The following is a 94,981-nucleotide window of genomic DNA, read 5'->3' as shown; positions in this document are numbered from 1 at the left end:
AAGAGCAGGAAGTAGAAGCCACCGAGAGCGGCCCCGCCGAGGAGGCCGGACACCCAGTTCCCGGCGTGCGCCGGAAGCAGCGTGGCGACGCCGAGCAGCGCGGTGACCGCTCCGGCGGCGGGCAGGGTCAGCTGGTCGGGGAGCCGGTGGACCCGGCGGTCGATGGCCGCGAGGAGCACGCCGACGGGGGCCAGCAGCAGCCACACGGCGAGCTCGGGGCGGGGGCCGACGGCCGCCGCGAGGACGGCGCAGGCGAGGGCGGTGACCACGGGCACGAGCACACCGGGCGCGTAACGGGCCCCGGGCAGCGCGGCGTCCGCGTCACCCGGCGCGTCGCCCGGGTCCGGGGCCGAGTCCGGATCCGCGTCCTTCGGCCCGGCGGCCGTGTCCTCCGCAGCACCGACCGGCTCGCCCGTACCGCCGCCCCCGGCTCCGGACCCGGCGGCCGTGGCGGTCGTCACCGGCACCGCCTCCGCGCAGGCGGCACACCGCGCGGAGCCGAGCCAGCCGCCGAGGGCCCCGGTCAGGGCGTGGCCCTCGGGGCAGGTGTCGCGCCAGGTCTCCTCCGGTTCGACGGAGAACCGGTAGGCGGCGCGCGGGACCAGCAGCCCCGACGCCGCTCCCCAGAGTGCGGCGAGCGCTGTCAGCATGGCGTACACGTTGCCGACCCTAGGCGGGCGCCGGACACGGGTCATGGGTCCTGGGGCCCACCTCGTACCGTTCCGGACCCAGCGGCCGTCACCGGACGCTACCGTCGTGGCCATGGCTCAATGGCGCAATGGCAACGGCATGTTGACGGTCAGCGACGCACGTGAGGGGCAGGGGCCAAGAGCACCGGAGACACCGGAGGCACCGGCGATACCGCTGCGGATCGCGGCCACGTACCGGACCAGGAGCCGGGGGCTGCTCGGACAGGACGGGATCGACGGCGCCCTGCTGATCACCCCGTGCGGGAGCGTGCACACCTTCGGGATGCGGTTCACCATCGACGTGGCGTACGTGGACCGGAAGTTCAACGTGATCGCCGTCCGCACGATGAAGCCGGGCCGGCTCGGGCTGCCCCGGCTGCGGGCCCGGCACGTGATCGAGTCGGAGGCGGGGGCGATGGAGTCGTGGGGGCTGCGGCCGGGGACGCGGGTGAGCATCGTCCAGGAGGAGACGGACCGGGTGCGCTAGTGCCGTGACCTCGAAGTGCCGTCGACGTCTTCGAGGTGCCGTCGATGTCTTCGAGGTGCCGTCGGCGCCGCACGGCGGGCGGCGGTTCGAAGACGGTGCCCGGCCGCGCGCGGAGGGTGATGGGCACGTGCCGGACGAAAAGCGACGGGCACGCTCCGGGGCGCGGCAGCCGAGCACGGAAGGGGCGGGTACCCGCCCGGCCGCCCTATGACCGGAGCTTGGTACGGGAGCGCGGCAGCGCCGGGGCGATCGACCACAGGACCTCGGCCTCGTCCCCGCCCGGGTTGTCCCAGGCGTGGGCGGCACGCGCCGAGAACGTCGTCGAGTCCCCCGCCTCCAGGAACCTGGGCTCGCCGTCCACGGTCAGCCGCAGCGTGCCCCGTACCAGATAGGCGAAGACCGTCTCGGCCTCCAGGCTGTACGCGCCGCCCGAGCCGCCGCCGGGGCTCAGGATCGTCCGCATGACCTGGACGTGCCGTTCCTCGGCAGGGGTGAGGAGGAACTCCTCGATGCCGTGCCCACCCATCTCCAGCCTGGCGCCCCGGCCGCTCTTGACGACGTCCTGGTCCGGATAGTCGAAGAGCGCGGCGATGCCCGTGCCCAGCGCCTCGCAGATGCGGATCAGGGTGGGCACGGAGACCGAGGTCTTGCCGCGCTCGGCGAGGCTGACGAAGCCCTTGGTGACGCCCGCCGCCTCGGCGATCTGAGCGAGCGTCAGCCCCTGCGCCAGGCGGAGCTCGCGCAGCCGCGGACCGATCGTGGACATGTGGCTGTCAGGGGCTGCGGACATGGCGGACACGCTACCTGGCGGTGGGGTCACGGGGAGTGGCCGGGGACGAACACATATCGGAGCACATGTCGGAAGGGTCTTTACCCGTCGAGTTTAGTGCTGTAAAACTCTGACGAAAGTTTAATGGCGCTAAACAAGGCGCCCCGGTGGCCGTCCCGTCCCCGTGACGCCCGCCCTCCCCCTCCCCCCTTGCTCGCCCCGCACCACCCGAGGAGTAGCCCATGAGCTCCCCGTCCTCCCAGAAGAGCACCGCACGCACCGTGCGCGGCGCCGTCTTCCGCTCACCCGGGCAGGAAGTGACCGTCACCGATGTCACCCTGGCCCCGCCCGGCCCCGGAGAGGTCGAGGTCGCCGTCGCCGCGGCCGGCGTCTGCCACTCCGATCTGCACGTCATCCGCGGCGAGTGGGACCACCCCGTCCCCGTCGTGCTGGGGCACGAGGGCTCGGGCGTGGTCACCTCGGTCGGCGAGGGCGTCACCGGCCTCGAACCGGGCGACCACGTCGTGCTCTCCTGGGTCCCGTCCTGCGGCACCTGCCGATTCTGCGTCTCCGGACGCCCGGCCGCGTGCAGCCTGGTCGCCGAGGTCGTCGCGCCCGGCGGGGTGCTGTACGACGGCACCAGCCGGCTCTCGATCGACGGCGAGCCGGCCCACCACTACCTCGGCGTCTCCTCGTTCGCCGAGCGGGTCGTCGTCCCCGCCTCCGGTGCGATCAAGGTGCGCGAGGACGCGCCGCTCGACGTGATCGCGCTGGTCGGCTGCGCCATCGCCACCGGGGTCGGCGCGGTGCGCAACACCGCGGGCGTCGAGCCGGGGGCCACGGTCGCCGTCATCGGGTGCGGCGGTGTCGGGCTGTCCTGCGTGCAGGGCGCCCGGCTGGCGAAGGCCGGCCGGATCGTCGCCGTCGACGTCGTACCGGAGAAGCTGGAGCTGGCACGTAGGCTCGGTGCGACGGACGCGGTCGACGCGCGGGACGGCGATGTCGTCGAGGCGCTGCGGGCCCTGGTCCCGGAGGGCCTGGACTACGTGTTCGACGCCATCGGCAAGATCGAGACCACCGAGCAGTCCATCGCGGCTCTCGGGCAGGGCGGCGCCGCCGTGATCGTCGGCCTGCCGCCGGCCGGCCACACCGCGCGCTTCGACCCGCTCGCGCTCGCCGAGGCCGACCAGCGCATCCTCGGTTCCAACTACGGCTCGGTCGACGCCGCCCGCGACATCCCGGCCCTGGTGGACCTCGTGGTGTCCGGCGACCTCGACGTGGAGTCGATGATCTCGGCCCGCCGTCCGCTGGACGAGGCGGGCGACGCCCTGGCCGACCTCGCCTCGGGCCACGCCCTGCGCCAGCTGCTGATGATGGAGACGGAGAAGGAGGAGAACCGCAGATGAGCACCGCCGAACAGCAGACCGGGCAGCAGCCCGGTCCCCGGACCGGATCGCAGGCCGCGCACCAGCAGGCCGACGGGCTGGCCCACCGCTCCGTCTCCACGTTCGAGGTCGGCGCGCAGAGCGTCGCGAACGTCGCACCCAGCGCCGTCATCGCGTTCGCGCCCGCCAGCATGGCGGCGTCCGCGGGCAACGGCGCCTGGTTCTCGTTCTTCCTGGCCATGGCCGCCGTCCTGGCCATCGCGTACTGCATCTGCGTCTTCGCCCGCAGGCGCGCCGGGGTGGGTTCGCTGTACGCGTTCTCCCGGCTCTCGCTCGGGGCCCCCGGATCCTTCGTGACCGGATGGGCGCTGCTCATCGGGGCGGTGTGCATCGGCTCGGGCTCCCTCGCGGGCGCCGGATACTACACGGCGCGCGCCCTCGACCAGATCGGCATCGGCCTGTTCACCGGGGTCACCGGGGTCACCGGCCAGATCCTGCTCGACGTGCTGCTGGCCGCCGTCGCCGTGCGGCTGACGATCGCCAGCGTGCGGACGGCGGCGCGGGTCGCCTCCGTGCTGGAGGTCGTGTCGATCGTCCTCATCGTCGTCGTCCTGCTCCCCGCCTTCTTCAAGAGCGGGAACGTCATCGACACCGACCAGCTGAGCCTGAGCGGCTCCACCCTCGACGGGATCGTCTTCGCCGTGGTGCTGGGCGTGCTCGGCTTCGTCGGCTTCGAGGGCGCCGCCTCGCTCGGCGCCGAGGCCACCGACCCGTACAAGGCGATTCCCCGCTCCGTGATGGGCAGCGCGGTGCTGGCCGGTGTGCTCTACATGTTCGCGACGTACGCGCAGGTCGCCGGGTTCGGCGGCGCGGACGCGCTGGGGAAGAGCTCCGACCCGATGGACGAGCTGGCGGAGATGTCCGGTCTCGGCTTCCTGAAGTTCTTCCTGCACGCGGGCTTCGCCGCGTCGTTCGTGGCCGTGGTCATGGCCTGTGTCACCGTCGCCGCCCGGCTGCTGTTCGGCATGGCGAACGAGGGCGTGATGCCGGCCCGGCTCGGTGTCGCCCACCCGCGCCACCGGACCCCGTCCGCGGCGATCTGGGCCGTCACCCCGTTCATCGCCCTCCCGGCGGTGCTCGTGGTCGGCGCCGGGACCGCGCCACTGGACGCGACGACGTACATCGACACCATCGGCGTCTTCGGCTACATGCTGAGCTACACCCTGGTGTGTCTGGCCGCGCCCCTGTTCGTGCGCCGGATCGGGGCCCGTGGTCTGCTTCTCACCTGGGGCCTGGGGCTGATCGGCGCCGCCGCGATGATCTACGTCTTCTACCGCAACCTGTGGCCCGTGCCCCAGTGGCCGCTGAACGTGCTGCCGTACGTGTTCGTCGGCGCGCTGGTCCTCGGAGTCGTCGGCTTCGCGGTGCTGCGGGTGCGGAAGCCGGAAGTGGCGGAGCGGGCGGGAACGTTCGCGGACGACCTGGACTGACCTCCGCCACCCGTCCCGTACCTGCCGCCTCCGGCCCTCGCCGCGTCGCTGCCCCGTTCTCCCGCGCGTCCCTCGCGGGCGGTGCGGGGCATCGGCCGTTGGGCCCGACTTTGGGGCCAAGGGCCCAGGTCACCCGGCTCGTACGTCCGTACGCTCACGTCCACACCCGCATGCACAACGGCGGGTACGGGCAGGGCACGTGGGCGTCGGAGAGGAAGAACCGTGACGGGTGGCGGGGGCTGGGGAAGCGGAAACGCGGGCCACATACCACCGGGGGGCGGAGGTGGTGCCTCCGGTGCGGGCAGCGGCGTCTTCTTCGCCCTGACCCGCAGTTGGGCCGCGGGCGCCCTCGTCTACATCGCCGCCGGATACCTGGTGTCGCGCGGGCTCGTCGAGCTGCTCGCCACCGAGGAGCGGCTCGCCTCGTTCGGCTGGCGCCTCGGCCTGCTGCACGTACCGAACGTCATCACCACGGTGCTCACGGTCCTCGCCGCGATCCGTGTGCTCCCGTACGAGCGGCGCGAGTCCCGGGTGCTGACGCTGCTCGCCGCGCTGGGTGTCCCGGTGGCCGCGGTCGTCTACGGACTCGCCGTCTCCTGGCATCTCGTGGGCTTCGAGGGCACGTTGATGCCGGTCGTCACACTGGCGACCGGCTCCGCCGCGGGACTGGCCGTGCACCGGCTGCTGGAGGACCGCGAGGACCAGGAGTCGCCCACGTCCTACCCGTACTCCTGGCGGGACAGCGGGGCCACCGCGATGGAGTACCTCGGGGTGATCGTCCTCGTCGTCACGATGATCGGCGCGATGGCCGTGGCGGGCATCGGCGGGCAGATCGGCGAGCGCATCCTCTGCGTGATCAGCTCGATGGGCGGCGGCGGTGGCAGCTGCTCCTCGGGCGGCGGCGGCGACACCACCGCGAAGCCGAAGACGGACGCCGACTACGAGCCCAGGATGTGCCAGGTCTCCAGCATCTCCGACACCGTCGGCGGCAAGGTCAAGATCGGCTGGTTCGAGTGGGGCAACGAGTACGGCTTCCAGCAGAAGGTCAGCCAGGCCAACACGGACGTGAACGGCGACGGCAAGGTCGACGACAACGACAAGCTGGTCTACATGACGTTCACGGACGCCGCGTCCGCCGGAGCCACCGCCAGCACCCCTGGCGTCAAGCTCGGCAAGCTCGGCAAGGCGGACGTGGACGTCGGCGGCGGCGTCAAGATCACCAACGGTGACACCTGGGTCTTCAAGAGCGAGGAAGAGGCCCAGAAGATGCGCGACGACATCGAAGAGATGAAGATGTGGGAGACCTCCACCAAGTACAGCGGTGGCTACGGCGGTGGCTGGTACTCCGGCATGAAGTGGGCCGACAAGAAGAAGGACGTCGAGAAGAAGATCGGCGACAAGAAGATCTCGTACTCGACGATCGGTCTCAACGCGTACGCCGACGGCGGTCTCTCCATCAGCTCGGGCGACGAGTCCAGGCTGGGCGCCAAGCTCGGCGGCAAGGCCAAGTTCTCCCCCGAGGTGACCATCACCAAGGACGACGTCAACGGCAACGAGTCGTACACGTACACCGCCAAGCTCGAACTGGAGGGCAAGGTCAGCGGCACGGCCGGCCCGTACGGCGGCGCCGCCTCCGCGAAGGACAACCGGACCGGGGCGGTCACCGTCACCCGCGACCAGAAGACCGGCAAGATCGTCCGCATCGACATGACCCAGACCCATGAGGGCGGTTCGACCGCCAACAAGGGCGACATCAGCGGCGACAACGGCAAGAAGGACGGCGACAAGCGCGGCGGCAAGATCAGCGGCGGCGACTCCTCCGGCGACACCGGCATCGAGGTGACGACGAACTCGATCATCTTCGGCAAGGACACCGACCAGGCCACCGAGGACAGGCGGGCCGTCGCGGAGCAGTGGCTGAACGGCTCCGGCAACAACACCGCCCCGTTCGAGTACATGTTCGGCGACCACTCCATGCAGCAGAAGCCGACCGGAACCGACCCGTTCGAGCAGCTGATGTTCCAGGACGGCCTGTCGAGCACCATGAAGTACCACGGTCAGACGGACGCCCAGGAGTTCGGCTTCGAGGTCTCGCTCGGCATGAGCCTCGGGTTCTCGATCTCGGACGAGCACAAGAAGGAGACCCTGACGGACGCGGAGTTCCTCGGGGCCCCGAACGGCGACAAGCGCTCCTACCTCCCGTACAGCTACTGCGCGAAGTAGCGCGGAGTCGCTGGACGAGGGAGCACGACCGTGCCGGCGCGGGTCGCCGGGACGGGTAGCCAAAGGGGCGGCCGTACCTGTAGCTGTAGTGCCGGGAAGGGCGCGGGTGCCATAAAAGGCACCGGCACCGGAAAGGGCACCGGCCACGGGTACGGCCGCCCGTTCGACGGACTGCGCACGGAAATCACGCACGACGAAGAGGCGATGGACGATGACGACGACGATGAAGATGTCCCGGGCAATCGGCGCGATCACCGCCGCCGCCATCGGTCTCACCCTGCTCACGGGCTGCGGCGACGAGGCCGCTTCCGTCCCGGAGGGCTGGGGCACGCTCGACACGAAGAGCCTGTCCGTCGGCTACCCCGAGAAGAAGGGGTACAAGGAGCAGCCCGCCGCCGAACGCGCGAAGGCGAACGCCGCCGTGGCGCTCAAGGAGGAGGGCGGGCTGCGCACCGGCATGGTCTCCGTGCAGCTCGACTTCGCCACGGGCGTGGACGACGCCGCTGAGGCCGCGGCCGCCGCGGGTGCGGGCATCGGCCTCGGGACGACCCGCAAGGAGACCTCGGACGTGCGGCTCACGGGGCCGGAGAGCGCCCGGGACGCCCGAAGGATCGACTACGAGTTCACGTCGAGCGGCAAGGACCGAACCCCGGCGCAGGGCACGCCGATGACGGGCGTCGTGGTCGCGGGCGTCGATTCGAAGCACGTGCCGTTCGCCGTGCGGATCAACGCGGTCAAGGGCTCGCTGAGCCGGCAGGACCTCGACGCGTTCGTCGAGTCGATCACGGTCAAGTAGCGTCGGGCGGACACGCGGCGGCGCGTCCGTGGAGCAGTCCGGCCGCGTATCGGCGCACTCGGCAGCAGCGCACTCACGGAGTCGAGTCGACGGATCAGGAGCACCCCGGTCGAGTCGACGGACAGGGGCACTCGTTCATGCAGATCCTGCCCGGGGGCACGGCCACCTTCCTGCTTCTGTTCGGCCTGCTCCTCGGCGCGTTCGCCGTCCGGTCCGCGCTGCGGCTGCGCCGGGTGCTGCGGCTGATCCGGCACGGTGAGCACGTCGAGGGGCGGTGCGCGGACCGCCGTACGGTCGACCGGGGCCCGGGCTCGGGCCGCGGCTACGCCGTCGAGTACGTCTTCGCGTTCCGGACCCGCGACGGCCGCGAGATCGAATTCGCCGACCACGCCCCGGGACCGTTCGGCTTCGAGGTCGGGGCGCCCGTCCGGGTCAGCTACGACCCGGCCGACCCGGCGAAGCACGCCACGGTGGCCGGGCCGGGGGCATGGGGCCCGGTGGTGATGCCCGCGCTGTTCGCGCTCATGCTGGGTGCGTTCGCGGTGGGGCTGCTGGCGGGCTTCGCGGCTGTGCGGGGCTGGCTCTGAGGACGTAACGGTCTGCGGGGACGCGGGGCGGTGGCGGTCCGCGGTCGCGGATTCGACGGGCCCCTCTACGGCCACGGGTTCATCGTCATGCGCGGACGACGAACCGGCGACCGACGGTCAGACGGCAGGCGGCAGGCGGCAGGCGGCAGGCGGCAGGCGGCAGGCGGCAGGCGGCAGGCGAGTCGACCAGGCCGGCGTCCGCCGGACACCCTTCGACCGCGTGGACCGCCCCGCCACCTATCGGCTGGGGACCTCGCTCCCGAACAGCATCCACGGCGACTGGTCGAAAGACGCCACCCCGGACAACTGCGGCTGCATCGCGGCGATCTCGTGCCGCACGGCGAGCGTGTCGGGCCAACTGTCGAAGAACGTCGTCCCGTTGACGACGACCCCGTTCCAGTCGGTCGCGGCGGAGGCGCCCTCCCGGTCGACGACGAACCCGATGCAGAGCACCGATGCCCGCCCTATCGCCTCCCGGATGGCCCGCGCGGCGAGTTCCTGCTCGTCCCGCGTCAGCTGTCCGAGGCCGAATTCGAGCGCGACGACGCCGTTGCCCGTCTTCCTGACCCGTGCCGGAACGTCGGTCCCGCCGTCCGTCCAGAGCAGGAAGTCGACGCTGTCGATCCGTTGCAGACCGGCCAGCAGCACGAGTTGTTCCCGCGTCACCCACGACAGGGTGCCCCACGGGTCGGGCCCCGGCCCGATCAGCGTGACCCGCCTGGTGACGGGGTGGTTGAGCCGGAGTCCCGCCGCGTCGAGGTCACCGAGAAGCGACTCGGCGTCGGGGCGGCTCCAGCCGAGGTGGTACGAGTAGAAGAAACCATCACTCATCGACACATCACCCCATGAAACGGAATCAGGTGGAGCGTGCAGATCAAGGTGCGCGTGGACACGCCGGACGGGCGCTCGTGGCGGCGCCGTCCAGAGGCTCACGGTTGGTCGGTACGAGCGTAATGAGCCACGCCCGCCCGGGCGTGGGCCCACGGGCCCAGCCACGGGCCCCATTGGGACAATGCGGTGGACAGGGGTTCCCGGATGCCAGATCGTGTACGCCGATGACACGCACCGATTCGCCTCCCGCTTGGGACGAGCGCACCCAGCTGGCCACCTTCCTCGACTACGCACGCGACACGGCACGCGCCAAATGCGAGGGGATCTCGCCGGAGGACGCCCGCCGGGCCCCGCTCCCCGGCTCTCCCCTGATGACCATCGCCGGGCTGATCAACCACCTCAGCTGGGTCGAGTACTACTGGTTCGAGGTGGCGTTCCTCGGCGGTGAGGACGAGGGGCCCTGGACCGAGGAGGACCCCGACCGCGAGATGCGCATCGCGGTGGAGATGCCGCTCGCGGACGTGCTGTCGGCGTACGAGGCACGGACCGCCCGCTACCGCGAACTGGTCGCGTCCCACGACCTGGACACGCCCGCCAAGCGTCCGCGCGCGGACGGCAGACATCCCGACCTGCGCTGGATCGTTCTGCATCTGATCGAGGAGACCGCCCGGCACAACGGCCATCTCGACCTGATCCGGGAGATCGTCGACGGCACCACCGGGGTCTGAGCAACGGGCCGGGGCCCTGCTTGGGACGCATGGACCCGGCCCTGGACACATGGGCCCCGGTCCGGATCGCCCCTGTCAGATCAGCGCCGCCCGGGGCGCGATGTGCTCGGCGATCTGGTGGGTGAAGCTGACCGGATGGCGGTCCGGGAGGACCTGGATCTCCCCGACCCCCAGACGCGCGTACGCCTCCGCGTCGGCGAGGAATCTGTCCGGCCTCTCCAGTACCGGCCCGTTGTACATCACGGTCTTCTCGACCGCGTCGTAGTCACGGCCCTCGGCCGCGCAATGCGCGCGCAGCACCCCGAGCTTGTGGGCGACCTCCTCCGGGCCGGTGGCGAACAGGTTGCAGGCGTCCGCGTACCGGGCGACCAGACGCAGCGTCTTCCGCTCGCCTCCGCCGCCGATCATGATCGGCGGGCGTTCGCCGATCGGTTCGGGCACGCACAGGGTCTCGGCGAGCTGGTAGTGACGGCCCCGGAACGGGCCGTTGTCGTCGCTCCACATCTGCAGGCAGATGAGGATCGTCTCCTCCAGCCGTTCGAACCGTTCGGCGACCGGGACGACCGGCACGCCGAGCCCGTACTGCTCCCGCTCGTACCAGGAGGCCCCGATGCCGAGCCTGGCCCGACCGCCGGACAGCACGTCGAGCGTGGTGACGATCTTCGCCAGCAGGCCGGGGTGCCGGTACATCACGCCCGTGACCATCAGGCCGAGCGTCATCCGTTCGCTCAGCGCCGCCGCGTAGCCGAGGGTGGTGTACCCCTCCAGCATCGGATCGTCGGCGACGGTCTGCCCGGTCTCCATCTGGAAGTAGTGGTCCATCACGGTGAACGAGGCGATGTCCGCCTGTTCGGCGACGCGTACGGACTCCGCGAGGGTCGGCGCGATGAGGGCGGGGTCGGCCGGGGTCGAGTAGTTCCAGTAGTGCAAGCCGAGCTTCATGTGCGGCCTCCGCGGGTCGGGGAGGGCGGCCGGGGACGGAGGCCGGCCCGCAGGCCACCCGCACGTCGGCCGACTGCTCCGGGTGCCCGATGGTTCACGCTATGCGAGGCCGCGCGCCCACCGCCGCCCGGCCGAAGCAAACGGGTCAGGGGCGGTGGCCGGGGAGGCAGGCGCCTGCCCGGCCGGAGAACCCGTGCCCGAAGAACCCGTGCACGGAGAGCCCGTGCACGGAGAGCTCGTGCCCACGGCGCGTACGGGTCAGTCCCCGGCCCGGTGCCACGGCCGGTCGGGCCGGGTGGGGCGGGCGTCCGCGGACAGCCGCAAGGCGTACACCGGCTGCTCGCCGGGAACGGGGCCGAGGTAATCGTGACCGGTCATGTGGCACCAGGCGGGCAGGTCGAGCGGGGCGGCCGGGTCGGTAGCGATCACATGCACGACGGTGCCCGCCTCCGCGCCGTCGATCACCTTCCTCAGGCGGAGCAGGAGCGTGACGCAGAGCAGGCCGGTGCCGTCGACGGTGAGGCCCGCGGGCGGGGTGGGAGTGGTGGTCATCCGGGCCTCACGGGCCAGGGACTGAGTGACGCGCCACAGGCGACGCGGGAGCTCGCCCTCTTCGAAGGCGTGGACCTCGTTCAGGGTCCAGCCCTCGGCGAGGGCGTCGACCAGGCCCCGGGAGAAGAAGTGCACCGCGAAACCGTCGTGCTCGTAGATGTCGTCGCCGAGGGCCTCGCCGGAGGCGTAGTGGGCGTCACCGGTGTGCCTCACCGTGTAGACGAAGACGCCCCCAGGCCTCAGCACGCGCCGGACCTCCCCGGCCACGGCGTGGATCTCCTCGGTGGACAGGGCCATGCACAGCAGCATGTGCGCGAACACGGCGTCCACCGACGCGTCCGCCAGCGGCAGGGGATCGCGCACGTCGTGCACCGCGGTGGTCACCCGCCCGCCCACTCCCTGGTGGTCGGCGTCGGCACGCAGTTGCTCCAGCCCGATGGCCGAGAAGTCCAGGGCCCGTACGGTGAAGCCCTCCCGCGCGAAGTACAACGCGTCGCGGCCGTGTCCCGCGCCCAGCTCCAGCACGTCCACGGCCCCCGCCTCCCGGAAGACCCCGGCGGCGTGCCGCGCGGGCAGCGAGGGCTCCTGCCCGTACATGCCCGGGTGCGAGCCGTAGGTCCGCTGCCAGTGCTCGCGCTGGGCCTCGCCCAGCTCCCGCCCGTCGCCGCTCACGCTCCGCGCCCTCCTCCCGCTCCCCGGCCGGTGCCGTGGCTTCACCGACCACCCTAAAGCGCCCCTATCCATGCCGTACCGGCCCCCACCGGCCCTCGCCCCGGCCCGCTCCGCCGACCCGGCAACTCGCCCGCGGCGAACCGAACCGCGCCGGAGGCGGCCCGGGACGGCCGGCCCGGCCTCCTGGCACGACACGACATGACACGGCAGGGCCCGGCCCCATGGGGTGCGTCCCCACGAGACCGGGCCCTGCCGTCGGCGCGGATGTCTCAGGAAGAGCCGCCGCGCGGGAAGGAGACCTCCACGCGACGGTTCTTCTTGCGGCCTTCCTCCGTGCTGTTGCTCGCGACCGGATACTGCTCGCCGTACCCCCGGATGTCGAAGGCGACGGTCGAGCCCAGATCCTTGACCAGCACCGACTGCACCGCGTTGGCGCGCTGCTTGGACAGCACGTCACCGTGGGCCGCCGAACCGAGGTTGTCGGTGAAGCCGAACACCCGCACCTTCGTGGCGTTCTGCTTCTTGATCTCGGCCGCGATGGCCGCGATGCGGGAGTGCGCCGCGGGGCTCAGCTTCGCGCTGTCCTTGCCGAAGAGGACCTCGGCCTGGAGCGCGAACTTGACGTTCGCGTTGCTGTCCTCGCGACGCTCCTCACCGCCCTCGTCCTCGATCACCTGGACGATGTCGAGGACCTTCGCGGGTGCGAGCGTGCCGCCCTCGGGCATCTTCAGGTCGGGATCGTTGGGGTCGATGTGGACGGGAGGCACGGAATTGGCCTCCATGCCGGGCGGCACGCTCGGGTCGTCGGCGACCGCGTTCGACGCCCCCAGGACCATGGAACTCGCCGCGAGCAGAGCGACCGCGACGACATGGCCCGCGAGCCGCGTCGGCCTGCGGCGGGTCGAGGTGTGGGTCATGTCGGCCATCACCCAGAGATCTTCAGCGAGGTGGTGGCGAAGGTCGGCAGCATGAAGTCGACCTCGGTGGTGGTGGCAGGGGGTGCCGGGAACTGCATGAACACCGAGGCCGACTTGCCGGCTTGGAGCGGCACGAGGTTCGTCGTGCACAAGCAGCGGTTCTCGGTGTCGCGAAGAACGTAGTAGCGCTTCTTCCCGACCTTGTCGATCAGCGCGGCGCCTGCGACGGAGTTCGGATTCTTCTGCACGATCAGACTCTCGGAACCGGCCCACCCCGCTACGGGCCGGGCTTCGCCGCTCTCGTTCTTGATCTCGCCCTGCACCGTGACGAAGCCGCCGGAGTCGCGCTTGACCTGATGAACGATGAGCGTGACCCCGTTCTGCCCCCTGACCTCAGCGAGCTTCACATTCGGGTCCACGTTCTCCCCGGCAGCGGTGTCCTCCTGCTTGGCACCCTTCTCCTCGTCGGAGGAGTCGGAGGACGTGGACGGCACGGCGGAGGACGGTGAACCGTTGCTCTCCGACTTTCCGCCGTCATCTGTACCGCAACCGGCCACTGCGAGAGCCAGGGCCGCCGTCAGCGAGACGGCCGCCACGACTCTTCGGGATCTGGTGGAGCACCGAATGCTCATGGATTCTGATTCCTTTACTCGTCGTTCGCTGTCAGTCGTCGACCAGACGCACGTCAAAGAGGATCTTGCTCACCCGGTCCCACGGGGGCGGACTGCTCGGCCGGATCTCCAGGAAGTCCCCTCCCTTGCAGGAGAAGAAATAGATGTCCTGGACGCCGTCGTCGTTGAAGTCCACGGACTCCCAATCGGGGCAGCGCCACTCGATCACGGCCGTTGCCGTACGCTCCGCCCGATTCTTCTCGGAACCGGGAAGCACTGGCGAGTCGACCGAACCTCGGCCTGTGACCTCGACCTCGATCCGATCTCGATAGCCGCCAGGCATCGCCTGACATCTGTCAAGTTTCGCATCGTTCTCAGATGCGAACCCACTCGCGGCAGGACAGCCGAGTACCGGGTGACCCTGGAGAAACGCGTCCAGCATCTTTCCGGGAAGCGAAGCAAGAAAAGGGCCCTCAAACTGCTTACGGGACTCGGATGCGGCGGCCAGCGCTGCTGAGTCCGCCGCGCCCTGAGCCCCGTTGCGCAATGCCGCAGCCTTACCGACAGCGAAGAACGCAAACGCGAGCAAGAGCAGGAATGCCACCATCATCATGTAGATGGGGAAAACCTGCCCTGCATCGCGGCCTTGGCGACCAATCATCAGCTGGCGGTGATGGAATCCACCAGGCCCTTGATGCGCTCCGAGATCGCGCTGCCGATGCCCGTGGCGACGATCGCACCGATGATCGCCACGACCACCAGGATGATGCCCAGGTACTCGAACGCCGTCTGGCCGCGGTCCTTGGCCTCGTAGCGCTTCTGGATGGCGCTGACCGCCGTGTTGGCCCAACCGTTGACGCGAACGGCGGTCTTCAGGGTGATGTTCGACATGGGGTTCCCCTCCGGGTTCGGCCGACCGGTGGCCGGCCGACTCGCACGTTTCGTGGGCGTCGCCCGCGGATCCGGCTTCCTCCTGGCCGGAGCCGCCGGCGACGTGAGAAACATACGGCGAAGCACCTTGTCCGCCGGAGGGTCCCAGGGCCCATTCCCGGGCCCAAAGCGTCAGTTGGGTCTCGGCCGGCGCGTGCTGGGCCCCACGCCCCGCACGTACAGCGGCGATCCGGTTACCGTTCACGCTCGCACGATCAGCCACGGCGACCACCGGACCCACGCGCCCCGGGCACCGTCGCGGGAGCCGTGCCGAGCCAGCGGGCGATGGCCTCGCTGCGGCTTGCACTGTGCAACTTCGTGAAGATCCGGTTGATGTGGTTCTTGACCGTCTTCTCGCTGATGAAGCAGGTGGCGGCGATCTGCTGATTGCTCATGCCGGACGCGATCAGCTCCATGACCTCCACCTCCCGTGAACTCAGCCCGTACTGCTGTCTGTTGAGGGGTGTGCCCACTCCCCCGGCCATGGAAGACTGTGCCACAACCGGTTGCAGATGCGAAAGACCCTGCGGCGGTCGAGCTTGTCGCGTCGCAGGTGGGGCGGCTTCGGGCTCGGGGGTGTATGCAGGCGCATCGTGGTGCTTGGCGAGGCCCGGACCGTGGCCGTCGGCGCCCGTGCCCTGGTACGGAACGGCCGTGGTCAGGGCCGTGCCGAGCCCCTCCGGAAGGGGTCGCCCCCGCGGGACCGGGCCCTGACGCATGTGGGCGAGGAGGGCGTTGGCTGCGGTGGCGGTGAAATGGGCGCGACCGTTCTTCGTGTCGCGTACCGCCTGTACCAGTTGGTCGGCCGTGAATTCGCCGTGGACCAGATAGCCGCTCGCGCCCAGGCGCAGCGCCTCGTGGACTATCTCGTTCTCGCGGCTGTAGGTCAGCATCATGACCGGTGCCACCTGCACGAGGTGCGGCAGCGCGGATATGCCGTCGACGCCGGGCATCCGGACGTCGAGCAGGACGACGTCCGGTCGGTGCCGGACGGCCATGTCGTAGGCCTGCCGTCCGTCCACGGCCTCGGCGACGACGTCGATGTCGTCCCGGCCGGACAGCAGGACACCCAGGCCGGCCCGGACCACGGGGTTGTCGTCCGCGACGACGACCCGCAGGGCTCCGACGGCCGGTGGGGCCGGCGGCGCGGGGAAGGGGGGCAGGGACTCGGATGCCGCGGACTGCTGGGTGACGGGTACGGGGACCGGGAACGCTTGGGCACCGGTCTTTGAGGTGAGCGGGGTGACGTGCGAGGACATGTGCTGGGAGGCGTTGTTCCGCGCCGCCCAGTTCTGGTCCGACGCGCGGGAGACGTCGTCCGGCATCTGCGACCTCCTCTCAGGGTTCTATGGGGGGTGAGGGTGGATTTCGATCGGTTGGGTCCGGCCGCTGTTCGGCTTCGGTGGCCTGTCGATGGCCGGTCATCCGGGTTGCTTCGTTTCTGCCGTGGTGCTGAGAGCGGCGACCGGAAGTTCCAGGCGGACCTCGGTGCCCTTGGCCGCCTGACCCTTTCCGATGCGTATGCGGGCACCGATGGTCGCGGCCCGTTCGACCATGCCGACGAGGCCGAAGTGTCCGGCGTGCCGCAGGTCGTCGAGGGTGACGCCTGCGGGCAGACCGCAGCCGTCGTCGTACACGCTGACGCGCAGGACGTCGCCCTTCACGCCTGCGAGCACGATGAGGTAGGTGGGGCAGGCGTGGCGGTGGGCGTTCTCCATCGCCTCGGAGGCGATGGTGAGCAGCTGGCGCGCGACCGCCTGGGGGACCTTCGGCACGGGGATGTCGTCGTACAGGCGGAAGGTGGCCGTGAGGTCGTGACGGCGACCGAAGTCCTCGGTCCGGGCCTGGAGTTCGCGTACGACGTCCACCCCTCCGTCGAGTCCGGACTCGCGGCGCAGGTCGGAGAGGAGCTCCCGGGATTCGGCGGCGGCGCGCCGGGCGGCGCGGGCGACCAGTTCGGCCTGGTGCTTGATGGTGGACGGGTCCATGCGGTCGGCCGATCCGGCCAGACCGTCGGCGGCCAGAGCCAGGCCGTGCAGGGTCTTGGCGACCGAGTCGTGCATCTCGCGGGCGAGGCGGGTGCGTTCGCTCTCGACGGCCTCGCTGACCGCAAGGCGGGCGCGGGTCTCGGTCAGGGCCTGGCTGGCCGTTCCGAAACGGAGGAGCAGATTGCGCAGGGCGACACCGAGAGCCCCCGCGATGACGCAGAAGCCTGGCAGGAGGACCGCCGTGGCGTCGGCCGAGTACAGCTTCGAGCCGGTGGCGTACACGCCCAGAACGATGACGGCCTGGAGAACGGCGAAGACCGCCGCACCCCGCCAGCCGGAGACGAGACCGGCCAGCAGCGGGGTGCACACGGTGACGTAGGCGAGTGTGGATTCGGGCGTGGCCGTGACCAGCAACAAGGCCCCGAAGAAGGCGTCGATGCCGAGCAGCCAGGGGTGGCGCAGCAGCACGGGGCCGAAGCGCTCCCAGTCGCGGAACAGGACGTAGCTGCCCATGAACGTGACGAGGATGGCCGAGCCGATCAGCCACATGGGCGCGCCCTGGGCGGTATGGGCGATCGCGAACGGCGTGGCCATGGCGATCATCGCGAGCCGGAAGCCGAAGACCTGCCGGCACATCGCCTGGAGCGCGTTGAGCTGGATCGCGAACGCCGGGCGCGAGCCGGGGTCGGCTATCGCCCGGCGCACCTCGGCGTCCAGTCCGGTCTGGGTTCCCCCGAGTGGAAAAGACATGAGCCTGTCACCTCCCCTGTCCCGCCCTGCCCGCCGGACCCGCCGGCCTCGCCGTCCACGTCATCCGCCCGTGAGGAAGCCGAAGTCGACGTTGGCCCCGTAGACGAAGCCCACCGTCAGCAGCACCAGCGTTCCGGGGAGCAGGAAGGTCGTGACCGCGAAGGTCGCTTTGGGGACGGCCCTGGCGGCCTTGCGGCGCGCGTTCTGGGCGTCGGTGCGCCGCATGTCGTTGGCGATCTGGATCAACGTCTCGACGATCGGGGCACCGAGCTCCTCGCCCTGCTGGAGCGTGGTCACGAACATGGCGACCTGCTCCGAGTCGTTGCGCTTGCGGAGCTGGTCGAATGCCTCGCGGCGGCTGACGCCCATGTCCATCTGACGCAGGGTGATGCTGAGCTCGTCGGCCCAGGGGCCCTCGTACTTCTCGGCGACGCGGGCCAGGGCCTGGCGGAAGCCGAGACCGGCCGACACGACGACGGCCAGCACGTCGAGGAAGTCGGGGAGGGTGCGGTCGATGTGGTCACGGCGTACGCGCACCGCGGACCAGATGCCGACCTCGACCCAGAACATGCCGAATGCGATCAGCACCAGGGCCAGGAAGAGCTGACCGCGCATGAGCATCGTGAGGGCGCCGAACGCGCCGAGGCCGCCGTAGACGGCGCGGCGGGCGGCGTAGCGGTCGATGGTCAGACCGCCCGGATTGCCCGCGAGGTCGATCTGGCGGCGCTTCTTGTTGACGGCCTTGGGGCCCATCATGCGCAGCACCGCGGGCGCCCAGCGCATGCCGAGCCGGTCGATGCCGGAGCCGACGGCGCTGGTACGGGTGGCGCCGACCTCCAGGGCGATCGCGAGGTCGCCCGGGAGCTTCGCATCGCGCCGGTACATACGGATGCCGGCGGTGATTCCGTACACCGCGAGGCCCATCAGGCCGGCGAGCAGCAGGTCCATGTTTCCCCCGCCCATCAGACGTCGATCCGGGACATACGGCGGATCACGATGAATCCGATCGTGTAGAGGGCGATGGAGATGACCACCGCGACCTGGCCGATGAAGGCGCCGGTCATGCGGTCGAGCGCGCCGGGCATCACCGCGTTCATCAGGAGCATGGCGCCGAGGCCGAATATCGGGACGGCGTAGGCGGTGACGGTCACCTGCGACAGCTGGGTCTTGACCTCGCGCCGGGTCTCCTTGCGCTCCTCCAGCGTCTCCGTGAGGTTGCGCAGGGAGCTGACGACCGTACCGCCGGCCCGGTTGGACAGGACGAGGGTGGTGACGAGGACGACGAGTTCGCGGGAGGGCAGCCGGTCGGTCATCTCGCTGAGCGCGTCCTCGAGGGGTTCGCCGACGGCGAGACGGCGGGCGACCCTGGCCAGTTCCTCGCCCGCCGGGTTCTCCATCTCGTCGGCGGCCATGCCGATGGACGTGCGCAGGGCGAGGCCGGCCTGGGTGGCGTTGGCCAGGATGCGGGCGAGTTCGGGCAGTTGGTTGATGAAGCGTTCGGTGCGCTTGGTCCGCTGCCAGTTCAGGAAGGCATTGGTGCCCCAGAGGCCGATGAGGGCGGCGACCGGGCCGAAGAAGCTGGCGAGCATGGACGAGGCGATCATCCACAGCGCGGCCATGGCGAGGATCGCGTAGACGAAGAACTCGCCGGGGGTGATCTCCAGGCCGGTGGTGGCCAGCTTCAGTTCGAGCTTCTCGCCGAGGGCGGTCTTGCGCAGCCTCCTGTCGATGGCCCGGAAGCGGCGGTGGCGCCCGCCCTCCGTGACCGAGCCGGTGCGCGAGAGCCGGTCCACCAGGGCGTCGCTGTCGGCCTTGCCGCCGGAGTAGGCGTGCAGACCGGCGACGCCCGTGACACCGGCCAGCAGGGTGACGCCGATCGTGAGAAGAGGGAGATTGGTCATGGCTCGGTACCTAGTTGGCCTCTCGGGTGGCGAGCTGTTCGGCGGAATCGGCGACCCCGAAGGCCTGCGGGATGGGCTGGCTGGCCATGTAGAGGCGCTGGGCGATCCTGCGCGGGATCGGGAGGTACTGGAACTCGCCGTTGATCCGCCCCTCGGAGTCCATCGGCCGGGCGTTGAAGCGGACCACGGAGACGATGCGGTACGGGTCGCGGCCGTGCGAGTCCAGGACGGCGATCTCGGTGATCTTTCGGGAACCGTCGGCGTGCCGGGTGAGCTGGACGATGACGTCGACGGCGCTGTTGATCTGGTCGTGCAGCGCCTCGAACGGGACGTCGATCTCGGACATCGACGCCAGGGTCTGCAGACGCATCAGCGCGTCCTCGGCGTTGTTGGCGTGGACGGTGGCGAGCGAACCGTCGTGACCGGTGGACATGGCCTGGAGCATGTCGAGCGACTCGCCGCCTCGGACCTCACCGACGACGATGCGGTCGGGGCGCATACGCAGGGAGTTGCGGACCAGGTCGCGGATGGTGATCTGGCCCTTGCCCTCGACGTTGGCCGGGCGGGACTCCAGTCGGATCACATGGCTCTGCTGGAGCTGGAGTTCGGCGGAGTCCTCGATGGTGACGATGCGCTCGCTGTTCGGGATGAGTCCGGAGAGCGCGTTGAGCAGGGTCGTCTTGCCGGTACCGGTGGCGCCGGAGACGATGACGTTGAGCTTGGCCTGGACGAAGCCGGACAGCAGGATCAGCATCTGCTCGTCGAGCGAGCCGATGCTGATCATCTCCTGGAGCGTGAAGGCCCTGGGGAACCGTCGGATGGTGAGCGTCGCGCCGGTCAGCGACAGCGGCGGGATGATCACGTTGACACGCTCGCCACTGGGTAGACGCGCGTCAACCATCGGATTCGACTCGTCGACACGGCGGTTGACGGTCGACACGATGCGCTCGATGGTCTGCATCAGCTGCTCGTGCGAGCTGAAGCGCATCGGGAGCTGTTCGACCCTGCCGCTGCGTTCGACGAAGATCTGGTCCGGCCCGTTCACCATGATCTCGGTGATGGACGCGTCCTCCAGGAGCGGTTCCAGGATGCCGAGGCCGAGTGCCTCGTCGACGACCCGGCGGATCAGCTGGGTGCGCTCGACGGTCGAGAGGACCGGACCTTCGCGGCTGATGATGTGGCTGAGGACGCGCTCCAGCCTCGCCCGCCGGTCTGCGGCGGCGAGCGAGGACATCTCGGCCAGGTCGATCTCTTCGAGCAGCTTGGCACGGTAGGCCGCCACCATGTGGCTGTCCTCCCGCCCCCCGCCGTTCTTCTCGGGGGCGTTCATGCGTGCCCGCAGACTCATTGCTCACTCCTCGTTCCGACTTGCTTGTTGAACCGCCTACGGGACGGCCGTGCCGTACGGCCCGGGGTCAGGTGCGGGGCATCGTGGAGCTGCGTTCGGCCGTGCCCCAGATGTTGACGCCGGGGATGATGTCGGGCACTTCGACCCTGACCGTGCAGGTGACCTCGTCGAAGGAGGAGCCGCCTGGGCGGAATTTGGCCCGCTTGGCGGTCCAGCCGCTCATCGCGTCCCTGGCCGCTCCCTTGTCGCAACCGCCCATGGACATGCTGGCCGCGCGGGCCCCCGCACGGGCCCCGGTGCCCGCCTGGTTGGCGGCGTACGCGGCGATGCCGGTCTGGATCGCGAGGAGGCCGACCAGGAGCAGCAGGGGCAGGAAGCCCAGGTACTCGATGGCGACCTGTCCGCGGTCGCGACGGGTGGCCTCAGTGGTGTCCGGGGCCGTGCCGCCGGATGTGCGCACGCTCATCGCTCAGCCCTCCATCGGGTACGCGCCGTGGCCTGTGACGGTGAACGGCCAGTTGAGCACTCCCGGCGCCAGCACCGGCACCTTGAGCCTGACCTGGGCCGTGTACATGCCCGACGAGGTCCGCCTGCACGTCGTCCTCATCGTCTCCTCCCAGGCGTCCGGGAGGTCCTTCCTGGCCGCCTCCTGGCATTCCAGCGTCCGGGTCCCCTCCGTGATGGCACCCTGGTGCGCCGCCTGGTCGGCGGCGTTGCCCGCGAGGGAGAAGGTGTAGCCGATCAGGGCGCACTGCCAGAGCGCGATGCCGAGCAGGATGATCAGCGGGGTCATGCCCAGGCCCTCGATCGCGGTCTGGCCCCGGTCGCGCTCGCGCCCGGACATCCGCTCACGCAGCAGCGACCGCCCGTGCGCCCGCTCGCGTCCGTTCAGCCCGTCACGCGACCGGCCGCGCACCCGGGAGACCCCGTGGGCGCCCGGCCGGGAAGGATCGGCGCGATGCCTTCCCGGTATCCCCGTGTCTGTCGTCTCGGTGAGTGCCATTGGTCAACTTGCCCCCTTGGTCGTCGCCCGGTTCCGGGAGTCGCCGTCGCGTCGGCCACCGCGTGGGCGGCCGATCGAGCCCCGGTCGTTCTTGAACTTCGCGCCGCTCCTCGCGCCGTTCTTCTCCGGCTTCTCAGGAACCTTGACGATGCCGAGCTCGCCCGCAAGGGCCCAGAGGGCCTGTTTGACCGTGCTCTTGGAGTCGAGCTCGTGGAGTCGGCCGGCGTCGACGACGGCCTGGAGTTCCTTGAAGTTGGCGGGAACGGCCGTCTCGGCCATCCGCGTTCCGGTGATCTTCTCGACGAGGGGTGGCTGGATCTCGGTGTTGCGGGTGAAGCGGTTGACGAGGGTGACCGTCTCCTCCGCCTTGCGGATCTGGAGCCGGTCCCACATCCGTACGAGACGCTTGGCACCGCGCACCGCGATGACGTCCGGGGTGGTGACCAGCAGGGCGGTGTCGGCCATCTCGATGGCCGCCGCGTTCGCGCCCTGCAGCTGGCTGCCGCAGTCGATCACCACGACCTCGTAGCGTGTGCGCAGCGCGCTCACGATCTGCCGGGCCGAGCGGTCGCTGACCTCCTCGGCGCTCTCGCCCTCGCCCGGTGCCAGGAGCAGGGACAGTCCGGTGCCGTGGGTGAAGACGACGTCGGACAGGACGCGCGGCGTGATGTCGTTGATCGTGGAGAGGTCGACGACGGACCGCCGGAACTGCACGTCGAGGTACGAGCCGACGTCGCCCGCCTGGAGGTCCATGTCGACCAGGGCGACATTGCGCCCGGACGCCTGGGCCGCCAGGGCGAGTTGTACGGCGGTGACGGTGGTCCCGACGCCGCCCTTGGCGCCGCTGACCGTGACGACGGCGCCGCCGGGGCCGGTGAAGACCTCGGCGCCGGTGCTCAGATGACGCCGCACGCCCGCGGACCACTGGGCCGCGGACTGGACGCGGTTGACGAGTTCCTCGTAGCTCAGGGGCAGGGTGACGACGCCTCGCGCACCCGATTCCATCGCGGACGAGAACAGGCCGGGGGTGACGTCGGCGGTGATCAGCACGACCCCGATCGCGGGGAAGCGCAGCGAGACCTCCCGGATCAGTTCCAGTGCCGGCACCGGACCGATCCGCTCGTGGACCAGCACGACCTCGGGCAGCTCGTCGAGCGACTCGCCGGCCAGCCGGGCGAGGGTGTCGATGAGCTGCGTCGAGTCGCCGACCGGAGCGGCCGGTTCGGCGTCGGGGAGCTGGCTGAGCAGGGTGGTGACGGATCTGGCCGCGTCGACGTCACCGACGGCCGGGAGGATCCTCGTGGTCATCCGATCCTCACTTGTCCTTGTCGAGCGTGTAGGTGCGGTCGCCCGGACGGATGGTGCTGTCGCTTCCGGAGGCCAGGAGCGCGAGGCGTACGTGCTGCGCGAAGGACTCGGCGTAGGCGATGCGCTGGGTGTCGAGCGTGTTCAGGGCGAAGGTGATTGGGACGGCCTCGGTGCCCATGTTGGACTTGCCGTCGCGGCTCGGCTCCAGGGCCGTCAGCTTGCCGACGTCCAGCACCTTGGCGTTGGAGACGATGACCTTCGACTGGGAGGGATCCCCGTCGCGTTCACCGGCGAACGTGGCGTAGATGTTGACGGTGGCACCGGGCGTGATCTTGCCGGCGACGCCGGTCGCGGCGTCGATCATGATGGCGATCTCCTGCTCCCCGGGCTGGAGTTCGGGGCGCTTCTGCATCATGTCGGACTGGAGCAGGGAGCCCTTGCGCAGCTGGGTGACGGCGATCTTGCCGTTCACCTCGGAGAGGTCGGTCACGGCATTCGTGGAGAGCCAGCGCTTGGGCATCGAGATCTTCTCGAACTGCCCGGACGACAGGGCGGTGTAGGGGGCGACGTCGGACTTGAGCTGGTAGGCCGAAACCTCGGGGCCCACCTTGGAGTTGACGTCGCTGATCACCGAGAGCACGCCGGCGAAGGCGCCGAAGGCGCACAGAACCGACAGGAGCAGGAGTATCACGCCGCGGCGCTGGCGGGAGTTCATGGGCCGGACAACCTCGTTCGATTCGGATGCGTGGGGCAGCGGACAGGAGGGCGTCCACGGAGGAAAGCGGAAGCGCTAGGACCGTGGTGGTGCGGGCGCTCCGTGGCTGAGGACACCGGCATGTGGCATTCGGTTCTCCGCCGCGGGCAGCGGCGAGGAGCAGAACCCGCAGAGGTCACCTATGAGTTCCATTCCGCACCAGCGGCAGATGTCCCGACGCACGGAGCACACCAGTTGGTACAGGACGGAGATGTCTGACAGATAGGCGGCGAATTCCACCAGCTTTCCGGTTCCCCACCAGCCGGGGGAGCCGGAGGGAAGTGCGGCCTCGTGAACGGTCTGGACCTTCCACGCGGGCGCGAGGGTCTGTTTGACCCACTCGGACTGCGACTGCCCCTTGGCGGTCATCAGTTCGGTGGGGAATTCCGGGCCGGTCGGCGGTTCCGCCTTCGGGCCGATCGTGACGAGCTGTGGCTCCGGACTCGCGACCACCGCGAACTGGGAGCCGGGCACCCAGGACTTGGCATGGGTGCGGAGGTCGACCGGAACCCTGTCGAACTTGGTGACGGAGTGCAGCAGCGCGCCCGCATGGATGTAGTGGGACAGCAGCCGGGCGGCGGAGGCGACCACTCCCGGGCTGAAGTCGCAGATGGACAACTGGCGCAGTTGCCGCACGAGCACGGCGACGCCCAGTGGAGGAAGGTCCACCTTGAGCAGAGCGATGCGATCGCTCTCCAGAACGGAACGCACGGAGTATAGCCGACGTTCATGGACGGGAGCGATGCTACTCGGGTAGACAACGACGACGTAGCCGTGCTGCTCCAGCAGCACGTGCATGTCCCCGATGGCCATCTCCAGCGGCTGGGCATCCGGAGCCTGCAGCAGCGCGGCGGTCGGCGTCTGCTGGTCGGTCGGAGGCAGTACCAGATCAGCACTTGTCACTGCTATTGCGGTCGGCACACCGTTCCCCGTTTCAACTCCGGCCAAACATCGGTCATGACGCCGGCCGCAATTACTTCTGATCCGCGCTCTGCCTCAGCACTTTATCCACGTCTTACCTGGCAGAGAACACTTTCCGGAGGCCAGTACGACAACGTGAGGAAGACCTCGGGTCAACGCCCGCGCGTCAAATCGGATCAAATCGAAAATCGTTAACTTCTGTACCACTGCGGAGAGTTACGGATCGGCCTTCCGGCGGCCCGCGAGCCCGAATTCGTCTCCGCATGTCAGGCCGGATGCGGAACCGGCGCACCCGACGACCCGGCGGCGGGCGGGCGGTCACTGTCCGAGCACCCGGACCACGTCACCCGCACGGGGCAGGGCAGGGTCAACAAAACGTCAATTCATGGAGGCGCGGCGGTGATCGTGAAGGGTTCGCGGGGTGTTCACGGGACGTTCGCGAACGAACGGCGGGGCGACTGGGAATCCGGCCCGGCGGGCGGGCGCCCGACTGCGGTCGCTGCCAGAGGTCTTGACAACTCGATTGGTCTGGACCAGCTTTAGCGGCCAGCGGCGACCGCCGCCGTCCGGATCCCCGCCCCTCCATCCCCCCGTCACTCCCCGGACAGCAGCGGTACCGCCGGCCGACACGGCCGAACACGCCCCCGTTTCCCCCTACTTCCCCGCCAGTCGTCCCCCATCCCCGGCCTCGTCCCCGAGCCTCACCCCATTTCCGTGCTCCGGGGACACACCGCCGCAGCACCGACCGCCCGTCAACCCGCCCCGCCCGCCCTCCGGTCCACCCCCGGACAGCGGCCCGTGTGCCGCGTCCGCCTTCCCCACCCGTCGGCCCCCACCCGTCGGCCCTCACCGTCCGATTCCCCCCGACTCCCCCACGGAGGCAGCACAGTGGAACTCTCCCCCGCCCACGGGCCCAGAGCCCGGATGCGCCACACCCGGCCGCTGCTCGGCACCGCGATGGCCGTCCTCGCGGCCGGCGCGCTCACCGCCACCGCCCTCGTCGGCAGCGCCCAGGCCGCCGACGTCAATGTCGCCAAGAACCCGGGCTTCGAGGCGGGGCTGGCCGACTGGACGTGTTCCGGCGGCACCGGCGAGGTGGTCTCCTCCCCCGTGCACGGCGGCACCGGCGCCCTCAAGGCCACCCCGGCCGGAGCGGACAACGCGCGCTGCTCCCAGACCGTCAAGGTGAAGCCGGACTCGACCTACACGCTCAGCTCCTGGGTGCAGGGCGGATACGCGTACCTCGGCGCCGACGGCACCGGGACCACCGACGTCTCCACCTGGTCGCCCGGCTCCACCGGCTGGACCCGGCTGACGACCACGTTCAAGACCGGCCCGAGCACCACCTCGGTCACGGTGTACACGCACGGCTGGTACGGGCAGGCCCCCTACCTGGTCGACGACGTCTCGGTCAGCGGCCCCGACGGCGGCGACGGTGGCGGCGAGACGCCGCAGGTGCCCGGCGCGCCCGCCGGTCTCGCGGTCGGCACGGCCACGACCTCCTCCGTGTCGCTCTCCTGGAACGCGGTGTCCGGCGCGACCGGCTACACGGTCTACAAGGACGGCGCCAAGGCCACCACGGCCACCGGGACCTCCGCCACCATCACGGGCCTGGCCGCCGACACGGCGTACCAGTTCGCCGTGACCGCCACCAACGCGGCCGGCGAGTCCGTCAAGTCCGCTTCCGTCAGCGCCCGTACGGCCAAGGACGGCGGCGGCACCCCCAACCCGAACCCCTCCGTGCCCAAGCACGCGGTGACCGGCTACTGGCAGAACTTCAACAACGGCGCGACCGTGCAGAAGCTCAGCGACGTGCCCGCGAACTACGACATCATCGCGGTCTCCTTCGCCGACGCCACGACCACGCCGGGCGCCGTCACCTTCAACCTGGACACGGCCGGGCTGAACGGTTACACCGTCGACCAGTTCAAGGCCGACATCAAGGCCAAGCAGGCCGCCGGGAAGAACGTCATCATCTCGGTCGGCGGCGAGAAGGGGACCGTCTCGGTCAACAACGACGCCTCCGCCACCAACTTCGCGAACTCGATCCACACCCTCATCCAGGAGTACGGCTTCACCGGCGTCGACATCGACCTGGAGAACGGCCTCAACTCCACGTACATGACGAAGGCGCTGCGCCTGCTGTCGCAGAAGGTGGGCTCCGGCCTCGTCATCACGATGGCGCCGCAGACGATCGACATGCAGTCGACCTCGGGCGAGTACTTCAAGACGGCGCTCAACGTCAAGGACATCCTGACCGTCGTCAACACGCAGTACTACAACAGCGGTTCCATGCTCGGCTGCGACGGCAAGGTGTACTCGCAGGGCTCGGTGGACTTCCTGACCGCGCTCGCCTGCATCCAGCTGGAGGGCGGCCTCGACCCGTCGCAGGTCGGCCTCGGCCTCCCCGCCTCCACCAGCGGCGCGGGCGGCGGCTACGTCTCCCCGTCGGTCGTGAACGCGGCCCTGGACTGCCTGGCCTCGGGCACCGACTGCGGCAACTTCAAGCCCTCGAAGAAGTACCCGGGCATCCGCGGCGCGATGACCTGGTCGACCAACTGGGACGCCAAGTCGGGCAACGCCTGGTCGAACGCGGTGGCCCCGCACGTCCACGGACTGCCGTAACCCCGCCACGGCGTCGACCGCCGTGCAGCATCCCTGACCAGCAGCGCCGCCGCTCCCCCGGCGGCGCTGCTGCGTGTGTCAGAGGGTTTCCGCCGTGCAGTGCCGCGCGGCTTCAGAACCCGCGCCCTATGTCGCGAAGGGGTACTACGGGATGCAGAGCGGTCCCATGTACTGGAGGGGGGACGACTGAGCGAGCGGTCCGGCGGCGCGCGACGTGCGGTGCGCGGAGGGGAGCCGGGCTCGTGCCCGGCGCGCGCTTCCACACCCCCCGGCCCGAACGAGCCCGTCATGGATGTCGCGCCGTCGCGGCACGGGACGGCCGCGGGGTTCCCGTGGGACCCTGTTCGGCACACCATGCGGCGACGGGGGGAGCGACATGGCGGGGCCACGGCTGGAGGCACTGGGCGAGAGAGATCCGGCGACGCTCGGCGCGTACCGGCTGCTCGGGCGGCTGGCCTCCGGCGGGATGGGGCGGATCTACCTCGCGCAGGCAGCGGACGGACAACTCGTAGCGGTCAAGACGCTGTTGGCGGAAGGGGAGGCCGGCCCCGTCGACCGGCGCAGGTTCGCCCGCGAGGTGAAGGTGGCGCAGCGGATCGACAGCGCGTTCACGGCGCGCGTGCGGGAGGCCGATCCGGACGCCGGAATCCCCTGGATGGCCATCGACTACATACCCGCCCCCTCCCTGTCCGAACTGGTGCGCTCCGCAGGGGTGTTACCCGCATCGGCGGTACGGTGGCTGGCGGCCGGGACGGCCGAGGCGCTCGTCGTGCTGCATCGCGGGAACATCGTCCACCGGGACGTGAAACCGCAGAACATCCTGCTGCCGTTGACCGGCCCCCGCCTGATCGATTTCGGCATCTCGCACGCCAACGATCTCACCCTGACCGGCCTCACCCTCGGCACCATCGCCTTCACCTCGCCCGAGCAGGCCCGTGGCGAGGGCTCGACGGCGGCGTCCGACGTGTACTCACTGGGCGCCACCCTCTTCCATCTGGCCACGGGACGGCCCCCGTACCGGGCCGACGGCGACACGCTCGCGCTGCTCGGGCGGGTGCAGCGCGGTGAACTGCACCTCGACGGGCTGCCGAAGGACCTCGTCCCGCTGATCCGTCCCTGTCTGGCGGTGCGGTCGGCGGACCGTCCCGCACCGGCGGACGTGCTGCGCGAGTTCCGACGGTCGATGGCCGGGTTGCCGTTCTCGCAGAGCGGGAGTCGCTGGCTGCCGCCGCGCTGGACGGCACTGATCGAGGAGTACGAGCGACGAGGCCACGAACTGCGCCGCTCCGCGACGGCCGGCGCCGACGAACCGACTGTGGACCAGCGCACGTCGGCGGTGCCGCCTCCGCCCCGGACCCGTGTGTACACCGGGGACGTCGCGGTGGAGGAGAGGGCACGTGCGGAACGGGAGAGGGCCAGGCAGCGCGAACGGGAACAGGAGCGTGAACGGGCCCGGGAACGGGAGCAGGAGCAGGCGCGGGAACGGGAGAAGGCCCAGGAACGGGAGCGCGAGCGGGAGCGGCAGCGGGAGGAGGAACGGAAGCGGGCGCGGGAACGGGAGCGGGCGGCCCGTGAGCACGAGCGCGCGGAACGGGAACGGGCCGAGAAGCGGGCCGCGCGCGAACGTGCCGCCCGGCTCGACGCCGAACGGGCCGAGAAGCGACGGGGCGAGGAACGGCTCCGTCAGGAACGGGCCCGCACCAGGGCCTCGTCGTCCTCGCGCCCGTCGGCCTCCCCCGGCGCGGGCTCCGGCTCGGCCGCCGGCTCCGGCTCGCGTGCCGCCGCCCCGGCGACGGGGAACGGCTCCTCCGGCGGCTGGTGGCTCCTGCCGGTGATCCTCGTCGTGCTGCTGGTCTGGCAGCCGTGGAAACCGGACTCCGACGGCGGCACCAGCACGTCCACCAGTTCGTCCGGCGGCGGGTACACCTCGTCCTCCGGTGGCGGCAGCGGAACCGGAAGCGGCGCCCGTTCGTCCTCCTCCACCGTCGACGACCCCGCCCCCACGCCCGACGCCACCGACACCGCCTTCCGCAACGTTTCGACCGGGGACTGCCTCACCGCGTACGACGACGGCTACGAGGACTGGTCCACGTCCGTGCCGCGCACGGTGTCCTGCGGGGCCGCCGACGCCTACACGCGGGTGACGTCCGCGCGGAAGGGGATCCGCTTCGGCGACTGCCCGGTGGGCAACGGCCGTACGTACTGGTACCACTCGGGCTCGGTGCCGGACTTCGGCGTGTCGTTGTGCGTGGAGCGCCAGTTCCGCACGGGCCAGTGCTTCGTGGCCAGGATCAGCGGCACGAAGGTCACCAAGTCGCGCCTCATGAACGTCTGGAGCTGCGACGCGGAGAAGGTTCCCGCAGGCTTCAACGCGACCCTGCGGATCACCGGGTACCACCGGGCGCAGAAGACCTATCCGCAGGGCTATTGCTCCCGGAGCCGGGACGACCGGAACTACTACTGGATCTACGACGTGGACGGCGGCAAGAACGTCCTGTGCACGACGTACAGCCGCTGAGGCCCGAGCGGTACGGCCGCCGGGGCCCGACGGGCGGTTTCCCGGGGGCCGGGGTCGGTCGGCCGGGGCCGCAGGAGCACGGCGCGGTGCTCCCGCGGCCCTGCGGTCCCGCACGGGGGTCGGATCAGCCGAGGACCGCGAGCGCGTCGATCTCGATGAGCAGGCCCTTGGGCAGCCCGACGTAGACCGTGGTGCGGGCGGCGGGCGGGGCCTTCAGGTCCTGCTCGGCGAAGTAGGCGTTGTAGATCTCGTTCATCTCGGCGAAGTGGTCCACGTCCGTGAGGTAGACGCGCATCATCATCACGTCGTCCCAGGTCGCGCCGCCCTCCTCCAGGATCGCCTCGACGTTGGCGAAGGTCTGGAGCGTCTGCTCCCGCAGCGTCGGACCGGCCGGGGTCGGTGCCTGGCCCTCGACGGCGGGGAGGAAACCGACCTGGCCGGCGACCTGGAGGATGTTCCCCTTCTTCACCCCGTGCGAGAACTTCGCCGGCGGCGTGGTGTGGGTGCTCGGGGTGAGGGCGGTCTTCTCGGTCATGGCTGTTCAGGCTCTCCTGGGTTGGTTGGTGCCGGAGTAGTCCCGGCTGATGGCGTCGGCGGTGCGGCGCACCAGCGGGAGCAGGGTGAGGAGTTCCTCGGCCGTGACGACGACGTTGGGCGCGGAGACCGACATCGCGGCGACCACGCGTCCGTCCGCGCCCCGGACGGGGGCGGCGACACAGTTGATGGACTCCTCGTGGCCGCCGAGGTCGGTGGCCCAGCCCTGTTCGCGGACGACGGCGAGTTCCTTGAGGAAGGCACCGGCGTTCGGGGTCGAACGGGGCGTGTACATGGGGTAGTCGAGCCTCTCGGCGACGGCGCGCCGCTCGGGTTCGGGAAGGTCGGCGAGGAGCAGCTTCGCCACGGCGGCGACGGTGATCGCGACGGGCTTGCCGATCCGGGAGTACATGCGGACCGGGTAGCGGCTCTCGACCTTGTCGATGTAGAGGACCTCGTTCTCCTCGTACACCGCGAGGTGCACGGTGTGGCCGCAGCTCTCGTTGAGTTCGACGAGGTGGGGGTGGGCGATCTCGCGTACGTCGAGGTTCTCCACGGCTTCCTGCGCGAGGGCGAAGAGGCGGGCACCGAGGCGGTAGCGCTGGTCCTGCTGGCGGTAGACGAGGCCGTGTTCGTGGAGCGTACGGAGCAGGCGCAGCGCGGTGGACTTGTGGACGCCGAGCCGCTCGGCCACCTGTCCGAGGTCGGCGGGCCCCTGGGCGAGCAGCGGCAGGATGCTCAGCGCGCGGTCGACGGTCTGGCTCATGCGCGCACCTCGCTGTCCCCGCGGCCCTCGCTGTCCCTGCGGCCCTCGCCACCCGTGGCCGGATGCCCGGACGGGTGCTCGGTCGAAGGCCCGGAGGGGCGCTCGGCCGGGTGCTCGCTCGGGGCGCCCGGCCGGCCCGTCCCGCCCGTTCGCTGGTCGCGGTCGCTCACGTCGTACGTACCTCCTGCTCCTCCCCCGTCCACCCGGGGCCGAGACGAAGTCTCCCCCAGGCCTCGTCGTCCAGCGCGGCGAGGGCGTCGGCGCGGGCGCGGGACGGCGGGGTCGTGAGGTCCCCGGGGACGGTGAGCACGGCGGCGGCCATGAGGTGGCCGTGCCGGACCCGGTCGCGTACGCCCAGGCCCCGCAGGGTCGCGGAGAGGAACCCAGCGGCGAAGGCGTCACCGGCGCCGACGGGTGCGACCACGTCGACGCGGAGGGCGGGGACGCTGGTGACGGTGTCGGTCCGCCCGGTACCGGCCCGTCCGGTACCGGTCCGCCCGGTACCGGTCCGTCCGGTGTCGGCCCGTCCGGAGTCCGCTGCTCCGGCATCCGCTGCTCCGTCGCCCGCCTCTCCGGCGACCGCGCCTCCCGTACGCGAGAAGACCGTGGCCCCCTCGGCACCGCGCTTCACGACCAGGACCGCCGGCCCGGGGAGCGCCGCGCGGATCGCCTCGGCCCCGTTCAGCCCCCACGCCTCCTCCGCCTCGTCCTCGCCGACGAAGACCAGGTCGCAGCCGCGCGCCAGGTCCAACAGCACTCCGGGGCCCGCGGCGGCGTCGCGCCACAGGCCGGGCCGGTGGTTGACGTCGAAGGAGACCAGCGGGCGTCCGGGACGGGGCGGGGTCAGGTCGCGGAGCAGGGCCAGGCAGTCTGCGGAGAGCGCTGCCGTGATGCCGGACAGGTGCAGCACGCGGGCCGCGAACAGCGCCTCGTACGGGACGTTGTCCGGGGACATCGCGGAGGCGGCGGAACCGGCCCGGTAGTAGGCGACCTCGTGCACGTCGGTGCCCCGGTCCGTCGCCGTACGGAAGTAGATGCCGGTGGGCCGCGTCGGATCGCGCCGCACCGCGGAGGTGTCGACCCCGTACCCCGCGACGGCCTCGACGAGGTGGTCCCCGAACCCGTCCGCGCCGACCCTGCTGACCCAGGCCGCCCGGTGGCCGGCCGCGGCGAGCGCGCAGGCGACGTTGGACTCGGCGCCGCCGATGCCGCGGCTGAAGGAGGGCACGTCGGCGAGACGGCCGGGCCGCGACGGCAGGAAGGTCACCATGGACTCGCCGAGGCACACGACGTCGACGGGCGGGACGGAGCCGGTGTCGGCGGTCCTGGCCGGGGTTCCGGGCACTCGGGGCTCCTCGCGTGATCGGTGGTGCGGTCGTTCGGGGCGGCCGACATGGCGGTGGGCGGCCGGTGAGCGGTCCGTACGGTGGTCGGGGCGGCGGTGCGACGGCCAGGACGGTGCGGCGGATCCCGGAGAGTGGCGCCCGGTCTCGCCGATGCCCCGGCGCCGTGCTGCCATTGACCCGGTGTCGGCTCGGATGTTAGACAGCGACAAGCGATATACGCAATGGACGTTGCATATGATGCAACCGCGGCTTCCGCCGTGACGACGCTTCGATCGAGGAGGCACCCTTGGCCGCCGACCGCCCCGTGGCCGGACTCGCCGACGAGCTGATCGACCACCGCTTCAAGGCGCTCCCGCCCGACGCGGAGGGCCTGACCGTCGGCGCCCTCGCCGCCGAACGGCGCGATCTCTTCACGGGCGGCTTCACCACCCCGGTGCTCGCCCTGTCCGCCGAGTCGGTCGCACACAACCTCGCGCTGCTGGAGTCGTACGCGGAGCGCCACGGGCTGGCCTTCGCCCCGCACGGCAAGACGTCCATGTCCCCGCAGCTCTTCGCCCGCCAGCTGGAGCACGGCGCCTGGGGCATCACGGCCGCCGTGCCGCACCAGGCGCGGGTCTACCGGGCGTACGGGATCCGGCGGATCTTCCTCGCCAACGAACTCGTCGACGCCGCGGCCCTGCGCTGGCTCGCCGGTGAGCTGGACCGCGACCCGGAGTTCCGCTTCGTCTGCTACGTCGACTCGGTGCGCGGCGTGGAGCTGATGGACGAGGCGTTGCGGGCGGCGGGCGCGTCCCGCCCCGTGGACGTCGTCGTGGAGCTGGGTGCGGGCGAGGGCGCACGCACCGGCGTACGCACCGAGGCGGAGTGCGCGGCGGTCGCCGACGCGGTGGCCGCGACCGGGACCCTGCGGTTGGTGGGCGTGGCCGGGTACGAGGGCGAGGTGCCGGACGCGTCGGACGAGCGGGTCCGCGAGTGGCTGCGGCGGCTCGTCGCGCTGGCCGTCGCCTTCGACCGGGAAGGCAGGTTCGGCCGGAAGGACCGGGGAGGCCGGCTCGCGGCATCAAAAACGGCACCGGAAGAAGCCGGAGCGGCCGGGGAAGCAGCCGAACCGGCCGCGGCAGAGGCCGGAGCGGCCACGCGACGCGCGGCGGACGCCATCGACGACGGCATCGTGATCAGTGCGGGCGGCAGTGCGTGGTTCGACGCGGTGGCGGACGTGTTCGCACAGATCCCCGAACTCTCCCGCCCCGTACTGAAGCTGCTGCGCTCGGGGGCGTACGTCTCGCACGACGACGGCCACTACCGCCACCTCACCCCGTTCAACCGCGTCCCCGAGGAGGGGGCTCTGCGGCCCGCCTTCCGGCTCTGGGCCCAGGTCGTCTCCCGTCCCTCCCCCGGGCAGGCGTTCCTCAACGCGGGCAAGCGGGACGCGGCGTACGACCTCGATCTGCCGCAGGCCCGGGTCGTACGCTCCGGGCGCGACGGCACGGTCCGGCCCGCGACGGGCATCACGGTCGGCGGGCTCTCCGACCAGCACACCTGGCTGAGCACCGAGCCCGGCGCCGAGCTGGAGGTCGGCGACTGGGTCGGCATGGGTCTGTCGCATCCGTGCACCAGCTTCGACAAGTGGCAGCTGATCCCGCTGGTCGAGGCGGACGGCACCGTCACCGACTACATCCGCACCTTCTTCTGATCCCCGATCGCTCCCGATCCCCCATCGGCCCCGATCCCCGATCAGTCGCTCGATCCACAGACAGGCGATCCCATGGACCTGGTCATCCGCGACGCGTACGTCATCGACGGCACCGGCTCTCCCGCCCGGCGCGCCGACGTGGCGGTCGACGGCGGCCGGATCGCCGCGATCCACCCCGAGGACGCGCCCGGCCCCCGCCCCTCGGGCCGCCGCGTGCTCGACGCCGACGGGCTCGCGCTCTCCCCCGGCTTCATCGACATGCACGCGCACAGCGACCTGGCCCTGCTGCGCGACCCCGACCACAGCGCCAAGGCCGCACAGGGCGTCACGCTCGAAGTCCTCGGCCAGGACGGCCTGTCGTACGCCCCGGCCGACGACCGGACGCTCGCCGAGGTGCGCCGCGCCATCGCCGGCTGGAACGGGGGCGGGCCCGAGGACTCCGGTGTCGACTTCGACTGGCGCACGGTCGGCGAGTACCTGGACCGTCTGGACCACGGATTCGACGGCCGGGGCATCGCGGTCAACGCCGCCTATCTCGTCCCGCAGGGCACGGTCAGGATGCACGTGATGGGCTGGGTGGACCGCCCGCCCACCGAAGCCGAGCTGAACCGCATGAGGGAACTCGTCGCCCAGGGCATGGCGGAGGGCGCGGTCGGCATGTCCTCCGGCCTCACCTACACGCCCGGCATGTACGCGGACGACGCCGAACTCACCGAACTGTGCAGGGTGGTGGCCCGGTACGGCGGCTACTACTGCCCCCACCACCGCTCGTACGGGGCGGGCGCGCCGGCGGCGTACGAGGAAATGGTGCGGCTGACCCGGAACGCGGGCTGCGCGCTCCATCTCGCCCACGCCACCATGAACTTCGGGGTGAACGAGGGACGGGCCCCGGAGCTGCTGGCCCTGCTCGACGCGGCGCTGGACGCGGGCGCCGACATCTCCCTCGACAGCTACCCGTACACCCCCGGCAGCACCACCCTCGTCGCGATGCTGCCGAGCTGGGCGGGCGAGGGCGGCCCCGACGCGGTGCTGGCCCGCCTCGCCGACGGCGTCACCGCGGAACGGATACGGCACGACATGGAGGTGGTGGGCTCGGACGGCTGCCACGGCGTGCCGATCGAGTGGGACACGATCGAGATCTCGGGAGTCACCGCGCCGGGCCTCGCCGAGTACGTCGGCCGTACGGTGGCCGAGTCGGCCCGGCTGCGCGGCGAGGCCCCCTGGGCGACCGCCCGCCGGCTGCTCGTCGAGGACCGGCTCGGCTCCACGATCCTCCAGCACGTGGGCCACGAGGAGAACGTCCGGCGGATCATGCGGCACCGGGTGCACACCGGCGGTAGCGACGGCATCCTCCAGGGTGACAAGCCGCACCCCCGCGCCTATGGCACCTTCCCGAGGTATCTCGGCCGGTACGTACGGGAGTTGGGCATCCTGTCGCTGGAGGAGTGCGTCGCCCACCTCACCTCCCGCCCCGCACGCCGGCTGCGCCTGGCCGACCGCGGGTACGTCCGCGAGGGCCACCGCGCCGATCTGGTCCTGTTCGATCCGGCGACGGTGGCGGCGGGTTCGACGTTCGAGAAGCCGCGCACGCTTCCGACCGGCATCCCGCACGTGCTGATCGACGGTCGCTTCGTCATCGAGGACGGCCGCCGGACCCAGGTACTGGCGGGCCGCGCCGTACGCGGCGAGGGCCGGACCGTCCAGGGGTGAGGGGCGGACAGTACGGGGTGAGGGACGGGGCGAGGACCGGAAGCCCTCGCATAAGGACCACAGCGCCCCCGGGCCCCGGCGGAGCCCATGAGGTCCATGAGCCCCATGAGGGCCATGCGGGCTACGAGGCCTCCGTCACCTCCTCCGCCGCCTTCGTCGCCTCTGCCACCTCCGCCGCCCGTTCCCTGGCCCAGGCCAGGTCCTCCTCGGTCGGCGCGTCGTCCTGGGTCAGGTTCGCCCGCCAGTAGCCGCTGAACTCCACGGCGTTCCGGGGCAGTCCGCGTTCCCCGACCAGGTGACGGCGCAGCGCCCGTACCGCCCCGGCCTCACCGGCCAGCCAGGCGGCCCCCGGCCCGGGGGGCAGTTCGGCCGCCCGTACCGCGTCCACCAATGCCCCGCCCCGGTCCCGGTCCACCCAGTGGACGGACACCTCGCCCGGCGAGTGCAGCATCCGGTGCTCCGCCGCGTCGGCGACCTCGGCGTACACGACCGCGCGCGACCCGGCCGGCAGGGACTCCAGGAGCGTCCCGATCGCCGGGAGCGCCGTCTCGTCACCGGCCAGCAGCAACCAGTCGGCCGCGGGCAGCGGCCGGGCGTACGCCGCCGACGGGCCGACCATGCCGAGCACCTCCCCCGGGCGCGCGCCCCGGCCCCAGCGGGCGGCGGGGCCGTCGTCACCGTGCAGCACGAAGTCGACCGTCATCACACCGCTCGCGCGGTCGTACCCGCGCACGGTGAAGCTTCGCATGAGCGGACGTTCGGGCTCGGGGATCGCGAGGTACGCCTCGTACCACCGCATGCCGTGCGCGTCGTCGGCGTCGGGCACCGGGAGCCGGGGCACGTCCTGCCCCTCCCGGGGGAAGCACAGTTTCATCTGCTGATCGGGACGGTCCTCCAGGATCTCCGCGAGACTCCGCACGTCCGCGCCCTCGCCCACGTCCGCGGCGAAGGAGACACGCGCGACCCGCGGAGTGATCCGCTCCACGCCCACGACCCGCACGTACGACACAGGCAACGCGTTACCCATCCCGACACCGACCTCTCCTGATACTTTACGCCATAAGGAATTGAAATCGCCTCGGCGAAATTACTTTATGGCGTAAGGAGTTGCAAGTGGTGGTCTATGCCGGACAGGGCGACGCCCGGCGTTCGATGTCCCTGCTGTGGCGCGCGGAGCGGCCGGAGCAGCCGCGTCGCACCCCCGGTCCGGGCCCCCGGCCGGGACTGAGCGTGGACGCGATCGTGACCGCCGCGATTTCCGTCGCCGACGAGGAGGGCATGGCCGCGCTCTCGATGCGCGCGGTGGGCGAGCGGCTGGACCGCACGGCGATGGCGCTGTACACGTACGTCCCCAGCAAGGGCGAGCTGCTGGACCTCATGTACGACGCGGTCCACGCCGAACTGCCCCGCGACTACGCGGCCTTCACCGAGGCTCACGCACCGGAGGGCGGCAGGCACCCGGGCGCCGAAGGGGAGCGGCCGGGCGGCGACGACTGGCGGGCCGGGCTGACCGCATGGGCGCGGGACACGCTCGAATTCCTTCTGCGCCACCCCTGGGTGCTCCAGGTCTCCCAGGCCCGTCCAGTCCTCGGCCCGCACGAGTACGCCGCACTGGACACCCTCGTACGCCTGCTGACCCGAACCGGGCTCGAAGCGCGGCTGGTGCGACGACTGGTGGGCACGCTGACCCACTTCGTGCGGGGCTGCGCCGGAACGGTCGCCGAGGCGCGGGAGGCGGCGGTGGCGACGGGCGAGCCGGACGAGGAGTGGTGGTTCGCCCGCTCGGCGCTGCTGGGCGAGGTGGCTCCGGACTTCGCGGACCGCTATCCGAGCCTGAGCGCGATGGAACGCGCCGGCGCGCCGCGACCGCCGTCCGTCACGGACAGGGGCGAGGACGAGGGCGACGGCGGAGGCGGGCACAGCGAGGAGGCGGGCGACGGCTCGGCCGAGGGCGACGAGGAGACGATGCCGTTCCTGGAACGCGAGGCACGGAAGACGTTCACTGTCGGCCTCGACGTACTGCTCGACGGGATCGAGGCGGCGATCAGGCGCACGGGCAGGCCCTGAGCCCGCAGGCCCCGAGCCCGCGAGCCCCGGACCCCGACGCACGGCGTCGCCGTGGCCGCCCGGTCGGCACGGGCGGCCACGGCGACGGAGGGCTCAGCGGCTCACGGCTTGGGCAGGGCGCATCCCGCCCGGTTGAGGTCGAACTTGTTGCCCGGGCCGATGCACGGCACGAGGCCGTAGGTCTGCTGGGCGTAGTTGATTCCCTTGCGCACCGTCACATTGCCGCTCTCGTCCACCTCGCACGGGTTGTTGTCCGTGCAGCTCTGGCCGTTCTCGTTGCCGGTGTTGTTGACCGCGACGACCTTGCCGGTGGCGTTGTCGATCACCGGGGAGCCGGACGTGCCGCCGATGGTCTGGCAGGCGGAGGTGTAGCGGACCGAGTCCTTCCAGGTCCACTGGCCTTCCTTGAGCCGGTAGACGAATCCGTCCACGTTGCAGGAGTACGTGCGCTTCCAGTAGCCGGAGACCACCGTGATCGCGGTGCCCTGGACGGGGTGCGCGGTGTTGAGCTCCAGCGCCTTGATGCCGTAGTTGCTCTCGATCTGCGCGTAGGTGCTGGTGAGTTGGTACACCGAGATGTCGGTGTCCGTCATCGTCCCGTACGCGATCTTGCTGGCCCGCAGCGTGGCGACGCCGCTGCCGGAGGCGTTCAGCAGGGTGAAGCTACGGCTGGACGACCGGTTGAACACCACCTGACCGGGGCCCGGGAAGCCCGTCTCCATGCAGTGCCCGTTGGAGAGCACCAGCGCGGGGTCGGAGGGCTGGGAGTCGGGCGTACGGACGACGGAGCCGGAACAGTTGCTGAGCGCCACGGTCCCGGCGAAGTTGACCGCCCGGGGCGTGACCTTCGCCTTGACCGTGTCGGCCGCGGCCGTGCCGACCGCCGCCTTGCCGGCCGTCGCCGCTTCCTGGCCGGTGGCCGCGACGGCGGGTGCGGTTCCCGCCCCGAGAAGCAGAACGGCGAAGAGCGCACCGACGAGAGGCTTTTTCATGTGGGGGGTCCCCTCCAGCGACATGCGCGGGGCCTCGACGACCCCGGCTACCGAAGTTCCTTCGATTTGACATGCGCATGCTTGCGTACGGAGGGGATCCCCAACAAGGGGCGATTTCCGGCCAATGCTCGGGCCCGGTCCACGACGGGCCGACCCGGAGCCGCCATGTGCCCCGACCGGACCCGGCGCCGACCGCCTCAGAGCCTGTCGGGTGACCTTCGGCCGGAAAGCGGACGCGACGTGGTGCGTGCGATTCCAAGGCGCCGGGATGTCCCGGGATGTCCTGGTAGCGGCGCTACCGGGACATCCCGGCAACGCCGGAAGCGTGCGTGCCAGGGCGTGGCCGCCCGGCCAGAGGTCACCCGACAGGCTCTCAGCCGGTCACGTGCTCCACCGGGATCCAGAGCTCGGCGTCGGCCCGGCCGCCGTCCTCCGACAGCCGGGTGCTCAGGATCTCGGGCCCCGGCCGGCTCCGGTACGAATGGGACGGGAACCACTGGGTGAAGACGTCCCGCCACAGGTACTGGAGCGCCTGCGGGAAGGGTCCCGAACTCCCGAAGACGGCCCAGGTGCCCGCCGGGACCTCCAGCGCGTCCAGGTCCCCGGGCACGGCCGAGCCCGTCACCACGCCGTGGTAGTAGTCGAGTTCGGTCCCCTCCGCCCTGCTCGCCGCGAGATCGTCGCTCACCCCGACGATTCCGCGCGGCTCCTGATCGGACAGTTCGCCGATGCGTCGTACGGTGTCCTCGCCGATGCCCCGGACGAAAGCGACGATGGCCGGATTCGCCCCCTCGTGCACCAGCGGAACCCGCACCTTCCTGCCGACCACGCGCCCGGTGCCGGCCCAGACTCCGGTCCCGGCCCCGAGGGCGCCCGCCCCCTGCCCGGACCGGAGCTCTCGGGAACGCGCCGCCCACGCGAGCGTCCGGGACACGCACGTGTCCCATCTCACCCGTCCGTGTGCGTCACGTCCCCGTTCCGGCCCATTCCAAGCCCCGCCCCGTCCCCGACCGGCGATCCCACGGTCCGGGGACGGGGGACGCATGGCTATGGAAGACACGGTGACGGCGACCCGATGCGCCGGGCGGGGCAACCGGCGACGAAAGCCCGGCGCCCCCGGAGGCCCGGCCGTAAGCTCCGGGACATGCAGGTCATCCAGTCCACGAAGCTCGCCAACGTCTGTTACGAAATCCGGGGCCCCGTGCTGGAGGAGGCGATGCGGCTGGAGGCGGCCGGTCATCGCATCCTCAAGCTCAACACCGGCAACCCTGCCGCGTTCGGGTTCGAGTGCCCGCCCGAGATCCTCGAGGACATACTGCGCAACCTCTCCGGGGCGCACGGCTACGGCGACGCGAAAGGGCTGCTGTCCGCGCGGCGGGCGGTGGTGCAGCACTACCAGACCAAGGGCATCGAGCTCGATGTCGAGGACGTCTATCTGGGCAACGGCGTCTCCGAGCTGATCCAGATGTCGATGCAGGCGCTGCTCGACGACGGCGACGAGGTGCTGGTACCCGCTCCGGACTACCCGCTGTGGACGGCGTCGGTCTCGCTGGCGGGCGGCACGGCGGTGCACTACCGCTGCGACGAGCAGTCCGACTGGATGCCGGACCTCGCCGACATCGAGCGGAGGATCACCGACCGCACCAAGGCGCTCGTGATCATCAACCCGAACAATCCGACGGGCGCGGTCTACGACGACGCGATGCTGCGCGGGCTCACGGAGATCGCCCGGCGGCACAACCTGGTCGTCTGCTCGGACGAGATCTACGACCGGATCCTGTACGACGGCGCCACCCACACCCCCACCGCGACGATCGCCCCCGACCTGCTGGTGCTCACCTTCAACGGGCTCTCCAAGAACTACCGGGTGGCCGGATACCGGTCGGGCTGGCTGGCGGTCTGCGGCCCGAAGGCGCACGCCGCCTCGTACATCGAGGGTCTGACGATCCTCGCCAACATGCGGCTCTGCGCCAACATGCCGTCCCAGCACGCCGTGGCCACCGCCCTCGGCGGACGGCAGTCGATCGACGAGCTGGTGCTGCCGGGCGGTCGGATGCGGGAGCAGCGGGACGTCGCGTACGACCTGCTGACCCGGATCCCGGGCGTGACGTGTGTGAAGCCGAAGGGGGCGCTGTATCTCTTCCCGCGCCTCGATCCCAAGGTCTACAAGATCAAGGACGACCGGCAGATGGTGCTCGACCTGCTGCGGGCCGAGAAGATCATGGTCGTGCACGGCACCGGGTTCAACTGGCCGGAGCCCGACCACTTCCGCGTCGTGACCCTGCCCTCGGCCGAGGACCTGACGGACGCGGTGACCAGGATCGCGCACTTCCTGGACGGATACGGCCAGCCTTGACAGGTCGATGCCCGCCCCGCCGAACGGACCCGGCCGCGACGTCCGGCCCCGCCGCGGCCGGACACCACCCGCACCTCGACCGCAGACAACTTTAGACTAAATCTAATGTAGGATGGCCCTACTGCGACACCAGGAGGCCATCCATGTACGAGCCGATCCGCACCAAATCGGTCCACACACCGGCCGACCACGTCGGCGACTTCCCGCACCGCTCCCGCGAGGAGGAGCTGGACATCCAGCTCGCCGGACACCTGGCCGCGCTGCTCGCGGTCACCGACGAACTGGGGCTGGACGCGGCGGGCGACCGTATCGCCGAGCAGGTCGCCCGGCTGCGCGGTACGCCGCCGGCCCGGCACGTCGGCCGGAGCGAAGCACCCGCGCCCACCCTCCACCGCCGCGCACACGCCCTCGCGGGCCGGGCGCTGGTGGTGGCCGCGTCCCGCGCCGACACCGTCGTCGCGATCCTCGCGGCCGAGCGCATGGACGCCCACACGGCGGCGACAGCCCCGCCCACCGCGTCCGGCACCCCGTCACGACTGGTCGGCGCCCTCTGACGGCCCCGGTCCACGGGCCGCCGAGGCGCGTGGACCGGGCGCCATTCAACTATCGGAGAAATACCCCTTTCGCCGCCTTTTTCGAACGCCCCGGTGAACGGCCGCGGACGGACGGATGTCGCGCGCGCCATCGTTGGGATCCGCTGTCCGCAGCAGGCAACCCTCCCCGCACAACGACGGTCTGGACGGTGTCACGCCCGTCCGGAGCGTGAGAGCAACTGCGGAGAGGTCGACATGAGTGACGTAACGGTCACCGTGATCATCCCGGTCTACAACGCCGCCGATTTCCTGGACGAATGCCTGGAGTCGATCGCGCGGCAGAGCCTGGGGTTCGAGCGCGTCGAGGTCGTTGCCGTGAACGACGGTTCCACCGACGCCGGCGGTGCGGTACTGGACGGGTGGGCCGAGCGGCACCCCAACGTCAGAGTCGTGCACCAGAGCAATTCCGGGGCCCCCGGCGGTCCTCGCAACCGGGGTATGGACATGGCGAGGGGCGAGTTCCTGTTCTTCGCCGACCCGGACGATTACCTGGGCCCGGACGCGCTGCGGCGGATGGTGGAGATCGCCGAGCGCAACGACTCGGACGTGGTGCTGGGCCGGATCCGGGGCGTGGGCCGGGGCGCCCCGACCGAGCCCTTCGCCGCGACCGTCGACCGGGGCGACGTGTGGTCGACCAGGGCGATGTTCAGCCTGACCCCGCAGAAACTCTTCAGGCGCTCGCTCGTGGTGGAACACGGTCTGCGCTTCGCCGAAGGGGTGCGGCTGGCGGAGGAACAGCCGTTCATCGTCCCCGCCTATCTGCGGGCGCGGGCGATCTCGGTGGTCGCCGACTACGACTGCTACTACCTCGTCGATCGCGAGGGGTTCGCCCATCTGACGAAGCAGCAGCCACCGGCCGAGTCGTTCTACTCGGCGGTGCGCGCGGCCCTGGGCTCGATCGTGGAACTGACCGAGCCCGGCGAGCGGCGCAACGAGCTGCTCGTGCGGTTCGCCAAGGTGGAGCTGATGGCGAAGTTCGGTCCGAACTACCATCGTTGGCCCTCCGCCGAGCACCAGGAGTCGTACGCCCGCATCGCGGGCGAGGTGCTGCGCGAGTTCATTCCGCAGGAGGTCATGACCGGATTCTCACCGCTCGTCCAGCTGCGCGCCCGGCTGCTGCGCGAGGGCGGGCGGATCGATGAACTGCTCTCCCTGTCCCGCCACGACAGCCTCGCCTGGGCCGAACTCGAACCCGGCCCCGACGCCCTGGAGTGGCTCGACGGCGGACGGCGGGCGGCCCTGCTGGTGCGCAGCTCGCACTATCGCGGCACCGGTTCGCGTCGGGTCCGGCACAGCGTCGCGCTGCGCCACGCCGACGGCTACGAGGTGCTGATTCCCGTGGGGAGGGCCACGCCCACCGACGACCCGCTGACCGCCCGTGTCGTCCTGGACCCGCTCGGCCTCCACCGGTACGCCCACCGCCCCGGCCGGTGGGACATCCTGCTTCGCGTGACGGCGGACGACGGCCGGGGCAGCCACGACGTGCCGGTGCTGCTCCCGGCACCCGACGGGGGCGGGAAGCGGCACCCCCTCCCGGACCGGGCACGCGCCAAGCGGCTGTACGCGCACGGGGTCCGGCCGATGGCGGCGCGGCTGGCACAGCGGCCGGACGGGCGTGTGGTGCTGGTCGCCGTGGACTGGCGCGCGGTCGCGCGGAAGGTCCGCAAGCGGCTGCGTCGCCGCTGATCCGTGTGCGGGCCACGTCCCTCCGCCTCCCGCGCACGGCACCCGATCACAGCGGACCCTGTGCACGGCGGACCCGGTGCACGGCGGACCCGGCCGGGCCATGGGCGAATCACTGCCCGACCCCAACTCCACTGCCACCAGGGCCAGTTGCACACCCGCACCGTCACCGAAGCCGTCGAGGCGGTGTGCAGGTCGTCACCCACGTAGCCGATCTCGTACGTCACCTGCCCGGCGGCCCGGGGCAGGTCGTCGACCTCGAGGCGTCGGGCGCGACGGGGGCGGACGTGAGCCTGCCGGCGCCCTTCTTGTCGGTGCGCTGGACGGTGACGGCGACACCGGTGGGGAGCAAGCATGCGGCGCTGCCCGGACGTTCTGCGCGAAAAAGGGCGCCCGAAGCCCGGACCGCACACCTGCGTACGCGCGCCACCCGCACTGCTCCGCCCTGGGCTCGGGACCGTACACCCGTCACCCCCGTACGCCGTTGTACGAGGGTGACGGGCGGGCCTCGGGGCGGCCCCCGGAACCGTGAGGGGGTTCCGGGGGCCGGACCGCGGCGGGCCGTCGACCCCACAGGTCAGGGCGGATGTCCAATGGCCCGGCCACGGGGCGTGCGGGGGCGCGCCCGCGCACGGGGCGCGCCCCGTGGGGTCAGCCCAGGCGCTGGACCAGGGCGCGGTACTCGTCCCACAGCTCCTTGGGAGCGTGGTCGCCGAAGGTGTTGAGGTGCTCGGGGACCAGGCCCGCCTCCTCGCGCCAGACGTCCTTGTCGACCGTGAGCAGGAAGTCCAGGTCGGCGTCGGAGAGGTCCAGGCCCTCGGTGTCCAGGGCGCCCTTGGTGGGCAGGATGCCGATCGGCGTCTCGACGCCCTCGGCCTTGCCCTCCAGGCGCTCGACGATCCACTTCAGGACGCGGCTGTTCTCGCCGAAGCCGGGCCACACGAACTTGCCCGCGTCGTTCTTGCGGAACCAGTTCACGTAGTAGATCCTCGGGAGCTTCGACTGGTCCGGCTTGTCCGCGCCGACCTTCAGCCAGTGGGCCATGTAGTCGCCCATGTTGTAGCCGCAGAACGGCAGCATGGCGAACGGGTCGCGGCGCAGCTCGCCGACCTTGCCCTCGGCGGCGGCGGTCTTCTCGGAGGCCACGTTGGCGCCGAGGAAGACGCCGTGCTGCCAGGTGAAGGACTCGGTGACCAGCGGGACGGCCGAGGCGCGGCGGCCGCCGAAGAGGATCGCGGAGATCGGCACGCCCTTGGGGTCCTCCCACTCGGGCGCGATGATCGGGCACTGACCGGCCGGGACGGTGAAGCGGGCGTTGGGGTGGGCGGCCGGGGTGTCGGACGCGGGCGTCCAGTCGTTGCCACGCCAGTCGGTGAGGTGGGCCGGAGCGGTCTCCGTCATGCCCTCCCACCAGACGTCGCCGTCGTCGGTGAGCGCGACGTTGGTGAAGACGGAGTTGCCCCACATGGTCTTCATGGCGTTGGCGTTGGTGTGCTCGCCGGTGCCGGGCGCGACGCCGAAGAAGCCGGCCTCGGGGTTGATGGCGTAGAGGCGGCCGTCCTCGCCGAAGCGCATCCAGGCGATGTCGTCGCCGATGGTCTCGACGGTCCAGCCGGGGACGGTCGGCTCCAGCATGGCGAGGTTGGTCTTGCCGCAGGCGGACGGGAACGCCGCGGCGATGTACTTCGCCTCGCCCTGCGGCGGGGTGAGCTTGAGGATCAGCATGTGCTCGGCGAGCCAGCCCTCGTCACGCGCCATGACCGAGGCGATGCGCAGCGCGTAGCACTTCTTGCCGAGCAGGGCGTTGCCGCCGTAGCCGGAGCCGTACGACCAGATCTCGCGGTCCTCGGGGAAGTGCGAGATGTACTTGGTGGTGCTGCACGGCCAGGGGACGTCCTCCTGGCCCTCCTCCAGGGGCGCGCCCACGCTGTGGACGGCCTTGACGAAGAAGCCGTCGGTGCCCAGCTCGTCGAGGACGGCCTGGCCCATGCGCGTCATGGTGCGCATGGAGACGGCGACGTACGCGGAGTCGGTGATCTCGACACCGATCGCGGAGAGCGGTGACCCGACGGGGCCCATGCAGAAGGGCACGACGTACATCGTGCGCCCGCGCATGGAGCCGTGGAAGATCCCCTTCTCACCGGTGAAGACGGCCCGCATCTCGGCGGGGTCCTTCCAGTGGTTCGTCGGACCGGCGTCCTCCTCCTTCTCGGAGCAGATGAACGTACGGTCCTCGACTCGGGCGACGTCGCTGGGGTCGGAGGCTGCGTAGTACGAGTTCGGACGCTTGGTCTCGTCCAGTTTCTTGAACGTCCCCTTGGCCACGAGCTCCCCGCACAGGCGCTCGTACTCGGCCTCGGAACCGTCGCACCAGACCACCCGGTCCGGCTCGGTGAGGGCAGCGATCTCGTTCACCCAGGAGACGAGGGCCTGATGGTTGGTGGGGGCAGTGAGGGGAGCCGCGATGTCGCGCGCCACGATCGCTCCTTGTCGAGGGTATTTGCTGTTCGGCCCCGTGGGGGCTGCGACCCGGACGCTTCGTCCCCTTCGAATTCGTTGGCGCTCATCCGGTGCCGACCGCACTCATTTGATCATCCGACCCTTGCGCCCATATGTCCAGAGGGCCGCACACGTGAGCATGGCCACTTCCGTCCGTTACCTACGGTCCCGTAGGTACGATGCGGGGATGACTGCCGCCACAGCCGCGCCCGAGCCGGCCGGACCGGACACAGCCGCACCCGACGCCGTTTCGACTGTCCCGACCGCACCGACCGTCCCGCTGAAGCCACGGCTGCGTGGCTGGCTGCACGCCGGGATGTTCCCCGCCGTGATCGTCGCGGGGATCGCGCTGATCGCGCTGACCGACAGCGCCCGGGGCCGCATCGCCTGTGCCGTGTACACCCTGACCGCGTGCCTGCTGTTCGGGGTGAGCGCGCTCTACCACCGCGGCACCTGGGGCCCGCGCGGCGAGGCGGTGCTGCGCCGCCTCGACCACGCCAACATCTTCCTGATCATCGCCGGCACCTACACCCCCCTGACCCTGCTCCTGCTGCCCGAGTCGACCGGACGGCCGCTGCTGTGGGCGGTGTGGGTGGCGGCGGCCGCGGGCATCGCCTTCCGGGTGTTCTGGGTGGGCGCCCCGCGCTGGCTCTACACGCCCTGCTACATAGCCATGGGCTGGGCCGCGGTGTTCTTCCTGCCGGACTTCCTGCGCACCGGGGGCATCGCGGTGCTGGTGCTGGTCGTCGTCGGCGGGCTGCTCTACAGCGCCGGCGGCGTCATCTACGGCATCAAACGGCCGAACCCGTCACCGCGCTGGTTCGGCTTCCACGAGGTGTTCCACTCGCTGACGCTGGCGGCGTTCATCGTGCACTACGTCGGCATCTCGCTGGTGGCCTACAACCACTCCTGAGCCGCCCTGCCTCACCCCGCTGCGCACGCACACCTGCCCGCGCCGCCCACGTCGGCCCGCTCCCCCGCTTCCCGCCCCTTGTGGCCCCGCCGGCCCGTCCGGCCCGCTCCCCGGCCTTCCGTTTCCCGCCGTCACCCGCCGTCCTCGCCCAGTGGCCGTGGCTCCCGAGCCACGGCCGCGCCTCGTTCGGGGCCGTGTTCATGGCTGTCCATGGCCCCGGACCCATGGATGGCCGACAATGACGACCATGACCGTCACCTCCCGTACCCCTTCCGTTTCCGGGGCGCCGTCCGCCGTGCCCGGGATTCCGTCGCAGCCGGGGCTGCGCGAGCGGAAGAAGCTCAAGACCCGGACGGCGATCCGCCGGGCGGCGTACCGGCTGATCGCCGAGCAGGGGTACGAGACGACGACGATCGAGCAGATCGCGGAGGCGGCCGAGGTGTCGCCGAGCACGGTGTGCCGCTACTTCGCGACCAAGGAGGACATCGTCCTCACCGACGCCTACGACCCGGTCCTGGAGGCCGCGCTGCGCGACCGACCGGCCGGTGAACCGCCGCTGGAGTCGCTGCGGATCGTCATGAGCGAGATGCTGCCGGCGTTCCTCGTGAGCGACGAGGAGGAGGTGCGCCGGCGCACCCGACTGGTGGTGGAGGTCCCCGCCGTCCGGGCACGGATGACGGAGACCATGTCGGACACGGCGAGGATGCTGGCCCGGGTGCTGGCCGAGCGCAGCGGGCGCGGCGCCGACGACCTGGTGGTCCGGGTGTTCGTCGCGGCGGCGCTGGGCGTGCTGCGCGAGGTGACCCTGTACTGGGGCGAGCACGGCCAGAAGGACGATCTGCCGGCCCTCGTCCGGCAGGCGCTGGACGCGCTCGAAGACGGCCTGACGCTGTAATCGGTCCCCCGATGCCGCGTCCCGACGCCGTGGTGCTCCTCCCGGCCCCGGCCGGGAGCGCGTCCGGGGCTCCGGGCCGGTGTCCGGCCGGTGGCGTGCCTTCGCCCGCCTCTCAGGACGAGCGGCGGCCCGCCTCGGACGGGCCCGACGAGCCGGATCCCAGGCGCCGGGCCAGCTCCTCCGGATCCGTCGTCGGGGCGTCGCACACGAAGTGCCGGCACACGTACGCCGTCGCTGCGCCGCCCACCATCGGCCGGTCCGCCAGCAGCGGGAACTCCGCTCCGCCCGTCTCCCCGGCCGCCACCACCGCGCCGGGCGCCCGTCCCAGCAGCGCCGTACGGTGCAGTTCGCCCCCGACCGGACCGGCGACCGCCACCTCGCGCGGCCCGTCGAGCAGCGCCTCGGCGACGGCGAGCCCCCAGCCGATGAACCGGGGCACCCGGGGGCCGAGCGTCCTCACCACGCCCAATGCCCCTTCAGCGGCGGCGCGATGGGCCTGCGAACCGGTGTGTGCGGCGTACGAGAGGAGCGCGCCGGCCGCCGCCGTCCAGCCCGCCGGGGCCGCGTTGTCGGTGGGGTCCTGCGGGCGGCGGATCAGCTGCTCGGCGTCGTCCGCCGTGTCGTACAACTGCCCGCCCTCGCCGGTGAAGTGGCGGAGCACGATGTCGAGCAGGAAACCGGCGAACTCCAGCCAGACTCCCTCGCCGGTGACCGCGGCCAGGGCGAGGAAGCCCTCCGCCACGTCTCCGTAGTCCTCCAGGACCCCGGCGTGCCCACCGGCCCGGCCGTCCTTGGACGTACGGACCAGCCGGGCGGTGTCCCCCATGTGGACCCGGACCAGCAGATCCGCCGCCTCGGTGGCCCGTTCGACCAGGTCGGGCCGGTCGAAGCAGGCCCCCGTCTCGGCGAGCGCGGCGATCGCCAGGCCGTTCCAGGCGGCGACCACCTTGTCGTCCCGCCCTGGGCAGGGGCGCTCCTCACGGGCGGCCAGCAGCCGGGCCCGTACGTCGGCGACCCGCTCCCCGTCCGCGTCGGGCTCCGCACCGGCCGACCGGAGGACGGAGGAGCCCTCCTCGAAGGTGCCCTCCTCCGTCACGTCGAAGTACGCGGCGGCGAAGGCCGCGTCCTGCTCCCCGAGGACATCGCGCAGCTGCTCGGGAGTCCACACGTAGTACGCGCCCTCGACATGGCGGCCGGACCCGACCGCGTTCCCGGCCTTCCCGGCGCCGTCGGTGTCCTCGATGCTGTCGGCGTCGAGCGCGGAAGCGAAACCGCCCTCGGCGGTGCGCAGTTCGCGCACCATGAAGTCGGCGGTCTCCAGGGCGATCCGGCGGGCCTCCTCCGAGCCCGTCGCCCGCCACAGATGCGTGTACACCCGGCAGAGCAGCGCGTTGTCGTAGAGCATCTTCTCGAAGTGCGGTACCAGGGGTCCGCCGGGGCGCTGACGCAGTACGTACCGGTGGAAGCCGCCCCCGAGCTGGTCGAACAGGCTCGACCCGGCCATCGCCCGGCACAGCCCCTCGGCCATGTCGAGGGCTCCCCGGGACTCGGTCCGGGCGTGGTGGCGGAGCAGGAACTCCACGACCATGCCCGCCGGGAACTTCGTGTCCCCGCCGAACCACCCGGTCTCCGGGTCGTACGTACGGGTGAGTTCGAGCAGCGCGCGGGCGAGCTCCGCCTCGCCGGGCGGTCCGGCCTGGGCGAGGTCCAGCTGTCGCCCGGCCAGGTCCCGCGCGATCCTCCCCGCCACCTCGGTCACCTCGTGGGGCCGCTCGGCCCAGGCCGCCCGCACCCCCTCCAGCACCTGCTTGAACGACGGCATGCCGTGCCGCGGCTCGGGCGGGAAATACGTGCCGAAGTAGAACGGCCGGCCCTCGGAGGTCATGAACACCGACATCGGCCAGCCGCCCTGCCCGGTCGCCGCCTGGAGCGCCTCCATGTAGACGGCGTCGACATCGGGGCGCTCCTCTCGGTCCACCTTCACGGACACGAAGTGCGCGTTCATGAAGGCGGCCGTCTCCTCGTCCTCGAAGCTCTCGTGGGCGAGGACATGGCACCAGTGGCAGGAGCTGTACCCGACGCTCAGGAACACGGGCACGCCGCGCCGACGCGCCTCCTCGAACGCGGCGGGCTCCCACGGCCACCAGTCGACGGGATTGTCCGCGTGCTGGAGCAGGTACGGGGACGTGGCGTGCGCGAGTCGGTTGGCCATGGCCCCATCCTGTCGCACCCGGGGGAACGACGCGCCCGCGCCATGGGACGCGGCGCACGTCTCGGGCCCCCACGGCCCGGACGGGCCCGCCCTCCACCGTGCCCCCTCCCGGCCGGCCCACCACGCTCCGTCCCGGCCGCCCCGGCTCAGCCGGCCCAGCGCCCGGAAAGGAAGGTGACGGCGACGACGGTCATCAGGGGGGCGGCGACGGCGAGATAGGCGGTCTTGACGAGGGGCCTGCGCAGGCTCCACACGGCGAGCCCGACCCACAGGGGCCACCACAGGAGGGTCGCCCGGGGGATGGACGTGTACCAGTAGGAGGTGCCCAGGGCCCACAGGCTCAGCCCGATGTACGCGGCCTCCGGCCAGCGCCTGCGCCACAGCAGCAGGCCGCACAGGGCGACGCCGACCAGCATGGTGAGCAGCTCGGCCTGGCTCATCAGGGCGTACCCGGTGGCCTGGGAGTGGCCGAAGGCGGCGTGCCAGGTGTTCGCCCACGCTTCCCAGGGCGCGTGGAAGTCGCGGTACCAGCCGCGCTCCTCGGCGTGCTTCCAGGCCATCCAGTCGCCGGTGTGCGCGTGCAGGTACCAGCTGTACAGGAGCGGGGCGAGGGCGGGCAGGAACAGCCAGGGGAGGCGGCGCCAGTGGGCGGCGGTGCGGGCGGTGACCAGGAAGTGGACGGCGAGGGCCGCGGCGAGGAAGAGGCCGCTGACCCGGACGGTGGTGGCCAGGGCCGTCAGCACGGCCGCGAGCGGCCAGTTGAGGCGCTGGGCGGCCAGCCAGGCGGGCAGGGCCAGGGCGAGGAAGAGCGCCTCGGTGTAACCGGCGGCCAGGAAGACCGCGCACGGGGAGAGCAGGAAGAACAGGGCCGCCCGGGGCCCGACCTCGTCCTGCGGCAGGTACAGCCGGGCGATCCGGGCGAGGGCCACCACGGCGACGCCCCCGGCGACGAAGGAGATCAGGGCACCGGCCGCGGGCCAGCTCGGGACGACCACGTGGACGGCCCGCAGCAGGAAGGGGAAGCCGGGGAAGAAGGCCTCCCTGTTGTCCCACTCGGACATCCAGGGCCCCTGCCCGTCCGGGAAGTAGCCCTCCTGGGCTATGTGCAGGTAGTGCCACCAGTCCCACCGCTGCCACGACGAGAAGAACTCACCGGCGTGCCGGCTCCGGCCGTCGTCGGCGAACAGCCAGCGGGTGCAGTACGCGACGGTCCAGATGCCCACCCGGGTCAGCAGGTACAGCCACAGCACCTCGCGGTCGGCGGGCGCGAGCCACCGCAGCGGGCGCGGCGACCGGCCGAGGTCGCCCTTGTCCGGTGCCGGGGCGGTGACGGACGGGTTCGGGACGGTCCCGGTCCGGGCCGGCCGGTGCTCGTGCTGCCTGCTGGGGGGAGGGAGGGTCACTTCGGGTTCTCCGGGGTCGGGGTGGGGCGAGCCGGACGGGCCGGACGGTTCGGGTGCTTCGGACGGGCCGGGCGGGCCGGACGGGCGCCGCCCGCGGACGGACCGGAGGCGGACGGGAACAGGAGGCGAACAGCGGAAGGAAGCGGGCAGGCGGACGGGAACGGCGGACGCGGGGTGCGCGCGGCCGACGCGGTCAGGGGCCGGAGGACGACGGGAACGGCGGATGTGACGGGGTCGACAGGGAGGACGGTGGCGGGCTGGTGCTCCGGCTCGGCGCGACCGGTTCGTCGGAAAGGACGCCGCGACCGGTCGCGGGGGATCCGGACGTCGAGGATCCGGTGACCGGGGGCCCGGGCGGCAGGCTGCTCCCGGACAGGGAGGGCGCGGAGGAGGACGACGTCGAGCGGCCGGATGCGGGGGGCGTGGTGGCGGGGACGGCGGTGCGCGTGCCCCCGGGCAGGAGCGCGGCGGCAGCGGCGCCCGCGCCGGAGACGGCCAGGCAGGCGCCGACGGCGAGGGTCAGGAGCCGGCGCCGGTACGCCCGTCTCCCCCGTTCGGTGATGAACGACGGCGGGGCGGAACGGGCCCGGGAGCGGCCGATGTCGGCGGCCTCCCGGAACAGCGACCGCAGCGGGTCGTGGGCTTCAGGCACGGGGCCCCTCCTCGGTGCGCGGATCCTGCAGGCGGTGCGAGAGCGTGGCCCGGCCCCGGACCAGGTGCGTCTTGACGGTGGTGGGCGCCAGGCCGGTCTCCGCCGCGATCTGCTCGACGGTCAGGTCGCACACGTAGTACAGGGCCAGCGTGCGGCGCTGCTTGAGCGGCAGGGCCCGCAGCATCTCCACCAGGGCCACCGACTCCGGCCCCGGCGCCTCCGCATGGGGCGGGACACCGCTGCGCCGCCACGCGTCCGCCGTGCGGCGGACGCCCCGCCACCGGCTCACCGCCAGACGCCAGGCGACCGTACGGATCCATGCCTCGGGCCGCCCCTCCCGGTCGAGCTGACGCCGTCGGCTCCACGCTCTGACGAAAGCTTCCTGCACCACGTCCTGCGCCTCGTGCAGATCGCCGAGCATCACGAACAGCTGTCCCGTCAGCCGGGCGACCGTCCGCGCGTAGAACTCTTCGAACTCCTCGACGGTCAACAAACAGCTCCTGGATCTCCTCGGTCTCACCAGGCATACGCCCGGCACCCCGTGTCCGGACGACATCACCCCGGAAGAATTCGTGTGACGGTAGCCACATCGACCGGTGCGGCCCGGGGTCGCCAAGGGGGTGAAGGTACGAAGACACGAAGGCCGAGGGCACCGCGACGGCGGACCGGAAGAACGCATGGAGGGTGTTCGCGGCCGTACGCGAGTGCTCGGGACCACGCGGTGGTTCACGGCCGTGCAGCGTCGCGAAATCGCGGGAGGCGGCCGGACGCCGGGTACGGCCGACGGGCATGACACCCGGTCACGGCCGACGGGCAGGGCACCCGGCGCCATGAGGGCCCGGGCGCGGCGCGCGGGCATGAGGCCGCGCCCGCCACGCCCGGGAAGTCATGGGCATGGCGAGCACGGCGGGACGAGGGCGCGGCGGGCGGCGCACCGCGCCCGCTCCACCCGCTTCGACGCGTGCGCCGCTTCCGCCTCCGCGCCCGCGCTTGCGTCGGCCCTACTTGCGCTTCGCGGTGCCCGCCCCCGCGGTGGCGTCGGCCGTCACCGCGGGATCCGGGGCCTCCTCGAAGTCGACCCTGGCCATGTGCCGGTTCATGGACTTCATCAGCATCCACACGCCGACGGCGAGCATCGCGAAGACGATGAAGCCGAGGACGCCGGGGGTCACCTTGTTCTTGTCGAACGAGTCGGCAAGCGTGACGAGGTCGGTCAGTGCCTGAGTCGCGTACATATCAGGCATTGTCGCGGATGCCCGCGAAGAGGTCGCTCTCGGGGAGGGAGGTATCGACGAGAGACCTCGCCAACTCGTACTCCTCGGTCGGCCAGACCTCCTTCTGGATGTCCATCGGGACGCGGAACCAGCCGCCGTCGGGGTCGATCTGCGTCGCGTGCGCGATCAGCGCCTTGTCGCGGATCTCGAAGAAGTCCGCGCACGGGATGTGCGTGGTGAGGGTCCGCTCCTCCTGCCCGAACTCCTTCCAGCGCTTGAGCCACTCGCCGTACGGGGACTCCAGCCCCCGGGCCAGCAGGGCCTCGTGGAGCGCCACCGTGCGCGGCCGGTTGAAGCCCTGGTTGTAGTAGAGCTTCTGCGGCTGCCAGGCCGGCCCGAACTCCGACTCCGGGAAGGTCTCGGTGTCCGTCGCTCCCTCGAACGCGATCATCGTGATCTTGTGGGTCATGATGTGGTCGGGGTGCGGGTACCCGCCGTTCTCGTCGTACGTCGTGATGACCTGCGGCCGGAACGCGCGGATGCTGCGGACGAGCCGTCCTGCGGCCTTCTCCTCGTCCTCCAGCGCGAAGCAGCCCTCGGGCAGCGGCGGCAGCGGGTCGCCCTCGGGCAGCCCCGAGTCGACGAAGCCGAGCCACTCCTGCGTGACGCCCAGGATCTCCCGGGCCTCGTCCATTTCCTTTCTGCGCACCTCGTGGATGTTCTCCTCGATGTACGCGTCCCCCTGGAGCTTCGGGTTGAGGATGGAGCCGCGCTCGCCTCCCGTGCAGGTCACGACCAGCACGTCCACCCCCTCGGACACATACTTGGCCATCGTTGCCGCGCCCTTGCTCGATTCGTCGTCGGGGTGGGCGTGAACGGCCATCAAACGCAGCTGCTCAGTCAATCTCGGTCCTCAGTGATCGGTCGCGATCCGGTCGCGATTACGCGGTGTCGTCGACGCCGACGTCGTGTGTCGTCGACGTCGACGTGGTGTGTCGTCCCCGCGGGACGTGGGCGCGGGGTGGTGGTCGGGTGGCGGTCCGGGGCTTCTATAGTGACCGAACCGGGGGGCGGAAAATTCCTCGGTCCCCGGCACGGGAGGAACGATCATGACGGCGGTGCGCGACGCGCTTCCGGAGAACCGCTACGGCCGCTCCGCGGACGAGCGCGCCGACCGCAGGCTCAAAATCATCGGTTCGGTGCTCGGCGTCGCCTTCCTCGGTGTGGTCGGGTGGTTGGGCTACGACTACGTCTCCGGCCAGCAGATCAGCGCCGAGATGATCAAGCGCAAGGTCGTCTCCGACGAGCGGGTCGACGTGCACCTGGAGGTGCGCAAGGACGCGGACGCCAAGGGCTACTGCACCCTCCGCGCCCAGCACGAGGACGGCAGCGACGTGGCCCGCAAGGACTTCCGCTTCGACGACCGCACCGGCCGCGTGGACCGCATCGTGTCGTTGCGTACGACCGCGAGGGCGACGAGCGTCGAACTGATCGGCTGCACCGCCGACGGCGGCCCGGCGAACTGACCCGCCGCACAGCGACACCCGGCGGCTCCGACAGCCGCTGACCTGCACGTACGCAGTCCTGATGATTTACCTTCTCCCCCTTTTCCCGGTGAATTGTTAGGCTCGTGGTTTCGCCCACCCGTAGAGGCACATGCTTACGGGTAGGGCGATGCTTTGTATTCCCAGTACCGACGAGGAGCACCCTGTGACCCAGACCAGCGAAAACGTCACCTGGCTCACGCAGGAGGCGTACAACCAGCTCAAGGCCGAGCTGGAGTACCTGTCTGGTCCCGCGCGCACGGAAATCTCCGTAAAGATCGCGGCGGCCCGTGAGGAGGGTGACCTCCGGGAAAATGGCGGGTACCACGCGGCCAAGGAGGAGCAGGGCAAGATGGAGCTGCGCGTGCGCCAGCTCTCCCAGCTCCTGGAGCACGCGAAGGTCGGCGAGGCACCTGCCGACGACGGCGTGGTCGAGCCCGGCATGGTCGTCACCATCGCGTTCGACGACGACCCGGACGACACCCTGACCTTCCTGCTCGCCTCCCGCGAGTACGCGAGCTCGGACATCGAGACGTACTCCCCGCAGTCGCCGCTCGGCACCGGCGTCAACGGCAAGCGCACGGGCGACGTGGCCGAGTACGAGCTGCCGAACGGCAAGATGGCGAGCGTGAAGATCCTCGCGGCGAAGCCCTACACCGGCTGATCCGCAGGCATCGACGACGCGGGGTGCCGCCGACCCGGAAGGGACCGGCGGCACCCGCGCGTTCACAGGGCGAAGCGCCGCGTACGTGAACACATGAGGTGCCGCGCACGGGAGCACGTACGGCAACGCGGCCCGGTGGGGCCCGGCCCGACAAGGCCCGGCCCGGTGCGGTCCTCAGCCCATCACCAGATAGCCGGCCTCGCGCAGCGCCGCCGAGACCTCCTCGCAGTGCTCCGGCCCCTTCGTCTCCAGTTGGAGCTCCACCTCGACCTCGGTCAGCCCGAGCCGGGGATCGGTGCGGACGTGACCGATGTCGAGCACGTTGGCGTCGACCACCGAGAGCACGCCGAGCAGCGTGGCCAGCGCCCCTGGCCGGTCGGACAGCCGCAGCCGCAGGCTCAGGTAGCGCCCGGCCGCCACCATGCCGTGGGTCAGGACGCGCTGCATCAGCAGCGGGTCCACGTTGCCGCCCGACAGCAGCGCCACCACCGGTCCGCGGAACGACTCCGGATCGCTGAGCAGCGCCGCGACCGGGCTCGCGCCCGCCGGTTCCACCACCAGCTTCGCCCGCTCCAGGCAGAGCAGCAGCGCGCTGGACAGCTCGTCCTCGGAGACCGTACGGACCTCGTCGACCAGCTCCCGTACGATCTCGAACGGCACGTTGCCGGGCCGCCCCACCTTGATGCCGTCGGCCATCGTGTTCAGCGAGCCGATCGACACCGGGTGTCCCGCTGCCAGCGAGGGCGGGTAGCCGGCCGCGCCCGCCGCCTGCACGCCCACGACCCGTACGTCGGGCCGCAGCGCTTTCACCGCCAGCGCGACACCCGCGACGAGCCCGCCGCCGCCGACCCCGACGACGATTGTGCGCACCTCGGGGCACTGTTCGAGGATCTCCAGGCCGACCGTGCCCTGCCCGGCGATGATGTCGGGGTGGTCGAAGGGGTGGATGAAGACCGCGCCGGTCTCGCGCGCGTACTCCTGCGCGGCGGCCAGTGCCTCGTCGACGACATGGCCGTGCAGCCGGACCTCCGCCCCGTACTGGCGGGTGGCGGCCACCTTCGGCAGCGGCGCCCCGACCGGCATGAAGACCGTCGAGCGCACGCCGAGCAGCGAGGACGCGAGCGCGACGCCCTGCGCGTGGTTCCCGGCGCTCGCCGCGACGACCCCGGCCGCCCGCTCCACCGGGGACAGGCCGGCGATCCGCACGTAGGCGCCGCGCAGCTTGAACGAACCCGTGCGCTGGAGGTTCTCGCACTTGAGGTGGACCGGCGCCCCGACGAGGCCCGACAGGTGACGGCTGCCCTCCATAGGCGTCACCCTGGCCACGCCGGAGAGCATCTTCTGCGCCCCGCGGACGTCGTCGAGGATGAGCGGGGGATGATGGCCGGGAGTGCGGAAGTCCATACGGCAAGTCTCGCAGCCCGACGGAGATCCGCCGCGTCGCCCACGGTCCCGTACTGCGCCGGTGTTCACGGGTTTGTGCAGCACTGGTACGCGTTGCCCCGGGGCCGCGTACTCTGTCCCCCACCCATCCGACACCGTACGAAGAGAGCTCCCGGCCATGCCCCCTCAGGACATGACGACAGCTGCGTCTCCTTCCGGGGACGCGGCCCCCGAGCCCACGGAAACCGAGCACGTCCTGGATGCGCTCCAGCACCAGGTCGCGGTGTTCGCCCGCCGTGCCGAGCAGACCCGCCTCGGCGGCGTCGGCCAGGTGCGCAATTCCATGGACCGGGCCGCCTATCTGCTGCTCAACCGGCTGGACCGGGAGGGGCCGATGGGCGTCAAGGCCCTTGCCGCGGGCATGGGGATCGACTCCTCGACCGTGACCCGGCAGGTCGCGCCGCTCGTCGAAACGGGCCTGGTCAAGCGCACCTCGCACCCGGAGGACGGCCGGGCCGTGGTGCTCCAGCTGTCCCCGCGCGGCCAGGCACGGCTGGACGAGGTGCGCGGCTCCCGGCGCGAACTCATGACGCAGGTCACGGACGGCTGGACGGCCGAGGAACGCGAGACGTTCTGCACGCTGCTCACCCGGTTCAACACGGCGCTCGCCGCCCGGCAGACCGCGCACCAGACGTCCCCGTCGGGCTGACCGCTCCCCGGAGGACCGGACGCGCCGGCCGACCGGGCGGGGCCGGGTCGGCGCACGCCTCTTGACCCGGGGCCCCGGCAGCGGCTCGGATGTGCCGTGTGCGAGAGCGCCGAGCGGACCACGAACGGCACCGCGCCCGGGACTTCGAGTCCTTCGTGGCGGGCGCGGCGGGCCGGCTGCTGCACACGGCCACGCTGCTCACCACCGAGCCCCTGCACCCGCCCGGCGCCAACCCGCGGGCCCAGCGACTGCTCACCGCCGCGCTGGCCCGCACGTACGCGCGATGGGAACGGCTGCGCGGCGAGGACCCGTACGACCGCGCCCGGCGGGAACTGGTCGTCCGGTTCGCCCACGAGGTCTGGCGCCACCACCGGCCGCGCGGCGGGCCGCTGGACCCGCTGACCCCGCAGGAGCGCCTGGTACTGGTGCTGCGTCTGTACGAAGGGGTCGCGGAGGAACAGGCGGCGGCGCTGCTGGGGCTTCCGGTGGACCGGCTCCGGGCGGTCTGCCACCGCTCGGTGGCCACGTTGCGCGGCGCCCGCCGCCCCGCGTCCCGGTGGCTGCCGCGGCGACCGCGTCGGAGCCCCGGAAAGACCCGGCAGCCACGACGGCCGATGCGGGCGGCGCCGTGAGCCGGCGCGGCGACAAGGAGGACGAGGTCCGGCGCATGCTGGACGGCCCGCACCCGCAGGTGCCCGCCGACCTGGCGCGACGGGCCGTGACGCGCGGCGGCAGACTGCTGCGCCGACGGCGGCTCGCCCGCAGGTTGCTGCTGGTGGTGGCGTTCGCCGCGGTGGTCGCGTTCACGGTGTGGGCGGCCACGGCACAGCCGTGGCGGACGCCGCCCGCCGCGACGACCCCGGCGGACGGCTGGTGAGCGCGGATACGCGGCGGGGCCGGGGCGGCGTCCTTGCCGGTCGTTCCCGTTCCTGGTCCCGGAACGGGACCGGGACCAGGCCCCGGCCCCGGATCGGTGCCGGGCCGGATCCGGACCGGGCCGGGTCCGTCAGCCGAGCGCCTGCGTCAGATCGGCGATCAGGTCGTCGGCGGACTCGATGCCGACGGAGAGCCGGACGAGGTCGGCCGGAACCTCCAGCGGGGAGCCCGCCGCCGAGGCGTGCGTCATCCGGCCCGGGTGCTCCACCAGGGACTCGACACCGCCCAGCGACTCACCGAGGGTGAACAGCTCGGCCCGGTTGCAGACCTGGACCGCCGCCTCCTCGCCGCCCGCGACGCGGAAGGACACCATGCCGCCGAACGCCCTCATCTGCTTGGCGGCGACCTCGTGCCCCGCGTGCTCGGGCAGCCCCGGGTAGAGAACCTGGGTGACCTTGGGGTGACGGGTCAGCAGATCGGCGATCTTCGTGGCGTTCTCGCTGTGCCGGTCCATGCGGACCGCGAGCGTCTTGATGCCGCGCAGCACCAGCCACGCGTCGAACGGTCCGGCCACCGCCCCCATCGCGTTCTGGTGGTACGCCAACTCCTCTGCCAGACCGGGGTCGTTGACGATCAGCGCGCCGCCGACGACGTCCGAGTGACCGCCCATGTACTTGGTGGTGGAGTGCACCACCACGTCGGCCCCCAGGGCGAGGGGCTGCTGGAGGTAGGGGCTGGCGAAGGTGTTGTCGACGACCAGCCGCACCCCCGCCGAGCGGGCCACATCGGCGATCGCGGCGATGTCGGTGATGCCGAGCAGCGGGTTGGACGGGGTCTCCACCCAGATCGCCTTGGTGCGCGGGGTGATCGCTTCCCGTACCGCCGACACGTCCGAGGTGTCGGCGACCGAGAACTCCACACCCCACCGCGAGACGACCTTTGCGAACAGCCGGAACGTGCCGCCGTACGCGTCGTTCGGGATGACCACGTGGTCGCCGGGGGTCAGCAGGGTGCGGAGCAGGCAGTCCTCGGCGGCGAGGCCGGAGGCGAAGGCCAGCCCCCGACGGCCGCCCTCCAGGGCCGCGAGGTTGTCCTCCAGGGCGGTACGGGTCGGGTTGGCGCTGCGGCTGTACTCGTAGCCGCCGCGCAGCCCGCCCACACCGTCCTGCTTGTACGTGGACACCTGGTAGATGGGCGGGACGACGGCGCCGGTGAGGGGATCGGCGGTGTTTCCCGCGTGGATCGCGAGGGTTTCGAAGCTGTGCTGGTCGCTCATGGGGCCCGAGCGTAGTTCGTCACGAGGTCCCCCACCCGGCTTCCGGGCCGTCCGGTGACAATGGGGGCATGGAGATTCTCTGGTTCCTGATCGCACTGTGCATGCTCACCGCGGTCATCGGCCCCTTCGTGCTGCGCCGCCGCGGCGGAATCCGTCAGGTCGCACCCGGTTCACCGGACGCCGCCGACCCGGACGCCTACGGCTTCGCACGCCAGGAGGAGCTGGACATCCGGCTGCCCGGGCCGGACCAGGATCTCCTCGACGTACTCGAAGTGGTCCAGCGTTCCCAGGACTGGCGTGCGGCCTCCCAGCTGCTGGCCGGCACGCCCAAGGAGGGCGAGGTGCGCTGGCAGCGGGTGCAGGCGTTCGCCGGTGCGGCCTCGCTGGAGCTGGCGGAGCGGCCCGGTGTCGGTGGTGCGTGGCTGCGCACCTGGCGCGCCGAGGCGCCGAAGGACGCCGGAGGAGCGGCGGTGCACGCCGAGTTCCTGGTGCAGCAGGCGTGGCGTTCGTCGACCGCGGGTACGGACGACTTCCGGATCATCCTGGAGGAGGCCCGTACGGTCTGCGGCGAGGCGGCGCTGCTGGCGCCCGGCGACCCCGTTCCGTATCTCGTCGAGCTGGCCGTGGCGCGCGGACTCGGTCACTCCCACGAGGAGTTCGACCAGCTGTGGGCGAAGGTGATCGACCGCGCCCCGGCCCACATGGGCGCGCACCTCGCCGCGCTGCACTACTGGTGCGAGAAGTGGCACGGCTCCCGCGAGGAGGCCGACCGCTTCGCCACCTCGGCCGCCGCCCGCGCCCCGCAGGGCTCGCTGCTGGCGGCGCTGCCGCTCTTCGCGGTGTACGAACACCTGCCGGAGGTCAACCTCGTCCAGGGCTTCTACCGGAGCGCGGTGGTGACCAAGGCGGTCGAGGGCGCCCTGTTCGCGGTGCACGCGGCCCGGCCGGACGATCCGATGCTCGCCCACGTGCGCCATCTGCTGGTCTTCTTCCTGGTCCGGATGGAGCGCTGGTCGGAGGCGATGAACCAGATCATCCGCGTCGACGGCCATGTGGGCGCGCTGCCGTGGACCCACAACCCCGACCCGGCCGCCGCGTACACGGTCCACCGCGCACTGGCGGTCGCGGGGTACGAGGCGAACGGCGGAAACCCGGCGACGCTGCCGCGATAGGGCGTCGCGGCACGACGACCGCCCGCGCGCCGGGCACGACGACCGCCCCTGCGACGCGTACGAGGACCGTGCGACGCGTACGGGGACCGTGCGACGCGTACGAGGACCGTGCGACGCGTACAGGGACCGTGCGACGCGTACAGGGAGGGCGCCGGAATCCCCGGCGCCCTCCTCGCGTTATGGCCATGTATCCGCAGCCAGGAGGAGCCCCCGCATGTTTCCGTACCGCCGTACCCCCCAGCTCCCCACCCCCGAGGAGGCCCTGAAGGGCCGCCCCGGGCCCACGTTCGCCGTCCCGTCCCTCCACACGGTCCTCGGCAACCCGCTGCTGGGCCCGTACCCGGAGGGCCTGGAGGTCGCGGACTTCGGGCTCGGCTGCTTCTGGGGCGCCGAGCGCACGTTCTGGCAGACGGAGGGCGTCTGGACGACGCTCGTCGGCTACCAGGGCGGCTACACGGAGAACCCCACGTACGAGGAGGTCTGCTCGGGACTGACCGGTCACACGGAGGCGGTCCGCGTCGTCTTCGACCCGAGGGCCGTCTCGTACGCCCAACTGCTGAAGCTGTTCTGGGAGTCCCACGACCCGACCCAGGGCTTCCGCCAGGGCAACGACGTCGGTACGCAGTACCGCTCGGCGATCCACACCCACTCCCCCGAGCAGGCGGCGGCCGCCGAGTCCTCCCGCGAGGCGTACCAGAAGGTGCTCACCGCCTCCGGCCACGGCACGATCACCACGGAGATCCTCCCGGCCGAGGACCGCACGTTCTGGCCCGCCGAGGCGTACCACCAGCAGTACCTGGACAAGAACCCGGCGGGCTACTGCGGCATCGGCGGCACGGACGTCTCCTGCCCGATCGGGGTCGCTCCGACTGGGGAGTGACGAGCACCGAGCACCACGGGCCCCCACCCTCCGGAGGGTGGGGGCCCGAAGTGTCGCCGGGCGCAGGGATCAGATGAGGCCCTGCGCCAGCATCGCGTCCGCGACCAGTTCGAAGCCGGCGATGTTGGCACCGACCACGTAGTTGCCGGGGCTGCCGTAGCGCTCGGCGGTCTCGTAGCAGGAGTCGTGGATGTGGCGCATGATCTCCGCGAGGCGTTCCTCGGTGTGGGCGAAGGTCCACGAGTCGCGCGAGGCGTTCTGCTGCATCTCCAGGGCGCTGGTGGCCACGCCGCCCGCGTTCGCGGCCTTGCCGGGGGCGAAGGCGACGCCCGCCTCCTGGAGGACGCGCACGGCCTCCGGCGTGGTGGGCATGTTGGCGCCCTCGGCGACCGCCTTCACACCGTTGCGCACGAGGACGAGGGCGTCGGCCTCGTGCAGCTCGTTCTGGGTGGCGCAGGGCAGGGCCACGTCACAGGGGACGTTCCAGACGCCGCTGCCGGGGACGTATGTGACGTGCTCGCCGCGGCGCGCGGCGTACTCGGAGATCCGGCCCCGGCCGGCCTCCTTGATCTCCTTGAGCAGGGCGAGGTCGATGCCCTTGTCGTCCACGACGTAGCCGTCGGAGTCGGAGCAGGTCACGACGGTGGCGCCGAGCTGCTGGGCCTTCTCTATGGCGTAGATCGCGACGTTGCCGGAGCCCGAGACGACGATGCGCTGTCCGTCGAGGGACTCACCGCGGCTGCGCAGCATCTCGGCGGTGAAGAGCACACAGCCGTAGCCGGTCGCCTCGGTACGCGCCTGGGAGCCGCCCCAGCCGAGGCCCTTTCCGGTGAGGACGCCGGACTCGTAGCGGTTGGTGATCCGCTTGTACTGGCCGAACAGATAGCCGATCTCGCGGCCGCCGACACCGATGTCACCGGCGGGGACGTCCGTGTACTCGCCGAGGTGACGGTGGAGTTCGGTCATGAACGACTGGCAGAACCGCATGATCTCGGCGTCGGAGCGGCCCTTCGGGTCGAAGTCCGCGCCGCCCTTGCCGCCGCCGATGGGCATGCCGGTGAGCGCGTTCTTGAAGATCTGCTCGAAGCCGAGGAACTTCACGATGCCGAGGTTGACCGAGGGGTGGAAGCGCAGGCCGCCCTTGTACGGGCCGAGGGAGCTGCTGAACTCGACGCGGAAGCCGCGGTTGACGTGGATGTCCCCGGAGTCGTCCGACCACGGCACGCGGAAGATGAGCTGGCGCTCCGGTTCGCAGACCCGCTCGACGATCCGGGCGTCCACGAACTCCGGCCGCTTCACGAGGACCGGGCCGAGGGTCTCCAGGACCTCCCGCACCGCCTGGTGGAACTCCTTCTCGCCCTGATTGCGGCGGAGGATCTCGGCGTACAGCGGCTCGATGACCCGGCTCTCGGTGGCGTGCGGGGTGACGGGTTCAGGGGTGGTCTGCATCTGATCAAGACCTTCCATGGGTCGGAGTCGCGCGCGAAAGTGCCCCGTCCCGGGGACACCAGCGGTCCCCCTCCCCATTGAGGGCGTCGCCCAGACATCGCACGCTCTGGCGGCTCACGAAGGCGACGTACAGAACCGGTGTGGCACTTCGATTGTCCCAGTGCGCCCCACGAGGTACACCACGGCATCCACATAGTGGTCCCGGCTCGACCGGAACCCACCCTCGGATTCACAACAAAAGCGACATACCGCTACGGCGTCCGGCTCAGGCTTCCTTGCGGTCGCGCAGCATCCACAGCCCGGTACCGGATCCGATCACGATCAGACCGGAGACGACGCTCAGCACTATCTGCGTGCTCTCCTTCGGCACGCCGAAGCTCGCGAAGACATTGGCGGCGAGCGCGGCGACGAGAACGATCCAGAGCAGCGACTTCATGGTGATTCCTCCGTGGTCGGGGGTCGACGGGTGAGGACTTCATCATCACCGGCCGGGACGGTCCGCCACGAGGGACCACCCACCCGGAGTCATGGTGCAGCCGGCTACACCATGACGCGGCCGTACGGACCGTCCGCGCGCGATGTCCGGCGCGCGCACGACGACGTCCGGTACGAACCGGGCCGGCGCCGGGCATGAGCCATCGGGGCCGCGACACCCATCAGGACGGTGCAGCGGCGCCCCATCGGGATGGCACAGCGGCGCTCAGCAGGACGGGGTGGCGTTCAGCACTTCCCCTGCCGGGAGGGCAGGTACGAGGAACCGATCCGGTAGTCGCCGGCCCCCGGCACCCTCAGCCGGGTCCACTCACCCGCGCGCTCCAGACATCCGCCGTCCGCCCGCAGCCAGGGCGAGTAGGCGACGCGGACGGTCAACGACCCGCGCTCGCGAGCCCGCACGACGAGCCCGGCACTGTCGCCGCCGACGACGGACGCGCCGGCGCCCGAGACCATGGGTGTCGCCCGCTCGACCCGGTAGACGCGCCAGTACGGGTCGCGCCAGACCAGCCGCAGCCAGTCCGGTTCGCCGCGCACGAGTGCGGCCTCCTCCTTCGCCGCCCAGTCCGGGGTGCCTTCCGGCAGGACGACGTACCCCACCGCCCAGTGGTCGAGCCAGGAGCGATAGCTCTCGGCGGAGAAGGATCCGTCGTAGAAGAGTGCTCCGCGCTCCACGTCGAGCTGACGGTTCCAGCCGCGGGCCAGGTTGACGTGCGGGCCGAGGACGGTGGTCTCGCGGTGATCGATGGCCGGTACGGCCTCGACGCGGGTGCGGTCGGCGCCGAGGCGATCGAGAGCGGCCACCACTCCCTTCGTCCCGGTGGCCCACGCCGGGACCGGCGTCGACATCTCCAGCACGTGGACGGCGTGCTGGGTGACCCATTGCAGGGACAGCGCCAGCGCGGCGCCGAGGGCGACCTTCCGCCAGAGCCGCACCCCATGGGCCAGGAGCGCGGCGAGCAGGACCGGGGCCCCGAACAGCTCGGCCAGCCGGATGACGTTCGAGCCCACCGGCGAAGGAACGAGAGCGGTCAGCACGACCCCCGCCGCGTAGACCCCGGCGCCGAGCCGCAGCACCCGCCACTCCCGCGGCGCCAGCACGACGAGCAGGACGCCGAAGAGGACCGGCTTCCAGACATCGCTGGTGGCCATGGGCATCTCGCCGCTGAAGGGAAACAACAGCGTGGTCAGTCCGACCACGGCCACCGCCGGGACACACAGCACGGCCGCCTTCCGCCACTCCCGGTTCAGCAGCCGACCCGCGCCCACGACCAGCAGGAAGAGCCCGGCGACCGGACTCGCCATCGTCGCCAGGGCGCTGAAGACGGCGGCCACGACCGGTCGGCACGCACCACCCGTCAACACCAGGCACGAGACCAGGGCGAGCGCCACCCCCAGGGCGAACGTGGACCGCCCGGAGGCCACGTTGAACCAGAGCGTCAGCGTCGCCACCAGGGCGGGCCACAAGGGATTCCTCATCCCGCTGCGCACGAACAGGGCCGCCGCCAGCCAGGAGGCGGCCACCCCCGAGAGCGCGGTGACGGTCCGCACCCCGAGCAGGGCCATCAACTGCGGTGCGACGACGCTGTAGTTGCCGACATGGATGCCGCCGTACCAGGAGAGGCTGTACGGAGCCCCCGGGTGCCGTGCCACGAAACCGGACCAGAACACCTGGGCCGCGAGGTCTCCGCCGCCGGTGGCGAGGAAGGCCACCCAGAACGCGTACAGGGGCACGGACAGGGCGGTGGCCAGGAGCGGCACGCGGTACCGCCGCAGGAAGACGCCCCGCTCGGCCCCTCCTGTACGCACACGCCGGGCGGACGATCCGGCCGTCTCGACGGCGGGCTGCGCAGAGAGTCGCACGGATGGTTCCGTTCAGTAGTCGAGCGGGAGCGGCGATGAGCACGCTGGTGCTGTGACCGGAAAGGTTTGCCGGGAAGCTCGCGGCGTCCGGTGCGGTGCATCACAAGGCAGAGGATCGCCCTCGTACGGGACGTACTCGGGTGATGCGACAACGCGGCCAGGTGCCGCACCGGACGCCGCGAGCCGGTGAACCTTTCCGGTCGCAGCACTGCGTAGGGCATGTTTCGAAAGTAGCGTCGTTCGCCTGCGGGCCGGACGGGACTTTCGAAACACGCCCTGGCACCGACAGGCCGCGTTGCGCGGTCGACGGTTCGACTTCGGTCCCGGCCCCGCCGGACCGGCACACGTCGGTGCGCTCCGGACAGCGCCGGTTCGCCGCGCCGCGCAGAAGGCGGCGGCGCCGCGGATCGGGAGGATCCGGGTGCCGCCGCCTTCGTGCGTGCGGAAGAGGGGCTCCGTACGGACGCGGAGTCCGGCCGCGTCCGGTACGACGGAAACGCCTCCGGTGCTGCCAAGGCGCGTCCGGCGCCACGGAAGGGAGCGGAGGGAGCCGCGTGGCCGTCAGACCGCGGAGCCCGCCTTCCACTCCGCCCAGTTCATGTTCCAGCCGTTGAGACCGTTGTCGGGGGTGATGGTCCTGTCCGGGGAGTTCTTGACGACGACGAGGTCGCCGACGAGCGAGTTGTTGTAGAACCAGGCAGCGGGCTGGTTCGCGTCGCCCGCGCCCTTCACGTCGGCGAGGCCGACACAGCCGTGGCTGGTGTTGGCGCCGCCGAAGATCGACCGCGCACCCCAGTAGTTGCCGTGGATGAAGGTGCCGGAGGTGGACAGCCGCATCGCGTGCGGGACGTCCTTGATGTCGTACTCGCCACCGAAGCCGACCGTGTCACCGTTCATCCGGGTCTCCTTGTACTTCTCGGAGATCACCATCTGTCCGTTGTACGTGGGGTTGGCGGAGGAACCGGCGGATATCGGGATGGTCTTGATCGTCTTGCCGTCCTGGGCGACGGTCATGGTGCGCGCGGCGACGTCGACCGTCGAGACCTGGTTGCGGCCGACCTTGAAGGTGACCGTCTTCTGCTGCACGCCGTAGACGCCGTCCGCGCCCTCGACACCGTCCAGGTCCAGCTTCAGCGTGACGGTGGAGCCGCCCTGCCAGTAGTTCTCGGGGCGCAGGTCGAGGCGCTGGTTGTTGAACCAGTGGCCGGCGACCTCCTGGCCGCTGCTGGACGTCACGGTGATACCGGCCTGAACGGCCTTCCGGTCCGTGATCGGCTTGTTGAAGTTGATCGACACCGGCATGCCGACGCCGACGGTGGAGCCGTCCTCGGGGGTGAAGTTGCCGATGAAGCTGTTGTCGGGCGACACGGTGGTGAAGGAGGTGTTCTCGTGCGCCTCGCGGCCCTTGGAGTCCTTGGCCGTCGCGCTGATCTTGTACGTGGTCGAGCGCTCCAGCTGGGCGTCCGGCTGCCAGCTCTTGCCGTCGGCGGCGAGCGTGCCCTTGACCTCCGCACCGTCCTGCGTGGTCATGGCGACCTGCGTCAGCGTGCCCTTGGCGACGGTCACCCTGGCGGCGTTGTTGATGCTCGCGTTGGTCGCACCGTTCTTCGGCGCGATGGATATCTGCGCCTCCGACGCGTCCTTGGCGGCCGCCTTGTCGACCTCGGCCGTCTGCGACTTCTTCGAGCCCTCGGCGCCACCGTCCGCGTTGCCGCTGTCGCAGGCCGTGAGCGCCAGTACGCCACCGAGCAGTGCGGACGCGACCGTGAGGGCCCTGCGCCGCTTGCTGTCCGTCATCACACGCATCTCCATCGTTGCCGATTCCCCAAAAACCCCGAGCGGAGCCGCCGGTGACCGGCGAGACCCGTCAACACACCCAGAACCCATGGCATGGGCCCTTCGTTCCACATCCCCTGAAGATGTGGGGAACAACACTGATCGACGCGTCCCGGGCGGCGGTGGTTCCCCGGCGCCTGCCATTGTTGCGGGCCCGATACACAGCACGCTCCGGTACGGTCCGGTCGACTCCGGTCCCGGACTTGTGCCCCGGTCCCGATCCGTGTCCCCGTCCCGTGCCGATCCGCGTCCCGCTCACGGGAGCCGGGCCGTCCGGGAGTCGGCCCCGGTCCGCGGCACGGCTCGCGTCGTCGTGTCCGTCGAGGTTTCTCCCATTGTGCGGGACGCCGCCGACAACTCCCCCGCCACAACCCCCTTCCCGGCGGCTTCGAGGGCGGCGGGGGCCGTGATTTCCGACACCATGCCGCCCGGAGCCCGACGCGCCGTGACACCCCCGGAGCGAACGGCTCGTGCGCGGGGCGCGGGGGGCCACGAACATGCGACTTTCCCATGACCCGCTGGTTTCACTAGCATCGGTGCGCATGCCTGACTCACGGCTGTGACAAGGGGGTTCGTCCGTGGCCGTCGCTCGCCGCCCGCTTCTGACCGCCACTGCCGCGGGCACGTTGCTGGCCGCTCTGTGGTTCGTCCCGTCCGCCAACGCGACGGACGAACGGACCGACGGGACGGGCGGAACCACGACGAGTGTGACGGGCCCGACAGGCCGGAGCACGGGCTCGGCGGACCGGGGCACGGACCCGACGGTCGTCTCGGCCGCGTCCGACGCCTCGGCCGCTTCCCTCACCCCGGTCGCGTCGGGCTCCGCTGGCGCCTCCGCCGACCCGGGCACCTCGGATACCCCGGACGCCCACGGCCCCGGGGCGGCCACCGCCGTGAACGCGTCGTCCGGCCCCGAGCTCGCCGACACCGGGAGCGGGGTCGACACCACCCCGTACCTGTTCGGCGGCGCCGCGTTCCTGGGCGTCGGCGCGGCCTTCGTCACCTACTCGATCCGCCGTGCCGACACCTCGTCGCTCTGAGCCCACTGGGCCCACTCGGCCCTGTCCCGAAGCCGCGCAGAGTCCTCTCCCGACCTCGAACGGCCGCGGCGCCGACCGGGATCGCCCGCCCGCGCGGTCCGCTCAGGCCAGCGGCCCGGTGACCGGCTCGACCGCCGTGACCAGCGCTCCCCTGCGGACGAACGCGTCCGCCGCGGCCAGGTCCGGCGACAGGAAGCGGTCCGGCCCCGGCCCCTCGACGCCCGCCGCGCGCAGGGCCTCGACGGCGGCCCGTGAGGCGGGGGCGGGGGTGAGCCCCTCGGCGGCCCGCAGCTCGATGGCACGCGTCGCCGCGTACAGCTCGACGGCGATGATCCGGGCGAGGTTGTCGACGGCGGTACGGAGCTTGCGCGCCGCCGACCAGCCCATGGAGACGTGGTCCTCCTGCATCGCGGAGGACGGGATCGAGTCGGCCGACGCGGGCACGGCGAGCCGCTTCATCTCGCTGACCAGGGCGGCCTGGGTGTACTGGGCGATCATCAGGCCCGAGTCCACGCCCGCGTCGTCGGCGAGGAACGGCGGCAGCCCGTGCGACCGGTTCTTGTCCAGCATCCGGTCGGTGCGGCGCTCGGAGATCGAACCGAGGTCGGCGGCGGCGATCGCCAGGAAGTCGAGTACGTACGCGACCGGCGCGCCGTGGAAGTTCCCGTTCGACTCCACCCGTCCGTCGGGCAGGACGACGGGGTTGTCGACGGCGGCGGCCAGTTCGCGGTCCGCGACCGTCGCGGCGTGGGCGAGGGTGTCGCGCCCGGCGCCGTTGACCTGGGGTGCGCAGCGCACCGAGTAGGCGTCCTGCACTCGCGGGGCGTCGTCCTGGTGATGGCCGGTCAGGCCGGATCCGGCGAGGACCCGCAGCATGTTGTCGGCGCTGGCGCCCTGGCCCGGGTGGGGGCGTATGGCGTGCAGTTCGGGGGCGAGGACCTTGTCCGTGCCGAGCAGCGCCTCCAGGGAGAGGGCGGCGGTGATGTCGGCGGAGGTGTAGAGATTGCGCAGGTCGGCGAGGGCCATGACGAGCATGCCGAGCATGCCGTCGGTGCCGTTGAGAAGGGCGAGCCCCTCCTTCTCATGCAGCTCCACCGGGGTGATGCCGTGGGCGGCGAGCAGTTCGCCCGCGGGGCGCACGACGCCGTCGGGGCCCTCCGCGTCGCCCTCGCCCATCAGGGTCAGGGCGCAGTGGGAGAGCGGAGCCAGGTCGCCGGAGCAGCCGAGCGAACCGTACTCGTGCACGACCGGGGTGATGCCCGCGTTGAGGACGTCGGCCATGGTCTGCGCGACCGCCGGGCGCACCCCGGTGCGCCCGGAGGCGACCGTCTTGAGGCGCAGGAACATCAGGGCGCGGACCACCTCGCGCTCGACCCGCGGGCCCATGCCGGCGGCGTGCGAACGGACGATGTTGCGCTGGAGCTGTGTGCGGAGTTCGTGGCCGATGTGCCGGGTGGCGAGTGCCCCGAATCCGGTGGAGACGCCGTAGACCGGCTCGGGCTTGGCGGCGAGCGCGTCCACGACCTCGCGAGCAGCGGCGAGCGCGTTCACGGCGGCCTCGGAGAGCTCGACGCGAGCGTTGTCGCGGGCCACGGCGATGACGTCCTGGGCCGTGGTTCCGGACGTCCCCACCACGACTGTGTGCATATCCATATTCAGCAGCGTACGGACTGAATCCCGCCATGTCACCAGTGGTCGTGCGGTTGACTCCTTACCGATCCGGTCACACGGCCCGCCGCCCCGCCTGTACCCCGTTCACACCACCTGTGCCCCGGTTCACGCCTCCACTGCCCTGTTCGCGCGGCCCGCACTCCGTGCATGCGACCCGCGTCCCGCTCACGCGCCCGCCGCGCCCCGCCCACGGACCGATGGACCGATGGACCGATGGACCGCCCGCGCGTACGCCGGGGCCGGTCGCACGTCCGCCGCCGGGCCACGGGCGCGCCCGCTCAGCGGTGGCTGCCGCGCAGATGGCGTCGCTCGTGCGGGGACCGGGGCGGCGCGTCGGCCAGCCGCAGCACCTCGCCATCGCGCCCCGCCACCACCGGCCCCGTGGAGCGGGCCGCCTTCGCCCGGTACTGCGCCGCGTCCGCGAGCCGGAAGAGGCGCCGCGCCGAGATCACCGGGCCGATCGGGTCGCCGGTCGAGGCGATCCCGCACGCCACCCCGTCCCCCAGTTCCAACTCGGCCGCACGCTCGCAGAGTTCGCCGGCCACCCGGACCACCTCGTCCGTCTCGGGGCCCACCGCGAGCAGGCAGAACTCATCGCCGCCGAGCCGCGCCGCGAGCGCGCCGGGCAGCATGGCGCCGCACCGGGACAGCACCGAACCGAAACGTTCCAGCAGGCGATCGCCGACCGCATGGCCGTGCGTGTCGTTGACCCGCTTCAGGCCGTTGACGTCGCAGACGACCAGGCTGACCACCGCACCGTCCACGCGATGCCGCTCCACCGCCTCGTCGAGCCGCACGTCGACCGCGCGCCGGTTGGCCAGCCCGGTCAGCGGATCGGTGAACGCGAGCCTGCGGACCTCTTCGAGCCGTTCGGCCTGGGAGATCCCGGCGGCGACGACGGCGGCCAGCACGGTGGCGAAGTCCGCGTCCCCCCGTTCGAACACCGGCTCCCCCACCGGGCGCGCCACGTACAGTTCGCCCCAGGCCCGCCCGTGCAGGACGATCGGCGCGACCACGCAGGACCCGCGCCCGCGACGGCGCAGGGCGACCACCCGCTGGTGGCGGTAGCCGCGCCCGCGCCCGGACGCTCCCCCGTCCGACGCACCGTCCACCGGCCCGTCGGCGGTCTCCACCCAGGCGTCGGGCTCGCCACCGGCGGCCCACCGCTCGTGCAGGAACTCGGTGATCTCCGGGAACCGGTGCACCGGGTACGTCTCGTCCTCGGGGAACTCCTCCTCCCCCTCGCCCCGTTCACCCGCGTTCACCAGCACACGCAGCCGACCGCCCCCGCGCTCCCACACGGAGAGCGCGGCGAACGTGCCGCCCAGCGCCTCGCACGCCCCCAGCGCGGCCGCTCGCCACGACCCCCGAGGGGTGTGCGCCGCCGCCATCGCCTGCGCAAGCGCAACCACGGCCCGCAGCCGTGCATCTTCACCACCCATCACCACAGCTTATGTAGTTTTGTGGTGATTTGATCAGCTTGAGGCGCGGAAAATATTCACTGCGTGTCTCTTTGAACACTCAACGTAACTTCGCTCGGCGCCGCGCGGCGCCGCTCGACCGGTCCGCTCAGGGCGCCGCCCGGTCCGCGCCGCCCGGCTCCGCACGCGCCCCGTCGCCGTCGCTCCCGTCCCGTCGGCGGCGTTCCCGTCGCATCGCCCGGCATCGCCCGCCTCGCCGCGCCCGCATCACTCGCCGGGCCAGTTCGGCTTCCGCTTCTCGTTGAACGCGGCCACACCCTCGGCCCGGTCGCCCGAGAAGGCCACCGACCGCCACGCGGCGTCCTCGACCTCCAGGCCGGCCCGCAGATCGAGGCCGTGCCCGAGCCGCAGCGCCCGCTTCGCGGCCCGCAGGCCCACCGGGGAGTTGGCGGCGATCCGCCCGGCGAGCGCGAGCGCCGCCTCGCGGTCCCGGCCCGCCTCGACCAGTTCGTCGACCAGACCGGTCTCGTGCGCCTCGGCCGCCTCCACCCGCCGGGCCGTGAAGACCAGCTCGGCCGCGCGCGCCGCGCCGATCCGCCGCGGCAGCAGCTGCGTGCCGCCGCCGCCCGGGATGACGCCGACCGACACCTCGGGCAGGCCGACCACGGCCGTGCGGTCGGCGACGATCAGGTCGCAGGACAGGGCCAGCTCGAACCCGCCGCCGAGCGCGAAGCCGTGCACCGCCGCGATCGTCGGCATCGGCAGTTCGAGCACCCCGGTGTAGGCGGCGCGCGCGACGGGACGCTGGCGCAGCAGTTCGGCGTCGGTGAAGGAGTTCCGCTCCTTCAGGTCGGCGCCCACGCAGAAGGCACGCTCGTGGCTGGAGGTGAGGACGGTGACCCGGACGGCGGGGTCCGCGGCGAGCGCGGCGCAGGCGGCGGCGATCGAGCGGGCCATGTCCGTGGACACCGCGTTCATGGCCCTGGGCCGGTCGAGGACCAGCTCGGCGACGTGCTCCTGCCCCTCGTGGACCCGTACGACGACGAACTCCCCGAACCGTTGCTCGGACGTGACGGACGCGACGGTCATGACTTCACCCCTCCGGTTAACGAGCGTTACCGGAGGGATCCTATGGGGCGGCTCCTACAGCGGCCCGGCCGAGGCCGCACGGAGGCGCCGGGGCACCGACCCCCGCCCGAGGACCCCGCGGGCCGCGCCGCGAGCAGTGGGTGCGCCCGGCGTCAGGACGTGCCACGGCGACGCGGGTCGCGTCGGAACGCCCCGCGGGCCTGCACAAGCAGCCGCAAGCAGTGGGCTCGGCCTCCAGGACGTGCGGCAAGGGCCGCGGACGGCGTCAGGACGTGCCGCGGCGGGCCAGCAGCCAGGGCTCGACGACTCCGAGGCCACGCACCGGCCGCTGCCACATGGGCTGCAGCCCGTAGCGGTACGTGGGCAGGGCCGTCGGCTCCAGGCCCTCCTGGCGCTCCTTCTCGGCCGCCGCCGCCTGCTCGGCGGCCTGCGCCTCGGAGGCCGGGGCGTCGCCGGTGCGGGTCAGTTCCTCCGCGAACGCGCCGTCCACCAGCACGGCGTCCTTCGGCGCTATGGAGGTCAGCCGGCTGGCGAGGTTCACCGTCGTACCGAAGACATCGCCCATACGGGTGGTGACGGTGCCGAAGGCGATGCCGACGCGCAGCGCGGGCATCGCCTCGTCCTGGTTCATCGCCTCGATCAGGCGCAGCGCGATCTCGGCGGCGGTCCCGGCGTCGTCGGCGCAGTAGAGGACCTCGTCGCCGAGGGTCTTGATGAGTCGGCCGCCGTGGGCGGCGACCAGGTCGGCGGCGGTGGTCTCGAACGCCTCGACCAGTTCGCCGAGCTCCTCCTCCTCCAGCCGCCTGGTCAGCCGGGTGAAGCCGACCAGGTCGGCGAAGCCCACGGCCAGGCGCCGGTCGACCATCTCCTCGTCGTCGGCCGCCTGCACGACCCGGCCGGTGGCGGCGGCGAGCTGGCGCCGCCACACGTACACCAGGAACTCCTGCAGTTCCGGGAGGAGCAGTTCGACCAGCGGGTACGTGACCTCGGTACGGGTCATGCCGGGCTCGGGCGGCTCGGTCAGCCCCTCCAGGAACGAATCGATCTGCCATTCCGCCAGCCGGGCGGTGGTCTGCCCGGTGGACCGGGCGACCTGGATCGCCATCGGTTCGCTGAGCAGCCCGGCCTCGACGAGACCGGCGAGGCGGCGCAGCGCCAGCACGTCGGCCTCGGTGAGCGCCCTGGCCTGACCGATGTCGGCGAAGCCCATGGCCCGCCAGAACCGGGAGGCCAGGTCCATCGAGACACCGGCGGTCCGGGCCGCCTGGAACGGCGTGTAACGGCGGTCGGCGCCCAGGATGAGCTGTTCCAGCCGGATCGCGAGGGGGTCGTCGGTCGGTTCCGCCGTATGGTCGACTTCGTGATGCGGCGTCGGGTGGACCGAGGGTTCCGACGGGGGCTCCTCGCCCGCGCCGGAGGTCGTGTCGTCGACGGTCACCAGCCGCCTCCTGCCCGTTCCCTGCGCACTTCCCTGCCGATCTGTCGGTGGATCGCCTCAACTTTACGGCAGGTGTGCCGTGGCTCACGTCCGTGAGCCGTACTCCGATGTCGCGGGGTGACCAGGCGGGACGTCCCCGGGGCGACCGGGCAGGAGCTCCCCCGACGACCGGACGGGACGTCCCGGACGCGGGTGGGCGGCCGACCGGGCGGAGCGTCCCGGTCGCCGGGCGGACCGGTCCAGGACATGCCGGGGCGGCCGTGCGGGACGTCCCGGGGCCCGGTGCGCGGGTGGGCCCGGTGAAACGTCCCGGGGCGCGTCAGGTCAGCTCGCCCCCGGCTCCCCGCAGGTGCACGATGTCGCCCGCGGACAGCGGTTCGCGCAAGCCCTCGTCCGTGGACAGGACCAGCCGGCCGTCGCCGTCGATCGCCACGGCCTCGCCGGTGAGCGTGCGGCCACCGGGCAGCTCGGCACGTACCGGCCGGCCGAGCGTCGCGCAGCCCGCCGCGTACGCCTCCTGGAGCCCGCTGGCCGCCGCGTCGCCGCCGGCCTCCCGCCAGCGGCCGTACCAGTGCTCCAGCGAGCGCAGTACGGCCCGCAGCAGGGTCTCCCGGTCGGTGGAGACGGCCCCGGCCAGGGCGAGCGATCCGGCGGTGGGGGCGGGCAGTTCGGCGGCGCGCAGGGTGACGTTGAGGCCGGTGCCGACGACGACGCCGTCCCCGGCCCGCTCGGCGAGGATGCCGCCCGTCTTGCGTTCCTCGCCCGCCACCGTGACGAGCAGGTCGTTGGGCCACTTCAGTGCGGTGTCGACGCCCGCCGCGCGGGCCAGCCCGGTGGCCACGGCGACGCCGGTGAGCAGCGGCAGCCACCCCCACCGTGCGACCGGGATGTCGCCGGGTTCGAGGAAGACGGAGAAGAACAGGCCCGAACGGGCCGGGGCCGTCCAGGTGCGGTCGAGCCGGCCGCGGCCCGCCGTCTGCTCCTCGGCGACCAGCACCGTGCCCTCGGCGAGCCCGGACGCCGCCCGCGCGGCCAGATCGGAGTTGGTGGACCCGGTGGTCTCCACGACGTCGAGCGAGGTCCACAGGCCGCCCGGCCGCAGCAGCCCGCGGCGCAGCGCGGGGACGTTCAGGGGCGGTCGGTCCAGGTCCGACCAGCGGCTGTGAGGCGCATCCGAAGGTGTCATGCAAGCCAGACTAGGTGTGGTAAATGACGCACTGCTGAACCGTATCCACGCCGATACGCTACGGATCAGTAGGTGTTCCAGAACCTGACAGAACCTGATCAGCCGGTGTCCAGCACCTGATCATGATCAGCACCACAGTCGTCCCCGTGACCAGGCAGGGAGCCGCCACCCGATGTCCGAGCCGGAAGAGATCGACATCCACACGACCGCGGGCAAGATCGCGGACCTGCAGCGCCGCATCGACGAGGCGACGAACGCGGGCTCCGCGCGGGCGGTCGAGAAGCAGCACGCGAAGGGCAAGTTGACCGCGCGGGAGCGGATCGGCCTGCTGCTCGACGAGGGTTCCTTCGTGGAGCTCGACGAGTTCGCCCGGCACCGGTCGACGAACTTCGGCATCGAGAAGAACCGTCCGTACGGGGACGGCGTCGTCACCGGCTACGGCACGGTCGACGGCCGCCCCGTCTGCGTGTACTCCCAGGACTTCACGATCTTCGGCGGCTCGCTCGGCGAGGTCTACGGTGAGAAGATCGTCAAGGTGATGGACTTCGCGCTGAAGACCGGCTGCCCGGTCATCGGCATCAACGACGGAGGCGGCGCGCGCATCCAGGAGGGGGTCGTCGCGCTCGGCCTGTTCGCGGAGATCTTCCGGCGCAACGTGCACGCCTCGGGCGTCGTCCCGCAGATCTCGCTGATCGTCGGACCGTGTGCGGGCGGGGCGGTCTACTCCCCCGCGATCACCGACTTCACCGTCATGGTCGACCAGACCTCGCACATGTTCATCACCGGCCCCGACGTCATCAAGACCGTCACCGGCGAGGACGTCGGCTTCGAGCAGCTCGGCGGCGCCCGCACCCACAACACCGTCTCCGGCGTGGCGCACCACATGGCGGGCGACGAGAAGGACGCCATCGAGTACGTCAAGTCGCTGCTGTCGTACCTCCCTTCGAACAACCTCTCCGAGCCGCCGGTCTTCCCGGAGGAGGCGGACCTCACCACCAGCGACGAGGACCTCGAACTCGACACGCTCATCCCGGACTCCGCGAACCAGCCGTACGACATGCACACCGCCATCGAGCACGTGCTGGACGACGGCGAATTCCTGGAGACCCAGGCCCTGTTCGCACCGAACATCATCACCGGCTTCGGGCGGGTCGAGGGCGCTCCGGTCGGCATCGTCGCCAACCAGCCGATGCAGTTCGCGGGCTGCCTCGACATCAACGCGAGCGAGAAGGCCGCCCGGTTCGTCCGCACCTGCGACGCGTTCAACGTGCCCGTGCTGACCTTCGTCGACGTCCCCGGCTTCCTGCCCGGCGTCGACCAGGAGTACGGCGGCATCATCCGCCGGGGCGCCAAGCTGATCTACGCCTACGCGGAGGCGACCGTCCCGCTGATCACGGTGATCACCCGCAAGGCGTTCGGCGGCGCGTACGACGTGATGGGCTCCAAGCACCTGGGCGCCGACATCAACCTGGCCTGGCCGACCGCCCAGATCGCCGTCATGGGCGCACAGGGCGCGGTGAACATCCTGCACCGCCGGACGATCGCCGCGGCCACGGATCCCCAGGAGGCGGAGGCGATCCGCGCCGAGCTCATCACCGACTACGAGGACACGCTGCTCAACCCGTACGTGGCGGCCGAGCGCGGCTACGTCGACGCGGTGATCATGCCGTCCGACACCCGCGCCCACATCGTGAAGTCGCTGCGCCAACTGCGCACGAAGCGGGAGTCCCTGCCCCCGAAGAAGCACGGCAACATCCCCCTCTAGTGCCGCTCCGCACAACTCCCCCTCCGGAAAGGGTCATTGCCATGATCAAGGTCGTACGGGGCAACCCGACCCCCGAGGAGCTGGCCGCCGCGCTCACGGTGGTCCGGGCGCGCGCCGCGGCGACGACGGCAGCGGCGTCCGACGCGTCCTCCGGCGGGTCGGCGCTGCCCGGACAGTGGGCCGACCCGGGGCGCATCGCCCGCCGTGCGCGCCATGTGCCGGGGCCGCGCGCCTGGGCACGGACGTACTGGCCCGGGTGACGCGCCGGGCACGATCTGGCCCGTAGGCACCACGGCGCCTGAGTACGGGTACTCAGGCGCCGTGGTGCGTGGCCGCAGCAGGATCGGGTCATGCTGTGGTCCGATCCCGAGAACAAGCCGCCGAAGGAACTGCGCGACGCCCAGGACATGATCCGGCGCGCGGGCCTGGTGCTCGCTCTCGCGATGCTCGTCGGAATGCTGGTGCTCGGAATCCGCTGAGAAGAGCGACCGGGACCCGCGACCGGCGGAACGGCCCGACGGACCCCGGCACAGCGGCACCGCGGACTTCGGCCCTGACGGAAGGCCGACCGGCGGGTCGGACGGACTTCCGCCCCTTCTACGATGGCGCGTATGACAGATCAGCGCCGTCTCGTGCTCGCCTCCGCCTCCCCCGCCCGTCTCGGTCTGCTGCGACAGGCCGGATTCGCGCCCGAGGTGATCGTCAGCGGCGTGGACGAGGACGCGCTGAGCGCCCCGACCCCGGCCGAACTGGCGCTGGTGCTCGCCGAGGCGAAGGCCGCGGCCGTGGCCGGCCTGCCGGAGACGGCCGGCGCCCTGGTCATCGGGTGCGACTCGGTCCTCGAACTCGACGGTCAGGCGCTCGGCAAGCCCGCCGACGCCGAGGAGGCCACCGCCCGCTGGAAGTCCATGCGCGGCCGCGCCGGGGTGCTGCGTACCGGCCACAGCGTGGTCGACACCGCCACCGGACGCACGGCCTCGGCGACCGCGTCCACGACCGTCCGTTTCGGTGAACCGACGGACGCCGAGATCGCCGCCTACGTGGCCTCCGGCGAGCCGCTCCACGTGGCGGGCGCGTTCACCCTGGACGGCCGTTCGGCCCCGTTCGTCGACTCGATCGAGGGCGACCACGGCAACGTCATCGGGCTCTCGCTGCCGCTGCTGCGCCGGCTCCTGGGCGAACTGGGGATCTCCGTCACCGACCTGTGGGCCTGAGCCCTCCCCGTCGCCCCCCTCCAGCGGCCACCCGGTCGGGCCACTCCCGCCGGGCCCCCGGCGTCGTCCCCTTCGGCCGGCCGCGGCAAAGCCGGTCCTCGCCGGCCGTCCGGCCCCCGCGGGCCGTGCCACCTCCGGTCGGACCCCCTCCGTCGAACCCGTCCCGTCAGACCGCCGCCGGGGCACCCGGCCCGGTCCCGTCCTCGGATCCGCCGTCCGCGGGCCCCCGGGCGGCGGACGGTTCGACGCCGACGGGCCGATCGCCCTCGGGGCCGTACACCACCAGCGTCAGCACGATCAGCCCGAGCACCGTCATCAGGAACGCGAACGCGATCCAGCCGAGCAGCCCCACCGCCACCGCCCCCAGCACCCCGTGCGCCACGGCGCAGACGATGAGGGCGATGCGGCCGAGCCGGCCCGGGGCCCGGTCGCGGACGCCGGTCAGCAGCAGGACCAGCGCGCACAGCAGCAGGCAGAGCCCGGACACGCCGCCCATCACCCAGGTGCCGCCGGACATGGCGCCGGATTCGAGACCGGCCAGGGACATGTCCTGGTTCTCGACGACCGTCGCGAGAATGCCGTTGACGAGCACGACGCCCACGGCCTCCGCGAACAACGCGAGCGCGGCCACGAACGCCACCGGTCTGCGCATCACGGCGCACACCTCCTGTCACCCGTAGTACGTGTTACCTGCAGTACGTCCGACAGCGCGGACCCTACTAACCGGTAACGCCCGGGACAAGACCTCGCGCGGCCCGCACCCTGTCCCGCACCCGCGCCACTCCGTCTCTCACCCCGCGCGCACCCCGGACGGCTCGCACCCTTTCGTGCGCCGGGCAAAGAATCGTTCGTCCATTAGTGGGGACTCGACAAAGAAACGCCGGACGCGGCTGGTCGCATGAACAGAGACCCGGACCACACCTCGTGGCTACTGTGCGGTCATGAATCCCGGCGTACCGTGGTGCCACAAGGGATTTCGCGACTTGAGCAAGCCTCGAATCACACTCCGTGTGGGAAAGCTCACCATTGGGGACGGGTCGTAGCGCCGTGTCGGTAGTCCCTAAACTCAGCTTGTTTCAAGGAGGGAGCCATCGTGCGCAAGGTGCTCATCGCCAACCGTGGCGAAATCGCTGTCCGCGTAGCCCGGGCATGTCGGGATGCCGGGATCGGGAGCGTAGCCGTCTACGCCGACCCGGACCGTGACGCTCTGCACGTCCGCGCGGCCGACGAGGCGTTCGCCCTGGGCGGTGACACCCCCGCCACCAGCTACCTGGACATGGCCAAGGTGCTCCAGGCCGCCAAGGACTCGGGGGCGGACGCGATCCACCCGGGCTACGGCTTCCTGTCGGAGAACGCCGAGTTCGCCCAGGCCGTCATCGACGCGGGCCTGACGTGGATCGGACCGCCGCCGCAGGCGATCCGGGACCTCGGCGACAAGGTCGCCGCCCGTCACATCGCGCAGCGCGCCGGTGCCCCGCTGGTGGCCGGTACGCCCGACCCGGTCGAGGGCTCCGCCGAGGTCGTGGCGTTCGCCGAGCAGCACGGACTGCCGATCGCGATCAAGGCCGCCTTCGGTGGCGGCGGCCGCGGGCTGAAGGTGGCGCGCACGCTGGAGGAGATCCCGGAGCTGTACGACTCCGCCGTCCGCGAGGCCGTGGCCGCGTTCGGCCGCGGCGAGTGCTTCGTGGAGCGCTACCTGGACAAGCCGCGCCACGTGGAGACGCAGTGCCTGGCCGACGAGCACGGCAACGTGGTCGTGGTCTCCACCCGTGACTGCTCGCTCCAGCGCCGCCACCAGAAGCTGGTCGAGGAGGCCCCCGCGCCGTTCCTCTCCGAGAAGCAGAACGCCGAGCTGTACGCGGCGTCGAAGGCCATCCTCAAGGAGGCCGGTTACGTCGGCGCGGGCACGGTCGAGTTCCTGGTCGGCGCGGACGGCACCATCTCCTTCCTGGAGGTCAACACCCGCCTCCAGGTCGAGCACCCGGTCACCGAGGAGGTCACCGGTCTCGACCTCGTGCGCGAGATGTTCCGCATCGCCGACGGCGAGGAGCTCGGCTACGGCGACCCGGTCATAAGGGGTCACTCCTTCGAGTTCCGGATCAACGGCGAGGACCCGGGCCGGAACTTCCTGCCCGCACCGGGCACGGTGACCGTCTTCGCCCCGCCGAGCGGCCCCGGTGTCCGCCTGGACGCGGGCGTGGAGTCCGGCAGCGTGATCGGCCCCGCCTGGGACTCGCTGCTGGCGAAGCTGATCGTGACCGGCGCGACCCGCGAGCAGGCCCTTCAGCGGGCGGCCCGCGCACTGGCCGAGTTCGACGTCGAGGGCATGGCCACCGCCATCCCGTTCCACCGCGCGGTCGTCGCCGACCCGGCGTTCGCCCCGGCCGACGGCACCCCGTTCAAGGTCCACACCCGCTGGATCGAGACCGAGTTCGTCAACGACATCAAGCCCTTCGCCGCCCCCGCCGACGCGGAGGCCGAGGAGGAGGCGGGTCGCGAGACCGTCGTCGTCGAGGTCGGCGGCAAGCGCCTGGAGGTCTCGCTGCCGTCGTCGCTGGGCATGAGCCTGGCCCGCACCGGTCTCGCGGCGGGCGCCAAGCCCAAGCGCCGCGCGGCGAAGAAGTCCGGCTCCGCGGTCTCCGGCGATACCCTGGCGTCCCCGATGCAGGGCACCATCGTCAAGATCGCCGTGGAGGAGGGCCAGCAGGTGCAGGAGGGCGACCTCGTCGTCGTCCTGGAGGCCATGAAGATGGAGCAGCCGCTGAACGCCCACCGCGCCGGCACCATCAAGGGACTCACCACCGAGGTCGGCAGCTCCATCTCCTCCGGCGCCGTGATCTGCGAGATCAAGGACTGACATCCGTCGGGGCGGCCGGACCCCACCGGCCACCCCGCACCGGACGTTCCGCGTCGGACGCCCCGTTCCGGACGTTCCGCGCCGGACGTCTCCCGTCGGACGCCCCGCACCGGGCCCCCGCGAAAGCCGAAAAGGCACCCGCGGGGGCCCGGTCGTTCGCGCGAGGAGTCCCCGGCCCGCCCGTCCGCGATGGCATCCTGGATCACGGGGCGGATGACGAGGGAGGCCCGATGGTGACGAGCACGGCGACGAGCACGGCACGGACGCCGTCGCGGCCCATGCGTGCGGACGCGCGCCGCAACTACGACCGGCTGCTGAGCGCGGCCCGCACCGCCTTCTCGGAGCACGGCACCGACGCGGCCCTGGAGGACATCGCACGCCGTGCGGGTGTCGGGATCGGCACGTTGTACCGGCACTTCCCGAACCGGCACGCGCTGATGAACGCCGTCTTCCAGGAGGCCCTGGCCGAGCTGATCGGCCGGTCCCGCGAACTGGCGGCGGCGGAGCAGCCGTGCCGGGGTCTGGTGGAGTGGCTGGGCGCGATCATCACCCACGCGGGCGCGTACCGGGGCCTGGCGCAGGCGCTCATGTCGACGTCACGGGACGAGACTTCGGCCCTCGCGCAGTGCAACGTGCCGCTGCGCGAGGCGGGGGCGGCCCTGCTGGCGCGCGCGCAGGCGTGCGGGGCCGTACGGGCCGAGGTGTCCATCGACGACCTGATGCAGCTGACGAACGCGATCGCGCTGGCGTCGGAGCAGTCGCCGGACGACCCCGAACTGGCGGACCGACTGCTGATGTTGACCCTTTGCGGGCTGAAGGGGCCCGGCGCGGAGGGCGGTTGAACCCCGCGCGCACCCCACCGGAACCACCGGAACCACCAGCCTCGTCGGCACTGTCGGCGCCATCGAGCCGTACCGGTAACGGCCCCGCGGGCCCGCACGGGGCCGGCACCGGCCGCTGCCGGGCCCATGGGCCGCGCGTCTCCTCGGGCGCGTGCCTATCGGCGTCGCAGGTCCGCCACCCTCGCCCGGTCCTGCTGCGCCTGCCCCTGATCCGGCAGCACCGCGGCGCCGCGCAGCGGTGCTGCCGGCTTCCCGGGGCCGCCGCGGGTACGGCGCTGGCCGGGCAGTGGCATGTCGCGGCGCACCTGCCGTCCCGACGGCGGCGACTCGGCCGTTCCCGGGCTTCCGCTTCCCGCACCGGCCACCGCGATCTGCACGCCCTGGTCCGCCAGGGCCTGGAGTTCGGTGGCGGCGCGGTCGTCGTGGCCGGGCGGCTCGTCCGTCACGAGACGGGTGATGAGATCCGTCGGCACCGTCTGGAACATGGTGTCGGAACCGAGCTTGGTGTGGTCCGCCAGGACCACCACCTCCGCCGCGGCCTGCACCAGGGCCCGGTCCACGCTCGCCGAGAGCATGTTGGACGTGGAGAGGCCGCGCTCGGCGGTGAGCCCGCTCCCCGAGAGGAACGCCCGGGAGACCCGCAGCCCCTGGAGGGACTGCTCGGCCCCGCTGCCCACCAGCGCGTAGTTCGAACCGCGCAGCGTGCCGCCGGTCATCACCACCTCCACCCGGTTGGCATGGGCCAACGCCTGGGCGACCAGCAGGGAGTTGGTCACGACGGTCAGGCCGGGCACGCGCGCGAGCCTGCGGGCCAGCTCCTGAGTGGTCGTACCGGCCCCCACGACGATGGCCTCGCCCTCTTCGACGAGTCCGGCGGCCACATCGGCGATAGCGGTCTTCTCCGCCGTGGCGAGATGGGATTTCTGCGGGAAGCCGGACTCCCGCGTGAACCCACCCGGCAGTACCGCACCACCGTGCCGGCGGTCGAGGAGTCCTTCCGCCTCCAACGCCCGCACGTCCCGCCGTACGGTCACTTCGGAGGTCTGGACGACACGGGCGAGCTCACGGAGCGATACCGCCCCGTTGGCGCGCACCATTTCGAGGATCAATTGGCGACGTTCTGCAGCGAACACGAAACTGACAGTAACGTGATCGCCCGAGCGTTTTCAGCACTTTGCACCGAATAGCAGAAGTTGCACATACAACGGGCCGCCAAGTGGTATAAGCGGCCCTGTTGTTGTTCCGTACTGATCGTCCGACGGTCGTTCCACGGCCCGAGTTGCCGGGTGTCGTCGACGACCGCCGGGTTCCCCCAGGTCCAAAGGGGCCTACGCGTCGCCCGCCCGCTTACGGGTGTGCAACTGCCGCGCCACTTCAGCGATCGAACCCGACAGGGACGGGTACACGGTGAACGTGTTTGCGATCTGTTCCACCGTCAAATTGTTGTCGACCGCGATCGAGATCGGGTGGATCAGTTCACTCGCCCGTGGCGCGACGACACAGCCGCCGACCACGATGCCGGTGCCGGGACGGCAGAAGATCTTGACGAAGCCGTCGCGGATGCCCTGCATCTTGGCGCGCGGGTTGCGCAGCAGCGGCAGCTTGACCACACGGGCGTCGATCGCGCCGGAGTCGACGTCGGCCTGGGTGTAGCCGACGGTGGCGATCTCGGGGTCGGTGAAGACGTTGGAGGACACCGTCTTCAGGTCCAGCGGGGCCACCGCGTCGCCCAGGAAGTGGTACATCGCGATCCGGCCCTGCATGGCGGCGACCGAGGCGAGGGCGAAGACCCCGGTGACGTCACCGGCCGCGTAGACACCGGGAGCGGTGGTGCGGGAGACCTTGTCGGTCCAGATGTGGCCGGACTCCTTGAGCCTGACCCCGGCCTCCTCCAGGCCCATGCCCGCGCTGTTCGGGATCGCCCCGACGGCCATCAGACAGTGCGTGCCGGAGATGACCCGTCCGTCGGCCAGGGTGACCTCCACACGGTCGCCGACGCGCTTGGCGGCCTGGGCGCGGGACCGGGCCATGACGTTCATGCCGCGGCGCCGGAAGACGTCCTCCAGCACGGCGGCGGCGTCCGGGTCCTCGCCCGGCAGCACCCGGTCGCGGGACGAGACCAGGGTGACGCGCGAGCCGAGCGCCTGGTACGCGCCCGCGAACTCGGCGCCCGTCACGCCGGAGCCGACCACGATGAGCTCCTCGGGGAGTTCGTCGAGGTCGTAGACCTGGGTCCAGTTCAGGATGCGTTCGCCATCGGGCTGCGCATCCGGAATCTCCCGGGGGTGGCCGCCGGTCGCGATCAGCACGGCGTCGGCGGTGAGCCGCTCCTCCGTGCCGTCGGCGGCGGTCACGACGACCGTACGGGAGCCGTCGGCGGCCTGGAGGCCCTCCAGACGGCCCCGGCCGCGCAGCACGCGCGCCCCCGCGCGGGTGACGGAGGCGGTGATGTCGTGGGACTGGGCGAGCGCCAGTCGCTTCACACGCCGGTTGACCTTGCCGAGGTCGACGCCGACCACGCGGGCCGCCTGGTCGATGTGGGGGGTGTCGTCGGCGACGATGATGCCCAGTTCCTCGTACGAGGAGTCGAAGGTGGTCATCACCTCCGCCGTGGCGATCAGGGTCTTCGAGGGCACGCAGTCGGTGAGCACGGACGCTCCGCCGAGGCCGTCGCAGTCGACGACGGTCACCTCCGCACCGAGCTGGGCGCCCACCAGCGCCGCCTCGTAGCCGCCGGGTCCGCCGCCGATGATCACGATCCGGGTCACGAAAAGTCCGCCTCGTATGTGTCATCCCGCGGCCGTCCGCCACCCCGGCCGGGGGTCCGGGGGATCGCCCCGGGGGAATGCAGTACGTACTTCATTGTCCCGCACGCGCCAAGGTGCTTCGCCCCGGGGCCCTCCATCCGTGCGTGCGGGGCCTCTTGCCCCCGCACGCCGACTACCGCGAGCGGGTGGCCCACGACGGCCCCGGCGACCCCCGTAAGGGGTCTTGCGCCCCGGAATCGACGATCCGGCCGCTACCTCCCGTACCCTCGATCACATGTCGCTCTACGCCGCGTACGCCGGCAACCTCGACGCGCGGCTGATGACACGCCGCGCACCGCATTCCCCGCTGCGCGGCACCGGCTGGCTCAACGGCTGGCGGCTGACCTTCGGCGGCGAGCAGATGGGCTGGGAAGGCGCGCTCGCCACGGTGGTGGAGGCCCCCCGCTCCCAGGTCTTCGTGGCGCTGTACGACATCGCGCCGATGGACGAGGACTCCATGGACCGCTGGGAGGGCGTCGGCCTCGACATCTACCGGCGGATGCGGGTGCGCGTGCACACCCTGGACGGCGAGGAACCGGCCTGGATGTACGTGCTGAACGGCTACGAGGGCGGCCTGCCCTCCGCCCGCTACCTCGGCGAGATCGCGGACGCGGCGGAGTCCGCGGGCGCACCGCACGACTACGTGATGGAAATGCGCAAGCGCCCCTGCTGACCCGCGCCGGGCCTCCGCCGGCCCGTGCCGGACATCTGCCGAGCCGTGCCGGACCCGCTCCTGTGCCGGACCTGGCCCCGGCCCCGATGCCGTCCGCGCGCCGTGTCCGGCCACGGGGCTGCCCCCTGGCCGTGCGCCGCGTCCGTCCCCGGTCCCGCACGGGCCCGGCCACGGGTCGCGGATCGCGGGTCGCGGATCGCGCGAGCCTTTCCGGCCCGTGCGCGTCCGGAATTCCCCTCGCCACCGGCAATTTTGTGTGATTGCACGAGAAAGCCTGCGCAGTCTCTGCGCGTGGGCATCTACGCGCGTAGGGAATCAGCGGTTACGCTCGTCCGCGTGAACGCATCAGTTATTCCGGACAACATCCAGGGCGCCCCCCGGGCCGCCGCCGACGCCGCCGCCGCCCGCCTGCGCGAGCTGACCGGTACCGAGACCCACGACGTCGCGCTCGTGATGGGTTCCGGCTGGGCTCCGGCGGGCGACGCGCTCGGCATTCCGGAGGCCGAGTTCCCGGTGACCGAACTCCCCGGTTTCCCGGCGCCCGCCGTGCAGGGGCACGGCGGCACGATCCGTTCGTACCGGATCGGCGAGAAGCGGGCCCTGGTCTTCCTGGGCCGTACGCACTACTACGAGGGCCGCGGGGTCGCCGCCGTCGCGCACGGCGTGCGCACAGCCGTCGCCGCGGGCTGCAAGACGGTCGTCCTGACCAACGGATGCGGCGGGCTGCGCGAGGGCATGCGTCCCGGCCAGCCGGTCCTGATCAGCGACCACATCAATCTGACCGCGGCGTCGCCCATCGTCGGCGCCAACTTCGTCGATCTGACCGACCTGTACTCGCCGCGGCTGCGCGCGCTGTGCAAGGAGATCGACGACACCCTCGAAGAGGGTGTGTACGTGCAGTTCCCCGGCCCGCACTACGAGACGCCCGCCGAGATCAACATGGTCCGGGTCATGGGCGGCGACCTGGTCGGCATGTCCACCGTGCTGGAGGCGATCGCCGCACGCGAGGCGGGGGCCGAGGTGCTGGGCATCTCGCTGGTCACCAACCTGGCGGCCGGGCTGAGCGGCGAACCGCTCAACCACGAGGAGGTCCTCCAGGCGGGGCGGGACTCCGCCACGCGGATGGGCGCGCTGCTGGCCCGCGTGCTCGAACGCATCTGAGCCGGGCGCCGGTCGCGGCGCGCGTGACGGACCCGACGCGACGGACCCGGAACGGATTCCGCGCCCGGACGGGCGTCGCCGCTCCCCCAACCCACCCCGCAGAAAGGCGGACCCATGCAGCAGGACCTCATGGCCCGGGCCAGGACGTGGCTCGCCGAGGATCCCGACCCCGAGACCCGTGACGAGCTGGCCGCGCTCATCGAGGCCGATGACGCCGGGAGCGCCGCCGAGATCGCCGAGCGGTTCGCCGGCACGCTCCAGTTCGGCACGGCCGGGCTGCGCGGCGAGCTGGGGGCCGGGCCGATGCGGATGAACCGCGCCGTCGTCATCCGGGCCGCGGCCGGGCTCGCCGCGTACCTCAAGGCCGAGGGGCAGGGCGACGGGCTCGTCGTCATCGGGTACGACGCCCGGTACAAGTCGGCCGACTTCGCGCGCGACACCGCCGCCGTGATGACCGGCGCGGGCCTGCGCGCGGCCGTGCTCCCGCGCCCGCTGCCCACCCCGGTGCTCGCGTACGCCATTCGGCATCTGGGGGCCGTCGCGGGCGTCGAGGTGACCGCCAGCCACAACCCGCCGCGCGACAACGGCTACAAGGTCTACCTCGGCGACGGCTCGCAGATCGTCCCCCCGGCGGACGCCCGGATCGCCGCCGAGATCGCCGCGGTCGGCCCGCTGGACACCGTGCCCCGCCCCGAGGAGGGCTGGGAGATCCTCGGTGACGAGGTCCTGGACGCGTACCTGGCCCGTACGGACGCCGTGCTCACCGCCGGATCGCCGCGCACCGCCCGGGTCGTGTACACGGCGATGCACGGCGTCGGCACCTCCGTGCTGACCGCCGCCTTCGCCCGCGCCGGGTTCCCGGAGCCGGTGCTCGTCGCCGAACAGGCCGAGCCCGACCCGGCGTTCCCCACCGTCGCCTTCCCCAACCCGGAGGAGCCCGGTGCGATGGATCTCGCCTTCGCGACCGCGCGCCGGGCCGGGCCCGATCTCGTCATCGCCAACGACCCGGACGCCGACCGCTGCGCCGTCGCCGTCCCGGACCCGGCGGCCGACGGCGGCTGGCGGATGCTGTGCGGCGACGAGGTCGGCGCGCTGCTCGCCGCCCATCTGGTGGACCGGGGCGCCGCGGGCGTGTTCGCCGAGTCGATCGTGTCCTCCTCGCTGCTCGGGAGGATCGCCGAGCGGGCGGGCCTCGGGTACGAGGAGACGCTGACCGGCTTCAAGTGGATCGCCCGGGTGGACGGCCTGCGGTACGGCTACGAGGAGGCGCTCGGCTACTGCGTCGACCCGGAGGGCGTGCGCGACAAGGACGGCATCACGGCGGCGCTGCTCGTCGCCGAACTCGCCTCCTTCCTCAAGGAGCGCGGCCGTACGCTCCTCGATCTCCTCGACGACCTGGCGGTCGAGCACGGGCTGCACGCGACCGACCAGTTGTCGGTGCGGGTGCAGGACCTGTCGGTCATCGCCGACGCCATGCGGCGGCTGCGCGAGCGTCCGCCCGCCGCGCTCGGCGGTCTCGACGTCGTCTCGGCCGAGGACCTGTCGCGGGGCAGCGCGCAACTGCCGCCCACCGACGGGCTGCGCTACCACCTCCGGGGCGCTCGGGTGATCGTCCGCCCCAGCGGCACCGAGCCGAAGCTGAAGTGCTACCTGGAGGTCGTGGTGCCGGTCGGTTCGGCGGACGGCCTGCCCGAGGCCCGCGCGGAGGCGGCGCGACTGCTGGACGCGATCAAGCGTGATCTGGCGGTGGCCGCCGGGATCTGACGCCCTGGTGCCCGCCGGGCCGTGTCCTCGTACTGCCGCCTGCTGTGCGGCGCCGGTACGAGGACACGGCCCGGACCCGTTCCTGGGCCCGATCCCGGGCCGGGGCCGACGACCAGCTCCGATTCCCGGTCCCCTGCGACCGGGGCGGGCCCTGCCGAGGCCGGAGCCGGCCGGGCAGCACCGGCAGCGGCGCACGGCCCCGGCGCCGCCGAGCCGGGCACGGTCCGCTGCCCCGGTGGCACACCGACGCCATCCGTTCGATATGCCCCGACATGACATGAATGGTGAGTAAAAGTACGTTCAGTCACGGGTCGGTTACTCAACCGACCGCTCCCAGACAGGAGAAAGTGACATGGCCACGCGTTCCACCATCATCACGGCCACCACCACCGTCGCCGTCGCGGCCGCGGCCGCTGCGGCCCTGGCGGCCACCGGCTCCGGCCCCACCTCGGCCGACGCCCCCGAGAAGCCCGAGAAACCCCCGGTGGCCGCCCGGCAGGCACCCGCCCCCGTCGCGCACGACGGGGCCACCGCACCGAAGGGAGGCAAGGACGCCACCGGAGCGGGCGGCGCCGAGAGCGGGGGCGACGAACGGGGGCGCGGAGGAGAAGAAGGCGGCGGGGGCCGAGGCGGCGAGGACGGCGGCGGCGGCGAGGGTCGCGGCGACGAGGGCGGCGAGGGCCGCGGCGGCGACCGGGGCGACGACGAGGACGGCGGCGGCCGGGGTGGGGGCGACGACGAGGGTCGGGGCCACGGCGGAGGACACGGCGGGGGTCATCACCGCGTGGGCCGCATCCACTTCAACGAGCGCACGTACCCCGCCTACCCCGACGGCTGCATCACCGCGGCCAGCGGCCTCGGCTCCACCAGCTTCAACATCTTCAACGAGAGCCGGATGACCGTCGAGGTCTTCTCCGGGGCGACCTGCGACAACGGCGGCCCGATCGCGACCGTCGGCCCGTACGGCGACACCTCGGGCGTGATCCCGCAGCACGTCCAGGGAGGCGTGTCCGTGTTCAACGGCGTGGGCGCGAGCTTCCGGGTGGTCCGGCACGGCCACGGCGGCGGCTGGGGCGACGACGGGGGTGACGACGGGGACTACTGAGCCACCCGCCCCTTCACGACACGACATGACACGGGCACCGGATCGCCGGAATCGAGCCGGGCCCCACCACATACCCCGCCCACCCTCACCCCTCTCCGTTATTAGATAGACTGGTCTACCTAATAACGGAGAGGGGGCCGCCATGCCCGATACGGAAGCCACCGGGAAACGGCCGGTGACGCGCAGGCGCGGGGCCGCGCGGACCCGGATCCTCGATGCCGCGGCGCGCCGGTTCTACGCCGACGGCGTGGCGGCGACGGGGATCGACACGATCACGGCCGAGGCCGGCGTGGCGAAGATGAGCCTCTACAACAACTTCGACTCCAAGGCCGATCTGGTCCGCGCCTACCTCCGGGCCCGGCACGAGGAATGGCTCGGCCTCTACCGGGAGCGCCTGGCCGGAGCGCGGGGCCCGCGCGAGGCCGTGCTCGCCGTCTTCGACGCGTACGCCGATCATGCCCGGCTCGCCTACGAGCACGGGTTCCGGGGCTGCGGGCTGCTCAACGCCGCCGCCGAACTGCCCAACGGTCACGAGGGCCGGACGGTGGTGCGGCAGCACAAGGAAGAGGTGGAGGCCATCCTGGCCGGGCACCTGACGGAGCTGCTGCCCGGTCGGGAGGAGAAGGTCCGCGCCACGGCCGAGCACCTGGCGTTCCTGCTCGAAGGCGCCATCGTGCGCGCGGGCCTCGAAGGGGACGACGCGCGGATGCGGCACGCCCGCGACCTGGCGGCGCGCCTGGTGGACGACCTGTGACGCGGACCGCCGACCACTCCGTCGGCACGGGCGCGGGAGCGGGGGCAGGAGCGCTCGCCGTGCTGGTGGCCTCGGTGCTGTGGGGCACCACGGGCACGGCGGCGACGTTCGCGCCACAGGTGGGGCCACTGGCGATCGGAGCCGCGGCGATGGGCCTGGGCGGGCTGCTCCAGGCGGCGGTGGCCGGGCGGAGCATCGCACGCTTCCGCGCGGGCCTCCGGGCGCGGTGGCGGACCGTGCTCGTCGGCGGGGCGGGGGTGGCGCTGTACCCGCTGGCGTTCTACACCTCCATGCGTCTGGCCGGTGTCGCGGTGGGCACGGTCGTCTCCATCGGTTCCGCCCCACTGGCCTCGGCGCTGATCGAACGGGCCATCGACCGACGGCGCCTGTCCCGGCGCTGGACGGCGGGCGCGGCGCTGGGCGTGGCCGGCACCGTGCTGCTGTGCGCGGCCGAGGCGGCAGGGGCCGGCTCGGGATCCGGGCCCGGTTCGGACTCCGCCGTCCGGACCGTCGTCGGCGTGGGCCTCGGACTGCTCGCAGGCGTGACCTACGCCGTGTACGCGTGGGCGGCGCACCGCCTCATCACCCATGGCGTACCGTCGCGAGCGGCCATGGGCTCGGTGTTCGGGCTGGGCGGGCTGATGCTCGTGCCGGTGCTGCTCGCCACCGGGGCACCGCTGGTCGCCTCCTGGACGAACGCGGGCGTGGGCCTCTACATGGCGCTGGTACCGATGTTCACCGGGTACGTCCTGTTCGGCTTCGGCCTGGCCCGCGTGCCGGTCAGCACGGCGACCACCCTGTCCCTGCTGGAGCCCGCCGTGGCGGCGGTGTTCGCCGTGCTGGTCGTGGGCGAGCGGCTGCCCGTCCTCGGCTGGGCCGGGATCGTCCTCGTCGTCGCCTGTCTCGGGGTGCTGACCGTCCCCTCCCGGCGCACGCGCCCGCGCTCGCTTCGCCGGGCCGGTTCCGGGCGGACGGCGGCGGTACCGGCGCCCTCGGACGGCGCCGGGGACGCGGTGGACCGCCGCGTGACCTCGCCGCCCACCGCCGCGACCGAGCACCGGACCGTCGACCCGGCCAATGGTCCGGCCGGCGTCTGAGGAGGGGCTGGGCCGACCCCGAACTGTCCGGTTGCTCCGGGCATGGCGGCCCGCGCCTCCACGGCGTCCGCCGGGTCCCACCCGGCCCGCGGCACCGAGGCCGGCAGCAGCCGGGGGTACGGATCCTGGGCCTCCGTCAGGACCCGTACCGTCGGCCTCTGCTCCACCACCGTGCCACGACGCATCAGCAGGGCCTCGTCCGTGATGTGCTGGACGACCGCCAGGTCGTGGCCGACGAAGACCAGGGCCGCTCCGGTGTCCAGGCGCCCTGACCGGCCCCGGGCACCTCCCTCCTCCGCCTCGGATTCGAAGGCCCCGGACACCGCTTCTTCTCCCACTGCCGATCGTGGGCGAGGTCGCTAGTGCCGTGACCGGCACTAGGCTGCCGCGTATGCCTCCCCCGGAACTGCGACGGATCAACACCTTCCTGTCGGACTTCGCCCGCCGCCAGGCTGCTCGAACCGTCGACGTCCCCGGCGGATTCGCCGTGCTCGACGACGCGTTCGCCCACTCCCGCGGGAACAACCAGCTCGTCATCGACCCGGCCGCCGACGGGACGGCCGGCCCCGAAGCACTGCCCGCCGTCGCGGACGAGGTGCTGGGGCATCTGCCGTACCGGCTGGTCTCCGTGCTCGACGACGAACTCGCAAGCGCATGCGCGGGACCGCTGGTCCGGGCCGGTTACTCCCACTCCGTCTGCCTGGTCATGCAGCACACGGGCCCGGTGCCGCAGGGCGGTGGCGCGGAGGTGGTGGACCTCGACGCGTTCCGGATTCCGCTGGCCCGGCGCTGGCGGGGCTTCCTCCCGGACGCCGACGACGAAGTGATACGTCACCTCGTCGACCGGCGCGGGGCCCGCCACCGCGGGGCCGACATCGTGCACTTCATCGGCGCCCGTGCGGAGGACGGCGAGGTCGCCTCCTGGGCCGACCTCTACCTGGATCCGGCGACGGGCACGGCCCAGATCGAGGACCTGATCACCTCGGAGGCCCATCTCGGGCGCGGCCACGCGGACGCCGTCCTGACCACCGCCCTGCGCCTGGCCGCCGACGCGGACTGCGGTACGAGGTTCCTCACCGCCGATGCCACCGACTGGCCGCGCCACTGGTACGAGCGCCGCGGCTTCTCGGTCGTCGGCCGTACACACCACTTCGAACGCGCCTGACGGGAGCGCGCCCGGCGGCGAGACGCCCCGCCCCGGGCCCGCTTCCCGGTCCTGGTCACCGTTCCCGCGCGGGCGCGTCTCAGCCGGTCGCGAGCAGCACGACGAACAACACCACGCCCGCCACCGCCGGTGCGATCACCTCGTACGCCCACCGCGCCGAGCCGGGAGCTTCCGGAGCCTCGGCCGTCTGGTCCGAAGCCACTGCCTTGGCCCGCTCCGCCATCTCCCGCAGATCCGACATGGTCCGGTCGGCCGGTGCCATCCGGGACGTGGTGTCGCGGACATCGGCGGGCCCCGAGGTCCGGCCGGTGGGGTCCCCCGTCGAGGCCCGCGCCTGGGACCGGGCCGCCTTCTTGCGCTGCCGCAGCGACACCGGGATCGACCACATCTGGTACTTGGTGCCGTCCTCGGTGAACAGCTCGCTCGAATATCCGGCGCGCAGATCCGCGACCTCGGTCCAGGGCAGCGTGATCGTCCGGAACGGGTTGCGGATCCGGATGCGCCGGTCGTTCACGAAGACGGCGGGCCGCACGGAGAACGCGACGACGAGCGGCACCACGGTCAGCAGCCCGGCAAGGGCCAGCCAGGGCGTCCGGCCGTGCCCCCTGACCAGGGCGTCCCCGCCGAGCCAGCAGAGGAACAGAAGCAGCAGGACACCGCCGACGATCCCGGCGGACGACCGGAAGGTCCGGTCGGCGTAGGTCGGCTCTGCGGGCGGTGTGGGGCTCGTCATGGGCCTGATTCTGCCTGACGTCGCCCGCGTCCGGGAGGGCGGCCGGATCTCACCGGATCCCGCCCCGGCACCGACCCCGCGGTCCCCCGCAGGAACCGGAGCCCCACAGGCCCTCGGAAGGCTCGGACCCCGCCGTCCCCGCACGAGTTCCCGGAGGACCCCACCCCCTGTACACGCCGCTACGCGCGTAGATATGCTCATCTGGTGACCATGCCCACCACAGCTCCCTCCCCCAGGCTCTCGACCGCGTTCGAGCAGGGCGGCACCCCCCTCTCGGACACGACCGCGTCCGACAGTGCGCTGCGCCGCTTCCTGCACGGGCTGCCCGGCGTCGACGCCGTCGGCCTCGAAGCGCGCGCCGCGTCCCTCGGAACCCGTTCGATCAAGACGACGGCCAAGGCGTACGCCATCGATCTGGCCATCTCGATGATCGACCTGACGACGCTGGAAGGCGCGGACACCCCGGGCAAGGTCCGGGCCCTCGCCGCCAAGGCCGTCCACCCCGATCCGACCGACCGCACGACCCCGCGCACCGCGGCGGTCTGCGTCTACCCCGACATGGTGGAGACCGCCGTCGCCGCGCTCGACGGCTCCGGCGTGAAGGTGGCGTCCGTGGCGACGGCCTTCCCGGCCGGACGCGCCGCGCTCGACGTGAAGCTCGCGGACGTCCGCGAGGCCGTGGCCGCCGGGGCCGACGAGATCGACATGGTGATCGACCGCGGCGCCTTCCTCTCCGGCCGCTACCTCAAGGTGTACGAGGAGATCCTGGCCGTGAAGGCCGAGTGCGCGCGGGCCGACGGCCCCGACGCCCGGCTGAAGGTGATCTTCGAGACCGGCGAGCTGTCCACGTACGACAACATCCGCCGCGCCTCCTGGCTCGGCATGATGGCGGGCGCCGACTTCATCAAGACGTCGACCGGCAAGGTCGGGACGAACGCCACACCCGCGAACACCCTGCTGATGCTGGAGGCGGTGCGCGACTTCCGGGCGCAGACCGGGGTGCAGATCGGCGTGAAGCCGGCCGGCGGCATCCGCACGTCCAAGGACGCGATCAAGTTCCTGGTGCTGGTGAACGAGACCGTGGGCACGGACTGGCTGGACAACCACTGGTTCCGGTTCGGCGCCTCCAGCCTGCTGAACGACCTGCTGATGCAGCGTCAGAAGCTCAGCACCGGCCGTTACTCCGGCCCCGACTACGTGACGGTGGACTGATCCCCATGACATCCGCATCCGCTTCCACGAGCGCATCCGCTTCCGCGTTCGAGTACGCGCCCGCACCCGAGTCGCGCGCGGTCGTCGACATCGCGCCCTCGTACGGGCTGTTCATCGACGGCGAGTTCACCGACGCGGCCGACGGCCGGGTCTTCAAGACGGTCTCGCCGAGCACCGAGGAGGTGCTGTCCGAGGTCGCGCGGGCCGGCGCCGAGGACGTCGACCGGGCCGTGAGGGCGGCCCGCAAGGCGTTCGAGAAGTGGTCGGCGCTGCCCGGTTCCGAGCGCGCCAAGTACCTCTTCCGGATCGCCCGGATCATCCAGGAACGCAGCCGCGAGCTCGCCGTCCTCGAAACCCTCGACAACGGCAAGCCGATCAAGGAGACCCGGGACGCGGACCTGCCCCTGGTCGCGGCGCACTTCTTCTACTACGCGGGCTGGGCCGACAAGCTGGACCACGCCGGTTTCGGCGCGAACCCGCGCCCGCTCGGCGTCGCGGGCCAGGTCATCCCGTGGAACTTCCCGCTGCTGATGCTGGCGTGGAAGGTCGCCCCGGCGCTCGCCACCGGCAACACGGTGGTGCTGAAGCCC

General features: G+C 71.8%; 87 protein-coding genes and 1 pseudogene (1 of these 88 running past the window's edge). 40 read left to right on the top strand and 48 right to left on the bottom strand.

The genetic code is table 11. From position 1 onward, the window contains the following. Window positions 1–659 (bottom strand): prepilin peptidase (locus AMK22_RS03460; RefSeq protein WP_242433818.1); only part of this gene is annotated, 659 nt, incomplete at its 3' end. Between the two features lie 103 nt (window positions 660–762). Here AMK22_RS03460 and AMK22_RS03455 point away from each other — a divergent pair. Then, the gene (locus AMK22_RS03455; RefSeq protein WP_073781978.1) at window positions 763–1,176 is read left to right on the top strand and encodes a DUF192 domain-containing protein; all 414 of its coding nucleotides are present in this window, start codon (window positions 763–765) and stop codon (window positions 1,174–1,176) included. Window positions 1,177–1,381: 205 nt separating this feature from the next. Here the strand turns inward: AMK22_RS03455 and AMK22_RS03450 are convergent, their stop codons facing one another. Beyond that, window positions 1,382–1,966 (bottom strand): helix-turn-helix domain-containing protein, encoded by a 585-nt coding sequence (locus AMK22_RS03450; RefSeq protein WP_242433817.1) that lies wholly within the window; start codon window positions 1,964–1,966, stop codon window positions 1,382–1,384. A gap of 221 nt (window positions 1,967–2,187) precedes the next feature. Between AMK22_RS03450 and AMK22_RS03445 the strand changes: the two genes are divergently transcribed. The 5 genes from AMK22_RS03445 to AMK22_RS03425 all read left to right on the top strand — a co-directional run bounded on the left by AMK22_RS03445 (window position 2,188) and on the right by AMK22_RS03425 (window position 8,426). Further along, the gene (locus tag AMK22_RS03445; RefSeq protein ID WP_079185903.1) at window positions 2,188–3,351 is read left to right on the top strand and encodes a Zn-dependent alcohol dehydrogenase; all 1,164 of its coding nucleotides are present in this window, start codon (window positions 2,188–2,190) and stop codon (window positions 3,349–3,351) included. Then, window positions 3,348–4,820: an APC family permease gene (locus AMK22_RS03440; protein WP_073781715.1), complete on the top strand. Its 1,473-nt coding sequence runs from the start codon at window positions 3,348–3,350 to the stop codon at window positions 4,818–4,820. Before AMK22_RS03445 ends, AMK22_RS03440 begins: the two co-directional genes overlap by 4 nt. A gap of 222 nt (window positions 4,821–5,042) precedes the next feature. Continuing rightward, on the top strand, window positions 5,043–7,043 hold the full coding sequence (locus AMK22_RS03435; protein WP_073781714.1) for a hypothetical protein: 2,001 nt from the start codon (window positions 5,043–5,045) through the stop codon (window positions 7,041–7,043). Window positions 7,044–7,272: 229 nt separating this feature from the next. Next, window positions 7,273–7,839 carry a hypothetical protein gene (locus tag AMK22_RS03430; RefSeq protein WP_073781976.1) on the top strand — a complete coding sequence of 189 codons (567 nt, stop codon included), beginning with the start codon at window positions 7,273–7,275 and terminating at the stop codon, window positions 7,837–7,839. A 137-nt stretch (window positions 7,840–7,976) separates the two neighbouring features. Then, entirely contained in the window at window positions 7,977–8,426 is a 450-nt protein-coding gene (locus tag AMK22_RS03425; RefSeq protein ID WP_073781713.1) for a DUF3592 domain-containing protein, read from the top strand. A gap of 237 nt (window positions 8,427–8,663) precedes the next feature. Here AMK22_RS03425 and AMK22_RS03420 read toward each other — a convergent pair whose 3' ends face one another. After that, the gene (locus AMK22_RS03420; RefSeq protein WP_073781712.1) at window positions 8,664–9,257 is read right to left on the bottom strand and encodes a hypothetical protein; all 594 of its coding nucleotides are present in this window, start codon (window positions 9,255–9,257) and stop codon (window positions 8,664–8,666) included. 224 nt (window positions 9,258–9,481) lie between these two features. On the opposite strand from AMK22_RS03420, the gene AMK22_RS03415 reads away from it, so the two are divergent. Continuing rightward, window positions 9,482–9,985: a DinB family protein gene (locus AMK22_RS03415; protein ID WP_073781711.1), complete on the top strand. Its 504-nt coding sequence runs from the start codon at window positions 9,482–9,484 to the stop codon at window positions 9,983–9,985. A 75-nt stretch (window positions 9,986–10,060) separates the two neighbouring features. On the opposite strand, the gene AMK22_RS03410 is transcribed toward AMK22_RS03415, so the two are convergent. The 16 genes from AMK22_RS03410 to AMK22_RS03330 form a co-directional block, all read right to left on the bottom strand. Then, window positions 10,061–10,927 carry an LLM class F420-dependent oxidoreductase gene (locus AMK22_RS03410; RefSeq protein ID WP_073781710.1) on the bottom strand — a complete coding sequence of 289 codons (867 nt, stop codon included), beginning with the start codon at window positions 10,925–10,927 and terminating at the stop codon, window positions 10,061–10,063. Window positions 10,928–11,185: 258 nt separating this feature from the next. Then, the gene (locus AMK22_RS40515; protein WP_242433815.1) at window positions 11,186–12,151 is read right to left on the bottom strand and encodes a methyltransferase domain-containing protein; all 966 of its coding nucleotides are present in this window, start codon (window positions 12,149–12,151) and stop codon (window positions 11,186–11,188) included. A gap of 269 nt (window positions 12,152–12,420) precedes the next feature. Beyond that, a complete protein-coding gene (locus AMK22_RS03395) occupies window positions 12,421–13,068 on the bottom strand; it encodes an OmpA family protein (RefSeq protein ID WP_107430465.1) in 648 nt (215 codons plus the stop codon). 8 nt (window positions 13,069–13,076) lie between these two features. Then, on the bottom strand, window positions 13,077–13,700 hold the full coding sequence (locus AMK22_RS03390; protein WP_073781708.1) for a hypothetical protein: 624 nt from the start codon (window positions 13,698–13,700) through the stop codon (window positions 13,077–13,079). Between the two features lie 31 nt (window positions 13,701–13,731). Next, entirely contained in the window at window positions 13,732–14,340 is a 609-nt protein-coding gene (locus AMK22_RS03385; protein ID WP_073781707.1) for a pilus assembly protein TadG-related protein, read from the bottom strand. Next, window positions 14,340–14,570 (bottom strand): hypothetical protein, encoded by a 231-nt coding sequence (locus AMK22_RS03380; RefSeq protein ID WP_073781706.1) that lies wholly within the window; start codon window positions 14,568–14,570, stop codon window positions 14,340–14,342. The genes AMK22_RS03385 and AMK22_RS03380 overlap by 1 nt, the downstream gene beginning before the upstream one ends. 254 nt (window positions 14,571–14,824) lie before the next feature. Continuing rightward, on the bottom strand, window positions 14,825–15,934 hold the full coding sequence (locus AMK22_RS03375; RefSeq protein ID WP_073781705.1) for a response regulator transcription factor: 1,110 nt from the start codon (window positions 15,932–15,934) through the stop codon (window positions 14,825–14,827). 96 nt (window positions 15,935–16,030) lie between these two features. After that, window positions 16,031–17,347 carry a sensor histidine kinase gene (locus AMK22_RS03370; RefSeq protein ID WP_073781704.1) on the bottom strand — a complete coding sequence of 439 codons (1,317 nt, stop codon included), beginning with the start codon at window positions 17,345–17,347 and terminating at the stop codon, window positions 16,031–16,033. 60 nt (window positions 17,348–17,407) lie between these two features. After that, on the bottom strand, window positions 17,408–18,295 hold the full coding sequence (locus tag AMK22_RS03365; protein WP_073781975.1) for a DUF5936 domain-containing protein: 888 nt from the start codon (window positions 18,293–18,295) through the stop codon (window positions 17,408–17,410). Window positions 18,296–18,309: 14 nt separating this feature from the next. After that, the gene (locus AMK22_RS03360; RefSeq protein WP_073781703.1) at window positions 18,310–19,248 is read right to left on the bottom strand and encodes a type II secretion system F family protein; all 939 of its coding nucleotides are present in this window, start codon (window positions 19,246–19,248) and stop codon (window positions 18,310–18,312) included. 10 nt (window positions 19,249–19,258) lie between these two features. Then, window positions 19,259–20,596, bottom strand: a complete 1,338-nt coding sequence (locus AMK22_RS03355) for a CpaF family protein (protein WP_073781702.1) — start codon at window positions 20,594–20,596, stop codon at window positions 19,259–19,261. Window positions 20,597–20,663: 67 nt separating this feature from the next. Beyond that, window positions 20,664–21,062, bottom strand: coding sequence for a TadE/TadG family type IV pilus assembly protein (locus AMK22_RS03350; protein WP_073781701.1), 399 nt, complete (start codon window positions 21,060–21,062; stop codon window positions 20,664–20,666). Between the two features lie 3 nt (window positions 21,063–21,065). After that, the gene (locus AMK22_RS03345; RefSeq protein ID WP_338014128.1) at window positions 21,066–21,599 is read right to left on the bottom strand and encodes a pilus assembly protein; all 534 of its coding nucleotides are present in this window, start codon (window positions 21,597–21,599) and stop codon (window positions 21,066–21,068) included. Window positions 21,600–21,602: 3 nt separating this feature from the next. Next, complete coding sequence (locus AMK22_RS03340) at window positions 21,603–22,907, bottom strand: AAA family ATPase (protein ID WP_073781700.1); 1,305 nt, start codon at window positions 22,905–22,907, stop codon at window positions 21,603–21,605. A 7-nt stretch (window positions 22,908–22,914) separates the two neighbouring features. After that, window positions 22,915–23,622 carry a Flp pilus assembly protein CpaB gene (gene cpaB, locus AMK22_RS03335; protein ID WP_073781699.1) on the bottom strand — a complete coding sequence of 236 codons (708 nt, stop codon included), beginning with the start codon at window positions 23,620–23,622 and terminating at the stop codon, window positions 22,915–22,917. 75 nt (window positions 23,623–23,697) lie between these two features. Continuing rightward, on the bottom strand, window positions 23,698–24,564 hold the full coding sequence (locus AMK22_RS03330; RefSeq protein WP_073781698.1) for a hypothetical protein: 867 nt from the start codon (window positions 24,562–24,564) through the stop codon (window positions 23,698–23,700). Between the two features lie 942 nt (window positions 24,565–25,506). Here AMK22_RS03330 and AMK22_RS03325 point away from each other — a divergent pair. Together AMK22_RS03325 and AMK22_RS41720 are read left to right on the top strand one after the other, a co-directional pair. Further along, entirely contained in the window at window positions 25,507–27,207 is a 1,701-nt protein-coding gene (locus AMK22_RS03325) for a chitinase (protein ID WP_443333269.1), read from the top strand. A 376-nt stretch (window positions 27,208–27,583) separates the two neighbouring features. Continuing rightward, window positions 27,584–29,725 carry a serine/threonine-protein kinase gene (locus AMK22_RS41720; protein WP_073781697.1) on the top strand — a complete coding sequence of 714 codons (2,142 nt, stop codon included), beginning with the start codon at window positions 27,584–27,586 and terminating at the stop codon, window positions 29,723–29,725. Between the two features lie 124 nt (window positions 29,726–29,849). On the opposite strand, the gene AMK22_RS03315 is transcribed toward AMK22_RS41720, so the two are convergent. Genes AMK22_RS03315 through AMK22_RS03305 form a run of 4 tightly spaced genes read right to left on the bottom strand, consistent with a single transcriptional unit; the run spans window position 29,850 to window position 32,370 of the window. Then, window positions 29,850–30,260 carry a RidA family protein gene (locus tag AMK22_RS03315; RefSeq protein WP_073781696.1) on the bottom strand — a complete coding sequence of 137 codons (411 nt, stop codon included), beginning with the start codon at window positions 30,258–30,260 and terminating at the stop codon, window positions 29,850–29,852. Window positions 30,261–30,266: 6 nt separating this feature from the next. Beyond that, window positions 30,267–31,025, bottom strand: coding sequence for an IclR family transcriptional regulator (locus tag AMK22_RS03310; protein WP_073781695.1), 759 nt, complete (start codon window positions 31,023–31,025; stop codon window positions 30,267–30,269). Then, window positions 31,022–31,195 (bottom strand): hypothetical protein, encoded by a 174-nt coding sequence (locus AMK22_RS39385; RefSeq protein WP_158072021.1) that lies wholly within the window; start codon window positions 31,193–31,195, stop codon window positions 31,022–31,024. The genes AMK22_RS03310 and AMK22_RS39385 overlap by 4 nt, the downstream gene beginning before the upstream one ends. Next, entirely contained in the window at window positions 31,192–32,370 is a 1,179-nt protein-coding gene (locus AMK22_RS03305; protein WP_073781694.1) for a sugar kinase, read from the bottom strand. The genes AMK22_RS39385 and AMK22_RS03305 overlap by 4 nt, the downstream gene beginning before the upstream one ends. Before the next feature lie 287 nt (window positions 32,371–32,657). Here AMK22_RS03305 and AMK22_RS40505 point away from each other — a divergent pair, with 287 nt between their 5' ends. Together AMK22_RS40505 and AMK22_RS03295 are read left to right on the top strand one after the other, a co-directional pair. Continuing rightward, complete coding sequence (locus AMK22_RS40505) at window positions 32,658–34,064, top strand: alanine racemase (protein ID WP_073781693.1); 1,407 nt, start codon at window positions 32,658–32,660, stop codon at window positions 34,062–34,064. 72 nt (window positions 34,065–34,136) lie between these two features. Continuing rightward, window positions 34,137–35,774, top strand: coding sequence for an N-acyl-D-amino-acid deacylase family protein (locus AMK22_RS03295; protein ID WP_073781692.1), 1,638 nt, complete (start codon window positions 34,137–34,139; stop codon window positions 35,772–35,774). A 121-nt stretch (window positions 35,775–35,895) separates the two neighbouring features. On the opposite strand, the gene AMK22_RS03290 is transcribed toward AMK22_RS03295, so the two are convergent. Then, window positions 35,896–36,801 carry a siderophore-interacting protein gene (locus AMK22_RS03290; protein WP_073781691.1) on the bottom strand — a complete coding sequence of 302 codons (906 nt, stop codon included), beginning with the start codon at window positions 36,799–36,801 and terminating at the stop codon, window positions 35,896–35,898. 86 nt (window positions 36,802–36,887) lie between these two features. On the opposite strand from AMK22_RS03290, the gene AMK22_RS03285 reads away from it, so the two are divergent. Then, window positions 36,888–37,841 carry a TetR/AcrR family transcriptional regulator gene (locus AMK22_RS03285; RefSeq protein WP_073781690.1) on the top strand — a complete coding sequence of 318 codons (954 nt, stop codon included), beginning with the start codon at window positions 36,888–36,890 and terminating at the stop codon, window positions 37,839–37,841. A 101-nt stretch (window positions 37,842–37,942) separates the two neighbouring features. Here AMK22_RS03285 and AMK22_RS03280 read toward each other — a convergent pair whose 3' ends face one another. Both AMK22_RS03280 and AMK22_RS40500 read right to left on the bottom strand, forming a co-directional pair. Next, on the bottom strand, window positions 37,943–38,833 hold the full coding sequence (locus tag AMK22_RS03280) for a S1 family peptidase (protein ID WP_073781972.1): 891 nt from the start codon (window positions 38,831–38,833) through the stop codon (window positions 37,943–37,945). 373 nt (window positions 38,834–39,206) lie between these two features. Next, window positions 39,207–39,665: pseudogene (locus AMK22_RS40500) on the bottom strand (GyrI-like domain-containing protein); the annotation flags it as partial. A 312-nt stretch (window positions 39,666–39,977) separates the two neighbouring features. Between AMK22_RS40500 and AMK22_RS03270 the strand changes: the two are divergent. From AMK22_RS03270 to AMK22_RS03260, 3 genes are all read left to right on the top strand, one after another. Next, window positions 39,978–41,189, top strand: a complete 1,212-nt coding sequence (locus AMK22_RS03270) for a pyridoxal phosphate-dependent aminotransferase (RefSeq protein WP_073781689.1) — start codon at window positions 39,978–39,980, stop codon at window positions 41,187–41,189. 143 nt (window positions 41,190–41,332) lie between these two features. Continuing rightward, window positions 41,333–41,743, top strand: coding sequence for an SCO4983 family protein (locus tag AMK22_RS03265; protein ID WP_073781688.1), 411 nt, complete (start codon window positions 41,333–41,335; stop codon window positions 41,741–41,743). Between the two features lie 234 nt (window positions 41,744–41,977). Continuing rightward, window positions 41,978–43,468, top strand: a complete 1,491-nt coding sequence (locus tag AMK22_RS03260; protein WP_073781687.1) for a glycosyltransferase — start codon at window positions 41,978–41,980, stop codon at window positions 43,466–43,468. A gap of 648 nt (window positions 43,469–44,116) precedes the next feature. Here AMK22_RS03260 and AMK22_RS03255 read toward each other — a convergent pair. Then, window positions 44,117–45,943 (bottom strand): phosphoenolpyruvate carboxykinase (GTP), encoded by a 1,827-nt coding sequence (locus AMK22_RS03255; RefSeq protein ID WP_073781686.1) that lies wholly within the window; start codon window positions 45,941–45,943, stop codon window positions 44,117–44,119. A 208-nt stretch (window positions 45,944–46,151) separates the two neighbouring features. Between AMK22_RS03255 and trhA the strand changes: the two genes are divergently transcribed. Beyond that, entirely contained in the window at window positions 46,152–46,877 is a 726-nt protein-coding gene (trhA, locus tag AMK22_RS03250; protein ID WP_073781685.1) for a PAQR family membrane homeostasis protein TrhA, read from the top strand. A 247-nt stretch (window positions 46,878–47,124) separates the two neighbouring features. Next, window positions 47,125–47,772, top strand: a complete 648-nt coding sequence (locus AMK22_RS03245; protein ID WP_073781971.1) for a TetR/AcrR family transcriptional regulator — start codon at window positions 47,125–47,127, stop codon at window positions 47,770–47,772. Window positions 47,773–47,884: 112 nt separating this feature from the next. On the opposite strand, the gene AMK22_RS03240 is transcribed toward AMK22_RS03245, so the two are convergent. From AMK22_RS03240 to mca, 6 genes are all read right to left on the bottom strand, one after another. After that, a complete protein-coding gene (locus tag AMK22_RS03240; RefSeq protein ID WP_073781684.1) occupies window positions 47,885–49,984 on the bottom strand; it encodes a thioredoxin domain-containing protein in 2,100 nt (699 codons plus the stop codon). A 146-nt stretch (window positions 49,985–50,130) separates the two neighbouring features. Next, a complete protein-coding gene (locus AMK22_RS03235) occupies window positions 50,131–51,387 on the bottom strand; it encodes a mannosyltransferase family protein (protein ID WP_242433814.1) in 1,257 nt (418 codons plus the stop codon). Window positions 51,388–51,580: 193 nt separating this feature from the next. Continuing rightward, entirely contained in the window at window positions 51,581–52,039 is a 459-nt protein-coding gene (locus AMK22_RS03230) for a hypothetical protein (protein WP_079185899.1), read from the bottom strand. Next, the gene (locus AMK22_RS03225; protein WP_073781683.1) at window positions 52,032–52,529 is read right to left on the bottom strand and encodes a SigE family RNA polymerase sigma factor; all 498 of its coding nucleotides are present in this window, start codon (window positions 52,527–52,529) and stop codon (window positions 52,032–52,034) included. The genes AMK22_RS03230 and AMK22_RS03225 overlap by 8 nt, the downstream gene beginning before the upstream one ends. A 511-nt stretch (window positions 52,530–53,040) precedes the next feature. After that, window positions 53,041–53,274, bottom strand: coding sequence for a hypothetical protein (locus tag AMK22_RS03220; RefSeq protein WP_073781682.1), 234 nt, complete (start codon window positions 53,272–53,274; stop codon window positions 53,041–53,043). A gap of 1 nt (window position 53,275) precedes the next feature. After that, window positions 53,276–54,157 carry a mycothiol conjugate amidase Mca gene (mca, locus tag AMK22_RS03215; RefSeq protein ID WP_073781681.1) on the bottom strand — a complete coding sequence of 294 codons (882 nt, stop codon included), beginning with the start codon at window positions 54,155–54,157 and terminating at the stop codon, window positions 53,276–53,278. Between the two features lie 205 nt (window positions 54,158–54,362). Here mca and AMK22_RS03210 point away from each other — a divergent pair, with 205 nt between their 5' ends. Both AMK22_RS03210 and greA read left to right on the top strand, forming a co-directional pair. Further along, window positions 54,363–54,779 carry a DUF4307 domain-containing protein gene (locus tag AMK22_RS03210; RefSeq protein WP_073781680.1) on the top strand — a complete coding sequence of 139 codons (417 nt, stop codon included), beginning with the start codon at window positions 54,363–54,365 and terminating at the stop codon, window positions 54,777–54,779. 184 nt (window positions 54,780–54,963) lie between these two features. Then, a complete protein-coding gene (greA, locus tag AMK22_RS03205) occupies window positions 54,964–55,461 on the top strand; it encodes a transcription elongation factor GreA (RefSeq protein ID WP_073781679.1) in 498 nt (165 codons plus the stop codon). Between the two features lie 174 nt (window positions 55,462–55,635). Here greA and ilvA read toward each other — a convergent pair whose 3' ends face one another. Then, complete coding sequence (ilvA, locus tag AMK22_RS03200; RefSeq protein ID WP_073781678.1) at window positions 55,636–56,865, bottom strand: threonine ammonia-lyase; 1,230 nt, start codon at window positions 56,863–56,865, stop codon at window positions 55,636–55,638. Window positions 56,866–57,022: 157 nt separating this feature from the next. Here ilvA and AMK22_RS03195 point away from each other — a divergent pair, with 157 nt between their 5' ends. From AMK22_RS03195 to AMK22_RS03185, 3 genes are all read left to right on the top strand, one after another. After that, entirely contained in the window at window positions 57,023–57,553 is a 531-nt protein-coding gene (locus tag AMK22_RS03195) for a MarR family winged helix-turn-helix transcriptional regulator (protein WP_073781677.1), read from the top strand. 98 nt (window positions 57,554–57,651) lie between these two features. Further along, window positions 57,652–58,185, top strand: a complete 534-nt coding sequence (locus tag AMK22_RS03190; protein ID WP_073781676.1) for an RNA polymerase — start codon at window positions 57,652–57,654, stop codon at window positions 58,183–58,185. After that, entirely contained in the window at window positions 58,182–58,430 is a 249-nt protein-coding gene (locus AMK22_RS03185) for a hypothetical protein (RefSeq protein WP_073781675.1), read from the top strand. Before AMK22_RS03190 ends, AMK22_RS03185 begins: the two co-directional genes overlap by 4 nt. Before the next feature lie 129 nt (window positions 58,431–58,559). Here the strand turns inward: AMK22_RS03185 and AMK22_RS03180 are convergent, their stop codons facing one another. Then, window positions 58,560–59,705 carry a cystathionine gamma-synthase gene (locus AMK22_RS03180; RefSeq protein ID WP_073781674.1) on the bottom strand — a complete coding sequence of 382 codons (1,146 nt, stop codon included), beginning with the start codon at window positions 59,703–59,705 and terminating at the stop codon, window positions 58,560–58,562. Window positions 59,706–59,773: 68 nt separating this feature from the next. Between AMK22_RS03180 and AMK22_RS03175 the strand changes: the two genes are divergently transcribed. Continuing rightward, on the top strand, window positions 59,774–60,877 hold the full coding sequence (locus AMK22_RS03175; RefSeq protein WP_073781673.1) for a hypothetical protein: 1,104 nt from the start codon (window positions 59,774–59,776) through the stop codon (window positions 60,875–60,877). 214 nt (window positions 60,878–61,091) lie between these two features. Continuing rightward, complete coding sequence (gene msrA, locus AMK22_RS03170; protein WP_073781672.1) at window positions 61,092–61,757, top strand: peptide-methionine (S)-S-oxide reductase MsrA; 666 nt, start codon at window positions 61,092–61,094, stop codon at window positions 61,755–61,757. A gap of 69 nt (window positions 61,758–61,826) precedes the next feature. On the opposite strand, the gene gdhA is transcribed toward msrA, so the two are convergent. The 4 genes from gdhA to AMK22_RS03155 form a co-directional block, all read right to left on the bottom strand. Then, entirely contained in the window at window positions 61,827–63,206 is a 1,380-nt protein-coding gene (gdhA, locus tag AMK22_RS03165; RefSeq protein WP_073781671.1) for an NADP-specific glutamate dehydrogenase, read from the bottom strand. Window positions 63,207–63,471: 265 nt separating this feature from the next. Further along, window positions 63,472–63,642: a hypothetical protein gene (locus AMK22_RS39915; protein WP_199883105.1), complete on the bottom strand. Its 171-nt coding sequence runs from the start codon at window positions 63,640–63,642 to the stop codon at window positions 63,472–63,474. Window positions 63,643–63,926: 284 nt separating this feature from the next. Next, a complete protein-coding gene (locus tag AMK22_RS03160) occupies window positions 63,927–65,561 on the bottom strand; it encodes a glycosyltransferase family 87 protein (RefSeq protein ID WP_443333266.1) in 1,635 nt (544 codons plus the stop codon). Window positions 65,562–66,122: 561 nt separating this feature from the next. After that, entirely contained in the window at window positions 66,123–67,358 is a 1,236-nt protein-coding gene (locus AMK22_RS03155; protein WP_242433813.1) for a L,D-transpeptidase, read from the bottom strand. Between the two features lie 617 nt (window positions 67,359–67,975). On the opposite strand from AMK22_RS03155, the gene AMK22_RS03150 reads away from it, so the two are divergent. Beyond that, window positions 67,976–68,437: a hypothetical protein gene (locus tag AMK22_RS03150; RefSeq protein ID WP_073781669.1), complete on the top strand. Its 462-nt coding sequence runs from the start codon at window positions 67,976–67,978 to the stop codon at window positions 68,435–68,437. A gap of 102 nt (window positions 68,438–68,539) precedes the next feature. Here the strand turns inward: AMK22_RS03150 and hutH are convergent, their stop codons facing one another. From hutH to AMK22_RS03125, 5 genes are all read right to left on the bottom strand, one after another. Next, entirely contained in the window at window positions 68,540–70,090 is a 1,551-nt protein-coding gene (gene hutH / locus AMK22_RS03145; RefSeq protein ID WP_073781668.1) for a histidine ammonia-lyase, read from the bottom strand. Between the two features lie 296 nt (window positions 70,091–70,386). Then, the gene (locus tag AMK22_RS03140) at window positions 70,387–71,550 is read right to left on the bottom strand and encodes a GGDEF domain-containing protein (protein WP_073781667.1); all 1,164 of its coding nucleotides are present in this window, start codon (window positions 71,548–71,550) and stop codon (window positions 70,387–70,389) included. A gap of 246 nt (window positions 71,551–71,796) precedes the next feature. After that, a complete protein-coding gene (locus AMK22_RS03135; protein ID WP_073781666.1) occupies window positions 71,797–72,618 on the bottom strand; it encodes an enoyl-CoA hydratase/isomerase family protein in 822 nt (273 codons plus the stop codon). A 265-nt stretch (window positions 72,619–72,883) separates the two neighbouring features. Beyond that, window positions 72,884–74,056 carry an adenylate/guanylate cyclase domain-containing protein gene (locus AMK22_RS03130; RefSeq protein WP_073781665.1) on the bottom strand — a complete coding sequence of 391 codons (1,173 nt, stop codon included), beginning with the start codon at window positions 74,054–74,056 and terminating at the stop codon, window positions 72,884–72,886. Window positions 74,057–74,375: 319 nt separating this feature from the next. Next, entirely contained in the window at window positions 74,376–75,242 is an 867-nt protein-coding gene (locus AMK22_RS03125) for a biotin--[acetyl-CoA-carboxylase] ligase (protein ID WP_073781664.1), read from the bottom strand. A gap of 172 nt (window positions 75,243–75,414) precedes the next feature. Here AMK22_RS03125 and AMK22_RS03120 point away from each other — a divergent pair, with 172 nt between their 5' ends. From AMK22_RS03120 to AMK22_RS03110, 4 genes are all read left to right on the top strand, one after another. After that, on the top strand, window positions 75,415–77,007 hold the full coding sequence (locus AMK22_RS03120) for an acyl-CoA carboxylase subunit beta (RefSeq protein ID WP_073781663.1): 1,593 nt from the start codon (window positions 75,415–75,417) through the stop codon (window positions 77,005–77,007). A 41-nt stretch (window positions 77,008–77,048) separates the two neighbouring features. Continuing rightward, a complete protein-coding gene (locus AMK22_RS03115; protein WP_073781662.1) occupies window positions 77,049–77,267 on the top strand; it encodes an acyl-CoA carboxylase subunit epsilon in 219 nt (72 codons plus the stop codon). Between the two features lie 90 nt (window positions 77,268–77,357). Continuing rightward, the gene (gene mmpB / locus AMK22_RS41715; RefSeq protein WP_274535408.1) at window positions 77,358–77,486 is read left to right on the top strand and encodes a morphogenic membrane protein MmpB; all 129 of its coding nucleotides are present in this window, start codon (window positions 77,358–77,360) and stop codon (window positions 77,484–77,486) included. 123 nt (window positions 77,487–77,609) lie between these two features. Then, window positions 77,610–78,221, top strand: coding sequence for a Maf family protein (locus AMK22_RS03110; protein ID WP_073781661.1), 612 nt, complete (start codon window positions 77,610–77,612; stop codon window positions 78,219–78,221). Window positions 78,222–78,387: 166 nt separating this feature from the next. Here the strand turns inward: AMK22_RS03110 and AMK22_RS03105 are convergent, their stop codons facing one another. Continuing rightward, window positions 78,388–78,873 (bottom strand): hypothetical protein, encoded by a 486-nt coding sequence (locus AMK22_RS03105; RefSeq protein WP_079185898.1) that lies wholly within the window; start codon window positions 78,871–78,873, stop codon window positions 78,388–78,390. A 441-nt stretch (window positions 78,874–79,314) separates the two neighbouring features. On the opposite strand from AMK22_RS03105, the gene AMK22_RS03100 reads away from it, so the two are divergent. Together AMK22_RS03100 and AMK22_RS03095 are read left to right on the top strand one after the other, a co-directional pair. Then, window positions 79,315–81,078 carry an acetyl/propionyl/methylcrotonyl-CoA carboxylase subunit alpha gene (locus AMK22_RS03100; protein ID WP_073781660.1) on the top strand — a complete coding sequence of 588 codons (1,764 nt, stop codon included), beginning with the start codon at window positions 79,315–79,317 and terminating at the stop codon, window positions 81,076–81,078. 278 nt (window positions 81,079–81,356) lie between these two features. Continuing rightward, window positions 81,357–81,920 (top strand): TetR/AcrR family transcriptional regulator, encoded by a 564-nt coding sequence (locus AMK22_RS03095; RefSeq protein ID WP_079185918.1) that lies wholly within the window; start codon window positions 81,357–81,359, stop codon window positions 81,918–81,920. Between the two features lie 155 nt (window positions 81,921–82,075). Here the strand turns inward: AMK22_RS03095 and AMK22_RS03090 are convergent, their stop codons facing one another. After that, entirely contained in the window at window positions 82,076–83,053 is a 978-nt protein-coding gene (locus tag AMK22_RS03090) for a DeoR/GlpR family DNA-binding transcription regulator (RefSeq protein WP_073781658.1), read from the bottom strand. Window positions 83,054–83,248: 195 nt separating this feature from the next. After that, complete coding sequence (locus AMK22_RS03085; protein WP_073781657.1) at window positions 83,249–84,688, bottom strand: NAD(P)H-quinone dehydrogenase; 1,440 nt, start codon at window positions 84,686–84,688, stop codon at window positions 83,249–83,251. Window positions 84,689–84,962: 274 nt separating this feature from the next. Here AMK22_RS03085 and AMK22_RS03080 point away from each other — a divergent pair, with 274 nt between their 5' ends. The 7 genes from AMK22_RS03080 to AMK22_RS03045 all read left to right on the top strand — a co-directional run bounded on the left by AMK22_RS03080 (window position 84,963) and on the right by AMK22_RS03045 (window position 92,446). After that, window positions 84,963–85,400: a gamma-glutamylcyclotransferase gene (locus tag AMK22_RS03080; protein ID WP_073781656.1), complete on the top strand. Its 438-nt coding sequence runs from the start codon at window positions 84,963–84,965 to the stop codon at window positions 85,398–85,400. A gap of 336 nt (window positions 85,401–85,736) precedes the next feature. Further along, window positions 85,737–86,561: a purine-nucleoside phosphorylase gene (locus AMK22_RS03075; RefSeq protein WP_073781655.1), complete on the top strand. Its 825-nt coding sequence runs from the start codon at window positions 85,737–85,739 to the stop codon at window positions 86,559–86,561. Window positions 86,562–86,675: 114 nt separating this feature from the next. Next, window positions 86,676–88,325: a phospho-sugar mutase gene (locus AMK22_RS03070; RefSeq protein ID WP_073781654.1), complete on the top strand. Its 1,650-nt coding sequence runs from the start codon at window positions 86,676–86,678 to the stop codon at window positions 88,323–88,325. Between the two features lie 352 nt (window positions 88,326–88,677). After that, window positions 88,678–89,430, top strand: coding sequence for a hypothetical protein (locus tag AMK22_RS03065; protein WP_073781653.1), 753 nt, complete (start codon window positions 88,678–88,680; stop codon window positions 89,428–89,430). 142 nt (window positions 89,431–89,572) lie between these two features. Further along, complete coding sequence (locus tag AMK22_RS03060) at window positions 89,573–90,184, top strand: TetR/AcrR family transcriptional regulator (RefSeq protein ID WP_073781652.1); 612 nt, start codon at window positions 89,573–89,575, stop codon at window positions 90,182–90,184. Then, window positions 90,181–91,281, top strand: a complete 1,101-nt coding sequence (locus AMK22_RS03055) for a DMT family transporter (protein ID WP_443333265.1) — start codon at window positions 90,181–90,183, stop codon at window positions 91,279–91,281. Before AMK22_RS03060 ends, AMK22_RS03055 begins: the two co-directional genes overlap by 4 nt. A 391-nt stretch (window positions 91,282–91,672) precedes the next feature. Further along, on the top strand, window positions 91,673–92,446 hold the full coding sequence (locus AMK22_RS03045) for a GNAT family N-acetyltransferase (protein WP_073781651.1): 774 nt from the start codon (window positions 91,673–91,675) through the stop codon (window positions 92,444–92,446). Window positions 92,447–92,525: 79 nt separating this feature from the next. On the opposite strand, the gene AMK22_RS03040 is transcribed toward AMK22_RS03045, so the two are convergent. Further along, the gene (locus AMK22_RS03040) at window positions 92,526–93,179 is read right to left on the bottom strand and encodes a PH domain-containing protein (RefSeq protein ID WP_073781650.1); all 654 of its coding nucleotides are present in this window, start codon (window positions 93,177–93,179) and stop codon (window positions 92,526–92,528) included. A 210-nt stretch (window positions 93,180–93,389) separates the two neighbouring features. Here AMK22_RS03040 and deoC point away from each other — a divergent pair, with 210 nt between their 5' ends. Next, a complete protein-coding gene (gene deoC / locus AMK22_RS03035; RefSeq protein ID WP_073781649.1) occupies window positions 93,390–94,391 on the top strand; it encodes a deoxyribose-phosphate aldolase in 1,002 nt (333 codons plus the stop codon). Window positions 94,392–94,396: 5 nt separating this feature from the next. Beyond that, window positions 94,397–94,981: the start of an aldehyde dehydrogenase family protein gene (locus tag AMK22_RS03030; RefSeq protein WP_073781648.1), read on the top strand. It continues 885 nt past the right edge of the window; 585 of the gene's 1,470 nt are visible here — the first part of the coding sequence; the start codon lies at window positions 94,397–94,399; its stop codon lies beyond the right edge, outside the window.

The organism is Streptomyces sp. CB01580 (genome assembly GCF_001905795.1).
Classification (GTDB): Bacteria; Actinomycetota; Actinomycetes; order Streptomycetales; family Streptomycetaceae; genus Streptomyces.
This window is presented reverse-complemented; position numbering and strand designations above follow the sequence as displayed.

Excerpts from the sequence above, each read along its gene's own strand:
- AMK22_RS03240 (WP_073781684.1), bottom strand. The coding sequence starts at position 49,984 with ATGGCCAACCGACTCGCGCACGCCACGTCCCCGTACCTGCTCCAGCAC.
- cpaB (WP_073781699.1), bottom strand. The coding sequence starts at position 23,622 with ATGAACTCCCGCCAGCGCCGCGGCGTGATACTCCTGCTCCTGTCGGTT.
- mmpB (WP_274535408.1), top strand. The coding sequence starts at position 77,358 with ATGCTGTGGTCCGATCCCGAGAACAAGCCGCCGAAGGAACTGCGCGAC.
- AMK22_RS03065 (WP_073781653.1), top strand. The coding sequence starts at position 88,678 with ATGGCCACGCGTTCCACCATCATCACGGCCACCACCACCGTCGCCGTC.
- trhA (WP_073781685.1), top strand. The coding sequence starts at position 46,152 with ATGACTGCCGCCACAGCCGCGCCCGAGCCGGCCGGACCGGACACAGCC.
- AMK22_RS03080 (WP_073781656.1), top strand. The coding sequence starts at position 84,963 with ATGTCGCTCTACGCCGCGTACGCCGGCAACCTCGACGCGCGGCTGATG.
- AMK22_RS03325 (WP_443333269.1), top strand. The coding sequence starts at position 25,507 with ATGCGCCACACCCGGCCGCTGCTCGGCACCGCGATGGCCGTCCTCGCG.
- ilvA (WP_073781678.1), bottom strand. The coding sequence starts at position 56,865 with ATGGACTTCCGCACTCCCGGCCATCATCCCCCGCTCATCCTCGACGAC.
- AMK22_RS03355 (WP_073781702.1), bottom strand. The coding sequence starts at position 20,596 with ATGAGTCTGCGGGCACGCATGAACGCCCCCGAGAAGAACGGCGGGGGG.
- AMK22_RS03095 (WP_079185918.1), top strand. The coding sequence starts at position 81,357 with ATGCGTGCGGACGCGCGCCGCAACTACGACCGGCTGCTGAGCGCGGCC.
- AMK22_RS03290 (WP_073781691.1), bottom strand. The coding sequence starts at position 36,801 with ATGGGTAACGCGTTGCCTGTGTCGTACGTGCGGGTCGTGGGCGTGGAG.
- AMK22_RS03360 (WP_073781703.1), bottom strand. The coding sequence starts at position 19,248 with ATGACCAATCTCCCTCTTCTCACGATCGGCGTCACCCTGCTGGCCGGT.
- AMK22_RS03365 (WP_073781975.1), bottom strand. The coding sequence starts at position 18,295 with ATGGACCTGCTGCTCGCCGGCCTGATGGGCCTCGCGGTGTACGGAATC.
- AMK22_RS03375 (WP_073781705.1), bottom strand. The coding sequence starts at position 15,934 with ATGCCGGACGACGTCTCCCGCGCGTCGGACCAGAACTGGGCGGCGCGG.
- AMK22_RS03450 (WP_242433817.1), bottom strand. The coding sequence starts at position 1,966 with ATGTCCGCAGCCCCTGACAGCCACATGTCCACGATCGGTCCGCGGCTG.
- AMK22_RS03110 (WP_073781661.1), top strand. The coding sequence starts at position 77,610 with ATGGCGCGTATGACAGATCAGCGCCGTCTCGTGCTCGCCTCCGCCTCC.
- gdhA (WP_073781671.1), bottom strand. The coding sequence starts at position 63,206 with ATGCAGACCACCCCTGAACCCGTCACCCCGCACGCCACCGAGAGCCGG.
- AMK22_RS03380 (WP_073781706.1), bottom strand. The coding sequence starts at position 14,570 with ATGTCGAACATCACCCTGAAGACCGCCGTTCGCGTCAACGGTTGGGCC.
- AMK22_RS03350 (WP_073781701.1), bottom strand. The coding sequence starts at position 21,062 with ATGAGCGTGCGCACATCCGGCGGCACGGCCCCGGACACCACTGAGGCC.
- AMK22_RS03115 (WP_073781662.1), top strand. The coding sequence starts at position 77,049 with ATGATCAAGGTCGTACGGGGCAACCCGACCCCCGAGGAGCTGGCCGCC.
- msrA (WP_073781672.1), top strand. The coding sequence starts at position 61,092 with ATGTTTCCGTACCGCCGTACCCCCCAGCTCCCCACCCCCGAGGAGGCC.
- AMK22_RS03315 (WP_073781696.1), bottom strand. The coding sequence starts at position 30,260 with ATGACCGAGAAGACCGCCCTCACCCCGAGCACCCACACCACGCCGCCG.
- AMK22_RS03040 (WP_073781650.1), bottom strand. The coding sequence starts at position 93,179 with ATGACGAGCCCCACACCGCCCGCAGAGCCGACCTACGCCGACCGGACC.
- AMK22_RS03135 (WP_073781666.1), bottom strand. The coding sequence starts at position 72,618 with ATGACCGTCGCGTCCGTCACGTCCGAGCAACGGTTCGGGGAGTTCGTC.
- AMK22_RS41720 (WP_073781697.1), top strand. The coding sequence starts at position 27,584 with ATGGCGGGGCCACGGCTGGAGGCACTGGGCGAGAGAGATCCGGCGACG.
- AMK22_RS03070 (WP_073781654.1), top strand. The coding sequence starts at position 86,676 with ATGCAGCAGGACCTCATGGCCCGGGCCAGGACGTGGCTCGCCGAGGAT.
- AMK22_RS03280 (WP_073781972.1), bottom strand. The coding sequence starts at position 38,833 with ATGAAAAAGCCTCTCGTCGGTGCGCTCTTCGCCGTTCTGCTTCTCGGG.
- AMK22_RS03395 (WP_107430465.1), bottom strand. The coding sequence starts at position 13,068 with ATGACCCACACCTCGACCCGCCGCAGGCCGACGCGGCTCGCGGGCCAT.
- AMK22_RS03410 (WP_073781710.1), bottom strand. The coding sequence starts at position 10,927 with ATGAAGCTCGGCTTGCACTACTGGAACTACTCGACCCCGGCCGACCCC.
- AMK22_RS03270 (WP_073781689.1), top strand. The coding sequence starts at position 39,978 with ATGCAGGTCATCCAGTCCACGAAGCTCGCCAACGTCTGTTACGAAATC.
- AMK22_RS03295 (WP_073781692.1), top strand. The coding sequence starts at position 34,137 with ATGGACCTGGTCATCCGCGACGCGTACGTCATCGACGGCACCGGCTCT.
- AMK22_RS03060 (WP_073781652.1), top strand. The coding sequence starts at position 89,573 with ATGCCCGATACGGAAGCCACCGGGAAACGGCCGGTGACGCGCAGGCGC.
- AMK22_RS03175 (WP_073781673.1), top strand. The coding sequence starts at position 59,774 with ATGGAGATTCTCTGGTTCCTGATCGCACTGTGCATGCTCACCGCGGTC.
- AMK22_RS03245 (WP_073781971.1), top strand. The coding sequence starts at position 47,125 with ATGACCGTCACCTCCCGTACCCCTTCCGTTTCCGGGGCGCCGTCCGCC.
- AMK22_RS03210 (WP_073781680.1), top strand. The coding sequence starts at position 54,363 with ATGACGGCGGTGCGCGACGCGCTTCCGGAGAACCGCTACGGCCGCTCC.
- AMK22_RS03370 (WP_073781704.1), bottom strand. The coding sequence starts at position 17,347 with ATGTCTTTTCCACTCGGGGGAACCCAGACCGGACTGGACGCCGAGGTG.
- AMK22_RS03220 (WP_073781682.1), bottom strand. The coding sequence starts at position 53,274 with ATGTACGCGACTCAGGCACTGACCGACCTCGTCACGCTTGCCGACTCG.
- AMK22_RS03310 (WP_073781695.1), bottom strand. The coding sequence starts at position 31,025 with ATGAGCCAGACCGTCGACCGCGCGCTGAGCATCCTGCCGCTGCTCGCC.
- deoC (WP_073781649.1), top strand. The coding sequence starts at position 93,390 with ATGCCCACCACAGCTCCCTCCCCCAGGCTCTCGACCGCGTTCGAGCAG.
- AMK22_RS03120 (WP_073781663.1), top strand. The coding sequence starts at position 75,415 with ATGTCCGAGCCGGAAGAGATCGACATCCACACGACCGCGGGCAAGATC.
- AMK22_RS03345 (WP_338014128.1), bottom strand. The coding sequence starts at position 21,599 with ATGGCACTCACCGAGACGACAGACACGGGGATACCGGGAAGGCATCGC.
- AMK22_RS03105 (WP_079185898.1), bottom strand. The coding sequence starts at position 78,873 with ATGCGCAGACCGGTGGCGTTCGTGGCCGCGCTCGCGTTGTTCGCGGAG.
- AMK22_RS03340 (WP_073781700.1), bottom strand. The coding sequence starts at position 22,907 with ATGACCACGAGGATCCTCCCGGCCGTCGGTGACGTCGACGCGGCCAGA.
- AMK22_RS03430 (WP_073781976.1), top strand. The coding sequence starts at position 7,273 with ATGTCCCGGGCAATCGGCGCGATCACCGCCGCCGCCATCGGTCTCACC.
- AMK22_RS03390 (WP_073781708.1), bottom strand. The coding sequence starts at position 13,700 with ATGAGCATTCGGTGCTCCACCAGATCCCGAAGAGTCGTGGCGGCCGTC.
- AMK22_RS39915 (WP_199883105.1), bottom strand. The coding sequence starts at position 63,642 with ATGAAGTCGCTGCTCTGGATCGTTCTCGTCGCCGCGCTCGCCGCCAAT.
- AMK22_RS03445 (WP_079185903.1), top strand. The coding sequence starts at position 2,188 with ATGAGCTCCCCGTCCTCCCAGAAGAGCACCGCACGCACCGTGCGCGGC.
- AMK22_RS03195 (WP_073781677.1), top strand. The coding sequence starts at position 57,023 with ATGCCCCCTCAGGACATGACGACAGCTGCGTCTCCTTCCGGGGACGCG.
- AMK22_RS03455 (WP_073781978.1), top strand. The coding sequence starts at position 763 with ATGGCTCAATGGCGCAATGGCAACGGCATGTTGACGGTCAGCGACGCA.
- AMK22_RS03140 (WP_073781667.1), bottom strand. The coding sequence starts at position 71,550 with ATGGGTGGTGAAGATGCACGGCTGCGGGCCGTGGTTGCGCTTGCGCAG.
- AMK22_RS03180 (WP_073781674.1), bottom strand. The coding sequence starts at position 59,705 with ATGAGCGACCAGCACAGCTTCGAAACCCTCGCGATCCACGCGGGAAAC.
- AMK22_RS03425 (WP_073781713.1), top strand. The coding sequence starts at position 7,977 with ATGCAGATCCTGCCCGGGGGCACGGCCACCTTCCTGCTTCTGTTCGGC.
- AMK22_RS03440 (WP_073781715.1), top strand. The coding sequence starts at position 3,348 with ATGAGCACCGCCGAACAGCAGACCGGGCAGCAGCCCGGTCCCCGGACC.
- AMK22_RS03125 (WP_073781664.1), bottom strand. The coding sequence starts at position 75,242 with ATGACACCTTCGGATGCGCCTCACAGCCGCTGGTCGGACCTGGACCGA.
- AMK22_RS03265 (WP_073781688.1), top strand. The coding sequence starts at position 41,333 with ATGTACGAGCCGATCCGCACCAAATCGGTCCACACACCGGCCGACCAC.
- AMK22_RS03260 (WP_073781687.1), top strand. The coding sequence starts at position 41,978 with ATGAGTGACGTAACGGTCACCGTGATCATCCCGGTCTACAACGCCGCC.
- AMK22_RS03385 (WP_073781707.1), bottom strand. The coding sequence starts at position 14,340 with ATGATTGGTCGCCAAGGCCGCGATGCAGGGCAGGTTTTCCCCATCTAC.
- AMK22_RS03045 (WP_073781651.1), top strand. The coding sequence starts at position 91,673 with ATGCCTCCCCCGGAACTGCGACGGATCAACACCTTCCTGTCGGACTTC.
- AMK22_RS03415 (WP_073781711.1), top strand. The coding sequence starts at position 9,482 with ATGACACGCACCGATTCGCCTCCCGCTTGGGACGAGCGCACCCAGCTG.
- AMK22_RS03155 (WP_242433813.1), bottom strand. The coding sequence starts at position 67,358 with ATGACGGACAGCAAGCGGCGCAGGGCCCTCACGGTCGCGTCCGCACTG.
- hutH (WP_073781668.1), bottom strand. The coding sequence starts at position 70,090 with ATGGATATGCACACAGTCGTGGTGGGGACGTCCGGAACCACGGCCCAG.
- AMK22_RS03420 (WP_073781712.1), bottom strand. The coding sequence starts at position 9,257 with ATGAGTGATGGTTTCTTCTACTCGTACCACCTCGGCTGGAGCCGCCCC.